Below are 111478 nucleotides of genomic sequence, written 5' to 3' on the forward strand. Positions count from 1 at the left end.
CGGGCCATTGCCAGCCGGTGGCCTGGCCCAGCGGGCTCCAGGTGATGCCGCTGACCAGCGGCTGGCCGTTCCACTGCAGCCCGGTGAGCTGGCCGGTGGCGTCGTACTGGTGCACCAGTTGGCGCCCGCTGGGGTAGGTGATGCGGGCGATCTGCCCGGCGCCGGCGCTGCCTGGACTGCCGGCGCTGCCCGTGCTGCCCGTGCTGCCTGCGCTGCCCGTCCCGCCTGGCACGTACTGGTAGCCCACGGTGCTGCTGCTGCCGTTGGCCAGGACCTGGGTGCGCGCGGTGATGCGCCCTTGCGCGTCGCGCTGGTAGCGCGTGGTGACGCCCGCGTCCTGGATCTCGCTCAAGGACCCCACGCTGGCGCTCGGGCTGCCGCTGGCGTTGTACTCGGGCCCGGGCAGGTCGTAGCGCAGCACGGTGGTGCGGCTCGCGCCGCCCAGGCTGCTCACGATCTGCGTGGGCCGGCCCAGCGCATCGCGCGTGATGGCGGTGGCACGCCCCAGCGCGTCGGTGAGGCTTTGCGGCAGCCCCAGGCTGTCGTAGGTGCGGGTGAGCGTGCCGCTGTCGGCGCTGGCTTCCTGGCTGGCATTGCCCAGGGCATCCCGCGTGTAGCGGGTGGCCACGCTCTTGAAGTCCGTGGCTTTGGTGACGGCATCCTGGGCGTTGTATTCCAGCGCGGCGCTGGCGTTCTGCGCGTTGGTGAGGGTCTTCACGCGCCGCAGCGCGTCCAGCGCGAGGGTGGTGCTGCGGCTGGCGCCCCCAACGATCTCGGTGCTGCGGACGAGGTCGCCGTTGGCGTCGTAGCCATAGCCGCTGGTGCTGACCGTGCCCGTGGCGGCCGAGCCGATGGTGACGCTCTCCACCCGGTTCAGGCTGTTGATGGTGCGCGCGACCGTCCATGCGGCCTGGCCTTGCGCATCGGTGATGCTCTCATTGATCCGGTTGCCCATGCCGTCCAGGGTGTAGCTGGCGCTCGCCCCCCGGTTGTCGCTCCAGCCGGTCAGGCGCTGCGCGGCGTCGTAGGTGTAGCTGGTGGCGTAGCCGCTGGCCACGCTGGCGCTGGCCAGTTGCCCGCTGGCGGTGTAGGTGTAGCTGCTGACCTCGTCGCCGCGCTGCGCCTGTGTGAGCCGCCCGCGCGCGTCGTACTGGTAGCTGCTCACCAGGCCCGTGGGTGCGGTGTGGGTGAGCACCCGGCCGGCCGCGTCGTGGGTGTACAGGCTGCTCTGGCCCAGCGCGTTGGTGGCCTGGGTGAGGTGGCCCGCGCTGTCGTAGGCGTAGGTGGTCACTGCGCCGCCCGGATCGGTCTCGCTGGCGATCAGGCCCGAGGGGTGGTAGGTCCAGGCCCAGGTGCGCGAGACGGGCGGGTTCACCGAGGTGTCCTTGACCGTCTGCGTGAGGGCGTTGCCCTGGCCGTCGTACGTGTAGGCCGTCTCGCGGCCCGCCTCCGTCACCTTGACCGGCAGGCGCCACTGCGGGTGCCATTCGGTGCTGGTCGTGCGCGCCTGCGCCGTACCGCTGGCCTGCGTGGTGCTCAGCGGCACGCGCCTGCCCGCATCCCATTGGTACGTCGTCACGCTCCCGAGAAAGTCCGTCTCGGACGTGACAAAACCCAAGCTGTCCTGCTGCCGACTGGCGATCGAGGGTGCCGAGGTCAGCGATGGTTTATTCGCACTCAATACAGCAAATTGAGCACCTTCATCTCCATAGGTGTAGCTGCGTGACGTGTTCAGCGGGTCGGTCACGGTGGCCGAGTGGTCGCCGGTATAGGAAACAACGTAGCGCTCTACACCAGCGGCGTGCTCGGTCGAGACCGCACGGCCCTGGGGATCGTATGCATAGGTCGCATACCGTTGCTGGGCCTCATCGATGACGCCGGTCAACAACCTGGCGAAATTGCTGTCCTCATAGAGGTAAGTCTTGAATTTTCCGTCTGGATAAACCACGCGGGTGAGACGCGACTGGCTGTCGTACTGATAGGTGATGGTGGTGCCAGCCGGAGTGGTCACGGCATCGATTAAGCCAAAGCTGTTGTAGTTGAAAGCAAGGCTGCGGCCGAAGGGATCGATGATGCTGCTGAGCTGACCGCCGCTCGTATAACCATAGCTGATGGTCCAACCGTTGCGCAGCCTCTGGGAGGTGGCAAGACCATTGGCATTGAAGGTCCAGATCGAGTCGTCGGCGCCATCCACATACGTCCAGCCGGTATTGCCAGAGAGCGCGGTGAGGGAGCCTGTATGGCCTAGGGCACGCCAGCCGTAGCTGCCTGTGGAGCCGACGGATTCGTAGAGGAAACTGCGAACTTGGCCGCCATCGAAAAGCACATGGGAGACCAATGCGTCTCCAGCAATGCGTGCACTACCGGCCCAGTCCCAACTTGCTGCGAGACCATTCTCGCCAAACGCGGTGCGATAGTTGCGAATGACGCTGAGGGGATACTGCCCCTGATCAATATAGTCGGCCTCGAACTGACTCTTCTCGCCGGTGGCGGGACGGATGGGGTTGCCAACCGTACCTCCATCAGCAGAAGCTCCAGGCGAACCTGGTGCTGGACAAATATTGAGTCCCAGCAAAGTAACGCCGGCTCGAGCGGTGTTTTGGCAGTCAGCGCAAGTGGCAGCGACCTGATCCCTACGCACTGACGTAGATCCCTTGGCTGGGCTTTGGTAGGTGCATGTGGCCGCGCCATTGGAATCCGTGGCATTTGGGCAGTTCAAGCTGCCCCCCAAGGGTGTCGGGGATTCGACAGCAGTAATTGAGATTCCAGCGGCGGGCTGACCGTTATGAGTGACGGTGGCATACACAGGTATGCCCTTGCCTGGCTCCACGGCATTCATCACCATTAGGCTGATGGCATAGACGGGGCTGCACGGCAGCGTGTAAGGAATGCCCGATGTATATGCCCCACCCACCACTGGCGGCAACGCGCCATCCCAAAAGCAAATCAATCGGGTGGGCTCTTCACGCACCTCCGCCAACACACCAATGGATCCGCACCATTCGGGAGATACCGCCGCGTGGCAGGCAGCCATGTCGACGATGCGCTGAGCACCGAACGCATCGCATTGCGCCTTGAACGATTGATAGGCCGCAGAGGGAACGCAAGATTGGGAAGAAGCATCAGCAGCCAGCGAAGACCGCTGCGCATTCGATGAAACGAGACCGGATAAGGCCGTTGACCGTGACGGCATCTGGAGAGCGCCAGCATGGGAGGCAGGTACCGATGGCGCGATGGCAGTTTGCGCCAAAACGCCATTGACGGAACCACCGCAAAAGCACAACACCAACAGGAAAAAGCGAATTAAGCCAGTGATGCCGTAGAAAAAAAATGGCAACTTCCGAAGCTTTAAATTGATTGAATGCTGCATTCCCCCACCCTTTCTATGCTGATCGTTCATAGCCGACAGCGATTAATACCGGTGCTTTAACTTGTGGATAAGAATATCAATTCATGCACTGATTGAAGAGCACGCTGACGCCACTGCATCTTAACTTTTAAGCAAATGGCTTTGCTACTCAATCCTCGCCAACGCACTGAGCGTTGGACTTTTGCTGAATCCAGTATTTGATTGATCAAAACTCCGCATGCACCCGCACCGACACCACGTCCACCGGCCCCCGGTCGCGGTTGTAGCCCGGGTGCACGATGTGCTGCACCCCCAGCGACACGGCGGACTGCAGCGGCCCGCCCGGCATCGGCACCGGGGCGAACGTGAATCGGTAATACGCCTCCCACACCCGCTCGTTGCCATAGCGCAGCGCCCCATCGCCGAGGAAGGCCCCCAGCCCACCGGCTGCGAGGTAGTTACGGTGGTCGGCCGACAACCCGTTGACCGCCAGGGCAGCGCCCACGCGGTCGGCGGCGCGGCCCCAGGCGGCGCCGCCGATCTGGCCGCCGAAGGACAGTTGGCGGTCGATCTCGGCGAAGGCGTACGTCTCCTGGCGGCCGCTGCTGCGGCTGGCGCGCACGAAAACGCCGGCGTCTTCCGCCAGCGGGGCCTCCAGGGTCAGGGCCCAGCCGGTCTTGGTCTGCAGGCGGCGCACGGCGCCGACGTCCGGCGTGCCGCCAACGGCCCGGGACGCGGCCAGCGCATCGGCGAACGCCCCCATGACGGCGCGGTTGCGGAACAGCAGCACGCGCCCGCGCAGCGGGCCGGCGGGCAGGGCCACCGGCAGGTCGGATTCGGCCTCGATCTGGTCGCCGTAGTGCTTGGTCCACGAGCGGTCCAGCGGCTGGCCGTTGGATTCGCGCGGCTGCAGGGCGCGGCCACCGCGCACGGCCCACTGCGGCGTGCGGTATTCGAGGATGCCGGCCCAGGTGTAGCCGCGCGCATCGGCCGCGTAGTCCCAGGCGCCAGGCGTCAGGAAGGACCAGTTGAAGAACTGCTCGCGCGGGTCCTTGGCGTAGGGGTTGTTGTCGAAGTAGTCCAGCAGCGAGATGTTGCCGGCCACCAGGGTCCACCGGCGCGCGCTGGCGCTGCCGCCCAGTTCGTTGAAGTCGGGCTCGATGCGTTCGGTGTCGCCGCCCGCGTCCCAGCGCTGCAGCAGGAACATGCGCGCGCGGTAGGCCTTGATCTGCGCGCCCGAGGTGCGGGCCAGCTCGCCGTTGGAGAGCCCGCCCGCGCCTGACAGGTGCGACAGCGGCACGCCCTGCCCGGCCTCGGGGTTGAAGTGGATCTGCGCGCCGCTCCAGGGGCGCAGCCCGAGGTCGGCGGTGGCGGTGAAGGAATACGAACGCTCGGCCGTGGGCACCAGGCTGTTGGGGCCGGTGTAGGGCGCATCGAACGAGGGCTTGTGCTGCCAGACGTAGGTGGTCTGCGCGTGCAGGGCCCAGGGGGGCGGGTCACCGTCCGCCGGGTTGCCGCCGGCATCGCCGGACGGGGCGGCCAGGGCCTGGGCAGCGAGGACGGCCGCGGTGCCACCCAGCGCGGCCTGCAGCACGCACCGGGGCCCGAAGCCACGGAAGAAATGGGAGAGGAGCAACAGCATGCGGCGGCATTCTGTCAGGCCCTGGTGGCCTGCGCGTGTCCGCGCGACCGCTGCGCGCTTCAGCGTGGTTTTTTGCGCACAGGCAGCGTGGCTGCGGCGCTGGCCGAGACCTTGCCGCCCAGCCCGGGCGGCACGTGGGGGACCGGCTCAGGGATGGCGTCCGCAGGCTCGGCCACCACGCCCGCGGCAGGCTCGGGCGATACCACCACCGCCACTGCAGCCGGCACGGGCGCAGCGGCGCGCGCGGCCGGCAGAGAGCGGCGCCAGGCCTCGATCACCACCTCGTTGACGAACTGCCGGTCCAGCCACAGCCACAGCACCATGGGCGCGAGCGTGGGCAGCACCAGCACGCCCACCTGGTAGCCGTACACCAGGGCCTCCAGTTGCCACTGGGCGACCTTGAGCACGCGCACGTCGAGCTGCGCCGTCAGCACCACCTGCATGAGCAGGTGCATCACCAGACTGAAGGCCTGCAGCGGCACGAGCAGCGCGAAGCCGGCCAGCGCGCGCCAGGTGCGCCCCGGGCCGCGCGCAGACAGCAGCAGGGCGAGGAAGATGGGCAGGCCGTAGGCATAGCGGCCGGGGTCGGATTCGACGGTGATCTCGACCAGGCGGTTGCCGGTCTGGGGCGTGGCGACCGCCACCGAGGTATCGACCTCGAACGCGCCGGGCCGCAGCCGCGTCTCGCGCACCCAGCCGGGGGCGGCATGCTCCAGGACCGCGCCGGCCACCATGCCCACGGGATACGAGGTCCACGGCGAGACCCGGATCCACAGCAGGGTGAGCAGCACCACCCCGGCGAACAGGCCGAGGACGAAGATTTTCAGGCTGGCGGCGCGGCGCATGCGGTGCCGCGGATCACGCCGGCACGGCCGCAGGGGAGGCGGACGGAGCCGAGGGCGGTGCCGCCGGCGGCTCGTTCGGCGGGGCGCCCGCGCCGCTTCGGCTGCCGGCCCGCACCCACAGCAGCCAGACGATGAGCACGTCCACCATGATGAGCGCCTGCCAGAGGTATTCGTGGGCGAAGTTGAAGATGGCGGTGTTCCACTGCCCCAGGTAGAACAGGCTGACCACCCGCACGATGTTCATGGCCTGCACGGCCACGAAGCCGGCGACCAGGCCGACCAGCTTGTGCCGCCAAGTGGACGGAAACGCCATGACGGCGGCGAACAGCACGATGCACGCCTCGATGCCGTTGCAACCCGCCTCGATGGAGACGCCGAAGCCCGTGGCCTGGTTCCACAGCACCTTGCCCGAGGCGGCGGCCGAGCTGTCGAACCAGGTGACCAGCCCGGCGCAGATGCGCGCCAGCAGCGCCGTCCACGGCAACACCAAGTGCTGCTGCACCCAGCCCAGCATGTTGATGCCGAACATCGTCAACTGCAGGGTCAGGAAGAGGAGGAAAAAGCGCAACATGCCGGAAGGCTCCGCAGAGTAGAAAAGGGACCGCCGCACATTATCCAGGCAGCATGCCCAGGCCCGCCATGGGAAAAGCCTGCGGATGGGCGTCTACTTCCAGGAAGGCGCTCCACTTTGCCTGCTCATAGACCAGCCGCAGGGGCCGAAGCAAGGCGATGAGATGCATCAGCCCATCGCAGAGCCCGCAACCTTCAGTTACCAACTTGGAATTAATCCAGGTTGAGTCATCACTATGATGCGGCGCGTGGTGCAGCCGGAGGGGCGTGCCAGCATCGTTCCAAAATCATTTGAATATAAAAATATGCTTCAAATTGATCCACAAGGCATGGTGACCGCGTCGCGCATCCAGCCGCGTCGATTCACCATCATCGAGCGTTCGGCCATGCGTTCCATTACCGGAATCATCGTTCATCAAACCGGCTCCCCCAACGAGCAAAGCGTTTTCGCCAGCTACCAGTCAGGGGGAAACGGTGCGCACTTTCTCATCGCCAAGAATGGCACCCTCTATCAAACAGCATCGGTCCGTTATCGGACGAATCATGTGGGCCCGTTGAAAGCCCGCTGCCTTGCAGAGCACCGTTGTACGGCCGCTGCCTTCCGGAAATCGAAGGATTTTCCGCAAAACAGTGCGGTGGAGCGCATGAACAAAATTGAGATGACCAAATCCGTCCCGGTGCGGTATCCCAGCAACATCGACTCGATCGGTATTGAAATCGTGGGAATTGCCTCGCTCCCGCCGGACGTCAAAATGCCTGCAGGACTTAGCAAGGCACAGCAAGATGCATTTTTGGGAGAAAAGTCTGTCTACAAACCCATCACCACCGCGCAGAACCTTTCCCTGCGGTGGCTCGTCGACGAACTGGTCAACACGCTCCACCTGGATTCGTCGGAAGTCCACCGGCACCCCGACGTGAGCCGGAAAAACGCAACCGAAGCGAGTACCGCTCTATGGCGCTGAAACGGCATGCCATCGCGGCGTTGTGCATCGCCGCCCATCTCTTTCCATCCCATGCGCAGGAATCGAAGTCGCCCGCCCCTGCGCGCAAGTCCTATCCGGTTGCAGCCGTGGCATCGGTCGAGATCACGCGGCCCGCGGCGCAAAACGCAGCGGGAGAGTCCGCCCCCTGCGTTGGCACCCGGCCGCTGGCAGAGCAGGATGTCCGCCGGTTCCTGGCCCATTCGAGGCCCATCGACCGCCGTGCCTATCTGCACGACCATTTCCTCACCGGTGACTGCTACACGGAGGCCCGCATCCGGTTCAAGGATGGCCGCGTTGCCACGCTGGGCATCGCCAACGACGCCGGCACCGCCCTGCTCACGCCGGTCGTCGCGGGCAAGGAGCAGGCGTCCGGCCGCTACCTGCACTGCGCACGGTGCACAGGCTTGTTGGATCTGCCGGACCGAGAGCCTCCGAAGTAGCCCTGGCCACCATCGCAGCCCAATAAAAAAAGCCCGGCCTCCCAAGAAGACCGGACTTTTTGATTGCTACTTATTTAATAGCAATACGCCCTAGTGAATCATGCGCTGGAGGCCGATCAGGCCAGCAATGCATTAACGCGCTTCACATAGGCGGCGGGGTCCTCGGGCAGGCCGCCTTCGGCCAGCAGCGCCTGGTCGAACAGGATGTGCGCCAGGTCGTGGAAGTGCACGCTGCCGTCCAGCTTCTTGACCAGGGCGTGATCGGGGTTCACCTCCAGCACGGGCTTGGACTCGGGCGCCTGCTGGCCGGCCTGCTTGAGCATGCGCGCCAGCTGGGTGCTCATGCCGTCGTCCTGCACGACCAGGCAGGCGGGCGAATCGACCAGGCGGGTGGTGGCGCGCACGTCGTCGGCCTTGTCCTTGAGGGCTTCCTTGAGCTTGGCCAGCAGCGGCTTGAAGGCCTCGGCGGCTTCCTCGGCGGCCTTCTTCTCGGCCTCGTCCTGCAGCTTGCCCAGATCGACCGCGCCCTTGGCCACGGACTGCAGCGGCGTGCCGTCGAAGTCCTGCAGGTAGTTCAGCGCCCACTCGTCCACGCGGTCGGTCATCAGGAGCACCTCGATGCCCTTTTTCTTGAAGACTTCGAGCTGCGGGCTGTTCTTGGCGGCGGCCAGCGTGTCGGCGGTGATGTAGTAGATGGCGTCCTGGCCTTCCTTCATGCGCGCCTTGTAGTCGGCGAACGAGACGGTGACCGCATCGCTTTGCGTGGAGGCGAAGCGCAGCAGCTTGGCCAGGCGCTCGCGGTTGCCGAAGTCCTCGCCCAGGCCTTCCTTGAGCACGGCGCCGAACTCGGCGTAGAACGCCGTGTACTTGCCTTCCTTGGCCTTGTCCTCGTCGCTCACCACATCGGTCACGCCGTCGGCGCCTTCTTCACCGGCGGTGTGCTTGTCGTGCTTGGCCAGGTCTTCCAGCATGCCGAGCACGCGCTTGGTGGAGCCTTCGCGGATGGCGCGCACGTCGCGGCTTTCCTGCAGCAGCTCGCGGCTCACGTTGAGGGGCAGGTCGCTGGAGTCGATCACGCCCTTCACGAAGCGCAGGTAGGTGGGCATCAGCGCCTCGGCGTCGTCCATGATGAACACGCGCTTGACGTACAGCTTCACGCCGGCCTTCTTGTCGCGGTTCCACAGGTCGAACGGGGCCTTGGCGGGCACGTACAGCAGTTGCGTGTACTCGGTGTTGCCCTCGACGCGGTTGTGGCTCCAGGTGAGCGGGTTCTCGTGGTCGTGGCTGATGGCCTTGTAGAAGTCCTGGTACTGCTCTTCGGTGATGTCCTTCTTGGGGCGGGTCCACAGGGCGCTGGCCTTGTTGACGGTTTCCCACTCGCCGGTCTTGACCATGCCGCCGGGCTGGCGGCCGCCGTTTTCGTCACCGGGGTTGATCAGCTCGCCCTCTTTCCACTCTTCCTTTTCCATCAGGATGGGCAGGCTGATGTGGTCGGAATACTTGCCGATGATGGACTTGATCTTCCAGGCGTTCAGGAACTCTTCGGCGTCGTCGCGCAGGTGCAGGATGATGCTGGTGCCGCGCTCGGGGCGGGTGATGGTCTCGACCTCGAAGTCGCCCGTGCCGCCGCTGATCCAGCGCACGCCCTGCTCGGCGGGCAGGCCGGCCCGGCGCGATTCCACGGTGATCTTGTCGGCCACGATGAAGCCGGAATAAAAGCCCACGCCGAACTGCCCGATCAACTGGCCCTGCTCGGACGCGGTGGCCTTCTGGTCGCCCGAGAGCTTGCCCATGAAGTCCTTGGTGCCGCTCTTGGCGATGGTGCCCAGGTGGTCGATGGCCTCCTGCTGGCTCATGCCGATGCCGTTGTCGGTGATGGTGAGCGTCTTGGCGTCCTTGTCGAAGGCCACGCGCACTTCGAGGTGGGGCGCGTCTTCGTACAGGGCGTTGTTGTTCAGGGCCTCGAAGCGCAGCTTGTCGCAGGCGTCGGACGCATTGGAGATCAGCTCGCGCAGGAAGATTTCCTGGTTGGAGTACAGCGAATGCGTGACCAGGTGCAGCAGTTGCGCCACTTCGGCCTGGAAGGAATGGGTCTGTTTGCTCATGGTGTGGATTGGGAGGTCGGGGTCATTCACAAAAAGAGGGATGCCCCGGCAGTTCGGGGCAGGCGCCGCATTATCAAGGCTGGCGGGTCCGCCCCCGGCCGAGTCGCCGCCCTGGGGCACCGGCGGCCATTGAACTCCGGGCGCGCGCCCCGGTCCAAGCCGCCATCCCGCTCCCAGCCCCCGGGACGCACCCCGACAATGGAACCCGATCCCATGCGCCCACTACTCCGACGCCTGCTTCACAGGCACCTGCCGATGGCGGCGTGCCTGGCCCTGCTGCTGGGCCCCGCCCCGCCGCTGTGGGCGCAGCAGGCCACGGGCCGTCCCGACGGCTTCGCCGCTGGGGTCACCGGCGGCGGCCAGGCCGAGGTGGTCCGCCCCACCTCGCTGGAGGGCCTGGAGCGCGCGCTGTGCCAGCGCGCCGAGGGCCCGCGGTGCACCGACGACGCACCGCGCGTGATCGTGCTGGACCGCCTGTTCGACTTCCGGGGTTCGCTGCAGGCCAACGGCTCCGCCGCCACCACCGAGGCCGGGTGCCTGGCCTTCGCCTGCCGGGACGCCCCGCCGGGCCAGGGCGGCCAGTGGGGCCTGAACGTCGCCCACTTCTGCGACGGCCGCCCGGCCGCCCCGGTGACCTACGACAACGCCGGGCGCCGCCCCCTGCCCGTGGGCTCCAACAAGACCCTCGTCGGCGTCGGGCGCAACGCCGGCATCCAGGGCCGGGGCCTGCGCATCGGCGACGGCAACCGCAACGTCATCGTCCAGAACATCCGCATCACCGACATCAACCCGGGCGTCGTCTGGGGCGGCGATGCGCTGACCATCGACGGCGCCGACGGCGTGTGGGTGGACCACAACCTGTTCGCGCGCATCGGCCGCCAGATGGTGGTGACGGGCTTCGGCAGCGCATCGCACGTCACCCTGTCCGGCAACGAATTCGATGGGCGCACCGGCCAGTCGGCCACCTGCGACGGCCACCACTACTGGCTGTGGCTGTTCCTGGGCGCGCAGGACACGATCACCGTGGCCCGCAACTACGTGCACGACACCTCGGGCCGCGGGCCGCATGCGGGCGGCATGAAGAACGCCACCGTGGCCGCCCACCTGGTCAACAACTATTTCGAGAACCTCAGCGGCGAAGGCGCGGCCATGCCCCTGACGGCCACGGCCCGCCTGTTGATGGAGGGCAACCATTTCGACCATGTGACCCGGCCCGTATACCGCTACCCGCACGCGCCCGGCCCGGGCCCGGTCTTCGCCCCGTTCGCCGGGCAGCCCGACCCCGGCAATGGCCTGTGCCGCCAGGCCATCGGACGGGACTGCGTGCCCAACGACCAGACCGCCAGCGGCACCGCCGACGCGCCAGCGCTGGATGCGCCGGCGATCCAGGCTTTCGGTGCGTGGCGGGCCTGGCTGATCGCGCCGGAATCCGCCGCCGAGACGGCCCGCTCGGTGCGGCGTCAGGCGGGCGTCGGCGTGATCGGCACCGCCGGGGGCGCCGTGCCCTGAGCGCGCTGGTGCCCGATGGGGAAATGCCCTAGGAGATTGCTACATATTCAATAGCAATCAAGGCATGATTCACTAGGGCATGAAGGCAAAATCGCCAAAAAATCCTGCCACGAGTACCCGCGGCGGCGCCATGCCCCACGCCCGGCGTCAGAACTTCTCGTGCGCCCCCAGGTAGCGCCACTGCCCGACGGGCAGGTTGCCCAGTGTGATGCGACCGATGCGGATGCGCTTCAAGCCCACCACCTTCAGGCCCACCAGTTCGCACATGCGGCGGATCTGGCGCTTCTTGCCTTCCTTGAGCACGAAGCGCAGCTGCTCGGGGTTCTGCCAGTCCACGCGGGCGGGCTTGAGCGGCTGGCCGTCCAGGGCCAGGCCATGGCACAGGCGGGCCAGCTGGTCGGCGGGAAAGGCGTCCTGCACGTTCAGCGCCACGTCGCCGTACTGCACGCGCACGAGGTATTCCTTCTCGACGTCGGAGTCCTCGCCGATGAGCTGGCGCGCCACGCGGCCGTCCTGCGTGAGCACGAGCAGGCCAACGGAATCGATGTCCAGCCGCCCGCAGGGTGCCAGGCCCCGCAGCTGCGGCGGCGAAAAGCGCATGCGGCTCGGGTCCTCGCGCCAGTGCGTGCGCGGGTTGATGAGGGCGACGGCGGGCGTGTGCCCGTCCTCGGCCTGGCCGCTCACGTAGCCCATGGGCTTGTGCATCAGGATGGTGACCTTCTGCTCCTGAAAGCCCTGCGCCACGCGCTCGACCTCGATGCGGTCGGTGGGCAGCACCTGCAGCCCCATCGGCGCGACTTCGCCGTTGACCTTGACCCAACCCTGCGCGATCCAGTCGTCGGCCTCGCGGCGCGAGCACAGGCCCAGCTCGGCCATGCGCTTGTTCAGGCGCGAGGTGCCGCCCTCGCCCGCCGGGGGCGCGGCCGCCGGCGCGCGCCGGGCGGCGGGCGGCGGTGCGCGGTCCGGCGACCGGCCCTGCCAGGGGTCGGGCCGGGAGGGGGCCCGGGCCGCGGCAGGGCGGACAGGGGGGCGAGGCGATGCGTTGGCGCCGGCATTCGGGCCGTTGAACGGTCGGGCGGCGGGGCCGGCATTCGCCCGGGCGGCGGGCTGCGCGGTGGCCGGTGCCCGGCGTGCGGAGGGTGCGGTGGCCGCAGGCGGCGCCACCTTGGCGGGGGCGGCGGGGGGAAGGGAGAGGCGGCGACGGGGCGGCGAATCGGACATGGGCGCTATTTTCGCTCGGCGGCCGAAGCGTGCCAGGCGAGAAAGTCGTCCATGGGCAGCGGGCGGCTGATGTAGTAGCCCTGCGCATCGTCGCAATGCAGGGCCCGCAGGCGCTCCAGGATGGACACGGTCTCCACCCCTTCGGCCACCACGCTCAGGCCCAGGTTGTGCGCCAGGTCGATGGTGGAGCGCACGATCTGCTCGTCGCCGTCGTCGGAGGCCATGCCGATGACGAAGGACTTGTCGATCTTCAGTTCGTCCACCGGCAGCCGCTTGAGGTAGGCCAGCGACGAATAGCCCGTGCCGAAGTCGTCGATGGACAGCTTGAAGCCCTGCTCGGACAGAAGATTGAGCATGGCCTCGGCCCGCAGGGGCTCGTCCATGATGGCGCTCTCGGTGATCTCCAGGCAGAACGACTCGGCGCTCACGCCGTGGCGCGCCAGCAGCGCGCCCAGGCGGTTGCTCAGCTCGGGGTCGAGCAGGTCGCGCGTGGACAGGTTGATCGAGATGCGCAGCGCCAAGGGCTGCACGCGCGGCTGCGCCAGGAAGATCACCGCCTGCTCGAACATCCACAGCGTGAGCTGCCGCACGAAGCCGGTCTGCTCGGCAAAGGGAATGAACTGCAGCGGCGGCACCATGCCGCGCTCGGGGTGCTGCCAGCGCACCAGGGCCTCGGCCGCATGGCCCGGCTGGCCGGTCAGCGTCACCTTGGGCTGCAGGAACAGGCGCAGCTCGTTGCGGTCCACCGCGCGGCGCAGCTCGGTCAGCAGCGAGAGCGAGACGGCGCTGGAGGAATCCATCGACGGCTCGTACAGCAGCGCCCCGCTGAGCCGCAGCTTGGCCGCGTACATGGCGATCTCGGCGTGGCTGAGCAGGGTGTCGGCATCCTGCGCCGCACCGGGCCAGCAGGCGATGCCGATGCCCGCGCTCAGATCGACCGTGCGGTCGCCGAAGGCCATGGGCGTCTCGAAGGCGCGCAGGATGCGCTGGGCCATGTCGCGCGCGGCCGCTTCGTCGGCGCCGGGCATCAGCATGGCGAACTCGTTGCCGCCCAGGCGGGCGATCACGTCCTGCGGCGATCGCGCCTGCCCGCTGATGCGCTCGGCCACGGCCTGCAGCAGCCGGTCGCCCAGCGCATAGCCCAGCACGCCGTTCACGTGCTTGAAGCGGTCCAGGTCCAGCGCGATCACGGCCACGGGACGCTGGCCGTTGCCGGGTCCGATGGCCTCCATGATGGCGCGGCGAAAGCGCTCCCGGTTGGGCACGCCGGTCAGCCGGTCGGTGTCGGCCAGCCGCAGGATCTCGCCCTGCTGACCGGCGATGTCCAGCCGCATGCGGTCGAACGAGCGGGCGAGGTTGCCGATCTCGTCATGGCGGCGCGTGTGTTCGATGGGGGCGTCGTAGTCGCCCTGGGACAGGCGGTGCGTGGCCGAGACCAGCGAGCGCAACGGCATCGTCACGCGGCGCGCCATGAAGGCGCTGCCCAGCGCGAAGAGCACCAGGCCGGCCACGGTGATCACCCCCAGCAGGATCTGCAGCCTGCGGTAGGGCGCCACCACGTCGTCGAGCGAGCGCAGCAGCAGCGCGCGGGCGCTGGTGATGCCGCTGTCCAGGCGCACGGGCCGCACCAGCAGCGTCTCGCCGCCGAGCACCTGCTCCCCGCCCATGCGGAAGTCGCGCAGATCGGCCAGCGCGCGGTCCGGCAGGGTGCTCACCGGCACGGCCACGGCACCCGTGGCGTCGCGCACCTGGATGGCCACGTCCACCGACAGCAGCTGCTGCATCTCGGACACCAGCGTCTCGTTGACCGGAAAGCCCATCAGCACCCAGCCCACCAGCAGCGGCGCCCGCATGGGCACCATCACGAACTGGTACGGAATGCCGTGCACCACGGCGATCTGGCTGCCCTGCGGCTGCGCCACCAGCGCGGGCACGGCCTGGTCCACCGCGCTCTGGTAGTCGGCCGCGGTGCGCGAGGGGCTGGTGGACTGCAGGTGCATGCGGGTGTCCAGCAGCGCCGTCATCGCGGCGCCGATGCGCGCGCCGTGGTTCTCCAGCACCGACTGGATGGTCGCCGAATCGCCGGAATTCACGGCGGAGCGAAAGCCGTAGTCGGCCGCCAGCAGGGCCGAGGCCTCCTGCAGCCGCACGGCGTTCTGCGCCAGCAGCCAGCGCCAGACGCGTTCGTCCACGTCCAGGCTGCGCTCGATCTGGGCGCGGGCATTGCGCACGATGAAGGTCTGCACCACGGCAAACCCCGCCGCCTGAACGATCAGCAGCAGCAGCAGGGAAATTCCGACCAGCCGAAGGATCAGGCTGCGGTGCAGCGCGCGCAGGTTCAAGGCGTCACCCCCGCCAGCCGCACGACCACCGGCGCCCCGCCTTCCGCCACCGCGAGCGGCTGCGCGTAGGCCGCGGCGCCCACCGGCAGGCCCGAATGCCACACGCGCAGCGTGTAGTTTCCCGCGGGCACCTTCTCGATGCGCGCGCTGCCGAACGGCGCGGCGCTCTGCGAAAAATACGGTGTCTCCAGCACGAGGATCCAGGCGACCATCTGATCGTGGATGTTGCAGCCGAGCACCACGACCCCAGGCTTGTCGAAAAGCACGGGGTTGGCCGGCGTGCCGGAGTAGAGCTGCAGCTCGAACTTCTTGGCCGGCGAGAACGAATACACATGGTGGCGCACGTTGTCCCTGTTGGGAAACCGCACCTCGGTGCCCACCGTCACGGCCAGCACCTCGGGCACGAAGCGGCGCTTGAGCTGCCCCATGTCCTGCTGGGCCATGGGTCGCACCAGCTTGTGCGCCTCCGGCGAATCCAGGAACACGATCGCGCCCAGCAGCGGCTTGCCGGAGCCGTCCTGCACGGTCACCTGGACCTCCGCGGCCATCGCCGGCCATGCCAGTGCCCAGAGCACGGCAACCATGCCCCGGGGCATGGGCGAGCGAAGTCGGATCATGGGGCCGGTTCCTTCCAAAAAATGTAACAAGTCCACGGCGGATCGAATGGCGCCAAAGTGGAATGCGCAAAAATGGCACGGCGCTACGCTACCAAAAAAATAGCATCGGAACGATGCATTTAATAAGATATGAGCGATTAAATCAATTCATACAAGTGCGCCGCCCTCCCGGCACTTTAGAGGCAGATACTCTGCGGTGGGTCTTTCATATGTAACATCCATTGCGATGCCGGCCATGGCCCGGACGGCGCCGCGCACCGATCACTGGCACTGCTTTTGCTGTGCATTTCGTTCAAAGGCCATCGGCCACGGAAAACACCATGCAGACCGCTTCGTTCTTCAAGACCCTCTCCATCTCCCGCCGTCTGTTCCTGGGATTCGGCTGCATGCTGGCACTGCTCATCGCGGTGGCCATCGTGGCGCATTCTTCGTTGAACGAGGTCAACCAGCAAATGCAGCAGATGACCGGTGCCAGCGCCGCCAAGATGCGGCTGGTCAACAGCATGCTGGAGAACGTGAGCGCCATCGGCATCCAGGGGCGGTCGGCGGCGATGCTCGGCGAGGTCGATCCCAAGAGCGCCGAAGAGCAGACCCGCCGCGTCGGCCAGGCGCTGCAGCGCTACGCGGCGCAGGAGACCGAACTGGCCACGCTGCTCGACTCCGGCGCCACGCCGGCCGAACGCCAACTGCAGACCGACATCCAGGCCCTGGCCCGCAAGACCCGGCCCGAGCTGGACACGGCCCTCAAGGCCATCTCCGACGGTGACACCGTGAGCGCCACGCTCTCGCTCATGACGCGTGTGGCCCCCGCCGAATCCGCCTGGCGCGACAAGCTGGCCGAACTGGTGCAGTTGCAGAACACCCTCAACACCGAAGCCGCGGCCGGCGCGTCGCGCATGGAAAACCGGGCCCGCGCCATCGGCGGCGGGCTGGTGGCCCTGGCCATCGTGCTGGGCGCGCTGATCGCCTGGCGCACCACGGCCAGCATCACCCAGCCCATCGGGCGGGCGGTGGTGGTGGCCGAACGCATCGCGCGCGGCGACCTCACCTCGCGCGTGGAAGTGCGCATCCAGGACGAGACCGGCCGGCTGCTGGACGCCATCGCCGCCATGCAGGAGCAGCTGCGCTCGCTGGTGGGCGGCATCGGCACCACGGCGGATTCGATCCTGCTGGCCAGCTCCGAAGTGGCCTCGGGCAACCTCGACCTGAGCCAGCGCACCGAGCAGACCTCGGGCAACCTGCAGCAGGCCGCCTCGGCGCTGGAAGACCTGACGCACACCGTGCAGCAAAGCGCCGACGCCGCGCGCCAGGCCAACCAGATGACCGCCGCCGCCTCGCAAGTGGCCGAGCGCGGCGGCGAGGTCGTCTCGCAGGTGGTGCGCACCATGGACGTGATCAGCGCCAGCTCGCGCAAGATCGCGGACATCATCAGCGTGATCGACGGCATCGCCTTCCAGACCAACATCCTGGCCCTCAATGCCGCGGTCGAAGCCGCGCGCGCGGGCGAACAGGGCCGCGGCTTCGCGGTGGTGGCCGGCGAGGTGCGCGCGCTGGCGGGGCGCTCGGCCGATGCCGCGCGCGAGATCAAGGCACTGATCCTGGCCAGCGCCAATCAGGTGCAGGAAGGCACCACGTTGGTGGGCCACGCGGGCGCCACCATCGGCGAACTGGTGGAGTCAGTCCAGCAGGTGTCGGGCATCATGGCCGAGATCACCGCATCGGCCCGCGAGCAGAGCGACCGCATCGCCGAAGTGAGCCAGTCGGTGGGCGCGCTGGAGACCATGACGCAGCAGAACGCCGCGCTGGTGGAAGAAAGCAGCGCGGCCGCCGGCAGCCTCAAGGACCAGGCCGGCCGGCTCACGGACATGGTGGGCACCTTCCGCCTGACGCGCACCCCCGAGCTGGCAGCGCCCGTCAGCCGCGCATGACCGCCTGGGCATCCGGGGCCTCCGGCGCGCGGACGGCGCGCCGCACGGGCGCCTCGGCCTGCGCGGCGAACACGCTCTCGCGCAGCGCGGGCAGGTCCAGCACCCGCAGCCCGCCGTATTCCACGCAGATCGCGCCCTGCGCCTGCAGCTCGGCCAGCGCCTCGTTCACGCGCTGGCGCGACAGCCCCACCAGGTACGCCAGCTCCTGCTGCGTGATGCGCAGCACCTCGCGCACGCCGGGGTAGAGCACCGGGTTGAACAGCGCCGCCAGGCTTCGCGCGACGCGCACGTCGGGGTTGCCCAGCCGGTCGATCTCGCGCGCGGCGATGAACTGGCCCAGCCGCTCGTTGAGCTGGTTCATCACGAACCGGTTGAAGCCGATGGAGTGGTCCAGCAGCCAGTGGAAGGTGTCGATGGGCAGGCCCGCCACCACGCTCTTGCGCAGCGCCTGGATGTTGTAGCGGTAAGGCTCGCGCTTGACCGCCGTGCCCTCGCCGAACCACCCGCCCGGGGGCACGCCGGTGAAGGTCATCGTCTGGCCCTGGGCGTTGTCGGTGCTCATCTTGAGCAGCCCCTCCACCACGCCGAACCAGTAGGTCACCGGCCGGCCCACGCGGCACACGTAGTCGCCCACCTTCGCATCGCCCACCAGCAGCGCGGCCACGGCGCGCTCGCGCTCGGGCACGGACAGCAGCGCCAGCCAGGGAATGCCGTCCAGCTCCACCTGGGACGGCAGGCGGCGGCGCTGGTGCAGCGAAAGGTCGTCGTTCATGGACTGCGAGCATGGCGCAGGAAGGCCGCCCGGCGATTGCGGGAATACCACGACGCGGACTGTTGCCGGGGCGACAAAGAATCGACCCGCGCACACCGATGATCCGCCCACCGGCCACGGAGACACCATGCCAAGAACATTCCAACAGGCCCCCTGTTCGACCGCGCCTGCCTCGCCCACCACCCGCCACCTGCACCGCGATGCGCCGCCGGCCCCGCTGCAGCGCCGCCGCCTGCTCGCGGGGGCGGCCGCGCTGGCCCTGCCGTGGACCGGCTCGGCGCCGGCACGCGCACAGGGCACAGTGCTGCGCATCGCGCAGTCCACCGCGCTCACCGGCCCGCTGGGCGACCTGGGATCGGCCATGCACCAGGGCGCCAAGGCCGCCTTCGCCGCCATCAACGCCCAGGGCGGCGTGCAGGGCCAGACGATCGAACTCACCACGCTGGACGACGGCTACGACATCCCCCGCGCGCTGGCCAACGTGGACAAATTCCTCGCCGACCGCGAGCAGTTCGCGCTCTTCAACTGCATGGGCACGCCCATGGTCGAGGCCATGCTGCCCAAGGTGCTGCCCTCGGGCATGCCGTTCTTCGCCCCGTTCACCGGCGCCCTGCTCAGCCGCGTGAAGGGCGCGCGCAGCGTGTTCAACGTGCGCGCCACCTACGCCGAAGAGGCCGACAAGCTGGTCCAGCACTTCTCGACGCTGGGCATCCGGCGCATCGCCGTGGCCTACCAGAACAACGCCTTCGGCAAGGAGGTGTTCAACGCCGCCCGCGACGCCATGGCCCGGCTGAAGCTGGGCGAACCGCTGTCCGGCACCGTCGAAAGCGATGCGTCGAACGCCGGCGCCACGGCGCGCCAGGTCGCCGACGGCAACCCCGAGGCGGTGCTGATCGGCCTGGCCGGCAAGCCGGCGCTGGAGTTCGTGAAAGCCTTCCGGAGCCTTCGGCGCGGGACCGCACTGTATGCCACGTCCGTGATGGGCACCTCGGCCGCCGTCAAGGCCCTGGGGCCGGATGCCGTCGGCCTGACCATCTCGCAGGTCGTGCCGCTGCCCACCAATGTGGTGGTGCCGGTGGTGCGCGAATTCCAGGCCGCCTGGAAAGCCGTGGGCGCCACGGCCGAGCCCTCGCACCTGGCGCTGGAGGGCTACATCAACGCCCGCGTGTTCGCCCAGGCACTGCAGCGCGCGGGCCGCAACCCGTCGCGCGCCGCCTTCGTGGACGCCACCTGGAGCCTGAAGAACTGGGACCTGGGCGGCTTCGAGGTGAACGCCACCGGCCCGGAACGCAGCGCCTCGCGCTTCGTCGAGCTGACCCTCGTGGGGCGGGACGGCCGGTTCATCCGCTGAGCCGCCCAGCGGTCGCCGGTCCGAGTCCACCGGAGCGCGGCGGCCGAATCATTTGCTATTAAAAATATAGCACTACAGGCATGCAATCCGCCGGCATGGGCCTTTTTTGGCCTGTACCAGCGCACCCGCTGCGCCCTCTAATTCGCCCTTGGCTTCGCCTTCACTGCGACGGCACGGCGTAGCGGTAGCCCCGGAAGGCCCACACCGTGCGGGACGGCTCGATCTTCTCCAGCACCACGCCCGGCGCGGCCTGGTCGCCCTCGTGCAGCACCTGCCCGTTGACGATGGCCATGCGGTAGGCCGGGTTGGCCGAATAGGTGGCGCCGCTGAACTGCATGGCCGGCAATTGCTCGCGCACGGACGGCGGCAGATCGCGCTGCGCCACGACGGGCTGGGCCGGGGCCTGGATAGGCGGCGCCACGGCGGGTGCGGCCGGGGCCTGGGCCGGCGGCAGCAGGCGCGCGGTGGCCGCCGCTGCGGCCGAAGCGCGCGACAGCGGGGCGGACGCTGCGCGCTCGGTGGCGCGCTCGGGCGCAGGAGCCGCCGGCGCCGAAGGCACGGCGACCGGGGCCACACGCTCCGGCCGCAGCGCCGGAGCAGGGGCTGGCGCCGGCAACGGGGCCACACGGGTGCGGGCGGGTGCTTCGGCGGGTGCGGGGGCCGGCGCAGGCAAAGGTGCCGTCACCGCAGCGGCAGGCGCGGCCACCGGGTTCGCGGGGCTGGACGCCGGCGCGGCCGCCAGCCGCACCGGCTCGGACGGCACCGCCGTGCGGTGCGCGAACCACCAGGACGCACCCGCCGCCGCGCCGGCGACGGCCACGCCGGCCGCCAGCACCGGCAGCCACGGCAGGGCGCCCGTGCGCGCCGGTTCGGCCGCAGACGGGGCGCCCGGCGCCGGCACGGCCGGCGTGTGCAGGCCGGGCACGGCGCCGCGGCCGCGTTCGGCTTCGGCGCGCCGCAGGGCGTCAAGGATGTAGGACATAGGATGGAAAAAAGTGCGTGGGGCGGTGCCCGCCGGGCGGGGACATCAAAGTGCGGAGAAGGCCTGGCATGGGCTAATTTGCAGTGCTCAGGTGCGGCTCGGCCACGCCCGCGGCGCGGTTGAGCAGCATCAGGGTCAGCGGCCCGGCGCGGCCATCGGGCACCAGGCCCTGCGCGACCTGGAAGCGCTGGATGCGGGCGCGGCGCTGCGCGGCTTCCGCCCGCGGGGCGCTGCGCGCGGCGGCGGCATCGGCCGCAGGCGGCAACTGGGCGTCCAGCCACGCCAGCGTGGCGGGCTGGTCGGCCAGATCGCTGCCGTCCTGCAGGCCCGGCGGCGCACGCCACAGCGTGGCGAACTCGCCGCGCCAGGCCTGCGCCAGATCGGCCAGGGGCACCTGCAGCGTGCGCCCCGCGCCCGACAGCGTGGCCACGGCGCCGTCCAGCCGCGACAGCACGACGGCCACCGGGCGCTCGTCCGCCGTGAACAGCGTGATCACGCCCGGCCGGTCGAGCTGGCGCACGAGGCCCAGCGCCGTGCGGCGCTGGCGAAAGCAGCGCAGGCCCTGGGAAGCCAGGCCCGCGCAGGCATCGGCTCCGGGCGCGGAAGGGGCGCCCCAGGCCGCGGCCAGCGCGCGCCAGGCGTCGTGGTCGCCCTCGGGCTGCAGGGCCAGGAAGCCTTGCAACGCCGAAGAGGGCACGGTGGCCGCGGCCGAGGCGGGCAAGGAGGCCGCGTGGGAGGCCGCCGGTGGTACCGCGGAGGACGCCGGCCCAGCCGCCACCACCGGCCCCGGGCCCGCCACCGCAGCGCCCGTGGGCGGCCACCAGCCCAGCGCCCAGCCCGCGCACGCGACGGCCGCCGCACCCGCGAGGGCGCCGGCCCCCGCCACCGCCCAGCGCGGCGCCCGCGCGGCGCCCGTGCGGGCGGCAGGCGCGGCATCGAACACCTCGCGCGCGGCCTGGTCCACGATGGCCTCGTTCACCTCGCGCACGCCGCCGGCATAGGCGCCGAGCAGCGCCCGGTCGCACAGCAGGTTGATGCGCCGGGGCACGCCGCGCGCCAGGGCATGCACGCGCTGCAGGGCGCGCGCCGTGAACGGCAACGCGCCCTGCAGGCCGGCCACGGCCATGCGGTGGGCGATGTACTGACAGGTTTCCTCGGTGCTCAGGGCATCGAGGTGAAAGCGTGCGATCACGCGCTGGGCCAGCTGCTCCAGCGACGGGCCGGCGATCATGCCGCGCAGCTCGGGCTGGCCGATCAGGATGATCTGCAGCAGCTTGCGCTCGCTGGTTTCCAGGTTGGTGAGCAGGCGCAACTGCTCCAGCACGTCGGCCGAGAGGTTCTGCGCCTCATCGATGATGAGCACGTTGTTGCGCCCCGCCGCATGGGCCTGCAGCAGGAAGGCATTCAACGGGTCGATGCAGTCCTTGACCGTCTCGGAGCCCGGCACCGCCGGGGTGTGCGCCACGCCGAACTCGTCGCAGATGGAGCGCAGCAGTTCGCCCACCGTGAGCCGCGGATTGAAGATGTAGGCCACGTTGCAGTGCGCCGGGATCTGCTCCAGGAAGCACCGGCACACCGTGGTCTTGCCGGTGCCGATCTCGCCCGTCAGCAGCACGAAGCCGCCACCGGCGTCCAGGCCGTAGAGCAGGTGCGCCAGCGCCTCGCGGTGGCGGTCGCTCATGAACAGATAGCGCGGGTCGGGGGCGATGGAAAACGGCGCGTGCTCCAGGCCGAAAAACGGGGCGTACATGGCGGCAAGGATACCGCCCTGCCGTGGCGGTCGCCCTGCGGCCGGCGCGCGGGTCAATCGTCTTGCAGCGGCAGCAGGCCTTGCAGTGGGGCGGGCGGCCAGCGGCCCGCAGCGCCCCGGGCCTCGAACCAGCGGTGCATGGCCGCGTCTTCGAGCGCGTATTCGCCGCGCGCCGATTTCCACACCAGCGCGGGCATGCGCTGGCGCAGCGCCTCCAGCGCTTTCTGGGCCTGCGGCACCGTCACCGGGTGGCCAGCGTTGTCCCGGTAAAAGCGCAGGGCTTCGGCATCGTAGGGGCGAAAGCGCGGGCCCTGCTCCAGCATGCGCCACAGCACGGCCTGCTCGGTCGGCTTGAGGCCGAGGTAGTCGGACTCCATCTGCGCTTCGTCCTGCGCCTGCTGCTGCTGCGCGGCTTGCAGCAGCGCGGGCTCGAAACGCCCGGCCAGCGCCGCCAGGGGGCTCAACACCTGTCCCAAGGCGGCCATGAAGAACTGCGGGCGGTCGCCGAAAACCTCGAACGCCTGCTGCAGCGCAGCCTGATCGACCGGCTTCAGTTCGGGCCGCTGGGCTTCAATCAAGGCGGCCACATGGGCGATGAAATCGGGACCCAGGGGCGGCATGCGCTGGATCTGGGATCCGTAGAACGGGGCCGCCGCCGTGTTCACCAAACGCAGCAGCTTGTCGCGGTCCGAGCCCGACATGACGAGCATCAGGTTCACCGCCCCGGGCCGGTTGAGCTGGTCGCGGGCCGATTTCAGGGCGGTCATCGCGGCCTCGCCGGCTTCGCTGGTCAAAGCGTGTTGCGCCTCGTCGATGATCAGCGCCACGGGCTGGCCCGCCCTTTCGTGCAGAAGGCGCAGGGCTTCGGTCAAGGTCAGGCCATCCACCTTGCCGATCTTGCTGGTGTCCACCTCCAGCCCGCCGACCTTCACCTTGTCCAGGCCGGCCTTTCTGGCAGAGCGTGCGACGAGGCCGAGCCGGGGCTCCAGCGCACGGGCGATGGCTTCCGCGATCAAACCTCCCGGATCGCGCCTTGCATCGGCCCACAGGTCCACATAGACCACCACCACGCCCGCGGCCTCCAGGGCCGGACGCAGGTCCCCTTGAAGAAAGGTGGATTTGCCGGTGCGGCGCGGCGCGGCCAGGAACAGCCCGTTGTGGGCATCGCCCAGCAACGCCTTGCCCTGCAGCGCGGACACCAGCGCTTGTGCCAGGGCGGTCCGTTGGAAGGCAATCATCGCAAATATCCTCTTTTATCTCTAAAAAGATAGTTTATACAATATGAGATAAACAGGGATATTTCTGGATGGCGCCTCGACTGAACTCCCTTTGGCGAGCCCGCGATCGGCCTTCATCGCGGGCAGGGTTACACCCGTCAGGAGTTTCCCGCAAATTGTCGTCGGCAAGACAAGAAGACGTCAAAGCGATTCCTACCATCCGTTGCATCTGCCTTGCATGGCTGCGCGCCCCGCCAGCAGCCTCGGCGGACACCACCGGTAGGAACAGGCATGACGACCACCTTCCCCCAACTGCTGCTGCGGCACGCCGCTGAACGGCCCACCGACGCGGCGCTGCGCGAAAAGGAATACGGCATCTGGCAGACCCACACCTGGGCGGGCCTGGCCGCGATGGTGAAGACGCTGTGCGCCGGCCTGCACCAGGCCGGGCTGCAGGCGGGCGAGCACCTGGTGGTGGTGGGCGCCAACCGCCCGCGCCTGTATGCCACCATGCTCGCGGCGCAGTCGCTGGGTGCCATTCCCGTGCCGCTGTACCAGGATGCGGTGGCCGCCGAATGCATCTACCCGCTCAACAACGCCGAGGTGCGCTTTTGCGTGGTGGAAGACCAGGAGCAGGTGGACAAGCTGCTGGAGATCCGCGCGCAGTGCCCCGCCCTGTCGCACCTGTATTTCGACGATCCGCGCGGCCTGCGCAACTACAGCGAGCCGGGCCTGGCGTCGCTCGATGCCCTGGTCGAGGCCGGCACCGCCTTCGTGGCGCAGAACCCCGGCTGGTTCCGCGCGCAGGTCGACCGGGTGCAGCCCGGCGACGTGGCGGCCATGTTCTTCACCTCGGGCACCACGGGCAACCCCAAGGGCGTGGTGCACACGCACGCCACCTTGCTCGACCGCGCGCAGGCCGGCGCCGAGTTCGACCGCCTGACGTCCGCCGAGGAGGTGCTGGCCTACCTGCCGCCCGCGTGGATCGGGCAGAACATCTTCAGCTACTCGCAGTGGCTGGCCTGCGGCTACGTGGTGAACTGCCCCGAGTCGGCCGGCACCGTCTCCATCGACCTGAAGGAGGTCGGCCCCACCTACTACTTCGCACCGCCGCGCATCTTCGAGGGCCTGCTGACCAGCGTGATGATCCGCATGGAAGACGCGGGCGCGCTCAAGCGCAAGATGTTCCACGCCTGCATGGCGGTGGCCCGCCGCGTGGGCCCGGCGCGCATGGACGGCCAGCCCGTGGGCCTGCTGGACCGCATCAAGTACGCGCTGGGCGACCTGCTGGTCTATGGCCCGCTGCGCAACAACCTGGGCTTTTCGCGCGTGCGGGTGGCCTACACGGCCGGCGAGGCCATCGGGCCGGACCTGTTCACCTTCTACCGCTCGATCGGCATCAACTTGAAGCAGCTGTACGGCTCCACCGAGACCGCCGTGTTCGTGTGCCTGCAGCCCGACAATCAGGCGCGCGCCGACACGGTGGGCGTGCCGATCCGCGGCGTGCAGATCCAGGTGGCCGACAACGGCGAGATCCTCGTCAAGTCCGCCGGCCTGCTCAAGGAGTACTACAAGAACCCCACCGCCACGGCCGAGGTGCTCACGGCCGATGGCTGGTATCGCACGAGCGATGCGGGCTTTCTCGATGCGCACGGCCACCTCAAGATCATCGACCGCGTGAAGGACGTGGGCCGCATCCAGGGCGGCGCCAACGACGGCGCCATGTTCGCGCCCAAGTACGTGGAGAACAAGCTCAAGTTCTTTCCGTACATCAAGGAGGCCGTGGCCCTGGGCGACCGGCGCGAAAAGGTCTGCGCCATGGTCAACATCGACTTCGACGCCGTGGGCAACTGGGCCGAGCGCCGCAACCTGCCCTACGCGGGCTACACCGACCTGGCGCAAAAGCCCGAGGTGTACGAGCTGATCCGCGACTGCGTTGAGAAGGTGAACGCCGACCTCGCGGGCGATGCGCTGCTGGCGGGCAGCCAGATCAGCCGCTTTCTCGTGCTGCACAAGGAGCTGGATGCCGACGACGGCGAGCTCACGCGCACCAACAAGGTCCGCCGCGGCTTCATCGCCGACAAGTACGGCACGCTGGTGGAGGCGCTGTACGCCGGCCGCACCGAACAGTTCATCGAGACGCAGGTCAAGTTCGAGGACGGCCGCACGGGCAGCGTGAGCGCCACGCTCAAGCTCGACGACGCCCGGACCTTCGCCCCGACGAAGCAGGCCGCCTGACCGCAACGCCGCAAGACCCCACCATGACCACCAAGAAGATCGGCGACGTCATCCTCGACGTCCAGAACATCAGCCTGCGGTTCGGGGGCGTGAAAGCGCTCACCGACATCTCGTTCAACGTGCGCGAGCACGAGATCCGCGCCATCATCGGCCCCAACGGCGCAGGCAAGAGCTCGATGCTCAACTGCATCAACGGCGTCTACGCGCCGCAGGACGGCTCCATCACCTTCCGGGGCAAGACGTTCTCGCACATGAACTCGCGCCAGGTGGCCGAGATGGGCGTGGCGCGCACCTTCCAGAACCTGGCGCTTTTCAAGGGCATGAGCGTGATCGACAACATCATGTCGGGGCGCAACCTCAAGATCAAGAGCAACCTCTTCCTGCAGGCGCTGCGCATCGGCCCGGCCGAGCGCGAGGAGATGCGCCACCGCGCGTTCGTCGAACGCATCATCGATTTCCTGGAGATCCAGGCCTGGCGCAAGACGCCCGTGGGCCAATTGCCCTACGGCCTGCAAAAGCGCGTGGACCTGGGCCGGGCCCTGGCCATGGAGCCGCAGGTGCTGCTGCTGGACGAGCCCATGGCCGGCATGAACGTGGAGGAAAAGCAGGACATGTGCCGCTTCATCCTCGACGTGAACGACGAGTTCGGCACCACCATCGTGCTCATCGAGCACGACATGGGCGTGGTGATGGACATCTCCGACCGCGTGGTCGTGCTCGACTACGGCAAGAAGATCGGCGACGGCACGCCCGACGAAGTGCGCAGCAACGACGACGTGATCAGCGCCTATCTCGGCACCTCGCACTGACCGGAGAACACACACCATGGCTTTCTTTCTCGAAACCCTGATCGGCGGCCTGATGGCGGGCATGCTGTATTCGCTGGTGGCCCTGGGCTTCGTGCTGATCTACAAGGCCTCGGGCGTCTTCAACTTCGCGCAGGGCGCGATGGTGCTGTTCGCGGCGCTCGCGATGGCCCGGCTGTCCGAATGGATTCCCCAATGGACGGGCATCGACAGCCGGCTGCTGGCCGGCATCGCGGCCTTCGTCCTGGCCGGCGCGCTCATGTTCGTGGTGGCCTGGTGCATCGAGCGGCTGGTGCTGCGCCACCTGGTCAACCAGGAAGGCGCCACGCTGCTCATGGCCACGCTGGGCATCACCTACTTCCTCGAAGGCCTGGGCCAGACGATGTTCGGCAGCGACATCTACAAGATCGACATCGGCATGCCCAAGGAGCCGATCTTCGCCCTCGAGTCGATGTTCGAGGGCGGCGTGCTCATCAACAAGGAAGACGTGATCGCCGCCGCCATCGCCGCGGGGCTGGTGATCCTGCTGAGCATCTTCTTTCAGAAGACCTCCACCGGCCGCGCGCTGCGCGCCGTGGCCGACGACCACCAGGCGGCGCAGTCCATCGGCATTCCGCTCAACCGCATCTGGGTGATCGTGTGGTGCGTGGCGGGCGTGGTGGCCCTCGTGGCCGGAATGATCTGGGGCAGCAAGCTGGGCGTGCAGTTCTCGCTCACCACGGTGGCGCTGCGCGCACTGCCGGTGGTGATCCTGGGCGGCCTCACCTCGGTGCCGGGCGCCATCATCGGCGGACTGATCATCGGCGTGGGCGAGAAGCTCTCCGAGGTGTACCTGGGGCCGTTCGTGGGCGGGGGCATCGAGATCTGGTTCGCGTATGTGCTGGCACTGGTCTTTCTCCTCTTCAGGCCCCAGGGCTTGTTCGGAGAAAAAATTATTGATCGCGTATGAAGTACGCGACCAATAATTTTTCGAAGGAGGCACAACGCGCACCGCGCGTTGTCAGCGGGGCCGAAGGCGCCGCGTGGCACCGCAGGTGCGCCCCCGTGCAAAAGATCATCGATCGCGCCTGACCCATCACAAGAACACAGGAGACACGCCATGCTCTACCGCGAAAACGGCCAGTTCAAGACCAGCTACCGCGCCGACCAGCAGATCTTTCCCATCGCGCAGGACCGCATCGCCATGGTGGTGCTGCTCGCCGTGGCCTTCATCGCCGTGCCGATGCTGGCGAGCGACTATTTCTTCCGCGCCATCCTGATCCCGCTGGTCATCATGTCCATGGCCGCTTTAGGCGTGAACATCCTCGTGGGCTACTGCGGGCAGATCTCGCTGGGCTCGGGGGCCTTCATGGCCGTGGGCGCCTACGGGGCCTACAACTTCTTCGTGCGCGTGCCGGGGCTGCCGCTCATTCCGGCCATCGTGCTGGGCGGGCTGTGCGCCACGTTCTTCGGCATCCTCTTCGGGCTGCCCAGCCTGCGCGTGAAGGGGCTGTACCTGGCGGTGGCCACGCTGGCAGCGCAGTTCTTCAGCGACTGGATGTTCCTGCGCATCAAGTGGTTCACCAACAACTCCGACTCGGGCTCGGTGTCGGTCAACGGACTGCAGGTGTTCGGCTTGGCCCTGGAGAGCGCGCAGTCCAAGTACCTCTTTTGCCTCGCCCTGCTCGTGGTGGTGGCGCTGCTGGCCAAGAACCTGGTGCGCGGCGCGGTGGGCCGCGAGTGGATGGCCATCCGCGACATGGACGTGGCCGCCGCGGTGATCGGCATCCGACCCATGTACGCCAAGCTCAGCGCCTTCGCCGTCAGCTCGTTCATCGTGGGCATGGCCGGCGCGCTGTGGGCCTTCGTGCACCTGGGCGCGTGGGAGCCCGCGGCGTTCTCGGTGGAGGTGTCGTTCCGGCTGCTGTTCATGGTGATCATCGGCGGGCTGGGATCGATCATGGGCGGCTTCTTCGGCGCGGCCTTCATCGTGGTGCTGCCCATCGTGCTCAACCAGTTCCTGCCCGCGCTGATGGGCCTGTTCGGCATCAACATCTCCACGGCCGGCGTGTCGCACGCCGAGCTGATGATCTTCGGCGCGCTCATCGTGTGGTTCCTCATCGTCGAGCCGCACGGCCTGGCCAAGCTGTGGTCCACCGCCAAGCAAAAGCTGCGCCTGTGGCCCTTCCCACACTGATCCACCCGGTTCCCCCCCGCGCTTCAATCCATTCAATTTCCAAGGAGAGACAAATGAAGCTTTCGAAACTCGTGATCGCCGCCCTCGTGGCGGCAGGCAGTGTGTCCGTGGCGACCAGCGCCGTCGCGCAGGCCAAGGAGCAGTTCTTTCCGCTGCTGTCGTACCGCACGGGGCCGTATGCGCCCAACGGCGTGCCGTGGGCCAACGGCAAGCAGGACTACATCAAGATGATCAACGCGCGCGATGGCGGCGTGAACGGCGTCAAACTCACGTTCGAGGAATGCGAGACCGGCTACGCCACCGACCGCGGCGTGGAGTGCTACGAGCGCCTGAAGGGCCGCCCCGGCGTGGCACTGTTCGATCCGCAGGCCACCGGCATCACCTTCGCGCTGACCGAGAAAGCCCCGGTGGACAAGATCCCGCTGATGACGCTGGGCTACGGCCTGTCGGTCGCGCAGGACGGCATGGCCTTCAAGTGGAACTTCCCCTTCATGGGCAGCTACTGGACGGGCGCCGACATCCTGATCCAGCACATCGGCAAGCAGGCCGGCGGGCTGGACAAGCTCAAGGGCAAGAAGATCGCGCTGGTCTACCACGACAGCCCCTTCGGCAAGGAGCCCATTCCCGTGCTGCAGGAGCGCGCCAGGATGCACGGCTTCGAACTGCAGATGCTGCCCGTGACCGCCCCCGGCGTGGAGCAGAAGGCCACCTGGCTGCAGGTGCGCCAGAGCCGCCCCGACTACGTGCTGCTGTGGGGCTGGGGCGTGATGAACTCCACCGCCCTGAAGGAAGCGCAGGCCACGGGCTTCCCGCGCGACAAGCTCTATGGCGTGTGGTGGGCCGGCGCCGAGCCGGACGTGCGCGACGTGGGCGAAGGCGCCAAGGGCTACCACGCGCTGGCGCTGAACGGCTACGGCACGCAGTCCAAGGTGATCCAGGACATCCTGAAGAACGTGCACGACAAGGGCCAGGGCACAGGGCCGAAGGACGAGGTGGGCTCGGTGCTGTACACGCGCGGCGTGATCATCCAGATGCTGGCCGTCGAGTCCGTGCGCCGCGCGCAGGAGCGCTTCGGCAAGGGCAAGGTCATGACCGGCGAGCAGGTGCGCTGGGGCATGGAGAACCTCGCGCTCGATCAGAAGAAGCTCGACGCGCTGGGCTTCAACGGCATCATGCGGCCGCTGTCCACGAGCTGCTCCGACCACATGGGCTCCACCTGGTCGCGCGTGCACACCTGGGACGGCAAGAAGTGGGACTTCTCCTCCGACTGGTACCAGGCCGACGAGCAGATCCTGAAGCCCATGATCAAGGCCGGCTCCGACAAGTACCTGGCCGACAAGAAGATGACGCGGCGGGATGCGGCCGACTGCCAGAGCTAAGGACAACCCCCTGAGCCGCTGCGCGGCTTCCCCCTTCTCTGGCTTCGCTGCGCGAAGCGGAAGGGGGACGACGCCAGCGCCGCGGGGCGGCCCTTGCGCGGCGTCTGCTGGCGTGGGGCGCGCCGGTTTTTTGAGGCTGTGTTCACAGCCGCCAATCGAAAGCGTTGCACCGCAGCGCTTTCGATTGGCACAGCGAAGGCAACACCATGGAACCCAGAAACATCGTTCTGAACGTCAACGGCATCGAGGTCATCTACAACCACGTGATCCTCGTGCTCAAGGGCGTCTCGCTGCAGGTGCCCGAGGGCGGCATCGTCGCCATCCTGGGGGGCAACGGCGCGGGCAAGACCACCACGCTGCGCGCCATCTCCAACCTGCTGCAGGGCGAGCGCGGCGCGGTCACCAAGGGCAGCATCGAGCTGCGGGGCGAGCGCATCGAGAACCTCTCGCCCGCCGACCTCGTGCAGCGCGGCGTGGTGCAGGTGATGGAGGGGCGCCACTGTTTCGCCCACCTCACCATTGAAGAGAACCTGATGACGGGCTCGTACACCCGCACCAGCCGCGCCGAGATCGCGGCCAACCTGGAGAAGGTGTACGCGTACTTCCCGCGCCTGAAAACCCGCCGCACCTCGCAGGCCGCCTACACCTCGGGCGGCGAGCAGCAGATGTGCGCCATCGGCCGCGCGCTCATGGCCAACCCCAGCATGGTGCTGCTCGACGAGCCCTCGATGGGCCTGGCGCCGCAGATCGTGGAGGAGGTCTTCAACATCGTGAAGGACCTCAACACCAAGGAAAAGGTGACCTTCCTGCTGGCCGAGCAGAACACCAACATGGCGCTCAAATACTCGGACTACGGCTACATCATGGAAAGCGGCCGCGTGGTGATGGACGGCGCGGCGAGCGACCTGGCCAACAACGAGGACGTGAAGGAGTTCTACCTGGGCGTCGGCGGCGGCGAGCGCAAGAGCTTCAAGGACGTCAAGAGCTACAAGCGCCGCAAGCGCTGGCTGGCCTAGGTCCACCGCGAATCCGGCGCGCCGCGACCGCGCGGCGCAGTCCAGCCCACCGTTTGCCTGTCTCCCATCCCCAGCACGCCCAGAACGTGCACCCCGGAGGTATATCCATGAGCGTTTTCTACGACGACCTCGAAACCCGCCCGCCCGAAGCCCGCGAAAGCGCATTGATGGCCGCGCTGCCGGCCCAGGTGGCGCATGCGCAGCGGGCCTCGCCCGCGTTCGCCGGCATCCTGCAGGGCATCGATCCGGCGGGCATCGCCACGCGCCAGGCGCTGGCCACCTTGCCGGTCACGCGCAAGCACGAGCTGCTCGCGCGCCAGCAGGCAGGCCGCGCCACCAACGTGTTCGGCGGCTTCAGCGCGCTGTCGTTCGGCGCCGCCATGCCGCGCGTGTTCGCCAGCCCCGGCACGCTGTACGAACCGGAGGGCACGCGGCGCGACTACTGGCGCATGGCGCGCGCCATCCACGCCGCCGGCTTTCGGCCCGGCGAGCTGATCCACAACAGCTTCAGCTACCACTTCGTGCCCGCCGGCTCGATGATGGAAACCGGCGCCCATGCGCTGGGCTGCTCGGTGTTCCCGGGCGGCACGGGCCAGACGGAGCAGCAGGTGCAGGCCATGGCCGAACTGAAACCCGCGGGCTACATCGGCACGCCGAGCTTTCTCAAGATCCTGCTGGACAAGGCGGCCGAGCTGGGCACGCCGCTGCCCAGCGTGGGCAAGGCCCTGGTCTCGGGCGAGGCGTTTCCCCCCTCGCTGCGCGACTGGCTGGCCGGGCGCGGCGTGGCCGGCTACCAGTGCTATGCCACGGCCGACCTGGGCCTGATCGCGTACGAAACCACCGCGCGCGAAGGCCTGGTGCTGGACGAGGGCGTGATCGTGGAGATCGTGCGGCCCGGCACCGGCGACCCGGTGCCCGAAGGCGAGGTGGGCGAACTGGTGGTGACCACGCTCAACCCCGACTACCCGCTGATCCGCTTCGGCACGGGCGACCTCTCGGCCGTGCTGCCCGGCACCTGCCCCACCGGCCGCACCAACACCCGCATCCAGGGCTGGATGGGCCGCGCCGACCAGACCACCAAGGTGCGCGGCATGTTCGTGCACCCCGGCCAGGTGGCCGACATCGTGCGGCGCTTTCCGCAGGTGCTGCGCGCGCGCCTGGTGGTGAGCGGCGAGATGGCCAGCGACCAGATGCTCCTGCGCGTGGAGACCACCGAGACCGCCGCCGGCCTGGCCGTGCAATTGGCCGAGGCGATGCGCGAGCAGACCAAGCTGCGCGGCGAGGTCGAGATGGTGGCCCCCGGCACGCTGCCCAACGACGGCCGTGTGATCGAGGACGCACGCAGCTATCGATGAGCCCGGCGGCCGCCCACCGGATCGCCGCGCCCATTGCTCCTATATCAATAGCTTAAAAACCAATATAGACAAGCACTGCAAGCCTATAAACCTTTAAACCCCTACACGTTACTGCTAAGTAATTACCTTGATGGCGGTGTAAAACCCCGTGGCTATCATGGCGCGTCTTTTCAAAGGAACCTCATGAAAACTACATTCAAGACCGCACTGGTGGCCGTTGCTGTTGCCGCCGCTTTCGGCGCGCAGGCGCAGGGTTTTCCCTCCAAGGACAAGACGGTCACGATCGTCGTTCCTTTCGCCGCCGGTGGCCCGACCGACCGCGTGGCACGCGATCTGGCGGAGGCCATGCGCAAGCCGCTGGGTGGGGTGAGCGTGGTGATCGACAACGCCGCGGGCGCAGGCAGCAGCATCGGCACCGCCAAGGTGGCGCGCGCCAGTGCCGACGGCTACACCCTGCTGCTCAACCACATCGCCATGGCCACCATGCCGGCGCTGTACCGCAAGCTGCCGTTCAGCGTGCCCAACGACTTTGAATACCTGGGCGTCGTGAACGACGTGCCCATGACGCTCATCGCCCGCCCCACGCTGCCCGCCAACAACTACAAGGAACTGGCCACCTGGATCGAGCAGAACAAGGGCAAGATCAACCTGGGCCATGCGGGCCTGGGTGCCGCGTCCCACCTGTGCGGCCTGCTGTACCAGAGCGCGATCAAGGTCGAGATGACCCCCGTGCCCTACAAGGGCACGGCACCCGCCATCACCGACCTGATCGGTGGCCAGATCGACCTGCTGTGCGACCAGACCACCAACACCACCTCGCAGATCGAGGCCAAGAAGGTCAAGGCCTACGCGGTCACCACGCCCAAGCGCCTCACCACGCCATCCCTCAAGGACCTGCCCACGCTGGCCGAGTCCGGCGTCAAGGACTTCCAGGTCACGATCTGGCACGGCCTGTACGCGCCCAAGGGCACGCCCGCCGACGTGCTCAAGAAGCTCAACGACGCCCTGAAGGCCGCGCTGAAGGACCCCGACTTCATCAAGAAGCAGGAAGGCCTGGGCGCCGTGGTGGCGGCCGACCAGCGCGTCGAACCCGCCGAGCACAAGAAGTTCGTGCAGGCCGAGATCGACAAGTGGGGCCCCATCATCAAGGCCGCCGGCACCTACGCCGACTGATCCAACGGACCGGCTGACCGACCGGGCACTGCGCCGCACGCAGTGCCCGCGATTCGCCCCGACCGCCCCAGGCCTTGCGCCCCGGGCGGTTTTTTCTTGGGGCGCTCATTTGCGAGGCGTGGAACGCGCTCCGGCCTACGGGTCATCCCTCTGCCCGCCTCGCGCAGCGGGGCCTACAACGGGGGATTGAACGCCAGCCCCAAGGACCGATCCCCATGCGCTTTTCCGCCACCCCGTCCAAGACCCTTCGACAGCCCCTGGCCATGCCGCGCCGCCGCGCACTGGCGCTCGCCGCCCTGCTGCTGGCCGCCGGCCTTTGGAATGCCATGCCCGGCGCCCACGCCCAGTCCGGCGCGTGGCCCACCAAGCCGGTGCGCATCGTTGTGCCGTTCGCCCCCGGCGGCACCACCGACATCCTGGCGCGCGCCGTGGCGCCCGAGCTGGGCCGTGCCTTCGGCCAGCAGTTCATCGTGGACAACCGGGGCGGCGCGGGCGGCAACATCGGCGCCGAAGTGGTCGCCAAGTCGCCGGCCGACGGCTACACCCTGCTGATGGGCACGGTCGGCACGCACGGCATCAACCGCGCGCTGTACAGCAGGTTGCCCTACGACCCCATCAAGGACTTCGTGCCCATCACCCTGGTGGCGGCCGTGCCCAACGTGATGGAGATCAACGCCGACAAGGCGCGCGCGCTGGGCATCCAGTCCGTGCCCGACTTCATCCGCTACGCCAAGGCGCACCCCGGCCAGCTGAACATGGCATCGAGCGGCAACGGCACCTCGATCCACCTGGCCGGCGAGCTGTTCAAGAGCATGACCGGCACCTACATGCTGCACATGCCTTACCGCGGCTCCGGCCCCGCGCTGCTGGACCTGGTGGGCGGCAACATGGACGTGATGTTCGACAACCTGCCGTCTTCCATGGCGCAGATCAAGGCCGGCAAGCTCAAGGCCCTGGCCGTGACCAGCGCCCACCGCTCGCCCGCCCTGCCCGACGTGCCCACGGTGGAAGAGGTCGGCGGCCCGGATCTCAAGGGCTACGAGGCCAGCTCGTGGTTCGGCCTGCTCGCCCCCGCCGGCACCCCGCCCGAGATCGTGGCCCGCATCCAGCAGGAAACCGCCAAGGCCCTCGCCACCCCGGCCGTCAAGGAGCGCCTGCTGGCGCAGGGCGCGATCCCCGGCGGCAACTCGCCGGCCGACTTCGCCAAACACATCGACAGCGAACACCGCAAGTGGGCCAAGGTGGTGAAGGCGTCGGGAGCGAAGGTGGACTGAATCGCGGTGGAGGGGGGCACGCCCCCCAGTGGGTGCTCAGTACCCGCTGACCGCCCGGGCGATCAACCCATCCGGGTAGGGCTGCATGCCGTTTTCCAGCTGCACGATGGTGCGCATGACCGGCGGCAGGGTCGCGGCGTTCAGGCAGATGAAGGCGTGCGGGCTGATGTCCAGGCTGCCGGCGACCTGCCGCACGTAGTCGCAGGGGTCGCACTCGCCGCAGGCCGCCCAGCGGCGGATGATGCCGTCGATGGTGCACAGCTGGTACTTGGCCTGGTAGTTGCGCAGCAGCAGGGCCATGGCACGCAGGCCCCAGTACGGTTCGCAGAACACCACGAACCGGGGGTCGGCCGACTGGTCCTCGGCCATGCCGCGCCAGCCGATGTGGTCGCGCACGATATTGCCGGGATTGTGGTTGCGGATGCCGCGCGGAACGAGGGTCAACATGAAAAGCGGTGAGAACGCAGGGTATGGTGCCCACAGTGGGCGGTGGGCCCCGGGTCTCGCGTGTCGGTCGCTCGACCCCTGGCTTCGGACTCGAACTGTAGGCGCGCGGGTCCTGAAATTCACGCTTTCCATGCCGCGCTGAAGCAGGTTTCAGAACTTTTAAGGCCAGGCCCGCCCGATCGGCACCACGGGTGCCGCGCTGCGGAAATTCGAAACTTTCGCGGCTGAAAAATCCGGCATGCCGGCTTCCATCCTGGTCTTCACCCTCGCTGCCAGGATGGCCTTGCGTGCCGCGGCCGACGCCCGCGTGCCCGGCCTCGTGGCGGCCTGCCGCAGCGCCGGTCCGGCCTGGCCTGGCCTGGCTCACCAGACCACGTCGTGCCCTTCCGCGGCGCTGCGTTTGAGCATGTCGATGATCGGCGCCGCGCGCTGGCGCAGGCGCACGGTGTCGGGGCGCTCGCCCGCATCGTCGTCCTCGCTGCCCTGCGCCTCGTCGGCATCGGGCCGGCCCTTGGCGTCGTCGGCCGCAACGGCGGCTTCCAGTGCCTGGAGCGCGGCGGGGATCTGCGCGGCGGTGACGATGCCGTGCGGGTCGGTGGACTTGCCCATGATCTGCAGCAATTGGCGGCCGTTGGCCTCCAGCATGATGACGTCGGCGGTGGCGCGGGATTTGAACTTGTACAGCATGGGTGGCGAGGGTCCTTGGTGAGGGTGGGTAGGTAGGGGTGATGGGGTGGCTTGCAGCCGTCAATGCCCGGCCGGGCCGGTGCGTGCATGCATGTAGTCGCGGGTGAAAGGATAGTCCGACTGGGCCCCGCGCAGGGCGCCGGTGGCCAGGTCGCCGTCGGGCCGGGCGGCCAGCATCTGGTGCAGGGCCATCCAGCCGCGCTCGAATCCCATGGCGCTGCCGGCCAGGTAGAGGCGGTAGGCGCGCAGGGCACGCTCGCCCTGCGGCGCGCCGACCCCGGCCGAGAGCACGCGCAGCGCTTCCTGCAGCCGCGCCTCCAGCGCGTCGGACCAGGCCCAGAGCGTGCGCGCGTAGTGCGGGCGCAGGTTTTCGGTGTCCACCATCTCCAGACCGCTGGCCGCCAGGTCGTGCAGCACGGCGCTCACGTGCAGCAGCTCGCCGCCCGGGAAGATGTACTTTTCGATGAAGTCGCCCAGGCCGGCGCCCAGCTGCGCGTTGTCCACGCCGCCCGAGGTGATGCCGTGGTTGAGCAGCAGCCCGCCGGGCCGCAAAAGCCGGCGCACGGTGGCGAAGTAATCGGGCATGTGCGCGCGGCCCACGTGCTCGAACATGCCCACCGAGGCGATGCGGTCGAACGGCGCGGGCTCGGGGTGCTGCAGTTCGCGGTAGTCGCGCAGTTCCATGCGCACGCGGCCCGACAGGCCCCGCTCGGCGATGAGGCGCGACACGTGCGCGTGCTGGTTGCGCGACAGGGTGATGCCGGTGGCGTCCACGCCGTAGTGCTCGGCCGCCCACAGCAGCAGCCCGCCCCAGCCCGCGCCGATGTCCAGGAAGCGCTGGCCCGGCGCGAGGCGCAGCTTGCGGCAGATGTGGTCGAGCTTGGCCTCCTGCGCCTGGGCCAGGTCCATGGCGCCGTCGCGGTAGTAGGCGCACGAATACACGCGGCGCGGGTCCAGCCACAGGGCATAGAAGTCGTCGGACAGGTCGTAGTGGAACCGCACGTGCTGCGCATCGCGCGTGATGGTGTGCACCGCGCGCGAGCGGGCGCGGGCCATCATGCGTGTCCACCAGCCGGCCTGCTCGCGCGCCGGGTCGCCGTGCAGCAGCGCGGCGGCGGCCGCCACCAGGTCGCGCATGCGGCCTTCGAAACGCACGCGCCCCTCGACGATGGCCGCGCCCAGGTCGCCCACCTCGCCCGAGAGCAGCGCCGCCAGCGAACGGCGGTCGCGGAACTGCAGCGCCACCGGGGCCTGCGCGCGGCCCAGCCGCTGCCCGCCGGGCAGTTCGAGCGACAGGTCCACCGGCAGGGATTCCAGCCGGGCTTGCAGGGCGTGCAGCAGCGGTTTCATGGCCGTCGATTCTTGAACCGCCCCAACGCCTCGTCAATGGCCGTTGTCCGACACGGGCGCGCCCGATCGGCACAGGCCCCATTGACAGCAATTCGTTTAAGCCTAAACTGTTTTCACATGAACATCCTGTGCATCGGCGGTGGTCCCGCCGGCCTTTATTTCGCCCTGCTGATGAAGCGGCAGGACCCGGCGCACCGCGTCGTGGTGGTGGAGCGCAACCGGCCGTTCGACACCTTCGGCTGGGGCGTGGTGCTGTCGGACCAGACGCTGGCCAACCTGCAGGCGGCCGATCCCGAAACCGCCGCGCAGATCGGCGACGCGTTCAACCACTGGGACGACGTGGCGGTGTTCCTGCGCGGGCGCAGCGTGCGCTCCAGCGGCCACGGCTTTTGCGGCATCGGGCGCAAGCGGCTGCTCAACATCCTGCAGGAGCGCTGCCTGGCGCTGGGCGTGGAGCTGGTGTTCGAGACCGACGTGGCCGACGACCAGGCGCTCGCCGCGCGCTACGGCGCCGACCTGGTGATCGCCAGCGACGGCCTGAACAGCCGCATCCGCACGCGCTATGCCGAGGTCTTCCAGCCCGACATCGACCTGCGCCAGTGCCGCTTCGTGTGGCTGGGCACGCACCAGAAGTTCGAGGCCTTCACCTTCGCGTTCGAAGAGACCGAGCACGGCTGGTTCCAGGCGCACGCCTACCAGTTCGACGCCGACACCTCCACCTTCATCGTCGAGACGCCCGAGGCCGTGTGGCAGGCCCACGGGCTGGATCGCATGGAGCAGCCCGAGGCCATCGCCTTCTGCGAGCGGCTTTTCGCGCCCTACCTGGGCGGGCATGCGCTCATCAGCAACGCCACGCACCTGCGCGGCTCGGCCAACTGGATCCGCTTTCCGCGCGTGATCTGCCGCACCTGGGTGCACCGCGAAACCATCGCCGGCAAGGCCGTGCCCATCGTGCTGATGGGCGATGCCGCGCACACGGCGCATTTTTCGATCGGCAGCGGCACCAAGCTCGCGCTGGAAGACGCCATCGACCTGGCCCAGACCCTGGCCACCGGCGCGACCCTGGAGCAGGCGCTGCACGACTATGAGGCGCGCCGCAGCGTCGAGGTGCTCAAGATCCAGAACGCCGCGCGCAACTCCACCGAGTGGTTCGAGAACGTGGCGCGCTACAGCCGCCTGCCGGTGGAGCAGTTCGCGTATTCGCTGCTCACGCGCAGCCAGCGCATCAGCCACGAGAACCTGCGCCTGCGCGATGCGCGCTGGCTGGAGGGCTACGAGGCCTGGCTGGCCCAGGCGCGTCCCACGGTCGGCGCGGCGCCGGCCCCGGCACCCGCCGGCGTGCCCGGCGACAGCGGCGCCGCGGTGCCGCCCATGCTCACGCCCTTCACGCTGCGCGGCCTCACGCTCGATAACCGCATCGTCGTCTCGCCCATGGCCACCTACAGCGCGGTCGAGGGCGTGCCGCAGGACTTCCACCTGGTGCACCTGGGCGCCCGCGCCCTCGGCGGCGCGGCGCTGGTGATGGTGGAGATGACCAGCCCCACGCCCGACGGCCGCATCACCCCCGCCTGCACCGGGCTGTGGAACGATGCGCAGCAGGCCGCCTTCACGCGCATCGTGGATTTCGTGCACGGCAGCAGCCGCGCCAAGATCGGCCTGCAGTTGGGCCACAGCGGCCCCAAGGGCTCCACGCGCGTGGGCTGGGAGGGCACGGACGAGCCCCTGCCCGAGGGCGATCCGCACGGCAACTGGCCGCTGCGCGCCGCCAGCGCCCTGCCCTACGGCCCGCAGAACCAGACGCCCGCCGCGCTGACGCGCGCCGACATGGAAGCGCTCACCGCCGCCTTCGTGGCCAGCGCCCGGCGCGCCGCCGCCTGCGGCTTCGACTGGCTGGAGCTGCACTGCGCGCACGGCTACCTGCTGGCCAGCTTCATCAGCCCGCTCACCAACCAGCGCACCGACGACTACGGCGGCCGCCTGGAAAACCGCTGCCGCTATCCGCTCGAAGTGTTCGCCGCGGTGCGCGCCGTGTGGCCCGCCGAGCGCCCGATGAGCGTGCGCATCTCGGCCCACGACTGGGCGCCCGGCGGCACCACGCCGGACGACGCCGTGGCGATGGCGCGGTGGTTCAAGGCCGCGGGCTGCGATTTGATCGACGTCTCCTCCGGCCAGACCACGCGCGCCGCCCGGCCGGTGTACGGGCGCATGTACCAGACGCCGTTCGCCGACCGCATCCGCAACGAGGTGGAGATCGCCACCATGGCCGTGGGCGCCATCAGCGAGGCCGACCATGCCAACAGCATCATCGCCGCCGGCCGCGCCGACCTCTGCGCCCTCGCCCGCCCGCACCTGGCCGACCCGGCCTGGACGCTGCACGCCGCCGCGCAACTGGGCGAGACGGCCAGCCGCCACGTGCACTGGCCGCGCCCCTACGGCCCGGGCCGCGACCAGCTGCTGCGCGAGGCCTCCAAGCAAAAACAGGCCCCAGCACAATCGGTACTAGGGCATATCGCTATTAAAACAATAGCAAACGATACCCTGGACTGAAACGATGGACCTCGAAGCCCGCCTGCACGGCGCCGCCCCCAGCGAGCACCCCGAGGCCCTGCGCCTGTGGCTGCGCCTGCTCACCTGCACGCAACTGGTGGAAAAGCAGGTGCGCACCCGGCTGCGCGACCAGTTCGGCACCACGCTGCCGCGCTTCGACCTGATGGCGCAGCTCGAACGCGCGCCCGAAGGCCTGAAGATGAAGGACCTCTCGCGCCGCATGATGGTCACCAGCGGCAACGTGACCGGCATCACCGACCAGCTCGTCGCCGAAGGGCTGGTGGAACGCGTGGACGTGGCGGGCGACCGCCGCGTGTTCCTCGTGCGGCTTACGCCGCGCGGGCGCGAACAGTTCGACGCGATGGCCCACGCGCACGCGCAGTGGATCGTCGAGGCCTTCGGCCCGCTCGGCGAGCGCGACATCGCCAGCCTGCACCGGCTGCTCGGCAAGGTGAAGGCCCACGCCCAGGCAGCCACCCCCACCCTCCAGGAAACCAACGCATGAAGCACTACATCTCCGCGGGCAACCCCATGCGCCCGCAGTTCGAGCCCCGGGCCCCCTACGCGGCACGGCACTTCGCCTGGCAGTTCGACCGCGGCGTGGGCACCATCACGCTGGACCGGCCCGAGCGCAAGAACCCGCTGACCTTCCAGAGCTATGCCGAGCTGCGCGACTTCTTCGGCGCGCTGCGCACGGCGACCGACGTGAAGGCCGTGGTGGTGACCGGCGCGGGCGGCAACTTCTGCTCGGGCGGCGACGTGCACGAAATCATCGGCCCGCTCACCGGCATGACCATGCCCGAACTGCTGGAGTTCACGCGCATGACGGGCGACCTGGTGAAGGCCATCCGCGCCTGCCCGCAGCCGGTGCTGGGCGCCATCGACGGCATCTGTGCCGGCGCCGGCGCCATGGTGGCGCTGGCCTGCGACCTGCGCTACGGCACGCCCGCCGCTCGCACCGCGTTCCTGTTCACCCGCGTGGGCCTGGCCGGCGCCGACATGGGCGCCTGCGCGCTGCTGCCGCGCATGATCGGGCAGGGCCGCGCCTCCGAGCTGCTGTTCACCGGCCGCGCGATGACGGCGCAGGAAGGGCTGGCCTGGGGCTTCTTCAACGGCCTGCACGAATCGGCCGACCTGCTCGCCCACGTGCAGGCCGCGGCCCGCTCGCTGGCCGAGGGCCCCACCTTCGCGCACGGCATGACCAAGACCATGCTGGGCCAGGAGTGGAGCATGACCATCGACCAGGCCATCGAGGCCGAGGCCCAGGCGCAGGCCATCTGCATGCAGACGCAGGACTTCCGCCGCGCCTACGAGGCGTTCGCGGCCAAGCAGAAACCCGTGTTCGCGGGGGATTGAGGCCATGCACGCCGCCACGCCCCCCGCGCCCGCCGCCCCGTCCACGGCGCACCTCGCCCTGCCGTTCTTCGGCGAAGCCCACCGGGCATTGGTGGATGGCCTCGTGCCCTGGGCCGCCGCGCAGGCGGTGGACGAATCCGACGACCGCGCCGCCTGCCGCGAGTGGGTGCGCCGCCTGGGCGACGGCGGCTGGCTGCGCTACTGCGTGCCCGCCGCGCACGGCGGCGCGCTGGCCGAACTCGATTCCCGCGCGCTGGTGCTGCTGCGCGAGACCCTGGCCTACCACTCGCCCCTGGCCGACTTCGCCTTCGCCATGCAGGGCCTGGGCAGCGGCGCGATCACGCTGGCCGGCAGTGCCGCGCAGCAGGCACGCTACCTCCCCGCAGTGGCGCGCGGCGAGAAGATCGCCGCCTTCGCGCTCAGCGAGCCCGAGGCCGGCTCCGACGTCGGCGCTATGAAAACAATAGCTATACAGGCAAGCAATCCGCCGGCATCGGGCCCGAACGGCTCCGATACCGCAGGCGAGGCCATGGGCGCCTACACGCTGAGCGGCACCAAGACGTGGATCAGCAACGGCGGCATCGCCGACTTCTACTGTGTCTTCGCCAAGACCGACCCGGCCGGCGGCACGCGCGGCATCAGCGCCTTCATCGTCGATGCGCCCACGCCGGGCCTGGACGATTCGCGCCACATCCAGGTGATGGCGCCGCACCCGCTGGCCACGCTGGCGTTCGACGGCTGCACCGTGCCGGCCGATGCGCTGCTGGGCGAGCTGCACGGCGGCTTCAAGCTGGCCATGCGCACGCTGGACATCTTTCGCGCCTCGGTGGCGGGCGCCGCGCTGGGTATGGCGCGGCGCGCACTCGCCGAGGCGGTGCACCATGCGCGCACGCGCCGCATGTTCGGCCAGACGCTGGGCGACTTCCAGCTCACGCAGGCCAAGCTGGGCGAGATGGCGGCGCTGGTCGATGGCGCGGCGCTGCTCACGTACCGGGCGGCCTGGATGCGCGACGAGAGCTTGCTATCCGGGCGGGCGGGCAACGCCACCGAGGCTCGCCATCGCAGCGTCGCCGCTGCGATGGCCAAGATGACCGCCACCGAGCACGCCCAGCGCGTGATCGACATGGCCCTGCAGATGCACGGCGGGCGCGGCGTGGAGGTGGGCGCCAAGATCGAATCGCTGTACCGCGACATCCGCGCGCTGCGCATCTACGAAGGCGCCACCGAGGTACAGCAACTCATCATCGGCAAAGCCGTCTTGCAGGAGCAGCAGGCATGACCCAGAGCGCACAGCCCGACACCTTCGTCCACGACCGCCTGCCGCCGCGCGAGCAGTGGCCCGCGCTGCACTATGACCTGCCCTCGCTGCAGGTGCCGGCGCAGGCCAACCTCGTGCAGGTGCTGTTTGATCGCGCCGCGCAGGCCGGCCACAGCGGGCGGCCGCTGCTGCGCTCGCCCACGCGCACCTGGACCTACGCGCAGGCGCAGGACGAAGTCGCGCGCATCGCCCGCGTGCTGGTGGACGGCCTGGGCCTGGTGCCCGGCAACCGCGTGCTGCTGCGCGGCGGCAACACGCCCGAGATGGCGCTCGCCTGGCTGGCCGTGGTGCATGCCGGGCTGGTGGCGGTGGCCACCATGCCGCTGCTGCGCGCGCGGGAGCTGTCCGACGTGATCGAGCGCGCCCAGCCGGCCGCCGCGCTGTGCGATGGCCGGCTGCTGGACGAGCTGCAGGCCGCGCAGGCGCAGCACCCGGTGCTGCGCGCCATCGTGCCCTTCCACACCGCGCCGGCGGCCGACGACCTGCTGGTGCGCGCGGCCGGCTGCGCGCCGCTGCCCGCCTGCCCCACCGCGGCGGACGACATCGCGCTCATGGCCTTCACCTCCGGCACCACGGGGCACCCGAAAGCGCCGGTGCACAGCCACCGCGACGTGCTCGCCGCCTGCGGCGCGTGGCCGCACCACGTGCTGCGCTCCACGCCCGAGGACATCGTGGTCGGCTCGCCGCCGCTGGCCTTCACCTTCGGGCTGGGCGGGCTGCTGCTCTTTCCCATGGCCGCCTGCGCGAGCGTGTACTTCCCCGACGTGCCCTACACCCCCGAGGTGATGGTGCGGCTGATGCGCGAGGTGGGCGCCACCGTCTGCTATACCGCGCCCACCTTCTACCGGCAGATGGCGCCCTTCGCCAAGGCCCTGGGCCTGCCCGCGCTGCGCACCTGCGTGAGTGCCGGCGAGGCCCTGCCGGATGCCACGCGCCAGCTGTGGAAGGACGCCACCGGCATCGAGATGACCGACGGCATCGGCGCCACCGAGATGTTCCACATCTTCATCTCGTCGGCCGGCAGCGAGGTGCGCCGCGGCGCCATCGGCCGCGTGGTGCCGGGCTACCAGGCCAAGGTGGTGGACGGGCGCGGGCGCGAGCTGCCGCGCGGCACGGTGGGCAAGCTCGCCGTGATCGGCCCCACGGGCTGCCGCTACCTGGACGATGCGCGCCAGGCCAACTACGTGAAGAATGGCTGGAACCACCCGGGCGACGCCTTCGTGCAGGACGCCGACGGCTACTTCTTCTACCAGGCGCGCGACGACGACATGATCATCACGGCCGGCTACAACGTGGGCGGCCCGGAGGTCGAAGATGCGCTGCTGCGCCACCCCGCCGTGGCCGAGTGCGCCGTGATCGGGGTGCCCGACGACGAGCGCGGCATGGTCGTCAAGGCCATCTGCGTGCTGCGCCCCGGCCATGCCGGCGACGACGCCCTGGCCAAGGCGCTGCAGGACCACGTGAAGGCCAGCATCGCCCCCTTCAAATACCCGCGCATCGTGGAGTTCGCCACCGCCCTGCCGCGCACCGAGACCGGCAAGCTGCAGCGCTTCAAGCTGCGCCAGGCCGCCGCGCTGGCCCGCGACAGCGCGGCCGCTGCGGCCGCATCCGCACCCATTCCCGCCCCCAAGACATGACCCTTCACACCCGACTGCAACCGCCCGACTGGGCGCCCCCCAAGGGCTACGCCAATGGCGTGGCCGCCCGCGGCACGCTGCTCTTCGTGGGCGGCCAGATCGGCTGGAACGCCCGCCAGGAGTTCGAGAGCGACGACTTCATCGTCCAGGCCCGCCAGACCTTCCTGAACGTGCGCGCCGTGCTGGAGGCCGGCGGCGCCGGCCCCGAGCACCTGGTGCGCATGACCTGGTACGTGGTGGACCGCGAGGAATACAACGCGCGCCTGAAAGAGCTGGGCACGGCCTACCGCGAGGTGCTGGGCCGGCACTTTCCGGCCATGGCCTGCGTGCAGGTCGCCGGCCTCATGGAAGCGCGCGCGCGCATCGAGATCGAGGCCACCGCCGTGCTGCCGGACTGAGCGCGGCCCCCTGCACTTCCCAGCGCCCCGGCAGGGGCGGAAACGGCCCGCACCGGGCACGGCTGCACGATGTGGCCTAATAGCGTGTTTTTCACTTTTCTCTCCAGGAGCCTCCCAAATGGGCAACAAGATCGTTACCGAAGCCGACCGCAAGCGCACCCCCCGTCCCCAGCCACTGCCCGGCGTGACCCTGGCCACCCCCGGCCGCGGCCAGCGCGTGAGCCTGGAGCGTGGCGTCGCCACCCGCAGCAAGAAGAACCCCGGCAAGCGCTCCAAGAAGGGCGGCTGAAAAGCCCCCTTCGCGCCCAGCGCAACGCCAAAGCCCTCTCCGGAGGGCTTTTTTCATGGTGCGATGGTGGCGCCCCGACGCGGCGGCGCCGCGCTCGGCCCGCCGGCTCAGAACCGGTAGCGCGCCGTCACCTGCGCACTGCGCGGCGCGCCGTACATGCCCGAGTACCACCAGCCCGACATCGCGGCGATGTACTTGCGATCGAACACGTTCTGCACGTTCAGCGCGACCGACAGGCGATCGTTCACCTCGTAGCGGGCCATGAGGCTGGCCACGGCGTAGGCCTTCTGGCGCGCGGTCACCGTGCGGTCGATCTGCCAGGCGTCGATGTCGTAGTGGATGCCGCTGTTCCAGTCCACGCCGCCGCCCAGGGTCAGGCGGCTCCAGTCGCCCGGCGCGCGCCACGTGGTCCAGACCCGCGCCATCTGCCGTGGGAAGGTGGTGTTCACGCGGGTGCCGGCCGCGTTCCTGGACTGGCTGAAGTTGTACGAGGCCGAGAGGTTCCAGCCGGGCGCCAGGGTGCCGTTGACCTCCAGGTCCATGCCCTGCGTCTTCACGCCCTTCATCGCGCGGGAGGCGGTGTTGGTGGTGCCGGGCACGAAGTAGCCGCTGTCGGCCTCGGCGACGTTGTCCTGGCGGATCCAGTAGGCCGAGGCGCTGGTGGTCACCCGGCCGCCGAGCCAGGCGCTCTTCACGCCCGCCTCGTAGGTGTCGCCCTGGGTCGGGTCCAGCTGCGTGCCGTTGCGGTCCTGGGCGTTCTGCGGCGCGTAGATGGTCGCGAAGCTGGCGTACAGCGTGTGCGCCGGGCTCAGGTCGAACACGATGCCGCCGTAGGGCGTGAAGACGCGGCGCTCGGAAACCGGCGAGGTCGTGTGGTAGCCCTCGGTCGTGTCGGTGATGTAGTCGCTGCCGAAATTCATCAGCTTGCCGCCCACGATGAGCTTCCATTGCGGGGCCAGTTCGAAGCGGCCGGCGGCATACAGGCTTTTCTGCCGGCGGGTGCTGTCGAAGGTGACGAAGTCGGGCCCGAAGACGGGGCTGCCGCTGTTGTTCCAGCGATGGATGTTGACCGGCAGGTCGCGCAGCCCGGTGGTGTCGAAACTGCCGGTGGTCAGGCTGCGGAAGTCGGTGTGGTCGACGCCCACCAGCGCTTCGTGCTGGCGGCCGAACAGCTCGAACGGGCCGCTGAGCTTGAGGTCGACGGTCTCGTTGTCCAGCCGGTAGTCGCGCCGCTCGCTGGCCAGCCTCAGGCCATCGCCGGTGACCGGATCGAACAGGCTGCTGCTCACGGCCAGGTAGGTGGCGTCCTCGCGCTGGCGCGAGCGCAGCTTGTCCACCGAGAGCTTGAGCTTCCAGCCGTTGCCGAACACCTGCTCCAGCGAGGCGAAGGCGTTGTCGGAGTTCGTGTCGAAGCGGTTGCTGCGGCTGGCGCTGCTGAACGACACGGGAAAGTCGTTCTGCTGCCCCGCGGCATTGATGAGCGGGAAGCCCAGATAGGCCGTCGATCCGCGCGAGGCGCTTTCCTGGTGGTCGATGCCGGCGGTGAGCTTCAGGGTGCGGGTCAGGTCGGCTTCGACCACGCCGTACAGCACGTCCTTCTTGCGGCTGTAGAAGTCGATGTAGCTGTCGCCCTCCTGGTGCACCGCCACCATGCGCGCACGCACGCTGCCCTCGGCATTGAGCGGCGACGACAGGTCGATGACGCCGCGCCGCTGGCCCCACGATCCGCCACCGAGTTCGGCCAGGCCCTGGAATTCGGCCGTGGGCTTCTTGCGCACCATGTTCACGATGCCCGAAGGGTCGCCCGCGCCGGTGGTCAGCCCCGAGGCGCCGCGCAGCACCTCGATCCGGTCGTACAGCGCCATGTCGGCGATGCCCTGGGCGGGCAAGGCGTCCAGCCCCAGGAATTCCGTGTGGGTGCTGATGCCGTCGAGCTGGTAGTTCGTGATGGGGTAGCCGCGCGCGTTGGCGTTGGAGCGTTCCGTGCCCAGCGCCGCGGTGGCGATGCCGGGGGTGCGCGCCAGCACGTCGTTGATGGTCGTGAGGTGCTCGTCGTCCATGCGCTGCCGGGTGATGACGCTGACCGACTGCGGGGTCTCGCGCACGCTCAGGGCCAGGCCGGTGGCGGCGCTGCTGGGGCCCCGCGGCACATAGCTGCCAGTGCCCTCCGACGGCCCGTCGGTTTCGGCGTCGGCCACCACGCGCACCTCGGCCAGCGTGGCACCGGCGGCCGCGCCCCGGGCGGGGGTGGCCGATGCGGCAGGCGCGCTGCCCGGCAGCACCGTGAGGGCACCGCCGGCGGTGCGACCCAGCACCAGGGCGCTGCCGGCCAGGGCCTGCTGCGCGGCCTGCTCGGCGGTGAAGCGGCCCCGGATGGCCGGTGCCCGCTTTCCGGCCAGCAGCGCCGGGTCGGCACTGATGCTGCGTCCGCCCTGGCGCGCGATCAGGGTGAGGGTGTCGTCCAGGGCGCCCGGGGCCAGGTCCCACGCCTGGACGGCCGCGCCGGCCGCAGGGGGCGCCGCCTGGGCTTGCGCCTGGGCAGGCAGGGCATGGCCCAGCGAAAGCGCGATGGCGATGGGCAACAGGGCGCCCGGCGGGCGGGGGAGATGGCGCCAGACGGCGGCGCGGGAGAGGAAGGCCATGGATTGCTCGATGAGGGGGAGGTGGATGCGGAGGGTTGGGCAGCGCTGCATTCCCATTGACACGCGAGCGCGCCAAAACCCCTCATCGATCCCATCCATCCCCCCATTCCGGTATGGCCTGCCCCGCCCCCCCGCTGCAGCCCCCTCAGGCCTGGGGCCGAAGGTCCACCTGGACCAGCCAGGGGCCCCAGCGCCGCACCGCGATGGGATGGGTGTCCACCAGGGTCTGCAGGGTCGCCTCCGGCCGGTCCAGCGCGAACACGCCGAAGATCCGCAGTTGCGCCGCCGCCGGACTGACCCGCATCACCGCCGCGCTGTAGGGCCGCAGCGCGGCCAGCACCTCGCCCAGGGGCGCGTTCTTCACCTGGATCACGCCATCGGCCCAGGCCGCCGGCGCCAGGGGCGGTGCCACCACGGGCTCGATGGCACCGCCCACCAGCCGGGCGCTGTCGCCCGCGCGCAGCGTCATTTCGGGGCCCGAAGGCAGTGCCAGCCGCACGCTGTGCTCGATCACGTGGACCAGGCTGCTGCCGTCGCCCTGCCGCACCATGAAGCGGGTGCCCAGGGCGCGGGCCGTGCCCTGCGCGCTGCGCACCACGAAGGGCCGATCGGTGCCGGCCGCTGCCACGCGCACCGCCACCGCGCCCTCGCGCAGCACCACGAGGCGCTCGCGGTCTCCATAGGCGATGTCCACGGCGGAGCGCGCATCCAGGGTGAGTTCGCTCCCGTCGGGCAGGCGGTGGACCCGCCGCTGGCCGGTGCCCGTGCGCAGATCGGCAGCCAGGGTGGCCAGGGGCGCCTGGCGGTCGAGCAGCCAGGCGGCCAGCGCCACGGCCAGCGCCCCGCCGGTGCCGCCGGCCAGCAGGCGGCGGCGCTGTGCGGCGCGCGGTACCGGCGCCAGCAGCGCGCGCCGGCTGGCGCCGCCGGCGGGGGCATCGGCCTGGCGGATCTGCAGCAGTTCTGCGTCCAGCCCTTGCAGGCGGGACTGCAGGGCCGACCAGGCCTGGCGGTGGTCGGGCGCCTGCTGCAGCCAGTGGGCGAAGGCGCGCCGGGTCTCGTCGCTGGCCTGGTCCGAGTCCAGGCGCACATGCCAGTCGGTGGCCTGCTCCAGGGCCGGTGCGTGGAGCCCGGTTTTCATCGGTGGCCCGGACCGGCCGGCAGGCTGCACAGGTGCAGCAGCGCCTGCTTGAGGTAGCGCTCCACCGTGGCCAGGGAGACGTTCATCTCCTGCGCGATCTCCGTGTGCTTCATGCCGTCGAGCCGCCGCAGCAAAAAGGCCTGGCGCACCTTGGGCGCGAGGCCGGACAGCCATTGGTCGACGGCCTCGATGGCCTCGCGCACCAGTGCATAGTCTTCCGGCGAGGGCGACACCTCGGGGGGCAGTGAGGCCAGCGCCTCCAGCCAGGCCCGCTCCAGGTCGCGCCGGCGCCAGCGGTTGTAGAGCAGGCGCTTGGCCAGCGTGGTGAGGTACGCGCGGGGTTCCTGCAACCGCTCCGCCTGCCGGCTCGCCATCAGGTTGACGAAGGTGTCCTGGGTCAGGTCCGACGCCTCGAAGGCATTGCCCAGCTGGCGCGCCAGCCACGCGTGCAGCCACGCCCGGTGGTCGCGGTAGAGGGTCTCGACGTCCTGGCAGGCAGCGGCAGGCATGGGGGGGGGGAAGCGGCTGGAAGCCACCGCGCGAAAATACGAATGAATCTCATTTTATCATCGCACCCCGCCTTTCCGGCCCGGGATGCTCAGCCCCGGGCACCACCCGCCGTGGCCTGCGCGGCGATCCGCCAGCAGGCCGCGCCGAAACGCACCGCCTCGCCCTGCACAAAGGGCTCGAAAGCCGCCCGCACGGCGGCGATGACCCGGGTGCGGGTCGGCCCGTCGGCGCCGCGCAGGGCCAGGCCGACCGGGCCGAGGCCGGTGAAATAGGGCACCAGTTCGTCGCGCCGCAGGGAGCAGACGGCATTGAGGGGCTCGATCTCGATGCCGGCCCAGCCACTGGCCTGCAGGATGCCCGCCACCCGTTCGCGGTCCGCGAACGCGAACTGGCCCGGCGCATCCGGCTGGCGCACGGGCAGGCCCGGCAGCAGCGGGGCCGCGGCGCGTTCGGCGGCCGTCATGAAGGGGTTCTCCGCCGCGCTGCGCCACGCGATGGCGCACAGGCTGGCGCCGGGGCGCGCCGCGCGATGCAGGTTGGCGAACGCCGCGACCGGGTCTCCGAAGAACATGACCCCGAAGCGCGACACCAGCCGATCCACGGAAGCCGGCGCGAACGCATGGGTCTGCGCATCGGCACAGACGAAGTCCGCGCGGGGCGCCGTCAGCCCCTCGCGCAGGCCGCGCTGGCGCGCCGCGGCGACCATGGGCGCGGAAAGATCGATTCCGGTGCAACGCCCTTCCTCGCCCAGCCGGCGCGCGATGGCCAGCGTGGTGGCCCCGGTGCCGCAGCCGATGTCGAGCACCTGCATGCCGGGCCCCGCGCCAGGGGCTTCGGCCGCCTCGGCGAGCAGGGCCTCGAAGGGCGCGAACATGCGGTCCAGCAGGGGTTGCGCCTGGACCCAGGCGTGGCCGGCGGCGCCGTTCCAGAGCGCGGCTTGCGGGGAATCGATCGAAAGGGGTGGGTTCATGGCGGTCTCCCGGGTGCCCGGAAAGAGAGTGAAAGCTAGACTGTGCGACTTCAAGCCGACTTGAGGTCAAGCCCATGGAGATCCTGGACATCGCCGAAGTGGCACGCCGTTCGGGCCTGCCGGCATCGACGCTGCGCTTCTACGAAGAAAAAGGCCTGATCGCCTCCGTCGGACGGCACGGCCTGCGGCGGCTGTTCGATGCGGGCGTGGTGGAGCGGCTCGCGCTCGTCGCGCTCGGGCGGGCGGCCGGCTTCTCGCTGGACGCCATCGGGCAGATGTTCGGCCCCGACGGCCAGCCGCGCATCGACCGCGACCGGCTCCTGGCCCAGGCCGACGACCTGGACACCACCATCCGCCAGCTCACCGCCATGCGCGACGGTCTGCAGCACGCCGCGCGCTGCAAGGCGCCCAGCCACATGGAATGCCCCACCTTCCGGCGCCTCCTGCGCGCCGCCGGGGCGGGGGCTGCCATCGGCCGTCCCAGGCGGCCCGCCGATCCAGGCCGGTGACCCGCCAGGGCCCATGGCTTGCGGCAAAGGGCACAATCGATCCACCCTTTTCCACCTGCCGGGACCGCACCATGTCCACCCACCTTTCACCGAACGACGCCGGCGCCCTGTACCAGGCGTTGCAGGCGGGCCCGCTGGCCGGAAGCCCCATCACAGCGCTGCGCATCGGAGCGGGCCACTCGTCCATCGCCAGCGGCACCCAGGCCCAGGCCCGGCTGCTGCGGACCCTGGAAGTGGGCTACTACGCCACGGCCGCCGCGTGCTTTCGCCACGATCCCCCGGCCGAGGGCGAACTGGAGCATGCCATCCAGGTGGTGGAAGAGGCCGTGATGCCCGTGCACGCGGTGCTGCCGCCGGGCACCACGCTCTACACGGCCGACGCCGGCATCCGGCAGGTGGCGCTGGCGGCCGGCATCGAAGCGCAGCCCGAGATGACCCTGCCGCTGGATGCCGTGGAGCGCACCTTCCACCGCCTGGCCGCCGTGGCCCTGGGCCGTCCGCCCGCCCAGGAGGACCTACCCGAGGGCTCCGCCTTCGCCGCCACGCTCCTCATCCTGCGCGAATGCATGCAGCACCTGGGCTTCGACCGCATCGTGATCCGCTCCGACACCGTGGTGTAGCCCGCGGCCCGGCGATCAGCCCAGGCCGGGCACCACGAACGCTGCACGCGCCGCCTGGGCCGCCGCGCGCACGCTGCAGCCTTCGAAGTGGTCGTTGACCAGTCCCATGGCCTGCATGAAGGCGTAGACCGTGGTGGGGCCGACAAAGGTGAAGCCGCGCTTTTTCAAGTCCTTGGACATCGCCACCGAGGCCGGCGTGGTGGGCATGGCGCGCACCGACTCCAGCGTGATGCGGCCGGGGCGCCCCTCGGCGGCGGCCGGAGCGAAACGCCACACGTAGTGCGCCAGCGAGCCGAACTCGCGGCGCAGCTCCAGCACGCGCTGCGCGTTCTGGATGGCCGATTCGATCTTGCCGCGGTGGCGCACGATGCCGGCATCGCCCAGCAGCCGCTGCACCTCGGCCGCACCGAAGCGCGCCACCTGCTCGGCATCGAAATGGGCGAACCCGGCGCGAAAGGCTTCGCGCTTGTTCAGGATCGTGAGCCAGCTCAGGCCCGCCTGGAAGCCTTCCAGGCACAGCTTTTCATACAGGCGCCGGTCGTCCGCGACCGGAAAACCCCATTCATGGTCGTGGTAGTGGCGGTACAGCGGCGTGGCACTGCACCATTGGCAGCGGGCGCATCCGGCCTCATCGGTGAACAGGCCGCTGTCCGGGCTGGGAGACGGGTGGGCGGAAACGGGAGCGGAAAGAGGGGCGGGCATACCGGGATTCTGCCCGTGCCCCGAACGCGGGGGCACCCGGCGGCGCACAGTGGCTTTCGCTATCCTTGGCCCACCGACCGCCGACCCATTGCCGAATGCCCCTGCCACCCTTTCCCCCGTCACCCTTGCGGTCGCCCCGCCCCCTGCTGCTGCTGGCCGCCTCGCTCCTGCTCTCCGGCTGCGCCAGCACGGGGCAATCGCTGGCGTACTACTGGCAGTCGGTGCGCGGGCACCTGCAGCTCATACACGCGGCCGAACCCATCGACACGTGGCTCGCGCGGGGCGACACCTCGCAGCCGCTGCGCGATCGCCTGCAGCTGGCACAGGAGGCCCGGCGCTTCGCCGTGACCGAGCTGGCGCTGCCCGACAACGCCAGCTACCGGCGCTATGCCGATCTGGGCCGCCGCGCGGCCGTGTGGAACGTGGTGGCCGCGCCGCCCGATTCGCTCACGCTGCACCGCTGGTGCTTTCCGATCACGGGGTGCATCGGCTACCGCGGCTATTTCAACGAGGCCGATGCGCGCGCCGAGGCGGATCGGCTGGCCACCGAGGGCCTGGAGGTGGGCGTGTACGGCGTGCCGGCCTATTCCACCCTGGGCTACATGAACTGGGCGGGCGGCGACCCGCTGCTCAACACCTTCATCGGCTGGCCCGAGGGCGAGTTCGTGCGGCTGCTCTTCCACGAGCTGGCGCACCAGGTCGTGTACGCCCATGGCGACACGCTGTTCAATGAATCGTTCGCCACCGCCGTGGAGCGCCTGGGCGTGGCGCGCTGGCTGGCCGAGCGCGCCACGCCGCAGGCGCGGGCCGACTACGCGCGCGGCGATGGCCGCCGCAACGCGTTCCGCGCGCTCACACGGAACGCCCGCGAGCGGTTGGCCGCCGTCTACGCGGCCCATGCGCCCCGTGCTTCGGAAGCCCCGGCCCCGGCCCCGGCCTCCGCCGCTGCGGCGGTCGCTGCGACCGAAAACGCCGCTGCCAGCGCGGAGATGGCAACCTTGAAACAGGAGGCCATGCAAACTTTTCGCGCCGATTACGCCGCGCTGCGCGCCCGCTGGATCGCCGAGGACGGCGCCACGCCCGCGCAACTGGCGGGCTACGACCGATGGGTGGCAGAGGCCAACAACGCCACGTTCGGCGCGCAGGCCGCCTACGACGAATGGGTGCCGGCCTTCGAGGCGCTGTTCGAGCGCGAAGGCCGCGACTGGCCGCGCTTTTATGATGCGGTGAAACGCCTCGCGGCCCTGCCGCACGAACAACGCCAGGCCGCCATGCGCGCCCTGCTGCCCACGCCATCCCCGGAGAAACCCCTTGCCTGACATCCACATCCAACGCCCCCACCGGCTCGGCCTGCCCGAGGCCCGCAAGATCGCCGGCCTGTGGGCCCAGAAAGCCCAAGCCAAGTTCGACATGGAATGCGCCTACGAAGAAGGCGCGGCGCAGGACACGCTGCGCTTTCAGCGCCCGGGCATCGAAGGCACGCTGCAGGTGCATGCCGACCGCTTCGAACTGCAGGCGGAGCTGGGTTTCCTGTTCAGCGCCTTCAAGGACCGCATCGCCGCCGAGATCGATGCGCAGTTCGACAAGCTGCTGGGCCGGCCGTCGCCCAGCGCGGCCTGAGCCGCATCGGCCACCACAACAAGAATGCGGGGCCGCGCACTGCACGGCCCCGCATGGAAACGCTGGCGCTCAGTGCGGCGTCAGCTCAGCGATTCGATGAGGTCGATGTACTGCTGGCGGGCGGCATCGCCCTCCGTGCCCTTGAGCTTTTCCCAGGCATCCCACTTGGCACGGCCGACCACATCGGAAAAGCTCGGCTTCTTCTCGGCGTTGTCGCCCGCCGTGGCCTGCTTGTAGAGCGCGTAGATCTTGAGCAGCGTCGGGTTGTCGGGGCGCTCGCTGAGGTTCTTGGACTGGGCGACGGCGGCTTCGAACGCCGTGTTCAGATCGGACATGAAAAAGGTCTCCGTTGGTGGTCGAACTGCCATCTTAGGGCCTCTGTTCCTCCTGCCCCCCTGGACCGCCCGGAGCACCGCGACCCCCATCGCGTCAGCGCTGCATCCCGTCAAAAGGTTTCCCAGTCGCTCTCGGAGCCGGACCGGGAGGCCGGCGGCGCAGCGCGCGCTGCCGCCGGTGCCGAAGCGGCCGGTGCAGGCTTGGCTGCGGACGCTGGCGAAGCGGATGGCGGCGCGGTGGGTGGCGATGCAGGCGGCGAATCCGACGCCTGCGGTCCGGCCTTGGGGCCCACGGCCGGCCCCAGGCGCTTGACCGCCGGCCTGGCGGCGGCGGAAGCCGCGAACCGTGGTGCCGCCACCGGCACGGCACGGTGTACCGGCGCAGGCGGCGCAGAGGCAGGCAGCACGCCCTCGCCGCCCAGGTGGAACACCGCGGTCGCGCGCACCAGCTCGCTGGCCTGGGCGCTCAGGCTGCTGGCCGCCGCGGCCATCTCCTCGACCAGGGCCGCGTTCTGCTGCGTGGCCTGGTCCACGTGCGTGATGGCTTCGCTGATCTGGTCCACGCCGCTGCTTTGCTCGGCGCTGGCCGCGCTGATCTCGCCCATGAGGTCCGTGGCGCGGCGGATCGCAGCCACCACCTCGGCCATGGTGTGGCCCGCCTTGTCCACCAGCGCGCTGCCGCGCTCCACGCGGTCCACGCTGGCGGTGATGAGCCCCTTGATCTCCTTGGCGGCCTCGGCACTGCGCTGCGCGAGGCTGCGCACCTCCGACGCGACGACCGCGAAGCCCCGACCCTGCTCGCCCGCGCGGGCCGCCTCCACCGCCGCGTTCAGGGCGAGGATGTTGGTCTGGAAGGCGATGCCATCGATCACGCCGATGATCTCGCCGATCTTGCCGCTGCTGTCCTGGATGCCGCGCATGGTGTCCACCACCTCGGCCACCACCGCGCCCCCCTGCTCGGCCACCGAGGAGGCGGTCTGTGCCAGCTCGTTGGCCCGGCGCGCGCTGTCGGCGTTCTGCCGCACGGTGCTGCCCAGTTGCTCCGCCGACGCCGCGGTCTGCTCCAGGGCCGAGGCCTGCCGCTCGGTGCGCGAGGACAGGTCGTGGTTGCCGGCGTCGATCTCGCTGCTGGCGCCGGACACGCTTTCGGCGCTGGTCCGCACGGTCCGCACGACCGTGCCCAGCTGCGCGCTCATGCTGGCCATGGCCGCCATGATGCTGTCCGTGTCCCCCGGCCGCACGGGAATGCGCGAGGCCAGATCGCCCGCCGCCACCGCGTCCGCGACACGCTTGAGCTCCGACGGGTCGGCGCCGAGCTGCCGCACCACCCTGCGCAGGTAGACGCTCAGGCCGGCCAGGCAGGCCACCACGGCCAGCACCGCGGCCGTCGCCACCGCACGGCCCGTGGCGGCGTACTCCTTCACGTCGTTGATGCGGGAAGACAGGCGCTCGCCCTGGCGGTCCTTTTCCAGGCCCAAGGGCGCCAGCAGGCGGTTGCGGGCGGGGATGGTCTGGTCCACCAGGAAGGCGAAGGCGTCTTCCTTGCGATCGGCCTGGATGAGCGCGAGGTTCTGCTCGCCGGTGGCCCAGAACGCACGCATGAGCGCGGGCAGGGGCTCGTAGGCGCGGCGTCCTTCGTCGTTGACCATGTTGGCGCCGAACTCGTCGAGCGTCTTTTGCAGCAGCTGGCGCTTTTCGGCGATGTCGGCCAAGGTGGCGTTGCGCTCCTCCGGCGTGCGCGCCAGGATCGAGTGCCGCAGTTGCAGCGACACGCGCGTCACGTTCAGCTCCAGCGCCGCGATCCGCTGCAGCTGCGGCACGTTCCTGGAACGCACCACCTCCGCATCCTCGCTGATCTGCCCCATCATGATCCAGATCGCGACCGCCACCGCACCGAGCAGCAACAGGATGGCCCCGTTGATGAGCATCAGGCGGCGTGCGAGCGTGTTCCGTCCTTGTCGAACCTCCATGGCGATCCCCTCTGCATTTGATTGTTCTAACGGGCCTGCAGCAGGGCGGGCCCACGCGGCGCTGCGGATTGCGCGCGAAGGCCATTGTTCGCGTTATTCACGGGAAATGCCAGCCCCCCCGTGTCGCCATGGATGCCAAGAATCTGTCGCTGCGGCGCTATGCCGGGCCGCAAAGCCCGTCCACGGCCTGGAACATCGACTGCCGCGCCTGGCTCACCACCTGGCCTTTCCAGACATCGGTGTCGGTGTAGAAGGCGGCCAGCATTTGAGCCCTGATCTGGGTTGCCAGCTCAGCCGGAGCCTCCGGATGCAGGTTCAGCCAGTGCTCGGCGCGCAGGGCCTGCATGACCTCCAGCACCGGCACGGTGCCGTATTCCATCGCGATGCCGGTAATTTCGGCCTGTGGACATTCTTCATACACGCTGTTCCACATCAAGCCCGTGAGAAAGGCCGAAGTGGACGAACCGTCGTAGATCGAGGTGACCGGCGTGGCGCCGCCGCCGGCCCACCAGTCGCGCGCGCGCTGCACCGAGGCGGCGTCGTCCCGGCCGGCATAGATGCGCTCGCCGTGGCCGCTCGGCCCCAGGCCCGTGTGCAGATCGATCCAGGCGATGCGACGGGCGTGCTCGCCCTGCTCGCGCAGCACCTGGCGCAAGGTGCGGTTGCTCCAGGTCGGGGCCGTGCCGCCGAAGAACAGCCCACCCGGAAACTCATGCTGGCCGCGGCTGATGGCAGCCTGCCACGCGGCCTCGCCGCGCTCGGCGATGAAGCGGAACACCGCCTCGCGGTTCTCGGCCGTGGGAGGCCACTGATCGGGCAGCAGCAGCGGCTGGATCTCGCGGTAGGCCGCGTTCACCGGCAACGGCTGAGTGAAGTCGTGGAAATTGCGGTTCAGGTCCACGTTCTCGTGCGTGGCCCGGCGGATGTGCGAGAAGCCATACGGATTGAGCCCATGCACGTAGAGCACGGCCACGCCTTGCTCGCGGGCCTTGGCGCGCCAGGCCTCGTCGTGCAGCGCGAACACCTGCACGCCGCTGCCGCAGTAGCCTTCGACCCCATGGCAGGCGCTGCTCACGATGAGCAGGTGCTGCGCGTGGTGCGGGCCGTCGCGCACCACGTCCATCGCCAGCGTCTCGCCGTCGCGCCCCTTGAGCGGGTGCGTGTGCGACTCCACCAGCAACCCGGCGGCCGCCGCGGCCTCCAGGAACTGGGTGCGGGCGCGCGCGTAGCTGGGGGAAAACGCCGGGGCGATACCGATCATGAAGATCTCCGTTCAAGGGCCGAGGGGGCTGAAAAAGCAGCGCGAACGCCCCGCCGCAAGCGGCAGGGCCCAGGTGCGCCAGGCACCGGATGCGCAGAAGTGGAAAGGGGGGGACGCCACCCCGGCGCCCATGGCGCCGAAGGGGGCGGGAGGCCCAGCGGATCAGCCGGCCGGCCGGGCCAGCCAGCCTTGTGCCAGTTGCACCCAGTAGGTGGCGCCGAGCGGGATCAGGTCGTCGTTGAAGTCGTAGCTCGGGTTGTGCAGCGTGCAGGGGCCGCCGCCATGGCCCATGGCGCGGTGGTCGCCGTCGCCGTTGGCGATGAAGCAGTAGGCGCCGGGCTTGGCCTGCAGCATGAAGGCGAAGTCTTCCGCGCCCATGGTGGGTTCCTGCCGCACCACGTTGGCATCGCCCACGATGCCGGCCATGACCTGGCGCGCGAAATCCGCTTCGGCCGGCGAGTTGATGGTGGGCGGGTAATTGCGCACGAACTCGAACTCGCACGTGGCCTCGTGCGCGGCGCAGGTGTGCTCGGCCACCTGCTTCATGCGGCGCTCGATCATGTCCAGCACCTCGACGCTGAAGGTGCGCACCGTGCCCTGCAGTTCGCAGCTGTCGGGCACCACGTTGGTGGCCTCGCCGGTGTGGATCATGGTGACCGAGATCACGCCCGCATCCACCGGCTTCTTGTTGCGGCTGATGATGTTTTGAAAGGCCTGCACCATCAGGCAGGCGATCGGCACGGGATCGGTGCCCATGTGCGGCATGGCCGCGTGGCTGCCCTTGCCGCGGATGACGATCTTGAACTCGTTGCTGGAGGCCATCACCGGGCCGGGGCTCACGGCGAACTGGCCGGCCTTCATGCCGGGCCAGTTGTGCATGCCGAACACGGCCTGCATGGGGAATTGCTCGAACAGCCCGTCCTCGATCATCACGCGGGCACCGCCGCCGCCTTCCTCGGCCGGCTGGAAAATCAGGTACACCGTGCCGTCGAAATCGCGGTGCTTGGCGAAGTGCTGCGCCGCGGCCAGCAGCATGGCCGTGTGGCCGTCGTGGCCGCAGGCGTGCATCTTGCCGGGGTGGGTGCTGGCGTGGGCGAAGGTGTTGAATTCGGTGATGGGCAGCGCGTCGATGTCGGCGCGCAGGCCGATGGCCCGGCCCGAGGCGCCGCCGTCGCGCCCGTGCACGATGCCGACCACGCCCGTCTTGCCCAGGCCGCGGTGGATGGGAATGCCCCATTCGGTGAGCTTGCCGGCCACCACGTCGGCGGTGCGGACTTCTTCGAAGCACAGTTCGGGATGCGCGTGGATGTCGCGGCGCACGGAGGCGATCGAAGCCGCCTCGGTCACGATGGAATCGATGAGTTTCATAATGTCTGTCTGTTCCTTGCCTTGCGATCTCACAGTCTAGCCCCGGTGCATGCAGCCCGACAACCGGGGATTGGAAACTCCACCCATGATCTCCGACCACGCCCTTTCCCTCGCCCAGACCCTGGTCCGCATGAACACGGTCAGCCAGAACCCGAACCTGGCGCTCATCGACTTCGTGCAGCAGGCGCTGGCCCGCCTGGGGGTGAAGTGCCGGGTGACCCACAACGCAAGCAAGACCAAGGCCAATCTGTTCGCCACGCTGGGCGAGGGCAAGCCCGCCGGCATCATCCTGTCCGGGCACACCGATACCGTGCCGTGGGACGGCCAGGACTGGACCTTCGACCCGCTCGGCGCCACCGTTCAGGACGGGCGCCTGTATGGCCGGGGCAGCGCCGACATGAAGGCCTTCATCGCCATCGCGCTCGCGCAGGCCGAAGCGTTCCTGAACAGCGATGCCCCTTTCGCCATCCACTACGCCTTCAGCTACGACGAGGAGGTGGGCTGCTTCGGCGTGAAGGGGCTCATCGCCGACATGAAGGACGCCGGCATCCGCCCGCTGGCCTGCATCGTGGGCGAGCCCACCAGCATGGTGCCGGCCATCGCGCACAAGGGCGTGTACCGCTACAAGTGCTGCGTGCGCGGCAAGGAGGCGCACTCCTCGCTCACGCCGCATTCGGTCAACGCCATCGAGATGGCCGCGCGTGTGGTGGGTCGCGTGCGCGACATGGCCGAGGGCTTCGAGCAGCACGAACCGCGCTTCGAAGGCTTCGACGTGCCCTTCTCCACCGCCAGCGTGGGCCAGTTCCATGGCGGCATCGCCGACAACGTGGTGCCGCGCGATGCCGAGTTCCGCTATGAATTCCGCGACCTGCCCACGGCGGACGCCGCCGGCATGCAGGCCGAGGTGATCGCCTATGCCCGGTCGCTGGAGCCCGCGATGCAGAAAGTGGCGCCCAGCACCGGCATCACCTTCGAGACGATCTGCGAGATCCCGAGCTTCCTGGGCAACCGGGACGATGCCGTCACGCGGCTCGCGCAGCGCCTGGCCGGAGAACAGGGCACCACGCTGGTGGCCTTCGGTACCGAGGCGGGGCTGTTCAAGAACGCCGGGATTCCCACCGTGGTGTGCGGGCCGGGCAGCATCCAGCAGGCGCACCAGCCCGACGAATACGTCTCGCTGGACCAGCTCGACCGCTGCGAGGCCTTCATGCAGGGGCTGGCGGCGACGCGCCAGCTGTAGGAAAGGAAAGCCCCGCGCCGGTTCAGACGCGCACGCGGCCGTCGCCCGTGAGCATCGACATCTCCACGAAGTGCGACCCCATGTGGTTGCCGGGGCCGAACGCCACCTGAAAGCCCGCGATCTGCTGCGTGCCGAACCCCTCCAGCGCCGAAATCAGCGATTCGCGCGTGGGCCGGCCGCCGGCCTGGCGCAACCCCTCGGTGAACACGCGCGCGGCCAGGTAGCCCTCCAGGCTGGAGTAATTGGCCTGGACCTTGTTGCCGCCCTTCTTGATCGCGTCCTGGAACTCCCGCGTGAGCTGCCGGGCGGACTGGTAGGGCGAGGGCATCACCTGCGAGACCACCACGCCCGCGCCATCGGCCTTGAGCTCGTCCATCAGCGCCTGCGTGCCCACGAACGACAGGTTGTAGAACGTGCCGCCGTAGCCCGCCTTGCGCGCGGCGCGCACGAAAGCGGCGCTGGCGGCATAGGTGCCGACCTGCACGATCGCCTCGGGCCGGGCCGCCACGAGGGTCTGCACCGCTGCGGCCACGTCCACCGAGTTGCGCTCCACCGTGGCCTGCGCCACCGGGGCAAGCTTGTGGGCGCCCAGTGCCAGCGCCACGCCATCCAGTCCGGCCTTGCCATAGGCATCGTTTTGATGGAAGACGCCGATCTTGCTCAGGCCCAGGTGGGTGAGCTTGTTCACGATGGCGGCGGTCTCGTCGTTGTACGAGGCGCGCACGTGGAACACCAATTTGTTCAAGGGCTGGCGCAAGGCCTCGGCCCCGGTGAACGGCGCGAAGAACGGCAGCTTGGCCTGCGTGAGCAGTGGCATCGCCGCCAGGCTGGTGGGCGTGCCCACGTAGCCGAACAGCGCGAACACATCGTCGGTGATGAACTTGCGCGTGTTGGAAGCGCAGCGGTCGGGCTCGTAGCCGTCGTCCAGCGTGCGCAGCTCCACCGTGCGCCGGCCGGAGCCCGCCTGGGCGTTCCACTGCTCGAAGTAAAGCTGGGCGCCCTGGTGCAACTGCACCCCGAGCTGCGCGGCGGGCCCGCTGAACGGGGCGGACTGTCCCAGCACGATCGGCGCCTCCGATTGCGCCCGTGCCAGCCCGAAACCGCCAAGCGCGGCGGCCCCCAGGCCGATGGAAAACCGTCTGCGCCCCAACGCAATATGCTTCATGGTGAAATCCCCTCTTCGATCAAAAACGTCGACGTTCCGCGGGGTTGCCACCCCGCCATCGCTGCTGGTCGGTGAGTGTATCGACAGGAAAACCCCTATGTCCACGACTGAAATCCCCCCCATTTCCGAGCCGGTCCGGCAAGTGCGCGGGGCCTGCCCCCACGACTGCCCCGACGCCTGCGCCCTGCTCACCACCGTGGACAACGGCGTGGCCACGCGCGTGCAGGGCAACCCGGCGCACGGCCACACCGGCGGCGTGCTGTGCGCCAAGGTGTCGCGCTATGCCGAGCGCACGAACCACCCCGACCGCCTGCTGCAGCCGCTGCGGCGCGTCGGCCCCAAGGGCCCGGGGGCGCAGTTCGAGGCGGTGTCATGGGACGAGGCACTCACCGATATCGCCGCGCGTTTGACGCGCATCGCCGCCCACGCCCCGCAGGCCGTCCTGCCCTACAGCTACGCGGGCACCATGGGCCTGGTGCAGGGCGAAAGCATGGACCGGCGCTTTTTCAACCGGCTGGGCGCATCGCAGCTGGGCCGCACCATCTGCTCCACCGCCGGCGGCGAGGGCCTGAACTACACGCTGGGCGGCAAGCTGGGCATGAAGGTGGAGTTCTTCGCCGAATCGCGCCTCATCGTCATCTGGGGCAGCAACTCCATCGGCAGCAACCTGCACTTCTGGCGCTACGCGCAGCAGGCCAAGCGCGACGGCGCCCGGCTGGTGTGCATCGACCCGCGCAAGAGCGAGACCGCCGAGAAGTGCCACGAACACCTGCAGCTGCGCCCCGGCACCGATGCGGCCCTGGCCCTGTCGCTGATGCACGAGCTGATCGCCAACGACTGGCTCGACCACGACTACATCGCGCAGTACACCGTGGGCTGGGACGCGCTGCGCGAGAACGCGCTGCAGTGGCCGCCCGAGCGCGCGGCCGAGGTCTGCGGTCTGCCCGTGGAGCAGATCCGCCAGCTGGCGCGCGACTACGGCACCACGCGGCCCGCCGCCATCCGCCTGAACTACGGCATGCAGCGCGTGCGCGGCGGCGGCAACGCCACGCGCGCCGTGGCCTGCCTGCCTGCGCTCACCGGCGCCTGGCGCCACCGCGCGGGCGGCCTGCTGCTGTCGAGCTCCGGCCACTTTCCCGTGCAGCGCGCCCAGTTGCAGCGCCCCGACCTGCACACGGGCCCGGTGCCGCGCACCATCAACATGGTGACCATCGGCGACGACCTGCTGCGCGAATCCTCGCCGGAGTTCGGCCCGAAGATCGAGGCCGTCGTGGTCTACAACAGCAACCCCGTGGCCGTGGCGCCCGACTCCGCGCAGGTGGCCCGGGGCTTCGCGCGCGACGACCTCTTCACCGTGGTGCTGGAGCACTTTCGCACCGACACGGCCGACTACGCCGACTACCTGCTGCCCGCCACCACGCAGCTCGAGCACTGGGACGTGCACGTCTCCTACGGCCACACCGACGTGCTGCTCAACCGCCCGGCCATCGCGCCGCTGGGCGAGTCGCGCTCCAACGCCCGCATCTTCCGCGACCTGGCCGAGCGCATGGGCTACACCGAGCCCTGCTTTGCCGACAGCGACGAGGCCCTGTGCCGCCAGGCCTACGGCGACCGCATCGACTTCGGGCAGCTGCTGGAAGTGGGCTTCGCGCCCCTGCCCCTGCCCGATGCGCCGTTCGCCGAAGGCGGCTTTCACACGCCTTCGGGCAAGTGCGAGTTCTACAGCGAGCGGCTGGCGGCCCAGGGCCTGCCGCCCGTGCCAGAGCACGTGCCCAACCACGAGCTGCCGCAGCCCGGCGGCCGCTACCCGCTGGCCATGATCTCGCCGCCCGCGCGCAACTTCCTCAACTCCACCTTCGTGAACGTGCAGAGCCTGCGCAACATCGAGACGCAGCCGGTGCTGGAGATCCACCCCGACGACGCCGCCCCGCGCGGCATCGCCGACGGCACGCGGGTGCGCGTGTTCAACGACCGCGGCAGCTACGAATGCCACGCCGCCGTGAACGGCCGCGCCCGCCCCGGCGTGGTCAACGGCCTGGGCATCTGGTGGCGCAAGTTCGGCGTGAACGGCACCAACGTGAACGAGCTGACCAGCCAGGCCCTGTCCGACATCGGTGCGGCACCCACGTTCTACGACTGCGTGGTGGAAGTGGCGGCGGTGTCCGAGGCTTGATGCGCACGGCGCCACTTGCCCGGACCACGGCGCGCCTTTTCATTCATGGTCCGTGCGCAGGCCGGCCAGCCCACGCAATGATTGAAGAATCTTGCAGCGGCAGTGGTCTGCGTCCCGAGGGTCTATCCTGAGAGGGCCGCGCTGTCGGAAGCGATAGGCTTTTGCGCGGTTCTTGCGCCTCTCAAAACCCGTTGCCCCCGGTCCGTCCTGCCGATCGACTTGGTTCTCCTGCCGCCAGCGGAAGGAATACGGGGCATGCCCCAACGAGCGCGCCAACGATCAATCCAACAGGAGTGATGACATGTCGTACATCGATGGTTTCGTGATTGCAGTCCCTACCGCCAACAAGCAAAAGTTCATCGAGCATGCCCGTACGCTCGATCCCATATTCATCGAGTTGGGGGCGATCCGCGTGATCGAGTGCTGGGGCGACGATGTCCCCGACGGCAAGGTCACCGATTTCCGCAGAGCAGTGCAGGCCACGGCAGAGGAGACGGTGGCTTTTTCCTGGGTTGAATGGCCAGACAAGGCCACTCGCGACGCAGGGATGAAGAAGATGATGGAAGACCCGCGCATGGACCCCTCTGTTCCCGGCAACCTGCCCATGCCCTTTGACGGCAAACGCATGATTTTTGGGGGCTTCGAACCGGTGGTTGATGTGAAGGCGTAAGCGGCAAGTGGCCTTGTCGCCGCGCATGGCGGCTGCCTCGGCCACAACAACGGGCACGATGCCTTCGCCTGCACGAAGGAGGTCCTCAATCGTCGCCCCGCGCGCCGCGCCAGCCGGGTCCCGTTGCGGCCGCCCCACCGCTGGGCGCCTGGATGAACCAGTGCCTCGGCTGGGGGCTGCGATACGCCATGCGGCGTATTGAAGATCAAACGGCAGTTCTTCATACTCGGCGAGCCTTGGAACTGTGCTGCAACGCCATGGCGCCATCCGCGACCTCCTGCGCGGGCATATGACGCAACTGCGCAAGACCCATGATCGGGATGGCCCCTGCGTGGCCCACCGGTCCTGCGTCTTCATTTCATACCGCAAAACCCATGACACGAGGTCCCTTCCTGCACCAGGCCAGCAATCTGCATGGTCGCCCCCTGTACGCCGCCATGGTGCTGGCCCTTGGAGCCCAGTGTGCGGCGGCTCAGCAAGCCTCGCCCACCCTGGACTCCATCGAGATCAAAGGTCAGGCGCTGCAGGGGGCTGCCTCCGCCTATTCCAGCACGAGCTTCGACAGCGAAGAGATCGGCGACAAGCATGTGAGCCAGCCGACAGAGCTGCTGCGCCATGTGCCCGGAATGAACGTGCAGAACTACCAGCTCTCGGGCGTGGCAGACACCATCGTGATGCGCGGCTTTGGCGGTGGTGGGCATGGCGGCGACGTGGGCGTCGTGCTCGACGGTATTCCGCTGAACGAAGCCATGTCGCACGCCGATGGGTATGTGGACCTCAATGTCATCGTGCCGCTGGAGATCGAGCGCTTCACGCTCTACAAGGGCCCCGTATCGGCGCTGTACGGCAACTACAATCGCGCCGGGCTGATGGCGATAGAGACGCGCAAGCGTGGAGAGTACCGGGAGGTGGATGCGAGTCTCGGCTCCCACAGCACGGTGGATCTGCAAGGCGCATGGGGTCTCAAACTGGGTGAGTGGGAATACCTGAACCTGGCGGTGCAGCACGACCGCACCGATGGCTTCCGGGCACAGTCGGACGATCACCGCAGCACATTGGCAGGCCGCTGGAGCAAGCGCATCAGCGCCGACCTGGACGTAGCGCTGTCGGGGCGCTGGCACGAGGCCGATGGCGATTCGCCCGGCTACGTCACGGCCGCGCAGTTCGCTCAGAACCCCTATGGCAAGGACCCGCGCGCCATGAACGATGGCGCCAACAAGCACTTCGCCACGCTGCGCGCGGACGTGAACTACGCACTCTCGCCCGACGTGAAACTGCTGACGTTTGCCTACACCACACAGCAGGACTTCACACGCTGGTTCAGCCGCCCGGTCAATGCCACCACCTGGCGCCAGCGCGAGGAGACTTACGACCGCCATGTCCATGGTGCGGGCACCAGCCTGAACGGCCGCACCCCGGTGGCAGGAACCCCGCTGAACTGGGTGGCCGGGCTGGAGACTTTCCGCGAAGCCACCGACTACCTGTACTTCGACGGGCTGGACAACCGTGCGCGCCTGGCCCCTGCCATCAACAACCGCACCTCGAAGCTGAACAGTGTCTCGGCCTTCGGAGAGATCGAGGCGCCCATCCACCCGCTGTTCAAACCCTCGGCCGGCCTGCGCTGGGACCGTTTCACCGGCAATTGCGAGCGCAACGGTGCCGAGACGGGTACGGACCCCTGCGGCCCGCTGGCCAGGATGTCCCATGCCAGCCCCAAGCTGGGCGTGCGCTCCGACGTCGCGCCGGGCGTGCAGCTGCGCGCCAGCTGGGCCGAGGGCTTTGCCTTGCCCAGCACCTTCGCCAAGTACGCACTGGGCGCCGCCACGCTCGACCCCAACGTCTTTCGCCAGACCGAGGTGGGTGCGCAGTTCAAGCCCGTGCAGGGCCTGGTGCTGGATGTAGCGGCCTTCCGCCTCACCTCCTCCGACGAGATCCGCACCGTGGCCCCCGGCGTGTACGAGAACAATGGCGCCACGCGACGCAGCGGCGTGGAGGCCAGCGCCCTGTGGGCAGCACACCGCGACGTGGACCTGGCCCTCACCTGGGGCAGCGCGCATTCGCGCATCACCGAGAACGGCAATGCGGCCCTCATCGGCAAGCAAGTGGCCGGCGTGCCGCGCTACATGGCCACGGTGAGCGCCACCTGGCGCCCCGCCGCGGACTGGTCCACCACCGCCACCTGGCGCCGGGTGGGCGCCTATGCGGTGAACGCCGACAACAGCGTGGGCTATGGCGGCTATGCCACGGTGGACCTGAGCGCTGCGTACCGAGTCGCCAACCGCTATGAGATCTACGCCGCCATCGCCAACGTGAGCGACAAGGCCTATGCCACCTCGGCCTCGGTCATCGGAGGCACGCAGGTCTTCGCACCCGGTGCGCCACGGACCTTCAAGCTCGGCACCAAGCTGCAATTCTGACCTGTGACCACCCGATCCAGGAAGCTCAGGCAATCCAGGAGAACGCCATGAAGACCACCACCCCGACACCACTCCTGCGCCTGCTGGCCATCACAGCGCTGGCCCTGGGCCTGGGCTCTGCGCAGGCCCACAACGTCTGGCTGGAGCCTGATGCCAGCGGCGGCTACCTCGTGCAGTTCGGCGGGCACGAAGGCCAACTGGAGACCTACCCCGCTCACAAGCTGAAGAGCCTGCAGGCCTTTGATCGCCGAGGCCGCAAGATCGACGTGGCGGTGGAACCGCGGCCCGATGGGGTGCGCGTGAAGCCCGAGCGCCAGGCCGCGTTGCTGGCGGCCCACTTCGACAACGGTTTCTTCAGCAAGGTCGAGGGTGGCCAGATGGTGAACAAGCCCATGACCGGAGAACCCCGGCGCCACCAGTGGTGTGCATGCGCTCAAGTACCACAAGACCATCATCCAGTGGGGCGTGATCGCAAAGAAGGAATTGGGGCAACAGTTCGAGATCGTGGCCCTGGAGGCGGACACGCCCGATGCAGGCCAACCCATGCGTGTGCGCGTGCTGTTCGATGGAAAACCCATCGCCGGCATCCGGCTGTCGCTGGGCGAGAAGGGGGCGCCCGTCACGACGGCTGAAGACGGCACTGCGACGGTCACGCCCACGGCGGGCATCAATCAGTTGCTGGCGATCCGCCGCGTGCCGGTGGCCAATGACCCACGCACCACCAGCATGAGCTGGGAGTACCTGCTGGCGTTCCCTGCGCACTGAGACCGGCTGACACGACCTGCCGAAAGCGGACCTGCCGGTGACGGCTGAGGGACTGGAATGCTGCGGGCCTAAACAACCACTGCTGGGTCGTGGAGAGAAACCCACGCTTGGTCTGCAGGGTTCGGCAATCATCTGCTCTCGCCTTGTCGAGCGGTCGCGTCAGCCACTCTTCATTTCCCGAAATTTGCATCCGTTCTCGAATAGCGTTGACGATGACACGCGGCGCGCATCGCAGCGCAGGTGGCCTGACGCAGACGCCGCTCCAGCCCAGCGCCATCGGCCCTGCAGTGCCGACAAATGAATGCTATTTATTTAATAGCAACATGCCCTAGTGGATATTGTGCTGGAGCCCTTTTCGATCTGAAGTCTGGCTTGGCAGCATCTGACCCGCCCCGCCGGCATCACGCCGCCCCCGCCGCAACGCCCTGCCCATCCAGCGCCAGATAGTGGTGCACTTCGGGCCGCTCCGGCCCCACGTGGTAGCGCAGCGCCTCGGCCTGCAGGTCCGCGTCGGCCCTGGAGACGCGGCCGTGCTGGCGCAGGTGCTCGGCCCACGACTCGACCAGGAACCACTCGATCACGCGGCCGGGCTCGGCGGAGTGTTCCGCCACGCCCCAGGCATAGGCGCCGTCGCGGCGGCGTTCGCGCGCCACGTGCTGCATGGCCTGCAGGAACGCGGGCAGGTCAGGCGTGCGCACGCGGTACTCGATCTGCACCATCACCGGGCCGCGGTCGTGCGCCACGGGCTCGGCCAGCAGCGGCTCGGGCCAGTGGTTGGACGGCTGCAGGTCGGCCTCGCCGGTGGGCAGCTTCACGCGGTGAAAGAGCCACGCCGCCAGCACCAGGCCACCCGCGCCGGCCAGCAGCGTGGCCGGCAGGCCCGCCTGCCCCGCCACCAGGCCCCAGCCCAGGCTGCCGGCGGCCATGGCGCCGTTGAACACCATGAGGTAGATCGCCAGGCCCCGGCCGCGCACCCAGTTGGGCAGCACGGCCTGGGCCACGCCGTTGAGCGTGGTGAGCGCGATGATCCAGCCCAGGCCCAGCACCAGCATGAGCGCCACGGCGGCCTCGCGCGGCGGCGCCAGGGTGAGCACGGCCATCACGCCCGCGGTGAGCAGCGAGGCCAGCAGCACCAGCCCGTCGGCATCCAGGCGCTTGCGCAGGCGGGGCAGCAGCACCGCGCCGAGGATGGCCCCGGCACCGACCGCGCCCAGCATCACGCCATAGAAGCCCGCCGTACCGCCCAGCATGCGCCGCGCCACCAGCGGCAGCAGCGCCCAGACGGAACTGGCGAACAGAAAGAACACCGCCGCGCGCAGCAGCACCACATGCAGTTCGCGGCTGGCGCGCGCGTAGCGCAGCCCGGCGCGGAAGGCGCCGAAGAACTGCTCGTTCAGCCCGGTGGGCTCGGCCTTGGGGCGCTTCCACCACAGCAGCGCGGCGATCACGAAGCCGTAGCTCGCCACGTCCAGGCCGTAGGCCGCGGCCGCGCCGAAGCTGGCCAGCAGCAGGCCGCCGGCCGCAGGGCCGATGGCGCGGGCGATGTTGATGCCCAGCGAGTTGAGCGCCACGGCGCTTTTCAGCTCGCTGCGGGGCACCAGTTCGGGCACGATGGACTGCCATGTGGGCCCCATGAGCGCCGCGCCGATGCCGCCCACGAAGGTGAGCGCGATGAGCGATTCCACGGTGAGCGTGTTCGTGCGCGCCATCACCAGCAGCGTGCCGCTCACGCAGGCCAGCAGCACCTGCACGGCGATCAGAAAGCGCCGGCGGTCCAGGATGTCCGACAGCACGCCGGCCGGAATCGCCAGCAGGAAGATCGGCAGCGTGGCCGCCGTCTGCACCAGCGCCACGGCGGTGGGGCTGGACGACAGCTCGGTCACCATCCACGAACTGGCCACGTCGCGCATGAAGCTGCCGATGTTGCCCAGCACCGTGGCGGACCACAGCACCGCGAACAGCGGCAGGCGCAGCGGCGCGAAGCTGCCCGAAGGTGCGGGCGCGGCGATGGCCGCGGCGGACGGTGAATCGTGTGGGTGATCGTCATGTGCCATGGAGGCCTCCCAGGTCGTGCCAGGCAACGAGCAGCATGCCGCCCACCAGGCCCCAATGTTCGAAGAATGCGTTGGCGGCGCGCTGCCGCTCGGGCGGCGCCACCTGCCAGAAGCGGTCGGCCAGGAACGCCGCCAGCACGGTGAAGCCGGCCAGCGCCAGCGCGCCCAGCCAGCGGTGCCAGCCCGAGACGATGAGCAGCGAGGCGCCCAGCTGCAGCGCGATGGTGGCCGCCGCGACGGGCGCGGCGGGCGCCAGGCCGAAACGGCGCATCTCGGCCACGGCGCCGGCGAAGTCGCGCGCCTTGCCGATGCCGCCCTGCAGGTAGGCCGCGCACAGGCACAGCAGCGCGAGCGACTGCACCCAGGGCGCGGTGAAGGCGCCGCGCAGCGCGTCCATTCCGTTCGCCACGGTCACACCGCCCAGCAGGCGCAGCCCAGGGCGCCCCAGAAGCCCTTCAGGTCGGCAATCGGCAGCCGGCTGCTCCAGGCCGTGGCGTGCTGGTGGCCGTGCACGTTGCAATCGTTGGCGCAGGCGCACGCGGCGGCCGCGCGGCGCACCACGGCCTGCAGCGGCGCGCCCTCCTGCGTGCCCCAGCCGGCATAGCCGCCGAAGGTGCGCACGGGCGACCAGTCGGGCATGGCGGGCGGCGGTGCCGCGTCGTCGAAGCGGGCGAAATCACCGGCGCCGTACACCACCTTGCCGCCCACAATCGTGAGCAGCGCCGTGGTGTCGGCGATGTCGGATTCGGGGCAGGCGAAGAAGTCGCGGTCGGGCACGGTCAGGTCGGCCAGCTGGCCGGCCTGGATGCGGCCCTTCTTGCCTTCTTCGTTGCTGAACCAGGTGACGTTCTCGGTCCACAGCCGCAGCGCCGCTTCGCGGTCCAGGCAGTTGCGCTGCGGCGTGATCTGCAGGCCGCCCACGGTCTTGCCCGTGATGAGCCACGACAGCGACACCCACGGGTTGTAGCTGGCCACGCGCGTGGCGTCGGTGCCGGCCGAGACCTTGACGCCCTTTTCCAGCATGCGCTTGACGGGCGGCGTGGCCTCGGCCGCGCCGGCGCCGTAGCGCTCGACGAAGTACTCGCCCTGGTAGGCCATGCGGTGCTGCACGGCCACGCCGCCGCCCAAAGCGGCGATGCGGTCGATGGACTTTTCCGAGATGGTCTCGGCATGGTCGAAGAACCAGTTCAGGCCGGCCAGGGGCGTGTCGCGATCGACCTTCTCGAACACCTCGAGCGCGCGCTCGATGGTCTCGTCGTAGGTGGCATGCATGCGCCAGGGCCAGCGGTTCTGCGCCAGGATGCGCACCACGCCTTCCAGGTCGTCCTCCATCTCGGGCGCCATGTCGGGGCGCGGCTGGCGGAAGTCCTCGAAGTCCGCCGCCGAGAACACCAGCATCTCGCCCGCGCCGTTGTGGCGAAAGTAGTCCGTGCCCTGCTTGTACTGCGACGTGGCCGTCCAGTTCAGGAAGTCTTCCTTTTCCTGCTTCGGCTTTTGCGTGAACAGGTTGTAGGCCAGGCGGATGGTGAGTTGATCGGCATCGGCCAGTTCCTGGATCACCTGGTAGTCGTCGGGGTAGCTTTGGAAGCCGCCGCCCGCATCGATGGCGCCCGTCACGCCCAGGCGGTTCAGCTCGCGCATGAAGTGGCGCGTGGAGTTGACCTGGTATGCGTGCGGCAGCTTGGGGCCCTTGGCCAGCGTGGCATAGAGGATGGCCGCATTGGGCTTGGCCAGCAGCAGCCCGGTGGGATTGCCGGCTGCATCGCGCACGATCTCGCCGCCGGGCGGCGCGGGCGTGTCGCGCGTGTAGCCCACGGCGCGCAGCGCGGCGGCGTTGAGCAACGCGCGGTCGTACAGGTGCAGGATGAACACCGGCGTGTCCGGCGCCACGGCATTCAGCTCGGCGATGGTGGGCAGGCGCTTCTCCGCGAACTGGTGTTCGGTGAACCCACCCACCACGCGCACCCACTGCGGCGCGGGCGTGACCGCCACCTGGCGCCGCAGCATGCCCATGGCATCGGCCAGGCTTTTGACGCCGTCCCAGCGCAGCTCCATGTTGAAGTTGAGCCCGCCGCGGATGATGTGCAGGTGGTTGTCGATCAGGCCCGGCAGCGCGCTGCGGCCGTTCAAGTCGATCCGCCGCGTGCCCGGCCCGGCCATCGCCAGCACGTCGCGGTCCATGCCGACGTGGGTGAAGCGCCCCTGCGCGATCGCCACGGCACTGGCCGCGGGGTTGGCGCGGTCCAGCGTGGTGAAGCGGCCGTTGTACAGGATCAGGTCGGGAGGGGTGGGCGGGGTCATGGGCAGGCTCCTTGGGGGATCGGCAATGCGAAGGGTGCGCTCTTTTCAACCCTCGTGGGCGTTGAACATGGCCTTGGCATAGGTGATGCCCAAGCCGTAGCCGCCGCCGAACTTTCTGGCGATGCCGGTCGTCATGTCGTACGTGTCCGTGCGCGCCCAGTCGCGTTGCAGCTCCAGCAGATACTGCAGCGCCGTGATGGGCCGCGCACCCGCCTGCACCATGCGCTCCATGGCGCGGTGGTGGGCCTCGGTGGAGATGTCGCCGCTCGCATCGGCGATCACGTACACCTCGAAGCCCTGGTCGAGCGCCGACAGCGCCGGGCCCACGATGCACACGCTGGTCCACAGGCCCGCCAGCACGATGCGCGGCTTGCCGATCTCGTTGATGCGGCGGATCACGGCCTCGTCTTCCCAGGTGTTCATCGACGTGCGGTCCAGCAGCGCCTGGCCGGGGAACGGTGCGGTCACCTCCTCGAACATCGGGCCGCTGAAGCTCTTTTCCGCCACGGTGGTCAGGATCGTGGACACGCCGAAGCCCGCCGCCGCGCTGGCCACCAGGCCGGCGTTGGAGCGCAGCGTGATCGCATCGATCGAATGCGTGGCGAAGGCCATCTGCGACTGGAAGTCGATCATCACCAGCGTGTGGTCCTGCGGGTTCAGCAGCGTGGCGCCGGGCGTGGCGGTGGCGACGGGCTTGGCGGCGGCGTTGATGCGGGTGGCGGTGGCGGTCATGGCAAAACTCCTGGATGGATCGAGTGAATGGAGGAGAGAAAACAAAAAAGCGGGGAATCGAAAGACAAAAAAGAAGGCAGGCGGGGCGGCGGTGCCGCCGCCCCTTGTCGATCAGTGCGGCATGGCGGGCAGCTCGTTGGGGCGCAGGTCGAACACCAGCACCTCGGCGCCTTCGCCCCTGGCAAAGCGCAGGGCGCCAGCGTCACGGATGCGGGCGCCGTCGCCTTCGGACAGGCGCTCGCCGTTCACCTCCAGGCTGCCGCGGGCCACGTGCACATACACGTTGCGGCCGGGGCCCACGTCCAGCTCGGCGGCCTCGTCGCCATCGAACAGGCCGGCATGCACCCGGGCATCCTGGTGCACGGCCAGCGAGCCGTCGGATCCTTCGGGCGAGATGATCAGCCGCAGCCGGCCGCGCTTTTCGGCCTCGCTGAAGTGCACCTGCTGGTAGCGGGGCGTGGCGCCGGTCACGCCGGGCACGATCCAGATCTGCAGGAAGTGCACGGGCGCTTCGGCCGAGTGGTTGAACTCGCTGTGGCGCACGCCGGTGCCGGCGCTCATCATCTGCACGTCGCCGGGGCGGATGACCGAGCCGGTGCCCATCGAATCCTGGTGCTCCAGCGCGCCTTCCAGCACGTAGGAGAAGATTTCCATGTCGCGGTGGGGGTGCGTGCCGAAGCCCTTGCCCGGCGCCACGCGGTCGTCGTTGATGACCAGCAGGTCCGAGAAGCCTTGCTGGTTGGCATCGCGGTAATGGCCGAACGAGAAGGTGTGGTGCGAATGCAGCCAGCCGTGGTTGGCGTTGCCGCGCTGGTGGGCTTTGCGGATGTCGAGCATGGTGCGCTTCCTTTCGGTTTATTCGATGAAATTCACACTGGGGCCTGTCGCTGAAATCGCCTCGATTTCATTGGGCTTCAGTGCGGCGGTGAAGAAAGTATCCCGCGCCGCGATGGGGCGCAGGTTGAAAGGTTTGGCCGTTCATCATCGATAATTTCGATGATTCAATCCACTGGCCTGCCCCCATGCTGAAACTCACCTTCGAAGCCATCGAACTGGTGGACGCCATCGCCCGCCACGGCTCGTTCGCCGGTGCCTCCGAGCGCCTGCACAAGGTGCCGTCCACCATCTCCTATGCCATCGGGAAACTGGAGGAACAACTCGGCATCGCCCTCTTCACCCGCAACGGCCCGCGCGTGGCGCTCACGCCCGCGGGGCAGGAAATGCTCAAGGAAGGCCGCTGGCTGCTCACGGCCGCGCACCAGCTCGAGTCGCGCATGCGGCAGATCGCCACGGGGTTCGAATCGGAGCTGCGGCTGGTGCACGACTCGCTCATCCCCACCAGCGCGTTCAACCAGGACATCTGCGCCTTCGAGGACCTGCACTGCGGCACGCGCCTGCGCATCGGCTGCGAGGCGCTCACGGGCACCTGGGAGGCGCTGCGCGACGGCCGCGCCGACATCGTCGTGGCGGCGGGCGAAGGCCCGGCCGGCGGCGGCTACAAGGCGGTGGCCGTGGGCAGCCTGGCGTTCGTGTTCTGCGTGACGGCCACGCACCCGCTGGCGCAACTGCAGCGCCCGATCACCCGCAGCGACCTGCTGGACCACACCGCCGTGGTGGTGGGCGACGGCGCGCGGTCGCTCACCGACCGCACCGTGGGCCTGCAGTCGGGCCAGCGACGCATCACCGTGCCGTCGATGCAGGCCAAGATCGCCTGCCAGGCGGCGGGCCTGGGCCACGGCTTCCTGCCGCGCGCGTGCATCCGGGTGGAGCTGGAGACAGGGGTGCTGGTGGAGCTGCCGGTGGAGGAACCCCGACCCGACGAGACCTTCTGGCTCGCCTGGAAGCCCGATCACATGGGCGAGGCGCTCAAATGGTGGCGCCAACGGCTGGACCGGCCGCTGCTGCCGGGCATCCTGCCGCAGTGAGGGCGCCGCCGACTCGGCCGATCACGGCGGCAAGCGTCGCTGCGACGGCCGATTCCCGTCAGGGGGGTGCCAGCCGCTGCGGGAATTTGCGATAGATCTTTTTCAGCACCCAGATTTCCCCGCATTCCAGGACCAACCACAGCGGGAAAAGCGGCATCACCATAAAGATGAAAAACACCCGCAAGGGAAAATAAAGGAGAAAAAACATCCCCACATAAAACCCGTGCAGCGGCTGCTTGTTCCTGATGAAAAACAGGATGAAGACGAGAAAAGCCAGGCCCGAAGTCAGAAGGACGTGGGCGCCCAGCAGCAGATAGGCCATCGCCTTGGGCAAATAATCATGGGCGGCCACCCATTTGGGCAGCAGTTCCTGAAAGGCCGATGCGACCATCGACAGAAAGAACACGAGGATGCCCAAGCCCAGAACGGCGAATGGAATCCAACACGCGCGCGAGATCCATTTCGAATATGCCGGAAGAGCTTGGAAAGGCGCTTTGCTTATCAATTTCAAATTCTCTTGAGTCAATAAATTTCCACAATAGAATTTTTACCGACATTAGATTCGGCGGAGTCTTTATTGCAAGATGCATCGATAGCCGCTATTGGCGATCCATTGATCACGACGTGGCCTGCCTCATTAATACCATAGCGCCAACATCTCAAATGCCAGACCTCAGCTTTGACGTTTGTGCACGAGCCATTTTTTAAAAAGCAAATTGACAATTAGAGAAAGGGTTGCAGCGCAGCCGCCAGCCACCCCATAAAAAATGGAATTCTATCAAGTGCCGGCGTAGTACCTAAAACAAAATAGAGAAAGCCAAAGATCACAATTACGCCAAGGAAAAAGGCGCATAAAATGAATTAAAACAGCCAAATTTTTTATAAATACCTAAAATCAATGGCAAAAAAAGAGACATAAGACACAAAGAAACCAGAAAAACGAGCGGCCCCACAATAAAATAAAGACCCCTGTAATGACGATCTATTGATACAACAAACAATATCGACACAAAAAATGCCGATATTGAATTAGCCATAAAGAAATATTTCATCTTCGATATTCTATGGCAGGATTAAAAAGTTTTTATGCCACATATCCCATGACTCATCTTCTTTATCAGGCCTTTTCTTAGCAGCCACCCTAGGAAACCTCTCAAAACCTCCGAATTCGCAAGTTTTAGCGTTGTAACTCGTTGATTTATATGGGCGTCGATTAGCAGGAATTGGGGTTTTGAGAGGTTCACTCATGGATCAAACGCAAATCAATCCGCTACATAATTCATAGCAAAAGAGCCAATAGCAACTAGGGCAATGGCGGGTTTGGAACACCAAACCTTTGAGATCACATCGCTATCGAAATCAGTCCTTGAGCTGATTTATGAAAAATAAAACTGCGTCTCGACTTGTAGAAACAATAAATATTGAATGCTTTTCCGAAAAGCAGGCTTGTAGTTGATTTATTTTATTTTCACTGCTTTTGCTGCGAGGATTTCCAAAATTAGAGCAGAAAAATTCCCCAATCTTTTCGCCATTTTTTAAATTTGCCAGAACGTTATCTGAATCCCTTTTATCGTCAATTTTGCTAAGAATGATTGTATATACCTCTCCATTATAGTCTTGGCAGTTTACTGAAACGCGATCTTTCCTATCGTCATCACTATAAGCGGATTTAACGCATCGACCACTCGGTATCATAGATTCAATTCCTGAATGGCTTTTGAGATAAAAAAACAGAAGGAATACCGTCGCCAAAAGAGCCAGCAATCCTAAAAATAATAGATGCTTTGTTTTCATAATTACAGACCTGGAATATGCACCGGACCTCCGGCAGAAGTCCCAGGAGTTTCCATCATTATTTTCGTGATTTCTCCAGTATTGTTTAAAATTTTCTTGCTGACTTCATCTATTCTGTTCTCAATTTTTTCCATCTCTGCGGTTTGGCATGTAGGCGATTTTGCCAAACACATTAGCAATTCATCTCTCAGACGTGCCAATTCCTTTTCTAACTTTCTGTTCTCCAATGACAATTTTCCTGCATCAATACCATTTTTGCCTTGCTCCCCTTGTCCCACCAACCGTAGATTTTCGACAACAAGCCGCCTCCTTCCTCCGCAAGCCCCATCGGATCTACCCAATTCATCGGATTGACTGGATAGCTTGATTTATTAATCCCGCCATTAAGCCCAATGGGATCTTGCGTAATGTACTGCCCAATATTGGGGTCGTAGTACCGGAAGCGGTTGTAATGCAGCCCTGTCTCGGCATCCAGCTGCTGCCCCTGGAACCGGATTTTCTGCTCGATGCGGTGCGGGTTGCTATCCTCCCGCACCTCGCCTCAGGCTGTTGAGACCACTTCGCTATCAAAATCAGTCCTTAAACTGGTTTATAAAAAACAAAATCGCATTTTGACTTGTAGATGTGATCAACATTGAATTTTTTTCCAAAAAGCAGACGTGAAGTGCATTTATTTTATTTTCACTACTTGCACTTTGAGGATTTTTGAAATTGGAACAAAGAAATTCTCCGACATGTTCCCCAGTTTTCAAATTTGCCAAAACATTTTCTGAATCTTTTTTATCACTGAATTTTCTTAGGATAATTGTATAAATTTCCCCATTATAGTCTTGGCAATTTACTGAAACGCGATCTTTTCTATCGTCATCGCTATAAGCCGACTTAACACATCGGCCACTCGGTATCATGGATTCAATGCCAGAATCTCTTTTGAGATAAAAAAATAGAAGAAATGCCGCCACGAGAAAGGTCAACAATCCCATAAAAATATATATTTTATTTTCATAATTAAAGACCTGGAATGTGCACTGGACCTCCGGCAGAAGTACCAGGAGTTTCCATCATTATTTTTGCAATTTCCCCAGTATTATTTAAAATTTTCTTTCTTACATCAGTTATTCTTTTTTCAATTTTTTCCATCTCTGCGGTTTGGCATGTAGGCGATTTCGCCAAACACATTGCCAATTCATCCTCCAGACGTCCCAATTCTCTTTCTAATTTTCTGTTTTCCATTGTCAATTTTCCTGCATCAATACCATCTTTTGCCTTGCTCCCCTTGTCCCACCAACCGTAGATTTTCGACAACAAGCCGCCTCCTTCCTCCGCAAGCCCCATCGGATCTACCCAATTCATCGGATTGACTGGATAGCTTGATTTATTAATCCCGCCATTAAGCCCAATGGGATCTTGCGTGATGTACTGCCCAATATTGGGGTCGTAGTACCGGAAGCGGTTGTAATGCAGCCCCGTCTCGGCATCCAGCTGCTACCCCTGGAACCGGATGTTCTGCTCGATCCGGTACGGGTTGTATTCCTCCCGCACCTCGCCCCAGGCGCCATAGCTGGCCGCCCACGTCACTTGCCCCGCCTTCTCCCCATTGCCATCCACCAGCCCGATCGGCGTGCCCAGGTGGTCGCACAGGTAGTGCCGGATGGTGAGCGGGTTGCCCGCTGCCTGGGCTTGCCTCTCAGCCTGCAACTGGCCCACGCTGCCCGCCATCAGCTGTGCAAGCTCCCGGGGCATGTGCGCCTGCGCGCGTTGTAGCGCCTTCGCACCCGTGGCCGCATCCAGCACGCTCTGCAGCGCCGCCTGCACCATCTCACGCTGCGCACGCGGCATGCCCGCGAAGCTGTCCGCCGCATCCGTGGGGCCTTCGCCCGACTCTGCGCCCAGGCCCATCAGCGTCTGCATCGCATCCTTGGCCCCTTGCCTGCGCTGCAACTGCAGCAGCGGCACGAAGCTGGCCGGCTCATAGACGGTGTGCCGGATGCCTTTTTCATCCTGCGTGTGCACCAGCCGGTCGGCGTCCCAGCCGTAGTGGGTGGTGTCCTCCCGCCCTTCGCGCACCACGGTCTTGGCCAGGCGCCGCCCGAAGGCGTCGTAGCGGTAGCGCGCCACCGGCGTCCAGCCCGGCTCGCCCAGCGCCTGCTCGGACACCGCCGTCAACTGGTGCAGCGCGTCGTACTCGAGCCGCAGCGTGCGCCCATCGGCGTGCTGCACCTGCACCCGATTGCCGAAGGCGTCGTAGCGGTACTGCAGGGTGCCCCCCTGCGCACCGGTTCCCGCACCGGCGCCCGCCCCGCCGTGGCTCCAGCCGATGCGGTTGCCCGGCCACTGATCCACCGGCCCGCCCGCGCGGCCTGGCGCACCGCCCTGCGGCTGCAGCAGATCGAAGCCCGGGTCGTGCAGGTTCTGCTGCACCTGGCTCGCCCAGTCCTGGCGGTCCGCACCCGGGGCCGCGTCCTGGCCCGAGGGGTCCGGCAGCCGGTTGCCCGCCGGATCGAGCCGCCAGCGCCGCTGCTGCACGGTGTCGGCGACCGCATGCACCACGCCGGTCAGGCGCTGGTGCACGTCGTAGTGGTAGCGCGTGGCATCCAACGGGGTCTGCACGCCCACCAGTTGGCCCAGCGCGTCGTAGGTGTAGCGGCGCACGGACAGGGCGGCGAGCGGGCCCGGTGCCTGCGCCGCGCCTGCCGAGGGCAGCCCTTGCCAATCTTGCTGCAGCAGCCGGCCCATGGGGTCCAGGCGCCGGGTCTGGGTGACTGCGGCATGGACCCGTTGCGCGCCGCCCTCCAGTTGCACGCTGCGCGCGACCTCCCGGTGCAGCGCATCGCGTTCGATGGCCAGCACCGGGGTCTTGTCCAGCAGCAGCCCGTGCACGTGGCCCGAGCCGTAGGCCAGCCAGTCCAGCTCGCCCAGGCCCTGCAGCTGGCTGCCCAGCCGCTACCCCAGCGCCCCCAGGCGGTGCGCGATGCGGTGTTCGAACTCGGGCTCTGGCTCGCCGCCCCGCAGGGGCGCGGCATGCGCCTGCCGGTACAAGGTCTGCGCCTCGCCCGTGGACCGGCCGAAGGCGTCGCGCTCCAGGGCCACGCGGGTGTCGGCGATGAGGCGCTGGGCCTGCAGGCGCTGCGCGGCTTCGGCCAGGGCCGGATCGGGCTCTGCGGCAGAGGTTGCGCCCAGGGCCAGCAGGGCTTGCAGCAGCGGGGCGGGAACGTCCAGCCATTGCTCGCCCAGGGTCTGGGGGTGGGCGCGGCCTTGTTCTGCCGCCCAGGGCAGGTGCGCGCTCCACGTGCGGGCCACGGCGAGGGCGCCGCGGTCGTCGTACTCGTAGGCCTGGATCTGCAGGCTCTCGCCGCGGTCATGGGCGCTGGTGTCGTTGGCCTGCGCGCTTGGCAGGCCCGGGGAGCGCACCAGCACGCGGGCCACGATGCGCCCGCCCGCATCGTGGTGGTTGCGGCTCCTCACGGTGGCGCCCAGCCCTTGGGCGGCCGCCCCCTGCCCGGCCATTCCTTGCCCAACCATTCCCTGCACGCCCGGGTGGTGGCCCTGCCCGTGCCCATCGCTCTTGTGCACGAGCTGGCCGGCCGCGTCGTAGCCATAGACCTGCACGCGCCCGTCGAATCCCACCTCTTGCACCAGCCGGTCCTGCACGTCGTGCACGAAGCGGGTGACGGCCTGGTTTTCGTTGATGAGCGCCACCAGACGGCCCGCCACGTCGTAGCGCAGCGCGAATCCCTGGCCGGCCTGGGTTTGCGCGACGACGCGGCCCCACAGGTCGTGGCCATAGGTGACGGAGGTGCTGGGCAAGGCGCTGTGGCCCGCGGCATCCCCCTCCCCCACGGGCTGCGCACTGTGCGTGGCCGCCTGCAATTGGCCGTTCGGGCCCCAGCGGTATTGCACCTGCGAGCCGTCGGGCGCCATGACCCGGGTGGGCCGGCCCGCGCCGTCGTACTGGTAGCGCGTGCGCTGGTTCAGGGCATCGATGCTCTCGCGCACTTCGCCAAAGGCGCCGTAGTGCCAGGCATGCACCCGGCCCGAGCAGTCGGTGTGGCGCGTGAGTTGCCCGCAGCCGTTGTAGGCCAGTTCCTTGCGCCCGCCCTGCGCGTCGATGACGGCCACGGGCTGGTCGCACCAGGGCTGCGTGGCGGGGTCGATGGCGCCCTCGGCGGTCAGGGGGGCGTATTCGAAGCGGGTGGCCAGGGCCGGGGCATCCAGGCCCTGGGGATCGCCCACGGTCACCTGCCGCAGCCGGCCCCAGGTGTCGTAGTCCATGTGGGTTGGCAGCGCCCCCAGGCCCACGCTCTGCAGCAGCAGGCCGTCCTGCGCCGAGCCCGCCTCGCCCCAGCGATAGCGGGTGCTGCGCCCGTCGGGGTGCTGCGTGCCCAGCAGCCGCCCGGCGCCGTCGTAGCGCCACCAGGTGGTGCGCCCCAGCGGATCGGTGTGCGCCACGCGCCGGCCCGCGCCGTCGTAGCGGTCGCGCTGCTCGGCGCCATCGGGCAGCACGAGGCGCACCAGGCGCTTGTCTCCGCCCGCGCCTTCGAAGTGGTAGCGGGTGAGCCGGTTCAGGCTGTCGCGCACGCGCACTTCGCTCACCGGCACAGGCTGCAACACGGGCTGCGGGGTGTCGGGGTCCGGGGTGTCGGGGTCCGTCTCGGACTCGCCGATCGCAGCCGGGGTGGCGGGAGGGATGGCGGGGGGATCGCGGTATTCGAAGAGGTACGACAGTCCCTGCTCGTTGTGCTGCTCCACCACGCGGGTGCCGGGCCGGGGCATGGCCACGCCCTGGTCTTCATAGACGTAGGTGTGCAGCGGTCCGCTGCGCACCCGGTGGCGCACCATGCAGTGCACCCGGTCGTAGCCGAACTCGCGCGTGCGCTGGCCGTCCCGCCCCAGTACCTCCACCAGGTCGCCCGCGCTGTCGTAGCGGTAGCGCACCAGCGGCACCCGGTAGCCCGGGCCGGTGCAGGCCGCATCCAGCGGGTTGTGCACGCAGTCCACGCCGGTCAGGCGCTCGCCGCTGTCCGGGCCGAGCAGCGGGTGGGCGGTGGCGGTGGTTGGGGCCGCGGCGGCAGCCCCCTCCCGCTCGCGGTTGTAGTGCAGCGCATAGCGCCGCCCGCTGCCGTCGGTGATGGCGATGAGCCGCCCGTGCTCGTCGTATCCGTAGTGCTGGCTGCGCCCGAAGCGGTCCAGCACCTGGCCCACGCGGTGGCGCCCGTCCTCCCCCGGCCACAGCAGCCACACGGCGCCGCCGTTGCCCGAGGCGGCGATCACGCACCGGGGATCGCCCATCACTTCAGAGGGAACGTGGGCCCAGCGCGGCTGCCAGGCCCAGGGCTGCAGCTCGGCAGGGGTGCGCGAGAGAGGGGCGGCTGCAAGCGATGTGCCGCCACCGCCGCGCAGGAGCCACAGGTCTTCGCTGGCGCTGTACAGCGCTTGGCCGGGTGCCAGCGGCTCGCCGAAGGTGATGGCCCGCCCCCCGGTGTCCAGCAGCACGGTGCGCCCTGCCTCCAGCCGCACGGCGATCTCCATGGGCAGCTTCCAGCCGTAGCCCAGCAGCCCGCAGGCCGCCCCATGTTCTTCGTTCACGTAGCTGCTGTACTGGCGCTGCCACACGAGCGGCATCGGCCCGGGCAGGCTGAAGTCCAGCTCGTCCCCGCCCATCAGCACCTTGGCCCCCAGCGCCGGGTTGACGGGGCTGCCCACCGCCATGCCGCCCGGGCACACGGAGCACGCCACGCCCCCCGCCGAGCCGATCAGCACGGTGGCCGAGCCCTGAACGATCGGCCCGCCCTTTTGGGTCATGTCGCTTTGCCGTGCCGCTGGTTTGCCACTCATGCTGTCGCTCTTTCTTGGGATCGTTTGCCGGGTTCAGGCAAGGGGGAGAGGTAAGGTCTTTGCGCCAATCGCCTCGGGGCTTCTGGCCATCGCATCGGGTTTGGGGCCGCGCCAGCGCGCGAAGGCCCTGCAGGGCAATCCCCGCCGGCACGCCTCAGCAGTTGAGCTTGTCCAGGCTGGACAGCACTTCGATCAGCGCCGGCGTGAGCCGCACGGTGCTGGCCCCGCAGCGCAGGGTGATCTCCTGGTCCGCCTCCAGCGTGATCTGCTGCGCCTTCACGGCCAGCGCCTTGCCCACCTGCAGGCTGTCGCCGCCCGTCACCTGCGCGCTGCGGTCCCCGCCCACGCTCACGCTGTCGTCCTTGCCCACGCTGCGGCTCCAGTGCATGCCCACCAGGTCGTTGCGCACCATGCCGACGTTCACGCTGTAGGCCATGCCGATGTTCATCATCTTGGCCATGCCGACGTTCTGCAGGGCCACCATGCCCACGGTCTCGGTTTTCATCTTCCCGACCTGGATGGTCCAGTTGCTGCCGATCTGGTCTTTCTCGTTCTTGCCGATGGTCTTGCTGCGGTTCTTGCCGATGCTCACCGTCTCGTCGATGCCGACGTCTTCGCTGCGGTTGTCGCCGATGGATATCTTTTCGTCGTGGTCCACCCGCTCGGTGCGGTTGGAGTGGACGGTGATGGTCTAGTCGCCATCGACTTCCTCGGTGCGCCAGCCGTGCACGGTGATCTTTTCGTTGCGGTCCACGGTCTCGGTGCGGTCGCGGTGGATGACGTTGGTCTCGTCCCGGTCGATGGTCTTGCGCCGGTCGTTGCCCACCCACTTGTCCTCGTCGTTCTCCACTTCGGTGAGCTGGTCCTTTTGCGCATGCAGCCACAATTGCTCGGCCCCGGCCTTGTCCTCGAAGCGGATGGCGTTGGCATCGCCCGCCCCATTCTTCAATCCGTCGCCGAAGGCCCCGCCCTTGCTCGATTGGGTCTTGATGCCCGACTGCGTGGCGTTGCCCGGCAGCGCCCACGGCGGCATGTTGTCGGCGTTGTACACGCAGCCGGTGATGATCGGATAGTCCGGATCACCATTCAAAAAGTCCACGATGACCTCGTGGCCGATGCGCGGGATGAACATGGCCCCGAAGCCCGAGCCTGCCCAGCTACTCGATACACGCACCCAGCAACTGGAGTTCTCGTTCATCGCTCCGATGCGGTCCCAGTGGAACTGCACCTTGACGCGGCCGTACTGGTCGGGCCAGATCTCCTCGCCGGGTGGGCCGACCACCACCGCCGTCTGCGGGCCGGTGGTGCGAGGCTTCGGCGTGGTGCGCTCAGGCGTGTACGGCAGGCTGGTGGGCTGGGCCTGCAAGGTGAACTTCTGGAACGAGCCTTCTTCCTGCGGCGTGCCCTTGGGGCCGGGCGCGGCGGCGCTGACCTGGGGGTTTTCCTTGAAGTGGTATTCCAGTCCGGTGAGCAGGTAGGCCTGGTTCTGGTCCTCGCGCGGGTAGTTCTCCAGCGTGAAGGTGTAGCCCGGGGCCAGCGCCCGGTGGCGCGACTGGCCCCGCACGGTGCTGTGCCCGGTGAGGCTTTCCTGCAGCCGCACCCGGGCATAGGCTTCGCCATCGCCGAATTCGGTGTAGCCGCCCGGCCATTCGTAGATTTCGTGGGCGTCGTGCGCATGCCCCGGCGGGGTCTGGCGCATATTGGACAGGTCCGCGCGCGGTTTCTTGAAGTCGTAGTCGTCGTTGTAGTGCCGCCCTGAGTGGATGGCCTGGTGCAGTTCCCAGGCATGGATGTTCTCTTTGTCGGCGACGGCGGCCTTCTCGGGCGGGTAGAACGGGATGACGGCCGCACCAGCGAGCGGGCTGTGCGAGGCGACGATGTCGTCGGCCAGGGTCAGGATGTGCTGGCCGGCGCTGTGCTGGTGGTAGTAATAGATGCCCTCATGCTCCATCAGGCGCGAGACGAAGGCGCAGTCGGTCTCGCCGTACTGCACGCAGTAATCCCAGCTGCGATAGGCCCGCGTGAGCCGCTTTTGCAGGGGGTGGCCGTATTTGCCGAGCACCTCTTCGATGATGTCGGGGACGGTCTTGTTCTGGAATATCTTGAAGTCGCTCTTGCGCGTGGCCAGCCACAGCCAGGGGTTCAAGCGCAGGCGGTAGGCGTAATACCGGTGGTCTTCGCCTTGCAGGCCGAACCGGGTGACGATGCCGTCCAGGTACCGCCGACCGCCGCCTTGCGTTTCCATCACGACCGTGGCGTTCTTGCCCAGCAGCGCCTTCGGGTCGATGCTTTTGCTGTCGCAGAGCAGGTCCAGGTCGAGGCAGAACAACTGGCTGATGGCTTCCTTGCCCTGCAATTGCCGGAACTGCAATTGCTCTCCCAGGGGCGTTTGGATCGTGACTCGGCGGGTCATGGTGACGGGCCCGCGTACTGGGCCGTTACGTTGAAATGGCCGCGATCATATATCCGCAGTGCGGAAAGTTAGAAAATCCCCCCTCAAAGAGGAAGACAAATTGACGGAATAGTCGCGTGACTTTCCTGCAATCTTCTCGCCGTATTCAATTCGAGCCGAGCAAGTTTCGGCTCGAAAGCAAAAGGCCAGGCTGATTCGAAAGCCCGGCCTTTTGCCGTGTCCGCCTCAGCCCAGCAGCTTGAGCAACGCGTGCGCCGCCGGCTCGGACGATGCGGGGTTCTGCCCCGTCACCAGCAGGCCGTCGGTCAGCACGAAAGGCGCCCAGTCGGGGCCCTTGGCGTACTGGCCGCCGCGCTCCTTCAGCATGTCCTCCACCAGGAAGGGCACGATCTTGGTGAGCTGCACGCCCTCTTCCTCGGTGTTGGTGAAGCCGGTCACCTTGCGGCCCTGCACGAGCGGCTGGCCGCCCACCGTCTTGGTGTGGCGCAGCACGCCGGGCGCGTGGCACACCAGGGCCAGGGGCTTGCGGTCGGCGAACGTGTTTTCGATCAGCGCGATGGAATGGGCGTCTTCCGCCAGGTCCCACAGCGGGCCGTGGCCGCCGGGGTAGAACACGGCGTCGAAGTCGTCGGGGTTGATGCCGGACAGCGGCAGCGTGCTGGCCAGGTGCTTGCGCGCCTCGGTATCGGCCTTGAAGCGGCGCGTGGCATCGGTCTGCGCATCGGGCTCGTCGCTCTTGGGGTCCAGCGGAGGCTGCCCGCCCTGGGGCGAGGCCAGCGTGATCTCGGCGCCTGCGTCCTTGAACACGTAGTAGGGCGCGGCGAACTCTTCGAGCCAGAAGCCCGTCTTCTTGCCGGTGTCGCCCAGCTGGTCGTGGGAGGTGAGGACCATCAGGATTTTCTTTGCCATGGCGGTGCTTTCAAAAGGAGATCAGAAAAAGAGGAGAAGCGCCAGCGAAAGCGCCTGCCCCCAGATGGGGCCGGCAACGCCGAATGGAAGGGGGGCCCGCAAAGAACGGGCGCGGGCGAAGACGGTGGCCCGCCGCCCGTGGCGCGCGCTCCAGAGGCCCGCAGGGCCTTGCCGGGCCCGTTCAGAGCGCCGCTTCGAGCACGCGGCGGCTCACCTCGGGCGTCACGTCGCGGTGCTCGCCCAGCCGCACCATGCCGTGCGCCTCCAGTTGCGCCACCAGCGTGGCCACGCTGTCCGCGCCCACGCCGTAGGCCGACAGCCGGGTGGGAATGCCCATGCGCTCGAAGAAATCGCGCGTGGCGGCGATGGCCGCGTCGATGCGCTCGTCCTCGGTGCCGGTGCGGATGCCCCACACGCGCTCGCCGTACTGCAGCAGCTTGGCGCGCTTGGCGCCGCGCTGCGCCTGCAGCAGGGACGGCAGCACCACGGCCAGCGTGCGCGCATGGTCGATACCGTGCAGCGCGGTGATCTCGTGGCCGATCATGTGCGTGGCCCAGTCCTGCGGCACGCCCGCGCCGATCAGGCCGTTGAGTGCCAGCGTGGCCGTCCACATCAGGTTGGCGCGGTCGTCGTACACCGGCTCGGGCGCGGCCAGGATGCGCGGCCCGATCTCGATCAGCGTCTGCAAAATGCCCTCGGCGAAGCGGTCCTGCACCGCGCCGTTGACGGGGTAGGTGAGGTACTGCTCCACCGTGTGCACGAAGGCATCGACCACGCCGTTGGCCAGTTGCTGCGAAGGCAGCGTGTAGGTCTTGGTGGGGTCCAGCACCGAGAACACCGGATAGGTGTGCGGGCTGCCGAAGGCCAGCTTGGCACCCTTGGCGCGGTGCGTGATCACGCCGCCGTTGTTCATCTCGGAGCCCGTGGCGGGCAGGGTGAGCACCGCGCCGAACGGCAGCGCGCGGGCCACGTTGCTGCCACGCTTTTCCAGGATGGCCCACGGGTCGCCGGCCTCGAACGGCACGGCCGCGGCGATGAACTTCACCGCATCGATCACCGAGCCGCCGCCCACCGCCAGCAGGAAGTCGAACCCACCCTCGCGGATCTGCGCCACGGCGTTCATCGCGGTCTCGTAGCTCGGGTTCGGCTCGATGCCCGCGAACGTGGCGTGCTGCCGGCCCCCCAGCGCCGCCCGCACTTCGGCCAGCGTGCCCGTCTTCTCGGCACTGGCGCCGCCCACCAGGATCAACACCTTGGCCTGTGCCGGCACCAGCCGGTCCAGGTCGGCGATGCGGCCTTTTCCGAAGGCGATGTGCGTGGGGTTGTGGAAGTCGAAATTCAGCATGGGGTTTTTCTCCAGGGGGGAAAGTTATGGGTTGGCGTGGTGCGCCAGGCGCCGGAGCAGGGCCGCCGTCCCGGCCTGCGGACGGTCAAGGAGCCGCTCCGTCTCTCCTGGCGCGGCAATTTACCGGAGATGGGGGCGAACGCCCGTTTGTAAAGCATCCAGTGGCACTGGCGCTCGCCGCGGCCCAGCCAGGATCGGGGCGCCTGCCTGGGTAGCCAGCGTTACCGCACGACCGCCGGGAAACGCGGCACCCGGACGGCGACGCCCACGCGTCGGCACGCCTGCCGGATGCGGTCTACCCAGGCCCGGGTCACGAGGTAGGTGCTGCCGCCCACCGCGTCTTCGTCGGCCACGACGTCCGTCTTCCAATGGACGGGGTTGGAGTGCGCCAGCCCTGCGGCCTCGCTGTTGGGATCTTCGCGGGACCCGCCAGGGTAGTTCGTGAAGGTGTAAATCCTGGCCCCTGTGGTCCACACCATCCAGATCGTGTCGCGCTCTGTGGGATGCGCGGCGTCAGGGGGCAGCCGCTCCTGCACGAAGCAGAACCGGTTTTCGTGCCGGTTGCGGTGGAGCTGGCGCAGGAACGCCTGCAAAGTGTCGGCCGAAGCGATGTGGCCAGCCGCCGGTTTCGAGAAGGCGGCATCGACGAGGACCGGGAAAGCCTGCGGTGCAGCACCTGCCGGACCGGCACCGAACCCCACCAACGCAGCGGTCGCCAAGATGGACCGACCTGCGCGAAGCCATGCCAGCCGGAATTCGGTGGCGGGGCGCTGGCGAGATATCGAATGCATGGCGAAGCGGCGTCAAAAAAGAAGGGGCGCAGTTTAAGTGCCGCCCCGTTGCCGGATTCACCCCTTGCCCATGCGAACGCCCACGCGTCGCTGGGCACCCGCCGCGATCGGCGCCGCCCTCAATCCAGCTTCACCCCCGCCGCCTTGATGATCTCCCCCCACCGCTTGGCCTCGGCGCGGGCCATCGCGCGGAACTGCTCGGGCGTGCCGCCCAGGGGCTCCATGCCGAAGTCCTGCATGCGCTTGACCACCGGCGGGCTGGCCAGGGCCTTGTTGACCTCGGTGTTGAGGCGGGTCACCAGCGCGGGCGGCAGGCCGGCGGGGCCGAGCACGCCCTGGAAGGCATAGACCTCGGTGTTGGGCACGCCGGCCTCGGCCAGCGTGGGCACGTCGGGCAGGCCGGGCACGCGCTTGGCCGAGCCGATGGCGAGCGCCCGCACCTTGCCGGCCTGGATCACCGGCAGGCCGGCGGCCAGGTCGAGGAACATGCAGGGCACCTGCCCGCCCATCACGTCCTGCAGCGCAGGCGCGGCGCCGCGGTAGGGGATGTGGGTCAGGAAAGTCTGCGTGCGGTTCTTGAACATCTCCATCGCCAGGTGGTGCAGCGAGCCGTTGCCCGGCGAGGCGTAGTTGAGCTTGCCCGGGTTGGCGCGCGCGTAGGCCAGCAGATCCTTGACGGTCTTGGCCTCGAAGGCCGGGTGCACCACGAGCGCGAGCGGAAAGCGGCTCAGGCCGGCGATGTAGGTGAAGTCTTTTTCCGGGCTGAACGGCAGCTTGCTGAACAGGTGCTCGTTGTAGGCCAGCAGGGCGTTGTCGGCCGACATGAGCGTGTAGCCGTCGGGCCTGGCGGTGGCGACCATCTGCGCGCCGATGTTGGTGGAGGCGCCGGGGCGGTTGTCCACCACGATCTGCTGGCCCAGCGGGCCGCGCAGGGCTTCGGCCACGGTGCGCGCCAGCACGTCGGTACCGCCGCCGGCCGGGTACGGCACGACCCAGCGGATCGGCTGGCTGGGGTAGTCGGACTGGGCCTGGGCCGCCCAGGGCATGGCGGCGCCGGCGGTGGCGCCAGCGGCGGCCAGGGCGTTTTTGAGCAGGGTTCTGCGGTGCATGGTTTTGTCTCCTTCAAGGGGATGGTCGGGGGAAAGGGATGCGCCGGTGGGCATCCGTGTTTTTCTATTTGCTACTACTTTGATAGCGATATGCCCTAGATTTCATTGCGCTGGGGGCTGATCTGGCTTGGAATCATTTCCAGCCCCGCGAGGCGGTGCGGCTTGCGGCACCGGCGCGGGGAACACCACGCGCTGCACGCGAAAGCCCTGCTGCGCCATCAGGGCCGGCAGCCCCTGGGGGCCCGCCATGTGCAGCGCGCCCACGGCGGCGAACACGCGGTGCCCGGCGTCATGGGCGGCGGCGATGCCGCGGGCCATGCCGGGGTTGCGGGCATCCACCATCTGCCGGTACTCGGCCTGCTCGGCCTCGCTGGCGAGGCACTCGCACCATTGCGGATAGGTCTGCAGCACGTTCAGGCGCCCGTCGGCCCAGGCCCGGGTGAGCCGGGTGATGGAGCGCTGCGCCTGCCCGCCTTCGAGCTGGTCGAGCGCCGCCCCCACGGCGGCCGCGGTGCGGACCGGGTCGTCGGAGGCCAGCAGGCGGATCTGCTGCTCGGGGGTTTCCAGCGCCACGATGGGCTTGGCCGTCGCGCGGGCCATGCCGGCGATGACGGCGTCGATGCCGTAGGCCAGGTCCACGCCCGAGCGGCGCGCCGACTGCCCCACGAGCGTCACGGCCTGCAGTTCGGGCCGCAGGCGGGCGATGGCCGGCGCCAGGCAGGCGGCGTCCACCTGGGCGGCAAGGCGGGCGGCCAAGGCCGGCGGCAGCGGGGGCGCACCGGGCGGGGCCAACATGGCCGCCTGCAGGGCCTGCATCACGGCCGGGTCCAGCAGGTCGAGTTCGAGCGCCACGTGGTCCGAGGCCATCACGGCCGCGCGCACCGTCGGGCCGGGGAACATCCAGCCGCGCTCGGCCGCGTGCACGGTGCCGTAGAGCCAGCTGGTGCGCCCGTCCTTGTCGATGCGCCACAGCAGGCCGCGGTCGCGCGCGTGGCGCAGGGCCTGCGGCATCTCGGCCGGATCGAAGGGGGCCGCCTCCGGCGGGCAGGAGCGCGGGGCACCGCGGCCATCGTCACTGGCGGCACTCGCGGGGGCAGCGGCTGGCGCGGCCATGGCCGGCGCCTGCTGCGCCAGCAAGGCGCCCGGCAGCAACAGCCACGCCGCCAGCGCGAGCCGGGCCAGCCCCGCGCGGGTCCTCATTGCGGGGCCGCGATATTCTGGTCGATGGCGCCGAACAGGCTCTGGCCGGCCTTGTTCTTCATCTCGATGCGGATGGTGTCGCCGAACTTCATGAACTCGGTGGAGGGCTTGCCGTCCTGGATGGTCTCGATGCAGCGCTTTTCGGCGATGCAGCTGTAGCCCTTGGGCCACTCGGTGCGGCCGTTCTGCTCCACACCGCGGTTGCTGACCGTGCCGCTGCCGATGATGGAGCCCGCGCGCACGTTGCGCGTCTTGGCCACGTGGGCGATGAGCTGGCCGAAGTGGAAGGTCATCTCGGGGCCGGCATCGCACATGCCGACCTTGCGGCCATTCCAGGTCGATTGCAGCGTGAGGTTCACGCGGCCCTGGTCCCAGGCGTCGCCCAGTTCGTCGAGCGTGATGGCGACCGGGCTGAACGCGGTGGCGGGCTTGGACTGGAAGAAGCCGAAGCCCTTGGCCAGTTCGGCCGGGATGAGGTTGCGCAGCGAGACGTCGTTGGCCAGCATGACCAGGCGGATGCCGTCCAGTGCCTGCTCGGGCGTGGTGCCCATCTTCACGTCGCCGGTGACGACGGCGATCTCGGCCTCGAAGTCGATGCCCATGGCCTCGCTCGGCACGACCACGTCGTCGCGCGGGCCGATGAAGTCGTCGCTGCCGCCCTGGTACATCAGCGGGTCGGTGTAGAAGCTCTCGGGCACCTCGGAGTTGCGCGCTTTTCGCACCAGTTCGACGTGGTTGATGTAGGCGGAGCCGTCCGCCCACTGGTAGGCGCGCGGCAGCGGGGCCATGCACTGGGCGGGATCGAAGGGAAACGCGTGCGGGGCGCGGCCGGCGTTGAGCTGGTCGTACAGGTCCTGCAACTGGGGCGACAGGAAGCCCCAGTCGTCCAGCACCTGCTGCAGGCGGCTCGCGATGCCGGTCGCATAATGGGCCGTGCCCAGGTCGCGGGAGACGACGACCAGCTGGCCGTCGCGGGAACCATCTTTGTAGGTGGCGAGTTTCATGGGGCTCAGACCTCTTGTCTTCCAACGCACCGGCGGCGGGTGCCCGGCACGAATTACGAATGGTTAAATTGATTTAACTAAACAAAACTCTGGAAATTCTAGTGCAGATGGACAAGGAACGGGCAGGCATACAGTCGGTGGAAGTCGGCTTCGCCCTGCTGGAGGGGCTGACACGGTCGCGCGGACCGCTGATGCTCAAGGACCTCGCGGCCACGGCCGGCATGAGCGCCGCCAAGGCGCACCGCTACCTCGTGAGCTTCCAGCGCCTGGGGCTGGTGGCGCAGGACCCGGGCACCGCGCGCTACGACCTGGGGCCGGCCGCGCTCAAGCTGGGCCTGGCCTCGCTCGCGCGGCTCGATGCGATGCGCCTGGCGCGCGAGCGCATGCCCGCGCTCATGGACACCATCGGCCACACCCTGGCGCTGGCCGTGTGGGGCAACCGCGGCCCGACCATCGTGCACTGGGAGGAATCGCCCCAGGCCGTGACCGCCAACCTGCGCCTGGGCGACGTCATGCCGCTGCTGGCCTCCGCCACCGGCCGCTGCTTTTGCGCCCACCTGCCGCGCGAGGCCACGGCCGCGCTGCTCCAGGAAGAGCTGGCGCACGCCGCCAAGCTGGGCCGCACCGATCTGCCTACCGACACCACCGCGGTCGACGCCCTGCTGGCCGAGGTGCGCGAGCGCGGCGCGGCCCGGGTGGTGGACACCCTGCTGCCGGGCATCGTCGCGTTCTGCGCACCGGTGTTCGACGCCGACGGGCACCTGGCCCTGGGCATCACCACGCTGGGCTCGGTCGCCACGTTCGATCCCGCCTGGGGCGGCGCCATCGACGCGCCGCTGCGCGCCGCCGCCCAGGCGCTGTCGCGCGACCTGGGCCACGGTTGCGCATGAGCGGGCCGGGGCCACGGGCGGGCCGCGCCGGCGCTGCCGGCCGGCGTCCGGCCACCGCCGCGCCGATGCTGTCGTCCGGGCACTGACCCATGCCGCGCCGCGTCCTCGTCCTGCTGACCCTGCTGGTGCTGGCTGTGCACGCCTGGGTGCTGGTGGGCCTGCCCCTGGGCGGCGGACAGGATCGCGGCGCGCCGGTGCGCATGGCCTTCCACACCCGCACCGTGGCGCCACCGCCCCCACCCGAGCCGCCCGCCGCGCCACCGCCGGCCGATGCCGCTCCCGCCACTGCGCCGCCCGCTGCAGCAGCCAAACCCCGGCCCCGGCCGGCCCCCGTGCGCAAGCCGGCCGCCGCCCCACCGGAAGCACCACCGCCCACCCCGGCGCCCACGGCGCAGGCCGCCGAACCGCCGCCGGGCGGCGATGGCCCGGCCCCGGCGGCCTCCCCCGAGGAAGCCACCGCCATGGCCCCGGCCGCCGATGCCACGGCAGAGGGTGCCACGCCGCCCGCGCCAACGGCTTCGGCCCCGACCGCCCCGCCGACCGCCGCGGCATCGGCCCCCACCGACAGCGCCCAGGACAGCAGCGCCGGCGTGGACATCCGGCCGCCCGGCGCAGGCACCAACACGGCCAGCACCACGCCGCCGCCCGCCCGCCTGCCCGATCCGGTGCGCCTGGAGTTCGAGGTGAGCGGCCAGGCCAAGAAGTTCAACTACCGCGCCAGCGCCGAACTGCTGTGGCGCCACGACGGCGCCCGCTACGAAGCCCGGCAGGAGATCAAGGCCTTCCTGATCGGCGCGCGCTCGCAGACCAGCACCGGGCAGGTGACCGCCAGCGGCCTGCAGCCGGAACGCTTCGGCGACAGGGCCCGCAGCGAGCAGGCCGCGCATTTCAACTTCGGCCAGGGGCGCGTGACCTTCAGCGCCAACACGCCGCAGGCCGCCATCGGCGCCGGCGCGCAGGACCGCCTGAGCGTGTTCATCCAGTTGGGCGCCCTGCTGGCCGCCGCCCCCGAGCGCTACCCTGACGGCACCCAGATCACCCTGACCACCGTGGGCGCGCGCTACGCCGACCGCTGGACCTTCACCGTGGAAGGCACCGAGATGCTGGACCTGCCCCGCGGCGCCACCCCCGCGCTCAAGCTGCAGCGCCTGCCGCGCAAGGAATACGACCAGAAGGCCGAGCTGTGGCTCGCACCGTCGCTGGGCTTTCTGCCGGCGCGTATCCGCATCACGCAGTCCAACGGCGACTTCGCCGACCTGCGCCTGAGCGCCAACGCGCCGCCCTGATCGCGGCTTGCGGCGCGGCGAACCGCCCGAGAACCTGTGCGGTTTCGCCCACATGGGCGTGGGACAGTGCGGTTACTTCGCGGATCAGGCCGCCCGCGCACAGGATTCATGAAATACTGTTTTCACGCAGCCGGCGGGTTTTCACCGACCGCCGAAAGCGCCAGGGCTTGAACTTAGCGACCTGGGTGGCCATCTGACAGCAACACACCGACAGAGGAACACCATGCATATGCTCTATGACTCCGAAACCTTCGTGGTGGTCCACATGCAGCCGGATGCCGCCGCGGACGGTGCCCCCAAAGGCTGGCCCACCCCGCCCCAGTTGGCGCGCCACGGCTTCGAAATCGTGGACAAGCGCTCCGGCAAGGAGGTGTACCTGGACGGCTCGTGGGCCGAAATGTTCCAGCAGCAGATCCTGGCCTGGCAACGCGACACCCCCACGCAGGAAGAAGTCGAGGACACGCTGGACGGCTACGTGGGGCTGGCGCAGAACCCGGTGGTGGTGCACTGACCGCTGGCAGGTGAAAAGGCCTGTATGGCCCGTCGACCATCTAGAGCCATCATCCAGCTGCGACCTATTGCTTCAGTTCAATCAACGCGCTCGCCTGCATGCTGCCGAAGCCAGCGGGTGCCTGACGCCGTGATCCGGTAGCGCTGGTTTTTGCTGTTCGGCTTGTCCGGCATGGTCCTTTCCACCAGGCCCGCGGCCAGAGCGGGCAACAGGTAGGCCTTGCGGAAATGCTCCGCATGCTTGAGGCCCACGGCGTCCATCAACGACGCACGGGGCATCTCCCCCTGCAAAACCCCGAGAAGCCTCGCGACTTCCGCGGTGACTTCCGCGGTGACTTCCGCGGTGACTTCCGCGGTGATCGGTTGGGCCAGCGGGTGCACCGGCAATCGCACCACGAACGACAACCGCTCGTCGTCGGTTTCGAACACCGGTTCCGGTGATCCATTGGCACGCATCGCCTTGAGAATTTTCGGGATGCCCGTGGCGCGGCCTTCCGTGAGCCGAAGCTCCTTGAGGAACTCACCGATGCGCCGGTTGCGGTAGCGCCGGCTGACGGCACGGCCTGTCCGCAGATCCTCCAGCCGCACCGACCGATCCGGCCCCGGGTAACTCAGCACCACCAGTTCATCCGGGCCGATGCGGACCTCCACCGGATCGTGGCTCTCGTAAGTGCGGTGGTACACCGCATTCACCAACGCCTCCTCCACCGCCGCGAACGGGAAATTCCAGGCCCGAGTGGCCTCGGCCCGCTGGGGGTGCTTGGCCACCGTTTCGTGCAGGTAGTTGCGCTGCAGGTAATCGAGCGCCTCGCGAACCATGCGCGACAACGGGCCCTGGAAAGACTTCTCGACGATGACATCCCCGCCAGTGCCTTGAGGAAACGCCACCACATCCACCTGTGCGCCCGGAAAGAAATCCGTGGGTGCCTCGTTGAAGAACAGCAGCCCCACGTTCTTGGGCCAGGGCGACTCGGCAGGCCCGCCCACCACATTCATCTGCCGGCCCAGCGCTTCGACCGACAGGTCGGCCGCATCAGCGGCCAAGGCACTGTCCACCTCCTGCAGGAATGCCTGCATCAACGGCTTGGACAGCGAAGCCACCGTGGTTGCCTGACAAAACCGGTCGTCCCAGGGCACTTTGGCCGTCAGGCTCAGCAGCTCCTGCTCCGCCTCGCCCTTGGCCTGCACGGTGCTGCTGTAGCGGCGGATATAGGGGTACCAGACCTTGTGCCTGGCCGTCACCGCTTCCGGCACTTTGTAGGGCCGGTTCTGCCCGCCGGGCGCCCACAGCACCACCAGATGGCGGCCTTGCACGACCTCCAGGCTCAGTACGGGAAAGTAGGGCGGCTGCATCAACTGGCATGCGGCCAGCAGTTCCCGCTGGATCTTGTCGAGTTGATTCGCCGCCAGCCCCTTGGGCGGAAAGACGGGCTGGCCGTTGGCATCGCAGTCCTGCCCGATCACCACATAGCCACCGCCCAGGTTTTCGAAGTCGTTGGCAAACGCGCACAGCGTGCGAAGGATGGCATCGGGATTCCAGCCCTCCTTGTATTCGATCCGCTCCCCCTCCACGGTGCGCTGGTGCAGCAGATCCAGCAGGTTGATGGGCAGCTTGGGTGGCGTGGGCTGGAGCATGGTGCGGGCAATCTAGCATGGGCGTTCCGGAAGCCTGCCGGCCCTTCAACCGGCCGACGCATCCCCCGGGTAAATCCACCGATACAACGGCGCCACCAGCAGCAGCACGGCGATCAGCCGGCACACCTGGAAGGCCGTCACCACCGGCACGCCCAGCTGCAGCACCTTGGCGGTGATCGACATCTCGGCGATGCCGCCGGGGGCCGAGGCCAGCACCATCGTCACCCAGTGCAGCCCGGTGGCCCGGGACAGCGCCACCGCAAACAGCGCGCACACGGCGAGCAGCACCAGCGTGCCGATCGCCACTGAGCCCAGCCAGCGCGGCGCGGTGTGCAAAAAGCCGGGGCGAAAGCGCACGCCCAGGCTGACGCCGATCACCAGCTGCGCCGCGTTGATCAGCGCCTGCGGCACGGCCGACAGCGTGATGCCCGCCATGGCCAGGCCCATCGACACCAGCAGCGCGCCCATGAACCAGGGGTTGGCGCGGCCCAGGCGGTCCATCGCCAGCGCGCCCAGGCCGGTGAGGCCGGCCAGCAGCGCCAGGCCCTGCACATCCACCACGCGCACGGCGGGCGGCAGCAGGTCCAGGCCGTGCAGGCCGCTGAACTGCAGCGCGAACGGAATGGTCACCGTCACGATCACCAGCCGCAGGCTGTGGCTGGCGGCCACGAGGTCGGTGCGGGCGTGCTCGCGCTCGGCCAGCAGGGTCATCTCCGAGGCCGCGCCGATGGCGCCCGAGAAATAGCTGGTCGCGCGCACCACCGGCGCCGGGACGCCCTGCAAATGCGGCGCATGTACACGGTACAGCCACGCGCCGAACAGCCAGCCCCCGAACAGCGCCCACGCCACGCCCAGCGCGATCGCCCACCACAGCCCCGCCACCAGCGTGGTGACCTGCGGCGTGAAATACAAACCCAGCACCGCACCCAGGGTCCACTGCCCGGCATTGCGCAGGCGCCGCGAACTGGCCGTGGGCACGCCCGAGATGGACAGCAGCGCGGTGGCGACCAGCGGGCCGATCATCCAGGGCAGCGGCGTGTGCAGGGCCAGGCACACCACCGCGGCCGCGAGGGCCAGGGCCAGGGTGAGAAGAATGCGGGCAGGTGGAAAAGAGAGCATCGGCGGGCGCGGAGCGGCGAAATCCAGGGGAGGGGAAAGTATCGCCCGCGCGGCACCGGCCCCCTTCCCGCACCCAGGATCGCAATGAAAAAGGCCGAATGCCCTAGTAATCATTGACCTCAATGCTATTTAATTAATAGCAAATCAATCCGCCGGGGTCAGGAGGGCCGGGCCGCGGGGCGCAGCGGTTCGCCCGGGGCCGCGGTCCCAGGCCGGGCCAGGGCGCCCATCGCGCCGGCCAGCGAGGGGTATGTGAACACATAGCCCTCGGCGAGGGCGAGCCGGGGCACCGCGTGCTGCCCGCAGAGCAGGAGTTCGGACATTTCCCCCAACGCAGCGCGCAGGGGCCACGCCGGCATCCGCAGCAGGACCGGCCTGCCGAAAGAGGCCGCCATCGCCGCGGCGAACCGCGCCTGCGAGGGCACGTCCGGCGCCACGGCATTCACGGGGCCGGCCATGCCGGGGCGGGACAGGGCATGGCAGACCAGGCCCACCGCATCGTCGCGGTGAATCCACGGCACGCGCTGCCGGCCGCTGCCGAGCACGGCGCCGAGCCCGACCCGTGCCGCCCAGGCCAGCGGCGAATAGGCCCCGCCCTGCGGCCCCAGCACCAGGCCCATCCGCAGGCAGACCACCCGCACGCCCAGGGCCTGTGCCGCGCCTGCCGCATGCTCCACCTGCGCACACAGGTCCGACTGAAAGCGCCCGGGCTGCGGCGCGCCGCGTTCGTCCAACGGGGTGTCCGCCGCGGGCACGCCGTAGAAACCCACGGCCGACGCCCCCACCAGCACGGCGGGCGGGCAATGCAGGCGCTGCATCAGCACCAGAAGCTGCCGCGCCGTTCCAACCCGGCTCTCGACCAGTTGCCGGCGCCGCGCGCGGGTCCAAGGCCTGCCCAGGACCGGCGCGCCGGCCAGGTGGACCACGGCGTCGATGCGCGTCTCGCCCGGGATGTCCTCCAGGCGGTCCAGCGCCCAGACCTGCGGGCCGAAGGTCGCGCGGGCCTGCAGCGGATCGCGCGTCCAGACGATCACGCGCCGGCCTTCGCCTTGCAGCCGGCGCACCAGCGCCGTGCCGATGAAGCCGGTGGCGCCCGTCACCAGCACCGCAGGCCCGTGGGCGGCAACGGGCAGGGGTTCAGCGGATGGCACGGCCGCCCGCAGCCGCACGACAGCGAACGCATTGCGCACGCTCCAGGCCAGCACCACCAAGGCCGCCACCGTGAACAGCCAGGACCAGGCCCCGTGCCCGACCCGCACCACGCCGGTCGGCAGGGCCGCGTGCGCCGCGAACAGGGGCGCGATCACGCCGACCAGCACGCCATAGCTCACCGCCAGCAGCGTGTGGAGCACCCGCTCGGCGGGCGGCAGGCGGCGGCTGCGGTCCTCCTCCAGGAAGTCCGCCGCGGTGATCACGATCTCCACCGCCAGCAGGGCCGTCGGCAGCAGCACCCACCAGCCCTGCCACTGCACCCAGGCGAACCCCAGGAAGAGCAGGCCGTAGACGGCCTCGCGCGCCGCATGCAGCAGCAGCTCGTGGCGGGCCGAGGTTCGCTGCGGCAGGCGGGCGGACCACTCGTGGTGCCAGAGGTTGTCGAACGCCCCCATCAGGGCCTGCACCGTCAGAACGATGAAAACGATGTCCATGGAATCACTCCTCGGGATCGGTGAACACACCGGTTTGAAAAAACGTGCAACCCCACAGCGGGTGCGCCATGTCCAGGGTGAAGCGGAACGTGCCCGGCCCTTCGTCGCGGTGCTCGACCCGGCACCGCCCCGGCGTGAGCCAATCGGGAATGGGCACGCAGAACGCGCCCAGCGCCAGGAAATAGCGGCGGCTGTAGAACACCAGGGCCCCGTCCTCCACCACCACTTCGAGCGCCATGGACAGCCCGCCGCTCGTGCGCTCCTGCAGGCCGCCGTCCGGGCCGCGCAGCTTGGTCGAGCGCACGACGGCGGCGTCGCGCCGCCCCGGCAGGCGAAGGTGGCGCTCCCATACGACACCGCCGCGCGCGTCGCCGTGCACCCGCACCTCGGCAGGCACGCCGGTCTCGTCGGCATCCAGCAGCGGCCCGCCCAGCAGGCGCGAGGCCCAGGCAAAGCACCGGCCCATGCGGGAGCGCCGGACGTCCAGCGCGCCGCTGTAGCGCACCGGCGCATGGCCTGCCGCGAAACGGCGGCGGATCGCCGGCGAAAGCCGGTGCCATTGCGCCGCGCCCAGCAGTGCGGCCAGGTCCAGGGGCGCCGGCACCTCGGCAGGAGCACGGGCATCGGCATCGCGGGGCAGAAGGAGGGGTGTGGCGGTCTTCATGCCTTCTGTATTGCAGGGCACGTGCCAGCGCACAGACCGTTGATTTCAAACGGTTTTTTAATCCACCTGTCAACGCGGTAGACAGCTGCGGCGGTCGCGCTGTCGACACGGTTTACAGTGCCGGATGGCCATTCACATCGCGCTCGCCCTGGCATTCGTTCAGACCCTGGCCCTGTCCGGCGTGCTGTGGCTGTGGGCCCAGCACGTGGCGGGCGCCCGGCTGCTGATCGTCTTCCTGCTCGGCGTGGGGCTGTGGATCGTGGGCAACGAACTGCCCAACTGGGCCGGCATCGGCACCGCGCCCTTCGCCATGGCCCTGCTGGCGACGGTGCCCATCACGTCCGCGGCGTTCTTGCACTTCTGCGCCATCTTCACGGGCCAGCGGCTGCGGCCCTGGGCCTTGCGGCTGGCCTACGGCGCGGCGTGCGGCGCGACCGCGCTGTCCTGGTGGGTGCCGCCGGGCGCGTTCGAGCACTTTCCGCCGTTCACCGGCGTGCAGTGGGTGGTGGTGCCCAATGCGGCCGGATGGACCACCAGCCTGGTCTGGGCCACCTGCGCGAGCGCGGGCCTGTTGGTGCTGGCCAGGGCCTTCTGGCAGACGCGGGTGGCCACCGGACGCCGGCAGATCGCGGCCGTGGCCCTCTCGTGCGGCTGGGGGCTGATGTGCATCTCGGGCTACGCGTTCGCGGCCCTGCGCATTCCCCAGTACCCCTGGCAGGTGCTGGCTTTCCCCGCTTACCCGCTGATCCTGGTCTACGGCATCCTGCGCTACCGGGTCTTCATGGCCAACGCCTGGGCGCGGCGGGCCCTGGCCTGGGCGATCGTGCTGTTCCTGGGCCTGCTGGCCGTGCCGCTGACTTTGTTGCTGCCGGTGGAGTCGCGCTGGCTCACCTCCGCCGTGGTGGCCGCCACCTGCCTGGCCTGGAGCGGGCCGGTGCGCCGGCTGGCCGAGCGCCTGGTCTACCCCGGCGGCACCCCCACGGCGCACGACCTGGACACCTGGCGCGGCGCGCTGTCCACGGCCCAATCGCTCGGCGAACTCTCGTCCATCGCCGCCTCGCTGCTGTCCCAGCGCATGGGCGTGGCCGTGCGGGTCGTCACGGGCCCCTCGCTCTCCCCCGATCCGCACACCCCCACGGTGCACTGCCGCAAGGACGGCGCCCAGTGGCAGGCCCGGCTGCACGGCTTCGAGCAGGCGCCGCCGGGGCAGCGGCATCTGGCGGAGCTGTTCGGCACCGTCCTCGTGCAGGCGGCGGGCCAGGTGGAAAACGCCGCGGCCGCAGAGCAGCGCGAGCGCGAGCGGCAGTTGCAGGCCCGCCTGGCCGAACTGGGCTCGCTCGCGGCCACGGTCGCGCACGACCTGCGCAACCCGCTGAACGTGATCGCCATGGCCACGGCCTTTTCCCCGGCCGAGGTCCGCAAGGACGTGCAGGAGCAGATCGCCCGCATCTCGCGCCTGGCGGAGGACCTGCTGGACTACGCCAAGCCCTGGCAGATCGAGCCGCGGGCCATCGACCTGTCGCAGCAGGTGCGCCAGGCGATCCGCCACGCCCCGTCCGTGGAACTGGGGCCCGGGCTGGACGGGCCCTGCCCCGTGCACGCCGACCCCGCGCGGCTGGACCAGGTGCTGGCCAACCTCCTCACCAACGCCCAGGCCGCCGCAGGCCAGCGGCGGGTGCACGTGGATGCCGAGCCGGGCGAGGACGGCCTGCGGCTGCATGTCTGCGACGACGGACCCGGCATTCCCGCCGAGCTGCGCGAGCGGCTGTTCCAGCCCTTCGCCTCGCGCAGCCCGGGCGGCACCGGGCTGGGCCTGGCCATCGTCGCACGCATCATGGCCGCGCACGGCGGCACGGCCGCACTGACCGAGCGCCCGCCCTGGCGCACCTGCTTCACCCTGACCTTTCCTCCCCACCGACCATGACCCCTCCCCCCTCCCTGGGCCACATCCTGCTGGTGGACGACGAGCCCGCCTACCAACGGCTGGGCAGCTCCTTCCTGCGCGAACTGGGCCACCGGGTCACCGTGGCCGGCAGCGGCGAAGAGGCGGCCTGGGCCTTCGGACAGGACCGCGCCCACGTGGTGCTGCTCGACCTCGCCATGCCGCCCAGCATGGACCCCGAAGCGGGCCTGGAGCTGATCGGGCGGTTCGCGGGCTCGGTCGTGGTGGTCCTGAGCGGCCACGGAGACCGGGAACTCGCCCTGCGCGCCGCCGAAAAGGGCGCGTGGGACTTCCTCACCAAGCCCATCGACCCGGACATGCTGCGCTTCGTCGTCTCGCGCGCCATGCACAAATCCCGCCTGGACGAAGAGCTGCGGGAGCTGCGCGCACGCGAGGGCAGCGAAGACCTGGGCATCGTCGGCCAGTCGCCTGCCGCGCAGCAGCTGCGCGCCATGGTGCGCCGCGTGGCCGGCACCTCGGTGAGCGTGATGGTGCTCGGGCCCACCGGCACGGGCAAGGAGCTGGTGGCCCGCGCCCTGCACCACTGCAGCGCGCGCCGGCAGGGCCCTTTCGCGATCATCCATTGCGGCGCCCTGTCCAGCGAGCTGCTGGAGAGCGAGCTTTTCGGCCACCAGAAAGGCAGCTTCACCGGCGCCCACCGCGACCAGCCGGGCCTGGTGGAAACCGCGCACGGCGGCACGCTCTTCCTGGACGAAGTGGGCGAGATGCCGCCCGCCATGCAGGTCAAGCTGCTGCGCTTCCTGCAAGAGGGCACCTTCCTGCCCGTGGGCGGGCGCGAGATGAAGAAGGCCGACGTGCGCGTGGTGTCGGCGACGCACCGCGACCTGGAGGGCATGATCCAGGACGGCAGCTTTCGCGAGGACCTCTTTTACCGCCTCAAGGGCGTGGTGATGCGCATCCCGCCCCTGGCCGAGCGGGGCATGGACGTGCCGCTGCTGGCCGCGCACTTTCTGCGCCGCGTGGCGCCACAGGCCCTGTTCGCGCCCGACGCCCAGGCCTGGCTGGCCACGCAGCCCTGGCCGGGCAACGTGCGCCAGCTCCGGGCCCTGGTGGAGTCGGCCGGCGCGCTGATCGCCCCGGGCCACCTGCGCATCGACCTCGACCTGTTGCGGTTCGCCAGCGGCGACCTGGCGCACCTGCCGGATGCGGGCCCGGCCGATGCGGCAGCGGCCGCCCCCGTCGGCGCGCTGGATGCGGCCATCTTCGAGCTGGAAACCCGCATGGTGCGGGAAGCGATGGAGGCCACCCAGGGCAACCAGTCGGAGGCCGCGCGCCGCCTGGGCATCTCGCGCGCCGGGCTGATCAAGAAACTCACCCGGCTGGGCCTGCGCTAGCGCGCGCCGGCCACCGGCCCTGCCCGCCCCTTACCCGCCCCTCAACCGCACGTGCCCAGGTGCCCGCACTGCGTGCAGTAGTCGCAGCCGTCCTTGCGGATCACCGCGTGCGCGCCGCACTCGGGGCACTTCTTGCCGGCCATCGCGGGCGGCATGCCCATGGGCGCCTCGGGCTCGTCCAGCGGCAGCACCTGCTGCACCGGGTCGGGCACGCGGCTGGCCAGGATGTTCTGGATGGCATAGGCCATGGCGGCCACTTCGGAGTCGTGCCACAGCGGCACGCGCGTGCCGTCTTCGCGCTGGCGCGTGCCCAGGCGAACGGGGCCGCGGTCCCACGCCACCTTGCGCATGTCGCTCAGGGCGCGCTCCAGAAAGCCGCCGCGCGCGGCCAGCGAGAGCATGCGCATGCTGGAGGTGATCCACTGCTGCGATTCGCCGCTCTGCCCCACGGGCATGAAGAACTCGATGGCGCGGTCCACCGTGCCCGTGCCGCCGGCATTCGGCATCGGCAGGAACGACACCACCAGGTACAGCGTCTTGTGGCCCTCCTGCGTCCAGTACTCCACCTTCTCGGCGACGGCCGGCAGGGCGCCCTTGGGGCGGCTTTCGATCACGGTGCGCATCGGGTCGATGGGGGCTGCGGCCGATGCGGGTGCCGCTACGGGCGCGGCCGGCGCCGGCGTGGCCTCGGGCGCGTGCGTTTCCAGCACGGCGCCCAGGATGGTGTTGGGCCGGTAGGTGGCCAGCCCCTTGAGGCGCGCGCGCCAGGCGGCGAGGTACAGGCCCTTGAAGTCCTCGTACGGGTAGTCGGCCGGCACGTTCACCGTCTTGGAGATCGCCGTGTCCACGAAGGGCTGCACCGCCTCCATCATGGCGATGTGGTCGGCGGCGGGCATGGACAGCGCGCTCACGAAGTAGTCGGGCAGCGCGTTCACATCGCCGCCCAGTTCGCGGTACAGCCGCCAGGCGTGGTCTTCCACCGCGTATTCGCTCATGCGGCCGTCGCCCTCGCGCTTCCTGCGCTTGTAGGTCCACGAAAACGGCGGCTCGATGCCGTTGGAGGCGTTGTCGGCGAAGGCCAGGCTCACCGTGCCCGTGGGCGCGATCGACAGCAGGTGGCTGTTGCGGATGCCGTGCTCGCGGATCTGCGCCTGCAGCGCCTGCGGCAGCCGGCTGGCGAAGGTGCCGGGCGCCAGGTAGCCGGCCGCATCGAACTTCGGGAACGCCCCTTTCTCGCGCGCCAGCGCCACCGACGCGGCATAGGCCGCATCGCGCAGCCGCTCGGCGATCTGCGCGGCCATGGCGCGGCCCGCGTCGCGGTCGTAGCGCAGGCACAGCATGGCCAGCGCGTTGCCCATGCCGGTGAAGCCCACGCCGATGCGCCGCTTGGCGGCCGACTCGGCGCGCTGCGCCTCCAGCGGCCAGAAGGTCACCTCCAGCACGTTGTCGAGCGCGCGCACCTGCGTGGCGACGCTCTGCTCGAAGGCCTCGAAATCGAAGGCCGGCGCGCCCGCCAGCCCGAACGGGTTGCGCACGAAGCGCGTGAGGATGATGGGCCCCAGGTCGCAGCAGCCGTAGGGCGGCAGCGGCTGCTCGCCGCAGTTGTGCACATACAGGCCATTCGCGTCGAAGGCGTGGCAGTCGGCCACGGTGACGTCGTACACGTCCTCGCACCCATCGGCCGCGATGCAATCCACGGTGGCGGTGAAGCGCTCACGGTTCAGCCGGCGCTGGTAGCCCGCCAGGGCGGCTTCCAGGCGAGCGGCCTTGGCGGTGTCGGCAAAGCCGATGCGATCGGCGTACGCCTGCAGGTTGTCGCCGGACACCACCAGTTCGTGCTGCGCCTGCGTGGGGTAGGCCCGGGTGCCGCCACGCCCGTCGGGCAGCACAGAGTGCTGCGCGGGGCGGCGGCCGGTATACAGCGTGGAGGCGATCCCGAAGCGCAGCAGCATGCGCTGCACGGTGCGCAGCAGTTCGGCATCGCTTTGCGACAGGCGCACGCTCACGCCCTTGTCCTGGGCGCCCTGCACCGAACCGTCGGCATCGAACAAACCACGCAGCAGGCCGGCGGCGAAGGCGGAGGAGCCGCATTCCATGGCCGGCGTGATCGTCTTGTGGTCAGCCCGCAGGCCCATGGCGTGCGCCAGTCGCCACAGCGCCGCGCTGGCCATGCGGGCCTCCCCGCGCGTGCCGACGGGGCGCTGGAAGCCGCTGAAATCAGACCGGTGGGGCAACGTGGCCGCGGCGGCTTCGGCGGCTTGCACGATGCCTGCCGCGCCGGTGGCGGCATAGGCCACGGTGCCGTTGCCCACCTGCCGCAATTCGGGTGCCCAGACCGAGATCACGGCCTTGTCGGCCTTCAAGGTGCCGTCGCCCACGAGCAGGCCGAGCAGGTAGCCCTCGGCCTCGGTGCCCGCACCGTCCCATCCGCCGAGCGCGCGGTGGTCGTGCAGCACGATCTGGTCGCCCGGCTGCAGGTCGCCGGCCGCCGTCCACTCCAGGGACTGGGCGTAGCGGGTCTGCCGCGCCACGCGGCGCACGCGGTGGTCGGGCGTGAGGCGCAGCGTGTGGCCTTCGCGCGTGCGCAGGGCGATCACGGGCTTGTGGCCGGTCTTGAAAAATCCTTCGCTTTCCGTGCAGAAGACCCGGCCGTCCACCACCGCGCCGAACCGCCGCCCGATGAGATCGGCCACCTGCGCCGGGCCGTCCGCCGTCAGCACCCAGGTGTCGGCCGTGACGCAGGGATTCGTCGCCGCGATCGCCTCGCAGTAATGCAGGTTGTTGTCGCGGTTGATCGCATCGAGGAACAGGATGCCCGGCTCGGCGAAGTCGTAGGCCGACCGCATGATGGTGTCCCACAGGTCGCGGGCCGGCACGGTGCGGTAGACCCACTGGCCGTCGGTGCGCTGCACCGCGCCCTGCGCCAGCAGCGCGGCGCCGGGGCGCGCGGGGTGCACAAGGTCCCACGGCTGGCCATCGGCCACGGCCTGCACGAAGGCATCGGTCACGCCGACCGACACGTTGAAGTTGTTCCACCGCCCGGGGGTGCGCTTGGCGGTGATGAATTCGAGCACGTCGGGGTGGTCGATGCGCAGCACGCCCATCTGCGCGCCGCGCCGCGCGCCGGCGCTCTCCACCGTGGAGCAAGACTGGTCGAAAACGTTGATGTAGCTGCACGGCCCCGAGGCCAGCGAGGCCGTGCCCTTGACCTGCGCGCCCTTGGGCCGGATGCGCGAGAAGTCGTAGCCCACGCCGCCGCCGCGCCGCATGGTCTCGGCGGCCTCGCGCAGGGCCTCGTAGATGCCGGGATAGCCGCCGTCGTCCATGCCCTGGATGCAGTCGCCCACGGGCTGCACGAAGCAGTTGATGAGCGTCGCCTGGATGTCGGTGCCGGCGGCGCTCATGATGCGGCCCGCCCCGATGGCGCCCGCGCTCAGGTTGGCGAGAAAGCGCGCCTCGTGCGCCGCGCGCTCGGCGGCGGGCTCCACCGAGGCCAGGGCCCGCGCCACGCGGCGGTAGAGGTCCTGCACCTCCGTCTCGCCGGGCTTGAGGTACTTTTCGCGCAGCACGTCGAGGCTGATGGGCTGCACGGGGGTGGCGTCGGACGCCACGGGGGTGAAGGGGTCGCGTTGCATGTCGCTGGGGCTTCCACGGTGCACAAGGCCCCCGTTTTACTCCGGTGGCCCACCGCCCGGCTTGCCCAATGTCAACGAGGACGGCGAGGGTTTTTCAGAGGGTGAAAGCGCCAGGGTGTATGCACGGCAGGGCCGCGCGATGGCGGCCCTCCTGGGCTGCCGGCACGCGCGCTGCCGCGGTTTTTTGTTTCCTGGATCGAAACGCTGTGATTCCCGCGCCGGGGCTTATGCGCCCTGGCCGTTGGCGCCATATTCAAGGCAACGTGCCCCTGGTTCCCGGTGGCACGCCCGCCCATCCCTTGATCCCCCCTCCCTTTCCAGGAATCCACCATGTCCCCCACCGCCGAACTGGCCGCCGAACTCGAAACCGCCATCCACGGGCCCGATGCCACCCCGCTGATCGAGCGCCTGCAGTGGCGCTACGCCACCAAGAAGATGGACCCGGCCCGCCAGGTGCCCGAGGAGAAGGTCGAGCGCATCCTCGAAGCCGCGCGGCTCGCGCCCACCTCCAGCGGGCTGCAGCCGTTCGAGGTGCTGCTCGTCACCCAGCCCGAGGTGCGCCAGCGCATCCAGGCCATCGCGTGGAACCAGGCGCAGATCACGGACGGCTCGCACCTGCTGGTGTTCGCCGCGTGGGACGACTACACGCCCGAGCGCATCAACGCCATGTTCGACTACACCAACGCGGTGCGCGGCTTCAAGAACGAAGGCTGGGAGAACTACCGCAACATGCTGCTGGGCACCTACCCGCAGCGCGGCGCCGAGGTGAATTTCCAGCACGCCGCCCGTCAGGCCTACATCGCCCTGTCCGCCGCGCTCATGGCCGCGGCCTACGAGGCGGTGGACAGCACGCCGATGGAAGGATTCGACCCCGACGCACTCGACACCCTCCTGGGCCTGCGCGCCCGCGGACTGCGCAGCGTGGCCATCGTGCCGCTGGGCTACCGCCAGGCCGACCAGGACTGGCTGGCGCCGCTGCCCAAGGTGCGCCGTCCGCGCGAGCAGTTCGTCACCGAGGTGTTGTAACGCCACGGGGCCGGCGGGGTGCCGCCGCCGGCTGGAGGGGCGGCACGCAAGGGACGCTTAGCATCGGCCCATGCACCGCCCTCTTCTCCTCTTCGTTCTTCGCTCCATTTCCCAAACCCACGCAGCGGCCGTCCGCCCCGGCGCCAGGGCGCTGGCGGTGGCGCTGGCGGTGGCGCTGGCCGGTTGCGCCCCGATGGGCCCGCGCACCGGCGCGCAGGCCCCCACCCCCTGGCTCGCCCAGGTCCAGGCCCTGCTGCCCGCCGATGTGCTGCTGATCGGCGAGCAGCACGATGCCCCCGAACACCAGGCGCTGGAGCGCGAGGCCGTGCAATGGCTGGCCGCGCGCGGGCAACTCGCGGCGCTGGTGATGGAGATGGCCGACAGCGGGCGGACCACCGACGGGATGCCCCGCGACGCGGACGAGGCCCAGGTGCAGCAGGCGCTCGGCTGGAACGCGGCGGCCTGGCCGTGGGCGCAGTACGGCCCGGTGGCCATGGCCGCGGTGCGGGCCGGCGTGCCGGTGCGCGGCGGCAACCTGCCGCGGGCGGACCTGCGCGAGGCGATGCGGGACGAGCGCTGGGACCGGCACCTGGACGCCACGGCGCTGGCGCGCCAGCACACCGCCCTGCGCGAGGGGCACTGCGGCCTGCTGCCCGAGTCGCAGATCCCCGGCATGGCCCGCATCCAGATCGCCCGCGACGCCCGCATGGCGGCGGTGGCCGCGGCGGCGCGGCGCCCCGGGCAGGTGGTGGTGCTGGTGGCCGGCGGTGGCCACGTGCTGCGCGGCGTGGGCGTGCCCACGCACTGGTTCCCCGGCCTCACGGCCAAGGTGGCGCTGGCGCAGGCTGGCGGGGCACCCGACCCGCAAGCGGGCGACACCGACGCGGTGCAGGCCACCCCGGCCCTGCCGGCGCGCGACCCTTGCGCGGAGCTGCGCCGCTCGCAGGGCGCCAGGCCCTGAGGCGCCACGGCGAACCCGGTGGAGGATTCAAGCCAAAACGGCCTCCAGCGCATGATCCACTAGGGCATATCGCTACTATTTTTATATCAACCAATCCGCCCATCCGTCCGTCACCCGTGCCGGCTCAGTGGGCGGCCCCGCCCACCTGCGCGCGCAGCAGCGCCGTGAACGCCTCGGCCGGCAACGGGCGCTGGCACAGGTAGCCCTGGTAGCGGTCGCACCCGCGCTCGCGCAGGAAGGCCAGCTGCTCGGGGGTCTCCACGCCTTCGGCCAGCACCGCCAGCCCCAGGCTGTGGCCCATGGCGATGATGGCCGTGCAGATGGCCATGTCGTCGCTGTTCTGCGGCAGGTCGCGGATGAAGCCCTGGTCGATCTTGAGCACGTCGATGGGAAAGCGCTTGAGGTGGGCGAGCGACGAATAGCCCGTGCCGAAGTCGTCGATGGCCATGCGCAGGCCCAGGCCGCGCAGGCGCAGCAGCACCTGGCGGGCCTCCTCGGGGCGCTCGGCGAGCGCGCCCTCGGTGATCTCCAGTTCCAGCAGCGTGGGCGGGTAGCCCGAGGCGGCCAGGGCCGACGCCGCGCAACCGGCCAGGTCGGTCAGGTGGAACTGGCGCGGCGACACGTTCACGGCCATGGTCAGGCCGGGCAGCCCGGCGGCGCGCCATGCCTGGGCCTGGCGGCAGGCCTCGTGCATGACCCATTCGCCCAGCGGGCCGATCATGCCGGAGTGCTCGGCCACCGGGATGAAGCGCGCGGGGGAAATCATGCCCTCCTGCGGGTCCATCCAGCGCACCAGCGCCTCGGCGCCGATCACGCGGCCAGTGGCGATGTCCACCTGAGGCTGGTAGTGCAGCTGCAGGTGGCCGAGCGCCAGCGCCGCGCGCAGGCGCGATTCGAGCGCGAGGCGCTCGCGCGCGGCCCGCGTCATGGTTTCGCTGAAAAAACACCAGGCGCCGCGCCCGCGCTCCTTGGCGCCGTAGACGGCGGCGTGGGCGCCCTGCAGCAGCGCCTGGGCGCTGTCGCCGTGGCGCGGAAACAGGCTGATGCCCACGCTCGCGCCGGCCACCACCTCGAAGCCCTCGGGCGAGCGCCAGGGCTCGGCCACGGCGGCGATCAGCGTGCGCGCGATGGCGGCGGCCTCGTCCTCGCTCGGGGCGTTGCGCACGAGCACGCCGACCTCGTCGCCCGCCAGGCGCCCGGCCAGATCGCCCGGGCGCAGGGCCGATTCCAGCCGGCGCGCGATGTGGCGCAGCACCTCGTCGCCCACGGCGTGGCCGTAGCTGTCGTTCACGTCCTTGAAGCGGTCCAGGTTGAGCAGCAGCACGGCCATGGACTCGCCGCTGACGCGGGCCTGGGCCGTGGCCTCCTCCAGCCGCTGGGCGAACCAGGTGCGGTTGGGCAGGCCGGTGAGCGGGTCGTTGTGGGCCAGGAACGCCAGGCGCTGGCGCTGGGTGTGTTCCTGCGAGATGTCGGTGAACAGGCACACGTAGTGCGTCACCACGCCCGCGCCGTCGCGCACGGTGCTGAGCGACATGCGTTCGGGAAACACCTCGCCGTTCTTGCGCCGGTTCCAGATCTCGCCCTGCCAGCGGCCGGTGCGCGACAGCTCGGTCCACAGGGCCTCGTAGAAGGCCCGGTCGTGCCGGCCGGACTTGAACAGGCGCGGCGTCTGGCCGAGCAGCTCGGCCTCGGTGTAGCCCATCAGCCGCGTGAAGGCCGCATTCACCGAGAGGATGCGGTTGTTCGCATCGGTCACCACCATGCCCTCGATGGCGTTGTCCACCACCGTGGTCGCCAGGCGCTGGCGCTGCTCGGCGCCGCGTGCCATCCGTGCCCAGGCGCGGCCCCGGCGCACCAGCGCGGCGGCATCGGCCGCCTGCAGCCGGCGCAGACCGGCCACCGCCAGGGCGGCGGAAACCAGCACGAAGGCGATGTCCTTGGCACTGCCCCACAGGCCGGCATGGGTGCCGCCACCGGCGTCCGTGCCCAGCAGCCACGCCAGCAGCGCGTCGCCGCCCGCCACCCACGCCACGCCCGCCGCCACGTAGGCGGCCCATGCCCAGCCGGGCACCCGCGTCAGGGCCGGGCCCTCCTCTTCATCCATGACTGTCCTTGTTGTGTTTTGCCTCGCCCGCCGGGCGCACCGCGCCTTCCGGGCGGCCTCCAATGGGACCGTATTCTCGCGCCAGCCGGGGCCCTGCGCAGCGATGGACGCGGCACGGCCCCGGGCCTTGCTGCGACAATCGCCCCGCTATGAACCAAGCCTATATCCTTACCCTGTCCTGTCCCGACAAGCTCGGGCTGGTGCATGCGGTGTCCGGCTTCCTGCTGGAGCATGGCGGCAACATCGAAGAGGCCGCCCAATACAACGACCACGCCACCGGGCTGTTTTTCATGCGCGTGCAGTTCGCCTGCGGGGCGCACGACCACGCCGCGCTCAAGACGCAGTTGGCCGCCTTCGCCGGCCCGCACGGCATGCACTGGCAGCTGCACCCGGTGTCCGAGCCGATGAAGACCGTCATCATGGTCAGCCGCGAAGGCCACTGCCTGAACGACCTGCTGTTTCGCTGGAAGTCCGGCCTGCTGCCGGTGCACATCGCGGCCATCATCAGCAACCACCGCGATTTCTACCAGCTGGCGGCCAGCTACAACGTGCCGTTCCACCACATCCCCGTCACGGCCGCCACCAAGGCGCAGGCCGAGGCTCGGCAGTTCGAGATCATCGAATCCGAGGGGGCCGAGCTGGTGGTGCTGGCGCGCTACATGCAGGTGCTGTCGGACGACCTGTGCCGCAAGCTGGAAGGCCGGGCCATCAACATCCACCACAGCTTCCTGCCCAGCTTCAAGGGCGCCAAGCCCTACTACCAGGCGCACGACCGCGGCGTGAAGCTGATCGGCGCCACCGCCCACTACGTGACGGCCGACCTGGACGAGGGCCCGATCATCGAGCAGGACGTGGCCCGCGCGGACCACAGCAAGACGGTGGAAGACCTCACCGCCATGGGCCGCGACACCGAAAGCCAGGTGCTGGCCCGCGCCGTCAAGTGGCACACCGAGCACCGCGTGCTGCTCAACGGCCACAAGACGGTGATCTTCCGCTGACAAGCAGCCAGCGTACATCTAGAAGTTCACACGCCTCTCATGTTCACTCAAACCACGACCGCTTATGCAATCCTCCATTAAAGCTACTGCGCGCCCCGTCGGAGTAGACCTCTTTGCTGGTGCAGGGGGCCTTTCGCTGGGGTTTGAGCAGGCAGGATTTGATGTGGCAGCAGCAGTGGAGATTGATCCCATTCACTGCGCTACTCACGAATACAACTTTCCGCATTCAAAAGCCATCTGCGCCTCGGTCGTCGACTTGTCAGGGGAAGACATCCGACAGATTGCCAGCCTTGGAAAAATTGATATTGATGTAGTTTTTGGCGGCGCCCCTTGCCAAGGCTTCTCCATGATCGGAAAGCGTGCCCTGGATGACTCGCGCAATCAATTGGTTTTTCACTATGTGCGACTTGTTCGAGAGCTCAATCCAAAATATTTCGTATTCGAGAACGTCAGAGGTTTGACCTTAGGCAAACACGTGCGTTTTCTTCAAGAGCTCATCGATGAGCTTGCAAGCGCAGGATATAAAGTCTTACTGCCTTATCAAGTGCTGAACGCCGCAGACTTCGGAGTTCCACAAGATCGAAAGCGGCTATTTCTTCTGGGGGCTCGATCAGATCAGCAGCTTCCGCATTATCCAAAGGCTTCTAAGTTGCGCGCAACAGTGTGGGATGCAATCAGTGACCTGCCAAACGCTGATGAATTCGCGCAACTAGAAAAAGGTGATTCGATATCTGTCCGATGGAATACGCGCCCTGCTTACGCACGACGTTTGAGGTGTTTAGAAGTTGATGCCGCAGACTTCAGCTATCCGCGAGAATTTCCAAAGAATCGATTGACGAGCAGTCTACGAACAAGTCACACCGACCTCTCAAAAGAACGCTTTTTGGCGACTGCGCCAGGAGAGACAGAACCAATCAGCCGCTTTAAAAAACTCCACCCTGATGGACTATGTAATACCTTACGCGCTGGAACCGATAGCGCACGTGGTGCTTTTACGTCTCCGAGGCCAATTCATCCAATACTGCCTAGAGCGTGTTATGAACTTCCCGCCGCAGCTAGCACCCGTGCAGCGGCGGGCAACATGAGCACTGCAAACACCAGAAAATGTAGCCCGCCGAGCACTTCCGGCAACCGCTCATAGTCCCGGGAGA

The 111478-nt window shown here is 68.8% G+C and carries 90 protein-coding genes and 3 pseudogenes; 41 read left to right on the forward strand and 52 right to left on the reverse strand.

The annotated features are described in order from the left end of the window. The 5 genes from AVAK2825_RS17905 to AVAK2825_RS17925 all read right to left on the reverse strand — a co-directional run. Positions 1–2338 (reverse strand): RHS repeat domain-containing protein (locus AVAK2825_RS17905; RefSeq protein ID WP_284401361.1); only part of this gene is annotated, 2338 nt, incomplete at its 3' end. 1237 nt (positions 2339–3575) lie between these two features. Beyond that, entirely contained in the window at positions 3576–4991 is a 1416-nt protein-coding gene (locus AVAK2825_RS17910; RefSeq protein ID WP_284401363.1) for a carbohydrate porin, read from the reverse strand. Positions 4992–5050: 59 nt separating this feature from the next. Continuing rightward, on the reverse strand, positions 5051–5836 hold the full coding sequence (locus tag AVAK2825_RS17915; protein ID WP_284401365.1) for an exosortase H-associated membrane protein: 786 nt from the start codon (positions 5834–5836) through the stop codon (positions 5051–5053). A 13-nt stretch (positions 5837–5849) separates the two neighbouring features. Continuing rightward, positions 5850–6407: an exosortase H gene (gene xrtH / locus AVAK2825_RS17920; RefSeq protein ID WP_284401367.1), complete on the reverse strand. Its 558-nt coding sequence runs from the start codon at positions 6405–6407 to the stop codon at positions 5850–5852. Positions 6408–6447: 40 nt separating this feature from the next. Next, positions 6448–6576: a hypothetical protein gene (locus tag AVAK2825_RS17925; protein WP_284401368.1), complete on the reverse strand. Its 129-nt coding sequence runs from the start codon at positions 6574–6576 to the stop codon at positions 6448–6450. A 66-nt stretch (positions 6577–6642) separates the two neighbouring features. Between AVAK2825_RS17925 and AVAK2825_RS17930 the strand changes: the two genes are divergently transcribed. Together AVAK2825_RS17930 and AVAK2825_RS17935 are read left to right on the forward strand one after the other, a co-directional pair. Beyond that, positions 6643–7368, forward strand: a complete 726-nt coding sequence (locus tag AVAK2825_RS17930; protein ID WP_284401371.1) for a peptidoglycan recognition protein family protein — start codon at positions 6643–6645, stop codon at positions 7366–7368. Beyond that, positions 7359–7829 (forward strand): hypothetical protein, encoded by a 471-nt coding sequence (locus tag AVAK2825_RS17935; protein WP_284401373.1) that lies wholly within the window; start codon positions 7359–7361, stop codon positions 7827–7829. The genes AVAK2825_RS17930 and AVAK2825_RS17935 overlap by 10 nt, the downstream gene beginning before the upstream one ends. A gap of 116 nt (positions 7830–7945) precedes the next feature. Here AVAK2825_RS17935 and htpG read toward each other — a convergent pair whose 3' ends face one another. Continuing rightward, positions 7946–9934, reverse strand: coding sequence for a molecular chaperone HtpG (gene htpG / locus AVAK2825_RS17940; RefSeq protein WP_272567069.1), 1989 nt, complete (start codon positions 9932–9934; stop codon positions 7946–7948). A gap of 213 nt (positions 9935–10147) precedes the next feature. Here htpG and AVAK2825_RS17945 point away from each other — a divergent pair, with 213 nt between their 5' ends. Beyond that, entirely contained in the window at positions 10148–11443 is a 1296-nt protein-coding gene (locus tag AVAK2825_RS17945) for a polysaccharide lyase family 1 protein (protein WP_284401376.1), read from the forward strand. A gap of 147 nt (positions 11444–11590) precedes the next feature. Here AVAK2825_RS17945 and AVAK2825_RS17950 read toward each other — a convergent pair whose 3' ends face one another. From AVAK2825_RS17950 to AVAK2825_RS17960, 3 genes are read right to left on the reverse strand one after another with little or no spacing between them, the layout of a single operon-like run. Beyond that, complete coding sequence (locus AVAK2825_RS17950; protein ID WP_284401378.1) at positions 11591–12664, reverse strand: pseudouridine synthase; 1074 nt, start codon at positions 12662–12664, stop codon at positions 11591–11593. Between the two features lie 5 nt (positions 12665–12669). Continuing rightward, positions 12670–15006 (reverse strand): putative bifunctional diguanylate cyclase/phosphodiesterase, encoded by a 2337-nt coding sequence (locus AVAK2825_RS17955; protein WP_284401380.1) that lies wholly within the window; start codon positions 15004–15006, stop codon positions 12670–12672. Next, complete coding sequence (locus tag AVAK2825_RS17960; protein ID WP_502870563.1) at positions 15003–15602, reverse strand: methylamine utilization protein; 600 nt, start codon at positions 15600–15602, stop codon at positions 15003–15005. The genes AVAK2825_RS17955 and AVAK2825_RS17960 overlap by 4 nt, the downstream gene beginning before the upstream one ends. A 341-nt stretch (positions 15603–15943) precedes the next feature. On the opposite strand from AVAK2825_RS17960, the gene AVAK2825_RS17965 reads away from it, so the two are divergent. After that, positions 15944–17551, forward strand: a complete 1608-nt coding sequence (locus tag AVAK2825_RS17965; protein ID WP_284401385.1) for a methyl-accepting chemotaxis protein — start codon at positions 15944–15946, stop codon at positions 17549–17551. Here AVAK2825_RS17965 and AVAK2825_RS17970 read toward each other — a convergent pair. Next, positions 17538–18323: a Crp/Fnr family transcriptional regulator gene (locus tag AVAK2825_RS17970; RefSeq protein WP_284401387.1), complete on the reverse strand. Its 786-nt coding sequence runs from the start codon at positions 18321–18323 to the stop codon at positions 17538–17540. The genes AVAK2825_RS17965 and AVAK2825_RS17970 overlap by 14 nt on opposite strands. A 127-nt stretch (positions 18324–18450) precedes the next feature. Between AVAK2825_RS17970 and AVAK2825_RS17975 the strand changes: the two genes are divergently transcribed. Further along, the gene (locus AVAK2825_RS17975) at positions 18451–19674 is read left to right on the forward strand and encodes an ABC transporter substrate-binding protein (RefSeq protein WP_284401389.1); all 1224 of its coding nucleotides are present in this window, start codon (positions 18451–18453) and stop codon (positions 19672–19674) included. Between the two features lie 160 nt (positions 19675–19834). Here AVAK2825_RS17975 and AVAK2825_RS17980 read toward each other — a convergent pair whose 3' ends face one another. From AVAK2825_RS17980 to AVAK2825_RS17990, 3 genes are all read right to left on the reverse strand, one after another. Continuing rightward, complete coding sequence (locus tag AVAK2825_RS17980) at positions 19835–20656, reverse strand: general secretion pathway protein GspB (protein ID WP_284401391.1); 822 nt, start codon at positions 20654–20656, stop codon at positions 19835–19837. A gap of 73 nt (positions 20657–20729) precedes the next feature. Then, the gene (locus AVAK2825_RS17985) at positions 20730–22406 is read right to left on the reverse strand and encodes an ExeA family protein (RefSeq protein ID WP_284401393.1); all 1677 of its coding nucleotides are present in this window, start codon (positions 22404–22406) and stop codon (positions 20730–20732) included. Between the two features lie 53 nt (positions 22407–22459). Then, complete coding sequence (locus AVAK2825_RS17990; protein ID WP_284401395.1) at positions 22460–23644, reverse strand: ATP-binding protein; 1185 nt, start codon at positions 23642–23644, stop codon at positions 22460–22462. A gap of 270 nt (positions 23645–23914) precedes the next feature. Between AVAK2825_RS17990 and AVAK2825_RS17995 the strand changes: the two genes are divergently transcribed. From AVAK2825_RS17995 to AVAK2825_RS18035, 9 genes are all read left to right on the forward strand, one after another. Beyond that, complete coding sequence (locus AVAK2825_RS17995) at positions 23915–25861, forward strand: AMP-dependent synthetase/ligase (RefSeq protein WP_284401397.1); 1947 nt, start codon at positions 23915–23917, stop codon at positions 25859–25861. A gap of 23 nt (positions 25862–25884) precedes the next feature. Continuing rightward, complete coding sequence (locus tag AVAK2825_RS18000) at positions 25885–26670, forward strand: ABC transporter ATP-binding protein (protein WP_284401399.1); 786 nt, start codon at positions 25885–25887, stop codon at positions 26668–26670. A 16-nt stretch (positions 26671–26686) separates the two neighbouring features. Beyond that, positions 26687–27616, forward strand: coding sequence for a branched-chain amino acid ABC transporter permease (locus tag AVAK2825_RS18005; protein ID WP_272567053.1), 930 nt, complete (start codon positions 26687–26689; stop codon positions 27614–27616). Positions 27617–27766: 150 nt separating this feature from the next. Beyond that, a complete protein-coding gene (locus tag AVAK2825_RS18010; RefSeq protein ID WP_284401403.1) occupies positions 27767–28843 on the forward strand; it encodes a branched-chain amino acid ABC transporter permease in 1077 nt (358 codons plus the stop codon). A gap of 53 nt (positions 28844–28896) precedes the next feature. Further along, the gene (locus tag AVAK2825_RS18015) at positions 28897–30222 is read left to right on the forward strand and encodes an ABC transporter substrate-binding protein (protein ID WP_284401404.1); all 1326 of its coding nucleotides are present in this window, start codon (positions 28897–28899) and stop codon (positions 30220–30222) included. A gap of 206 nt (positions 30223–30428) precedes the next feature. Further along, a complete protein-coding gene (locus tag AVAK2825_RS18020) occupies positions 30429–31238 on the forward strand; it encodes an ABC transporter ATP-binding protein (protein WP_272567047.1) in 810 nt (269 codons plus the stop codon). Between the two features lie 107 nt (positions 31239–31345). Then, positions 31346–32593 carry a phenylacetate--CoA ligase family protein gene (locus AVAK2825_RS18025; protein WP_272567046.1) on the forward strand — a complete coding sequence of 416 codons (1248 nt, stop codon included), beginning with the start codon at positions 31346–31348 and terminating at the stop codon, positions 32591–32593. Between the two features lie 183 nt (positions 32594–32776). Further along, positions 32777–33766, forward strand: a complete 990-nt coding sequence (locus tag AVAK2825_RS18030; protein ID WP_284401408.1) for a tripartite tricarboxylate transporter substrate-binding protein — start codon at positions 32777–32779, stop codon at positions 33764–33766. Between the two features lie 263 nt (positions 33767–34029). Continuing rightward, positions 34030–35040 carry a Bug family tripartite tricarboxylate transporter substrate binding protein gene (locus AVAK2825_RS18035; RefSeq protein ID WP_502870564.1) on the forward strand — a complete coding sequence of 337 codons (1011 nt, stop codon included), beginning with the start codon at positions 34030–34032 and terminating at the stop codon, positions 35038–35040. Between the two features lie 36 nt (positions 35041–35076). Here AVAK2825_RS18035 and AVAK2825_RS18040 read toward each other — a convergent pair whose 3' ends face one another. From AVAK2825_RS18040 to AVAK2825_RS18050, 3 genes are all read right to left on the reverse strand, one after another. After that, positions 35077–35487: a structural protein P5 gene (locus tag AVAK2825_RS18040; protein WP_272567044.1), complete on the reverse strand. Its 411-nt coding sequence runs from the start codon at positions 35485–35487 to the stop codon at positions 35077–35079. Positions 35488–35850: 363 nt separating this feature from the next. Beyond that, the gene (locus tag AVAK2825_RS18045) at positions 35851–36174 is read right to left on the reverse strand and encodes a DUF1840 domain-containing protein (protein ID WP_284401411.1); all 324 of its coding nucleotides are present in this window, start codon (positions 36172–36174) and stop codon (positions 35851–35853) included. Between the two features lie 60 nt (positions 36175–36234). Continuing rightward, positions 36235–37524: a class I SAM-dependent methyltransferase gene (locus AVAK2825_RS18050; protein WP_284401413.1), complete on the reverse strand. Its 1290-nt coding sequence runs from the start codon at positions 37522–37524 to the stop codon at positions 36235–36237. A gap of 117 nt (positions 37525–37641) precedes the next feature. Between AVAK2825_RS18050 and AVAK2825_RS18055 the strand changes: the two genes are divergently transcribed. From AVAK2825_RS18055 to AVAK2825_RS18085, 7 genes are all read left to right on the forward strand, one after another. After that, the gene (locus AVAK2825_RS18055) at positions 37642–40071 is read left to right on the forward strand and encodes a bifunctional salicylyl-CoA 5-hydroxylase/oxidoreductase (RefSeq protein WP_284401415.1); all 2430 of its coding nucleotides are present in this window, start codon (positions 37642–37644) and stop codon (positions 40069–40071) included. A 4-nt stretch (positions 40072–40075) separates the two neighbouring features. Then, entirely contained in the window at positions 40076–40576 is a 501-nt protein-coding gene (locus AVAK2825_RS18060) for a MarR family winged helix-turn-helix transcriptional regulator (protein ID WP_272567036.1), read from the forward strand. Beyond that, positions 40573–41427 (forward strand): enoyl-CoA hydratase family protein, encoded by an 855-nt coding sequence (locus tag AVAK2825_RS18065; RefSeq protein WP_284401418.1) that lies wholly within the window; start codon positions 40573–40575, stop codon positions 41425–41427. Before AVAK2825_RS18060 ends, AVAK2825_RS18065 begins: the two co-directional genes overlap by 4 nt. A gap of 4 nt (positions 41428–41431) precedes the next feature. Continuing rightward, a complete protein-coding gene (locus AVAK2825_RS18070) occupies positions 41432–42706 on the forward strand; it encodes an acyl-CoA dehydrogenase family protein (RefSeq protein WP_284401420.1) in 1275 nt (424 codons plus the stop codon). Further along, entirely contained in the window at positions 42703–44382 is a 1680-nt protein-coding gene (locus AVAK2825_RS18075; RefSeq protein WP_284401423.1) for an AMP-binding protein, read from the forward strand. The genes AVAK2825_RS18070 and AVAK2825_RS18075 overlap by 4 nt, the downstream gene beginning before the upstream one ends. After that, a complete protein-coding gene (locus AVAK2825_RS18080; protein WP_272567030.1) occupies positions 44379–44780 on the forward strand; it encodes a RidA family protein in 402 nt (133 codons plus the stop codon). Before AVAK2825_RS18075 ends, AVAK2825_RS18080 begins: the two co-directional genes overlap by 4 nt. Positions 44781–44898: 118 nt before the next feature. Continuing rightward, on the forward strand, positions 44899–45069 hold the full coding sequence (locus AVAK2825_RS18085) for a hypothetical protein (RefSeq protein ID WP_272567028.1): 171 nt from the start codon (positions 44899–44901) through the stop codon (positions 45067–45069). A 107-nt stretch (positions 45070–45176) separates the two neighbouring features. On the opposite strand, the gene AVAK2825_RS18090 is transcribed toward AVAK2825_RS18085, so the two are convergent. The 4 genes from AVAK2825_RS18090 to AVAK2825_RS18105 form a co-directional block, all read right to left on the reverse strand. Further along, a complete protein-coding gene (locus AVAK2825_RS18090; protein WP_284401427.1) occupies positions 45177–47711 on the reverse strand; it encodes a TonB-dependent siderophore receptor in 2535 nt (844 codons plus the stop codon). Positions 47712–47856: 145 nt separating this feature from the next. Further along, positions 47857–48849: a FecR domain-containing protein gene (locus tag AVAK2825_RS18095; protein ID WP_284401429.1), complete on the reverse strand. Its 993-nt coding sequence runs from the start codon at positions 48847–48849 to the stop codon at positions 47857–47859. Further along, on the reverse strand, positions 48846–49358 hold the full coding sequence (locus AVAK2825_RS18100; protein WP_284401431.1) for a sigma-70 family RNA polymerase sigma factor: 513 nt from the start codon (positions 49356–49358) through the stop codon (positions 48846–48848). The genes AVAK2825_RS18095 and AVAK2825_RS18100 overlap by 4 nt, the downstream gene beginning before the upstream one ends. Positions 49359–49447: 89 nt before the next feature. Beyond that, on the reverse strand, positions 49448–50329 hold the full coding sequence (locus AVAK2825_RS18105) for a class I SAM-dependent methyltransferase (RefSeq protein WP_284401433.1): 882 nt from the start codon (positions 50327–50329) through the stop codon (positions 49448–49450). Between the two features lie 74 nt (positions 50330–50403). On the opposite strand from AVAK2825_RS18105, the gene AVAK2825_RS18110 reads away from it, so the two are divergent. Then, entirely contained in the window at positions 50404–50838 is a 435-nt protein-coding gene (locus tag AVAK2825_RS18110) for a helix-turn-helix domain-containing protein (RefSeq protein WP_284401435.1), read from the forward strand. A 71-nt stretch (positions 50839–50909) separates the two neighbouring features. After that, positions 50910–51458 (forward strand): hypothetical protein, encoded by a 549-nt coding sequence (locus AVAK2825_RS18115; RefSeq protein WP_284401436.1) that lies wholly within the window; start codon positions 50910–50912, stop codon positions 51456–51458. Positions 51459–51473: 15 nt separating this feature from the next. On the opposite strand, the gene AVAK2825_RS18120 is transcribed toward AVAK2825_RS18115, so the two are convergent. Beyond that, a complete protein-coding gene (locus AVAK2825_RS18120; protein ID WP_284401438.1) occupies positions 51474–52160 on the reverse strand; it encodes a DNA-3-methyladenine glycosylase I in 687 nt (228 codons plus the stop codon). A gap of 95 nt (positions 52161–52255) precedes the next feature. On the opposite strand from AVAK2825_RS18120, the gene AVAK2825_RS18125 reads away from it, so the two are divergent. Together AVAK2825_RS18125 and AVAK2825_RS18130 are read left to right on the forward strand one after the other, a co-directional pair. After that, entirely contained in the window at positions 52256–53479 is a 1224-nt protein-coding gene (locus tag AVAK2825_RS18125; protein ID WP_502870562.1) for an aminopeptidase, read from the forward strand. After that, entirely contained in the window at positions 53472–53780 is a 309-nt protein-coding gene (locus tag AVAK2825_RS18130; protein WP_284401443.1) for a polyhydroxyalkanoic acid system family protein, read from the forward strand. The genes AVAK2825_RS18125 and AVAK2825_RS18130 overlap by 8 nt, the downstream gene beginning before the upstream one ends. A gap of 80 nt (positions 53781–53860) precedes the next feature. Here AVAK2825_RS18130 and AVAK2825_RS18135 read toward each other — a convergent pair whose 3' ends face one another. From AVAK2825_RS18135 to AVAK2825_RS18150, 4 genes are all read right to left on the reverse strand, one after another. Beyond that, entirely contained in the window at positions 53861–54115 is a 255-nt protein-coding gene (locus tag AVAK2825_RS18135; protein ID WP_272567015.1) for an acyl-CoA-binding protein, read from the reverse strand. 110 nt (positions 54116–54225) lie between these two features. After that, entirely contained in the window at positions 54226–56085 is a 1860-nt protein-coding gene (locus tag AVAK2825_RS18140; protein WP_284401447.1) for a methyl-accepting chemotaxis protein, read from the reverse strand. Positions 56086–56242: 157 nt separating this feature from the next. Beyond that, positions 56243–57346, reverse strand: a complete 1104-nt coding sequence (locus AVAK2825_RS18145; RefSeq protein ID WP_284401450.1) for a M14 family metallopeptidase — start codon at positions 57344–57346, stop codon at positions 56243–56245. 162 nt (positions 57347–57508) lie between these two features. Then, positions 57509–58714, reverse strand: coding sequence for a M20 aminoacylase family protein (locus AVAK2825_RS18150; RefSeq protein ID WP_284401452.1), 1206 nt, complete (start codon positions 58712–58714; stop codon positions 57509–57511). A gap of 85 nt (positions 58715–58799) precedes the next feature. Between AVAK2825_RS18150 and argE the strand changes: the two genes are divergently transcribed. Beyond that, positions 58800–59954, forward strand: a complete 1155-nt coding sequence (argE, locus tag AVAK2825_RS18155) for an acetylornithine deacetylase (RefSeq protein ID WP_284401454.1) — start codon at positions 58800–58802, stop codon at positions 59952–59954. A 22-nt stretch (positions 59955–59976) separates the two neighbouring features. Here argE and AVAK2825_RS18160 read toward each other — a convergent pair whose 3' ends face one another. Further along, the gene (locus tag AVAK2825_RS18160; RefSeq protein WP_284401459.1) at positions 59977–61119 is read right to left on the reverse strand and encodes an ABC transporter substrate-binding protein; all 1143 of its coding nucleotides are present in this window, start codon (positions 61117–61119) and stop codon (positions 59977–59979) included. A gap of 97 nt (positions 61120–61216) precedes the next feature. Here AVAK2825_RS18160 and AVAK2825_RS18165 point away from each other — a divergent pair, with 97 nt between their 5' ends. From AVAK2825_RS18165 to AVAK2825_RS18180, 4 genes are all read left to right on the forward strand, one after another. Continuing rightward, positions 61217–63292 (forward strand): molybdopterin-containing oxidoreductase family protein, encoded by a 2076-nt coding sequence (locus tag AVAK2825_RS18165; protein WP_284401461.1) that lies wholly within the window; start codon positions 61217–61219, stop codon positions 63290–63292. Between the two features lie 301 nt (positions 63293–63593). Next, positions 63594–63962 (forward strand): DUF1428 domain-containing protein, encoded by a 369-nt coding sequence (locus tag AVAK2825_RS18170; RefSeq protein ID WP_284401463.1) that lies wholly within the window; start codon positions 63594–63596, stop codon positions 63960–63962. 374 nt (positions 63963–64336) lie between these two features. Next, entirely contained in the window at positions 64337–66379 is a 2043-nt protein-coding gene (locus tag AVAK2825_RS18175; protein ID WP_284401465.1) for a TonB-dependent receptor, read from the forward strand. 423 nt (positions 66380–66802) lie between these two features. Further along, positions 66803–67144: a DUF4198 domain-containing protein gene (locus AVAK2825_RS18180; protein WP_284401467.1), complete on the forward strand. Its 342-nt coding sequence runs from the start codon at positions 66803–66805 to the stop codon at positions 67142–67144. A 401-nt stretch (positions 67145–67545) separates the two neighbouring features. Here the strand turns inward: AVAK2825_RS18180 and AVAK2825_RS18185 are convergent, their stop codons facing one another. The 5 genes from AVAK2825_RS18185 to AVAK2825_RS18205 all read right to left on the reverse strand — a co-directional run bounded on the left by AVAK2825_RS18185 (position 67546) and on the right by AVAK2825_RS18205 (position 73068). Next, positions 67546–69198, reverse strand: coding sequence for an MFS transporter (locus AVAK2825_RS18185; protein WP_284401471.1), 1653 nt, complete (start codon positions 69196–69198; stop codon positions 67546–67548). Continuing rightward, positions 69188–69595 (reverse strand): DoxX family protein, encoded by a 408-nt coding sequence (locus AVAK2825_RS18190; RefSeq protein WP_284401476.1) that lies wholly within the window; start codon positions 69593–69595, stop codon positions 69188–69190. Before AVAK2825_RS18190 ends, AVAK2825_RS18185 begins: the two co-directional genes overlap by 11 nt. Before the next feature lie 14 nt (positions 69596–69609). Continuing rightward, on the reverse strand, positions 69610–71499 hold the full coding sequence (locus AVAK2825_RS18195) for an amidohydrolase (protein WP_284401478.1): 1890 nt from the start codon (positions 71497–71499) through the stop codon (positions 69610–69612). 45 nt (positions 71500–71544) lie between these two features. Then, a complete protein-coding gene (locus AVAK2825_RS18200) occupies positions 71545–72231 on the reverse strand; it encodes a hydrolase (RefSeq protein ID WP_272566992.1) in 687 nt (228 codons plus the stop codon). A gap of 111 nt (positions 72232–72342) precedes the next feature. Next, positions 72343–73068: a pirin family protein gene (locus tag AVAK2825_RS18205; protein WP_284401480.1), complete on the reverse strand. Its 726-nt coding sequence runs from the start codon at positions 73066–73068 to the stop codon at positions 72343–72345. On the opposite strand from AVAK2825_RS18205, the gene AVAK2825_RS18210 reads away from it, so the two are divergent. Beyond that, the gene (locus AVAK2825_RS18210) at positions 73067–73222 is read left to right on the forward strand and encodes a hypothetical protein (RefSeq protein ID WP_284401482.1); all 156 of its coding nucleotides are present in this window, start codon (positions 73067–73069) and stop codon (positions 73220–73222) included. The genes AVAK2825_RS18205 and AVAK2825_RS18210 overlap by 2 nt on opposite strands. Positions 73223–73253: 31 nt before the next feature. After that, positions 73254–74156 carry a LysR family transcriptional regulator gene (locus AVAK2825_RS18215; RefSeq protein WP_284401484.1) on the forward strand — a complete coding sequence of 301 codons (903 nt, stop codon included), beginning with the start codon at positions 73254–73256 and terminating at the stop codon, positions 74154–74156. Between the two features lie 58 nt (positions 74157–74214). On the opposite strand, the gene AVAK2825_RS18220 is transcribed toward AVAK2825_RS18215, so the two are convergent. The 14 genes and pseudogenes from AVAK2825_RS18220 to AVAK2825_RS18285 form a co-directional block, all read right to left on the reverse strand. Beyond that, positions 74215–74682 (reverse strand): hypothetical protein, encoded by a 468-nt coding sequence (locus AVAK2825_RS18220; RefSeq protein ID WP_284401486.1) that lies wholly within the window; start codon positions 74680–74682, stop codon positions 74215–74217. Positions 74683–75515: 833 nt separating this feature from the next. Next, positions 75516–75950 carry a hypothetical protein gene (locus tag AVAK2825_RS18225; RefSeq protein ID WP_272566986.1) on the reverse strand — a complete coding sequence of 145 codons (435 nt, stop codon included), beginning with the start codon at positions 75948–75950 and terminating at the stop codon, positions 75516–75518. A gap of 208 nt (positions 75951–76158) precedes the next feature. Continuing rightward, complete coding sequence (locus tag AVAK2825_RS18230; protein ID WP_284401489.1) at positions 76159–76485, reverse strand: RHS repeat-associated core domain-containing protein; 327 nt, start codon at positions 76483–76485, stop codon at positions 76159–76161. 37 nt (positions 76486–76522) lie between these two features. Next, complete coding sequence (locus tag AVAK2825_RS18235; protein WP_284401491.1) at positions 76523–76933, reverse strand: hypothetical protein; 411 nt, start codon at positions 76931–76933, stop codon at positions 76523–76525. A gap of 25 nt (positions 76934–76958) precedes the next feature. After that, the gene (locus tag AVAK2825_RS18240; protein ID WP_284401534.1) at positions 76959–77432 is read right to left on the reverse strand and encodes an RHS repeat-associated core domain-containing protein; all 474 of its coding nucleotides are present in this window, start codon (positions 77430–77432) and stop codon (positions 76959–76961) included. A gap of 3 nt (positions 77433–77435) precedes the next feature. Then, positions 77436–78830: an RHS domain-containing protein gene (locus AVAK2825_RS18245; protein WP_284401493.1), complete on the reverse strand. Its 1395-nt coding sequence runs from the start codon at positions 78828–78830 to the stop codon at positions 77436–77438. A 63-nt stretch (positions 78831–78893) separates the two neighbouring features. Next, positions 78894–81785 carry a DUF6531 domain-containing protein gene (locus tag AVAK2825_RS18250; RefSeq protein WP_284401495.1) on the reverse strand — a complete coding sequence of 964 codons (2892 nt, stop codon included), beginning with the start codon at positions 81783–81785 and terminating at the stop codon, positions 78894–78896. 154 nt (positions 81786–81939) lie between these two features. Continuing rightward, positions 81940–84198, reverse strand: a pseudogene (locus AVAK2825_RS18255) (type VI secretion system Vgr family protein). Positions 84199–84423: 225 nt separating this feature from the next. After that, positions 84424–85107, reverse strand: coding sequence for a type 1 glutamine amidotransferase domain-containing protein (locus AVAK2825_RS18260; RefSeq protein ID WP_272566979.1), 684 nt, complete (start codon positions 85105–85107; stop codon positions 84424–84426). Positions 85108–85288: 181 nt separating this feature from the next. After that, positions 85289–86452 carry an iron-containing alcohol dehydrogenase gene (locus AVAK2825_RS18265; protein ID WP_284401499.1) on the reverse strand — a complete coding sequence of 388 codons (1164 nt, stop codon included), beginning with the start codon at positions 86450–86452 and terminating at the stop codon, positions 85289–85291. A gap of 221 nt (positions 86453–86673) precedes the next feature. After that, on the reverse strand, positions 86674–87243 hold the full coding sequence (locus AVAK2825_RS18270; protein ID WP_284401503.1) for a hypothetical protein: 570 nt from the start codon (positions 87241–87243) through the stop codon (positions 86674–86676). A 119-nt stretch (positions 87244–87362) separates the two neighbouring features. Then, positions 87363–88352: a Bug family tripartite tricarboxylate transporter substrate binding protein gene (locus AVAK2825_RS18275; protein ID WP_284401506.1), complete on the reverse strand. Its 990-nt coding sequence runs from the start codon at positions 88350–88352 to the stop codon at positions 87363–87365. Positions 88353–88454: 102 nt separating this feature from the next. Beyond that, on the reverse strand, positions 88455–89552 hold the full coding sequence (locus AVAK2825_RS18280; protein ID WP_284401508.1) for a TraB/GumN family protein: 1098 nt from the start codon (positions 89550–89552) through the stop codon (positions 88455–88457). Next, on the reverse strand, positions 89549–90556 hold the full coding sequence (locus AVAK2825_RS18285) for a fumarylacetoacetate hydrolase family protein (RefSeq protein WP_272549346.1): 1008 nt from the start codon (positions 90554–90556) through the stop codon (positions 89549–89551). The genes AVAK2825_RS18280 and AVAK2825_RS18285 overlap by 4 nt, the downstream gene beginning before the upstream one ends. A gap of 107 nt (positions 90557–90663) precedes the next feature. Between AVAK2825_RS18285 and AVAK2825_RS18290 the strand changes: the two genes are divergently transcribed. The 3 genes from AVAK2825_RS18290 (at position 90664) to AVAK2825_RS18300 (ending at position 93243) form a co-directional block, all read left to right on the forward strand. Further along, complete coding sequence (locus AVAK2825_RS18290; RefSeq protein WP_284401536.1) at positions 90664–91446, forward strand: IclR family transcriptional regulator; 783 nt, start codon at positions 90664–90666, stop codon at positions 91444–91446. 89 nt (positions 91447–91535) lie between these two features. Beyond that, positions 91536–92732 (forward strand): DUF3108 domain-containing protein, encoded by a 1197-nt coding sequence (locus tag AVAK2825_RS18295; RefSeq protein ID WP_284401511.1) that lies wholly within the window; start codon positions 91536–91538, stop codon positions 92730–92732. A 223-nt stretch (positions 92733–92955) separates the two neighbouring features. Next, positions 92956–93243, forward strand: coding sequence for a BTH_I0359 family protein (locus tag AVAK2825_RS18300; RefSeq protein ID WP_272566968.1), 288 nt, complete (start codon positions 92956–92958; stop codon positions 93241–93243). A gap of 77 nt (positions 93244–93320) precedes the next feature. Here the strand turns inward: AVAK2825_RS18300 and AVAK2825_RS18305 are convergent, their stop codons facing one another. The 4 genes from AVAK2825_RS18305 to AVAK2825_RS18320 form a co-directional block, all read right to left on the reverse strand. After that, positions 93321–94877 (reverse strand): RNA/DNA-binding domain-containing protein, encoded by a 1557-nt coding sequence (locus AVAK2825_RS18305; protein ID WP_284401514.1) that lies wholly within the window; start codon positions 94875–94877, stop codon positions 93321–93323. A 45-nt stretch (positions 94878–94922) separates the two neighbouring features. Further along, complete coding sequence (locus AVAK2825_RS18310) at positions 94923–95996, reverse strand: AbrB family transcriptional regulator (protein WP_284401516.1); 1074 nt, start codon at positions 95994–95996, stop codon at positions 94923–94925. A 158-nt stretch (positions 95997–96154) separates the two neighbouring features. Then, complete coding sequence (locus AVAK2825_RS18315) at positions 96155–97642, reverse strand: TIGR01777 family oxidoreductase (protein WP_284401517.1); 1488 nt, start codon at positions 97640–97642, stop codon at positions 96155–96157. Positions 97643–97646: 4 nt separating this feature from the next. Beyond that, on the reverse strand, positions 97647–98306 hold the full coding sequence (locus tag AVAK2825_RS18320; protein WP_284401519.1) for a DUF4166 domain-containing protein: 660 nt from the start codon (positions 98304–98306) through the stop codon (positions 97647–97649). A 124-nt stretch (positions 98307–98430) separates the two neighbouring features. Here AVAK2825_RS18320 and AVAK2825_RS18325 point away from each other — a divergent pair, with 124 nt between their 5' ends. Both AVAK2825_RS18325 and AVAK2825_RS18330 read left to right on the forward strand, forming a co-directional pair. Next, positions 98431–100230 (forward strand): sensor histidine kinase, encoded by a 1800-nt coding sequence (locus AVAK2825_RS18325; protein WP_284401520.1) that lies wholly within the window; start codon positions 98431–98433, stop codon positions 100228–100230. Then, positions 100227–101603 carry a sigma-54-dependent transcriptional regulator gene (locus AVAK2825_RS18330; protein ID WP_284401522.1) on the forward strand — a complete coding sequence of 459 codons (1377 nt, stop codon included), beginning with the start codon at positions 100227–100229 and terminating at the stop codon, positions 101601–101603. The genes AVAK2825_RS18325 and AVAK2825_RS18330 overlap by 4 nt, the downstream gene beginning before the upstream one ends. Before the next feature lie 41 nt (positions 101604–101644). On the opposite strand, the gene AVAK2825_RS18335 is transcribed toward AVAK2825_RS18330, so the two are convergent. Next, positions 101645–105238, reverse strand: coding sequence for a ribonucleotide reductase barrel domain-containing protein (locus AVAK2825_RS18335; RefSeq protein ID WP_284401525.1), 3594 nt, complete (start codon positions 105236–105238; stop codon positions 101645–101647). 330 nt (positions 105239–105568) lie between these two features. Between AVAK2825_RS18335 and AVAK2825_RS18340 the strand changes: the two genes are divergently transcribed. After that, positions 105569–106264, forward strand: a complete 696-nt coding sequence (locus tag AVAK2825_RS18340) for an NAD(P)H-dependent oxidoreductase (RefSeq protein ID WP_284401528.1) — start codon at positions 105569–105571, stop codon at positions 106262–106264. Between the two features lie 70 nt (positions 106265–106334). After that, positions 106335–107225, forward strand: coding sequence for a ChaN family lipoprotein (locus AVAK2825_RS18345; RefSeq protein ID WP_284401530.1), 891 nt, complete (start codon positions 106335–106337; stop codon positions 107223–107225). A gap of 124 nt (positions 107226–107349) precedes the next feature. On the opposite strand, the gene AVAK2825_RS18350 is transcribed toward AVAK2825_RS18345, so the two are convergent. Continuing rightward, a complete protein-coding gene (locus AVAK2825_RS18350) occupies positions 107350–109329 on the reverse strand; it encodes a putative bifunctional diguanylate cyclase/phosphodiesterase (RefSeq protein ID WP_284401532.1) in 1980 nt (659 codons plus the stop codon). A gap of 149 nt (positions 109330–109478) precedes the next feature. Between AVAK2825_RS18350 and purU the strand changes: the two genes are divergently transcribed. After that, on the forward strand, positions 109479–110327 hold the full coding sequence (gene purU, locus AVAK2825_RS18355) for a formyltetrahydrofolate deformylase (RefSeq protein WP_272566953.1): 849 nt from the start codon (positions 109479–109481) through the stop codon (positions 110325–110327). Between the two features lie 64 nt (positions 110328–110391). Then, positions 110392–111003, forward strand: a pseudogene (locus tag AVAK2825_RS18360) (DNA cytosine methyltransferase); the annotation flags it as partial. 359 nt (positions 111004–111362) lie between these two features. Here the strand turns inward: AVAK2825_RS18360 and AVAK2825_RS18365 are convergent. After that, positions 111363–111478 (reverse strand): annotated as a pseudogene (locus AVAK2825_RS18365) (IS5/IS1182 family transposase); the annotation flags it as partial.

Origin of the sequence: Acidovorax sp. SUPP2825, from assembly GCF_030158995.1 — a bacterium.
In the GTDB taxonomy this organism is placed as follows: Bacteria; Pseudomonadota; Gammaproteobacteria; order Burkholderiales; family Burkholderiaceae_C; genus Paracidovorax.

Excerpts from the sequence above, each read along its gene's own strand:
- AVAK2825_RS18105 (WP_284401433.1), bottom strand. The coding sequence starts at position 50,329 with ATGAACCCACCCCTTTCGATCGATTCCCCGCAAGCCGCGCTCTGGAAC.
- AVAK2825_RS18050 (WP_284401413.1), bottom strand. The coding sequence starts at position 37,524 with ATGAAACCGCTGCTGCACGCCCTGCAAGCCCGGCTGGAATCCCTGCCG.
- AVAK2825_RS18205 (WP_284401480.1), bottom strand. The coding sequence starts at position 73,068 with ATGCTCGACATCCGCAAAGCCCACCAGCGCGGCAACGCCAACCACGGC.
- argE (WP_284401454.1), top strand. The coding sequence starts at position 58,800 with ATGATCTCCGACCACGCCCTTTCCCTCGCCCAGACCCTGGTCCGCATG.
- AVAK2825_RS18025 (WP_272567046.1), top strand. The coding sequence starts at position 31,346 with ATGAGCGTTTTCTACGACGACCTCGAAACCCGCCCGCCCGAAGCCCGC.
- AVAK2825_RS17975 (WP_284401389.1), top strand. The coding sequence starts at position 18,451 with ATGCCAAGAACATTCCAACAGGCCCCCTGTTCGACCGCGCCTGCCTCG.
- AVAK2825_RS18120 (WP_284401438.1), bottom strand. The coding sequence starts at position 52,160 with ATGCCCGCCCCTCTTTCCGCTCCCGTTTCCGCCCACCCGTCTCCCAGC.
- AVAK2825_RS18085 (WP_272567028.1), top strand. The coding sequence starts at position 44,899 with ATGGGCAACAAGATCGTTACCGAAGCCGACCGCAAGCGCACCCCCCGT.
- AVAK2825_RS18090 (WP_284401427.1), bottom strand. The coding sequence starts at position 47,711 with ATGGCCTTCCTCTCCCGCGCCGCCGTCTGGCGCCATCTCCCCCGCCCG.
- AVAK2825_RS18350 (WP_284401532.1), bottom strand. The coding sequence starts at position 109,329 with ATGGATGAAGAGGAGGGCCCGGCCCTGACGCGGGTGCCCGGCTGGGCA.
- AVAK2825_RS18170 (WP_284401463.1), top strand. The coding sequence starts at position 63,594 with ATGTCGTACATCGATGGTTTCGTGATTGCAGTCCCTACCGCCAACAAG.
- AVAK2825_RS17930 (WP_284401371.1), top strand. The coding sequence starts at position 6,643 with ATGATGCGGCGCGTGGTGCAGCCGGAGGGGCGTGCCAGCATCGTTCCA.
- AVAK2825_RS18340 (WP_284401528.1), top strand. The coding sequence starts at position 105,569 with ATGTCCCCCACCGCCGAACTGGCCGCCGAACTCGAAACCGCCATCCAC.
- AVAK2825_RS18285 (WP_272549346.1), bottom strand. The coding sequence starts at position 90,556 with ATGAAACTCGCCACCTACAAAGATGGTTCCCGCGACGGCCAGCTGGTC.
- AVAK2825_RS18005 (WP_272567053.1), top strand. The coding sequence starts at position 26,687 with ATGGCTTTCTTTCTCGAAACCCTGATCGGCGGCCTGATGGCGGGCATG.
- AVAK2825_RS18160 (WP_284401459.1), bottom strand. The coding sequence starts at position 61,119 with ATGAAGCATATTGCGTTGGGGCGCAGACGGTTTTCCATCGGCCTGGGG.
- AVAK2825_RS18250 (WP_284401495.1), bottom strand. The coding sequence starts at position 81,785 with ATGAGTGGCAAACCAGCGGCACGGCAAAGCGACATGACCCAAAAGGGC.
- purU (WP_272566953.1), top strand. The coding sequence starts at position 109,479 with ATGAACCAAGCCTATATCCTTACCCTGTCCTGTCCCGACAAGCTCGGG.
- htpG (WP_272567069.1), bottom strand. The coding sequence starts at position 9,934 with ATGAGCAAACAGACCCATTCCTTCCAGGCCGAAGTGGCGCAACTGCTG.
- AVAK2825_RS18150 (WP_284401452.1), bottom strand. The coding sequence starts at position 58,714 with ATGAAACTCATCGATTCCATCGTGACCGAGGCGGCTTCGATCGCCTCC.
- AVAK2825_RS18080 (WP_272567030.1), top strand. The coding sequence starts at position 44,379 with ATGACCCTTCACACCCGACTGCAACCGCCCGACTGGGCGCCCCCCAAG.
- AVAK2825_RS18075 (WP_284401423.1), top strand. The coding sequence starts at position 42,703 with ATGACCCAGAGCGCACAGCCCGACACCTTCGTCCACGACCGCCTGCCG.
- AVAK2825_RS18200 (WP_272566992.1), bottom strand. The coding sequence starts at position 72,231 with ATGACCGCCACCGCCACCCGCATCAACGCCGCCGCCAAGCCCGTCGCC.
- AVAK2825_RS18345 (WP_284401530.1), top strand. The coding sequence starts at position 106,335 with ATGCACCGCCCTCTTCTCCTCTTCGTTCTTCGCTCCATTTCCCAAACC.
- AVAK2825_RS18335 (WP_284401525.1), bottom strand. The coding sequence starts at position 105,238 with ATGCAACGCGACCCCTTCACCCCCGTGGCGTCCGACGCCACCCCCGTG.
- AVAK2825_RS18295 (WP_284401511.1), top strand. The coding sequence starts at position 91,536 with ATGCCGCGCCGCGTCCTCGTCCTGCTGACCCTGCTGGTGCTGGCTGTG.
- AVAK2825_RS17915 (WP_284401365.1), bottom strand. The coding sequence starts at position 5,836 with ATGCGCCGCGCCGCCAGCCTGAAAATCTTCGTCCTCGGCCTGTTCGCC.
- AVAK2825_RS18260 (WP_272566979.1), bottom strand. The coding sequence starts at position 85,107 with ATGGCAAAGAAAATCCTGATGGTCCTCACCTCCCACGACCAGCTGGGC.
- AVAK2825_RS18195 (WP_284401478.1), bottom strand. The coding sequence starts at position 71,499 with ATGACCCCGCCCACCCCTCCCGACCTGATCCTGTACAACGGCCGCTTC.
- AVAK2825_RS17980 (WP_284401391.1), bottom strand. The coding sequence starts at position 20,656 with ATGTCCTACATCCTTGACGCCCTGCGGCGCGCCGAAGCCGAACGCGGC.
- AVAK2825_RS17960 (WP_502870563.1), bottom strand. The coding sequence starts at position 15,602 with ATGCCCCGGGGCATGGTTGCCGTGCTCTGGGCACTGGCATGGCCGGCG.
- AVAK2825_RS17925 (WP_284401368.1), bottom strand. The coding sequence starts at position 6,576 with ATGCATCTCATCGCCTTGCTTCGGCCCCTGCGGCTGGTCTATGAGCAG.
- AVAK2825_RS18305 (WP_284401514.1), bottom strand. The coding sequence starts at position 94,877 with ATGCTCCAGCCCACGCCACCCAAGCTGCCCATCAACCTGCTGGATCTG.
- xrtH (WP_284401367.1), bottom strand. The coding sequence starts at position 6,407 with ATGTTGCGCTTTTTCCTCCTCTTCCTGACCCTGCAGTTGACGATGTTC.
- AVAK2825_RS18020 (WP_272567047.1), top strand. The coding sequence starts at position 30,429 with ATGGAACCCAGAAACATCGTTCTGAACGTCAACGGCATCGAGGTCATC.
- AVAK2825_RS17990 (WP_284401395.1), bottom strand. The coding sequence starts at position 23,644 with ATGATTGCCTTCCAACGGACCGCCCTGGCACAAGCGCTGGTGTCCGCG.
- AVAK2825_RS18265 (WP_284401499.1), bottom strand. The coding sequence starts at position 86,452 with ATGCTGAATTTCGACTTCCACAACCCCACGCACATCGCCTTCGGAAAA.
- AVAK2825_RS17965 (WP_284401385.1), top strand. The coding sequence starts at position 15,944 with ATGCAGACCGCTTCGTTCTTCAAGACCCTCTCCATCTCCCGCCGTCTG.
- AVAK2825_RS18310 (WP_284401516.1), bottom strand. The coding sequence starts at position 95,996 with ATGCTCTCTTTTCCACCTGCCCGCATTCTTCTCACCCTGGCCCTGGCC.
- AVAK2825_RS18065 (WP_284401418.1), top strand. The coding sequence starts at position 40,573 with ATGAAGCACTACATCTCCGCGGGCAACCCCATGCGCCCGCAGTTCGAG.
- AVAK2825_RS18280 (WP_284401508.1), bottom strand. The coding sequence starts at position 89,552 with ATGAGGACCCGCGCGGGGCTGGCCCGGCTCGCGCTGGCGGCGTGGCTG.
- AVAK2825_RS18100 (WP_284401431.1), bottom strand. The coding sequence starts at position 49,358 with ATGCCTGCCGCTGCCTGCCAGGACGTCGAGACCCTCTACCGCGACCAC.
- AVAK2825_RS17950 (WP_284401378.1), bottom strand. The coding sequence starts at position 12,664 with ATGTCCGATTCGCCGCCCCGTCGCCGCCTCTCCCTTCCCCCCGCCGCC.
- AVAK2825_RS18210 (WP_284401482.1), top strand. The coding sequence starts at position 73,067 with ATGGTGCGCTTCCTTTCGGTTTATTCGATGAAATTCACACTGGGGCCT.
- AVAK2825_RS18070 (WP_284401420.1), top strand. The coding sequence starts at position 41,432 with ATGCACGCCGCCACGCCCCCCGCGCCCGCCGCCCCGTCCACGGCGCAC.
- AVAK2825_RS18095 (WP_284401429.1), bottom strand. The coding sequence starts at position 48,849 with ATGAAAACCGGGCTCCACGCACCGGCCCTGGAGCAGGCCACCGACTGG.
- AVAK2825_RS17910 (WP_284401363.1), bottom strand. The coding sequence starts at position 4,991 with ATGCTGTTGCTCCTCTCCCATTTCTTCCGTGGCTTCGGGCCCCGGTGC.
- AVAK2825_RS18225 (WP_272566986.1), bottom strand. The coding sequence starts at position 75,950 with ATGAAAACAAAGCATCTATTATTTTTAGGATTGCTGGCTCTTTTGGCG.
- AVAK2825_RS18035 (WP_502870564.1), top strand. The coding sequence starts at position 34,030 with ATGCCGCGCCGCCGCGCACTGGCGCTCGCCGCCCTGCTGCTGGCCGCC.
- AVAK2825_RS18215 (WP_284401484.1), top strand. The coding sequence starts at position 73,254 with ATGCTGAAACTCACCTTCGAAGCCATCGAACTGGTGGACGCCATCGCC.
- AVAK2825_RS18185 (WP_284401471.1), bottom strand. The coding sequence starts at position 69,198 with ATGGCACATGACGATCACCCACACGATTCACCGTCCGCCGCGGCCATC.
- AVAK2825_RS18330 (WP_284401522.1), top strand. The coding sequence starts at position 100,227 with ATGACCCCTCCCCCCTCCCTGGGCCACATCCTGCTGGTGGACGACGAG.
- AVAK2825_RS18015 (WP_284401404.1), top strand. The coding sequence starts at position 28,897 with ATGAAGCTTTCGAAACTCGTGATCGCCGCCCTCGTGGCGGCAGGCAGT.
- AVAK2825_RS18140 (WP_284401447.1), bottom strand. The coding sequence starts at position 56,085 with ATGGAGGTTCGACAAGGACGGAACACGCTCGCACGCCGCCTGATGCTC.
- AVAK2825_RS18135 (WP_272567015.1), bottom strand. The coding sequence starts at position 54,115 with ATGTCCGATCTGAACACGGCGTTCGAAGCCGCCGTCGCCCAGTCCAAG.
- AVAK2825_RS17995 (WP_284401397.1), top strand. The coding sequence starts at position 23,915 with ATGACGACCACCTTCCCCCAACTGCTGCTGCGGCACGCCGCTGAACGG.
- AVAK2825_RS18175 (WP_284401465.1), top strand. The coding sequence starts at position 64,337 with ATGACACGAGGTCCCTTCCTGCACCAGGCCAGCAATCTGCATGGTCGC.
- AVAK2825_RS18055 (WP_284401415.1), top strand. The coding sequence starts at position 37,642 with ATGAACATCCTGTGCATCGGCGGTGGTCCCGCCGGCCTTTATTTCGCC.
- AVAK2825_RS17970 (WP_284401387.1), bottom strand. The coding sequence starts at position 18,323 with ATGAACGACGACCTTTCGCTGCACCAGCGCCGCCGCCTGCCGTCCCAG.
- AVAK2825_RS18165 (WP_284401461.1), top strand. The coding sequence starts at position 61,217 with ATGTCCACGACTGAAATCCCCCCCATTTCCGAGCCGGTCCGGCAAGTG.
- AVAK2825_RS18115 (WP_284401436.1), top strand. The coding sequence starts at position 50,910 with ATGTCCACCCACCTTTCACCGAACGACGCCGGCGCCCTGTACCAGGCG.
- AVAK2825_RS18040 (WP_272567044.1), bottom strand. The coding sequence starts at position 35,487 with ATGTTGACCCTCGTTCCGCGCGGCATCCGCAACCACAATCCCGGCAAT.
- AVAK2825_RS18010 (WP_284401403.1), top strand. The coding sequence starts at position 27,767 with ATGCTCTACCGCGAAAACGGCCAGTTCAAGACCAGCTACCGCGCCGAC.
- AVAK2825_RS18000 (WP_284401399.1), top strand. The coding sequence starts at position 25,885 with ATGACCACCAAGAAGATCGGCGACGTCATCCTCGACGTCCAGAACATC.
- AVAK2825_RS18320 (WP_284401519.1), bottom strand. The coding sequence starts at position 98,306 with ATGAAGACCGCCACACCCCTCCTTCTGCCCCGCGATGCCGATGCCCGT.
- AVAK2825_RS18030 (WP_284401408.1), top strand. The coding sequence starts at position 32,777 with ATGAAAACTACATTCAAGACCGCACTGGTGGCCGTTGCTGTTGCCGCC.
- AVAK2825_RS18110 (WP_284401435.1), top strand. The coding sequence starts at position 50,404 with ATGGAGATCCTGGACATCGCCGAAGTGGCACGCCGTTCGGGCCTGCCG.
- AVAK2825_RS18300 (WP_272566968.1), top strand. The coding sequence starts at position 92,956 with ATGCATATGCTCTATGACTCCGAAACCTTCGTGGTGGTCCACATGCAG.
- AVAK2825_RS18290 (WP_284401536.1), top strand. The coding sequence starts at position 90,664 with ATGGACAAGGAACGGGCAGGCATACAGTCGGTGGAAGTCGGCTTCGCC.
- AVAK2825_RS17985 (WP_284401393.1), bottom strand. The coding sequence starts at position 22,406 with ATGTACGCCCCGTTTTTCGGCCTGGAGCACGCGCCGTTTTCCATCGCC.
- AVAK2825_RS18275 (WP_284401506.1), bottom strand. The coding sequence starts at position 88,352 with ATGCACCGCAGAACCCTGCTCAAAAACGCCCTGGCCGCCGCTGGCGCC.
- AVAK2825_RS18190 (WP_284401476.1), bottom strand. The coding sequence starts at position 69,595 with ATGGACGCGCTGCGCGGCGCCTTCACCGCGCCCTGGGTGCAGTCGCTC.
- AVAK2825_RS18325 (WP_284401520.1), top strand. The coding sequence starts at position 98,431 with ATGGCCATTCACATCGCGCTCGCCCTGGCATTCGTTCAGACCCTGGCC.
- AVAK2825_RS17935 (WP_284401373.1), top strand. The coding sequence starts at position 7,359 with ATGGCGCTGAAACGGCATGCCATCGCGGCGTTGTGCATCGCCGCCCAT.
- AVAK2825_RS17945 (WP_284401376.1), top strand. The coding sequence starts at position 10,148 with ATGCGCCCACTACTCCGACGCCTGCTTCACAGGCACCTGCCGATGGCG.
- AVAK2825_RS18145 (WP_284401450.1), bottom strand. The coding sequence starts at position 57,346 with ATGATCGGTATCGCCCCGGCGTTTTCCCCCAGCTACGCGCGCGCCCGC.
- AVAK2825_RS18270 (WP_284401503.1), bottom strand. The coding sequence starts at position 87,243 with ATGCATTCGATATCTCGCCAGCGCCCCGCCACCGAATTCCGGCTGGCA.
- AVAK2825_RS18315 (WP_284401517.1), bottom strand. The coding sequence starts at position 97,642 with ATGGACATCGTTTTCATCGTTCTGACGGTGCAGGCCCTGATGGGGGCG.
- AVAK2825_RS18045 (WP_284401411.1), bottom strand. The coding sequence starts at position 36,174 with ATGCTGTACAAGTTCAAATCCCGCGCCACCGCCGACGTCATCATGCTG.
- AVAK2825_RS18235 (WP_284401491.1), bottom strand. The coding sequence starts at position 76,933 with ATGGGATTGTTGACCTTTCTCGTGGCGGCATTTCTTCTATTTTTTTAT.
- AVAK2825_RS18125 (WP_502870562.1), top strand. The coding sequence starts at position 52,256 with ATGCCCCTGCCACCCTTTCCCCCGTCACCCTTGCGGTCGCCCCGCCCC.
- AVAK2825_RS18060 (WP_272567036.1), top strand. The coding sequence starts at position 40,076 with ATGGACCTCGAAGCCCGCCTGCACGGCGCCGCCCCCAGCGAGCACCCC.